We start from the raw sequence: 111,967 nt of genomic DNA, 5'->3' as shown, positions 1-111,967 counted from the left end.
CCCCGTCAGGGAGGCCGGGCCCCGGTGCGTAACGCGTCGGGCCGGTCGGGCAGGTCGGGGTCAGCGGACGAAGACGCCCGCCTGGCCGGCCAGGTCGAGGAAGTACTGGGGGGCCACCCCCAGGACCACGGTGACCGCCACACCCACGCCGATCGCGCCGACCGTCAGACCCGAGGGGACCGCGACCGTGGGGCCGTCCGGCTTGGGCTCGCTGAAGAACATCAGCACGATCACCCGGATGTAGAAGAACGCCGCGATCGCGGAGGAGATCACACCGACCACCACCAGCGCCCCGGCCCCGCTCTCGGCCGCCGCCTTGAAGACGGCGAACTTGCCGGAGAATCCCGAGGTGAGGGGGATTCCGGCGAAGGCGAGCAGGAAGAGCGCGAAGACCGCGGCCACCAGGGGGGAGCGGCGGCCCAGACCGGCCCACTGGGAGAGGTGTGTGGCCTCGCCGCCCGCGTCGCGGACCAGGGTGACGACGGCGAACGCGCCCAGCGTCACGAACGAGTAGGCGCCCAGATAGAAGAGGACGGACGAGACGCCGTCCGGGGACACCGCGACCACACCGGCCATGATGAATCCGGCGTGGGCGATCGAGGAGTACGCCAGCAGCCGCTTGATATCGGTCTGGGTGATGGCGATGATCGCGCCCGCCAGCATGGTCAGGATCGCCACACCCCACAGCAGCGGCCGCCAGTCCCACTTGAGGCCCGGCAGCACCACGTACATCAGGCGCAGCAGGGCGCCGAACGCGGCCACCTTCGTCGCCGCCGCCATGAAGCCGGTGATGGGGGTCGGGGCGCCCTGGTAGACGTCCGGGGTCCACATATGGAACGGGACGGCGCCGACCTTGAACAGCAGGCCCATGAGGATCAGCGCCGAGCCGATGAGCAGCAGCGCGTCATTGCCCATGGTGTCGGCGAGCGCCGGGTCGATGGTGGCGATCGACCCGTCCACGACATCCGCGATCCGGGCGTACGAGACGGAGCCCGCGTACCCGTAGAGCAGGGCGATCCCGAAGAGCAGGAACGCCGACGAGAACGCCCCGAGCAGGAAGTACTTGACGGCCGCTTCCTGCGACATGAGCCGCTTGCGGCGGGCCAGCGCGCAGAGCAGATAGAGCGGGAGGGAGAAGACCTCCAGCGCGATGAAGAGCGTCAGCAGATCGTTGGCGGCCGGGAAGACCAGCAGGCCCGCGACCGCGAACAGGGCCAGCGGATAGACCTCGGTGGTGGTGAACCCGGCCCGGACCGCGGCCTTCTCGGCGTCGCTGCCGGGCACCGCCGCCGCCTGCGCGACGAAGGGGTCCACGGCGCCGCCATGGGTCTCGGGGTCGAGTCTGCGCTCGGCGAAGGTGAAGACCGCGACCAGGGAGACCAGCAGGATGGTGCCCTGGAGGAAGAGCGTCGGGCCGTCGATGGCGATCGCGCCCATCGCGGCGATGTTCACCTTCGAGGTGCCGTAGCCGCCCTCGGCGAGGCCGACGACGGCGGCGAAGGCGGCGACGAGCGCCACCGTCGCCAGGGCCACCTGGGCGTAGTACCGCGACTTGCGCGGCAGGAACGCCTCCAGCAGGAGGCCCACGACCGCCGCGCCGACGACGATGAGGACCGGGGCCAGCTGGCCGTATTCGATATCCGGTGCGTTGATCTTGTCGACCGGCTCGGCCGCCGTCGTCCACAGGGTGTGGACAGCTGTCGGGCTCATTTGGCCTCCACCTCCGGCCGGGGGTCCTTCTTCTGTACATCGGACAAGGTGTGCTCCACCGCCGGATCGACGATCTCCGTCAGCGGCTTGGGGTAGACCCCGAGGAGGAGCAGCAGGGCGATCAGCGGGGTGATCACCGCCAGTTCACGCGGCCGGAGGTCCGGCATGTTCTTGACCTCCTCCTTGACCGGTCCTGTCATCGTCCGCTGATAGAGGACGAGGACGTAGAGCGCGGCCAGCACGATGCCGGAGGTCGCGATGATCCCGGCGACCGGGTAGCGGGCGAAGGTGCCCACCAGGACGAGGAACTCGGAGACGAACGGCGCGAGCCCCGGCAGTGACAGGGTCGCGAGACCGCCGATCAGGAAGGTGCCGGCGAGTACCGGCGCCACCTTCTGCACTCCTCCGTAGTCCGCGATGAGCCGGGAGCCGCGCCTGGAGATCAGGAATCCGGCGACCAGCATCAGCGCGGCCGTCGAGATCCCGTGGTTGACCATGTAGAGCGTGGCGCCCGACTGGCCCTGGGAGGTCATCGCGAAGATGCCCAGGACGATAAAGCCGAAGTGCGAGATGGAGGCATAGGCCACCAGCCGTTTGATGTCGCGCTGGCCGACCGCGAGCAGCGCCCCGTAGACGATGCTGACCAGCGCCAGCACGATGATCACCGGGGTGGCCCACTGCGATGCCTCGGGGAAGAGCTGGAGGCAGAAGCGGAGCATCGCGAAGGTGCCGACCTTGTCGACCACCGCGGTGATCAGTACGGCGACCGGCGCGGTGGCCTCGCCCATCGCGTTGGGCAGCCAGGTGTGCAGCGGCCACAGCGGCGCCTTGATCGCGAAGGCGAAGAAGAAGCCGAGGAAGAGCAGCCGCTCGGTGTTGGTGGCCATGTCCAGCTCACCGCTGGCCCGTGCCGCGGCGATCTCGGTGAGCGAGAAGCTTCCGGCGACGACATAGAGGCCGATCACGGCGGCCAGCATGATCAGCCCGCCGACCAGGTTGTACAGCAGGAACTTGACCGCCGCGTACGACCGCTGGGCCGCCGCGTTCTCGTCGGTGCCCTGGTGCGCCCGGTCCCCGAAACCCCCGATGAGGAAGTACATCGGGATGAGCATGGCCTCGAAGAGGATGTAGAAGAGGAAGACGTCGGTGGCCATGAAGGAGAGGACCACCATCGCCTCGACCATCAGGATCAGCGCGAAGAACCCCTGGGTGGGCCGCCAGCGGGAGTTCCCCTTGCCCTGGGGGTCGGCGTCGTTCCAGCCGGCCAGGACGACGAACGGCACCAGCAGGGCGGTGAGCCCGACCATGGCGGCGCCGATGCCGTCGACGCCCAGTTCGTACCGGACGCCGAAGTCGGCGATCCACGCGTGGGACTCGGTGAGCTGGTAGCGCGCGCCGTCCGGTTCGAACCGGACGAGCACGACGGCCGCCAGGACCAGCGTGGCGAGGGAGAACAGCAGCGCCAGTGCTTTGGCTGCCTCCTTGCGCGCGGCGGGCACCGCCGCGGTGACGATCGCCCCGACTGCCGGGACCAGCGCCGTCGCCGTAAGGAGCGGGAAGGACATCGCAGTTACACCGCCCTCATCAGCAGGGTCGCGGCGATCAGCACCGCCGTACCTCCGAACATCGAGACGGCGTACGAGCGGACGTAGCCGTTCTGGAGCTTGCGCATCCGGCCGGAGAGTCCGCCGACCGTCGCCGCCGTGCCGTTGACCACGCCGTCCACCAGCGTGTGGTCGACGTAGACGAGGGAGCGGGTGAGGTGCTCGCCGCCGCGGACCAGGACCACATGGTTGAAGTCGTCCTGGAGGAGGTCGCGGCGGGCGGCCCGGGTGAGCAGGGAGCCGCGCGGCGCGGTGACCGGCACGGGCCGCCGTCCGTACATCCACCAGGCGATGGCGACACCGACCACCATCACGACGACGGTGGACGTGGTGACGGTGAGCGCGCTGACCGGCGGATTGCCGTGGCTCTCGCCGGTGACCGGGGCGAGCCAGTGCAGGAAGCGGTCGCCGATGCCGAAGAACCCGCCCGCGAAGACCGAGCCGAAGGCGAGCACGATCATGGGGATCGTCATGGTCTTCGGGGACTCGTGCGGATGCGGCAGCTCGCCCTTCTCGTCGGGCTGCCAGCGCTTCTCGCCGAAGAAGGTCAGCAGCATCACCCGGGTCATGTAGAACGCGGTGATCGCGGCGCCCAGCAGGGTGACCCCGCCGAGGATCCAGCCCTCGGTGCCGCCCTTGGCGAAGGCGGCCTCGATGATCATGTCCTTGGAGAAGAAGCCGGACAGGCCGGGGAAGCCGATGATGGCGAGATAGCCGAGGCCGAAGGTGACGAAGGTGACGGGCATGTACTTGCGCAGCCCGCCGTACTTGCGCATGTCGACCTCGTCGTTCATGCCGTGCATGACGGAGCCGGCGCCGAGGAACAGCCCGGCCTTGAAGAAGCCGTGCGTCACCAGGTGCATGATGGCGAAGACATAGCCGATCGGGCCCAGTCCGGCGGCGAGGATCATATAGCCGATCTGCGACATCGTGGACCCGGCGAGGGCCTTCTTGATGTCGTCCTTGGCGCAACCGACGATCGCACCGAACAGCAGCGTGACGGCGCCGACGATCACGACGACCAACTGGGCGTCCGGCGAGGCGTTGAAGATCGTGCCGGAGCGGACGATCAGATAGACCCCGGCGGTCACCATCGTGGCCGCGTGGATCAGGGCCGAGACGGGCGTCGGGCCCTCCATCGCGTCCCCGAGCCACGACTGCAGCGGCACCTGCGCCGACTTGCCGCAGGCGGCCAGCAGCAGCATCAGACCGATACCCGTCAGGGTCGCCGAACTCGCCTCGTCCGCCGACGCCAGCACCGGGGTGAAGGCGAAGGTGCCGAAGGTGGTGAACATCAGCATGATCGCGATGGAGAGGCCGATGTCACCGACCCGGTTGACCAGGAACGCCTTCTTGGCGGCGGTGGCGGCGCTGGGCTTGTGCTGCCAGAAGCCGATCAGGAGGTACGAGGCGAGGCCGACGCCCTCCCAGCCGAAGTACAGCAGCAGGTAGTTGTCGGCGAGCACCAGCAGCAGCATCGCCGCGAGGAACAGGTTCAGATAGCCGAAGAAGCGGCGGCGGCGCTCGTCGTGCTCCATATAACCGATGGAGTAGACATGGATCAGGGTGCCCACACCGGTGATCAGCAGGACGAACGTCATCGACAGCTGGTCGAGCTGGAAGGCGACGTCCGCCTGGAAGCCCTCCACGGGGATCCAGCTGAAGAGCTTCTGGTGGAGCAGCCGCTCGTCCGCGGGCTTGCCCACCATGTCGGCGAAGAGGACCGCGCCGACGGCGAAGGACGCGGCCGACAGGCCCGTACCGATCCAGTGTCCGGTCCGGTCCAGCCGCCGGCCGCCGCAGAGCAGGACCGCCGCTCCCAGCAGGGGCGCCGCGATGAGCAGCGCAATCAGGTTCTCCACGATTCAGCCCCTCACAGCTTCATCAGGCTGGCGTCGTCGACCGAGGCCGAGTGGCGGGAACGGAACAGCGACACGATGATCGCGAGCCCGACCACGACCTCGGCGGCGGCGACGACCATCGTGAAGAACGCGATGATCTGGCCGTCGAGATTGCCGTGCATCCGGGAGAACGCGACCAGCGCGAGATTGCAGGCGTTGAGCATCAGCTCGATGCACATGAACACCACGATGGCGTTCCGCCTGATGAGGACCCCGGCCGCGCCGATGGTGAACAGCAGGGCGGCGAGATAGAGGTAGTTGACCGGATTCACCGACTGGCCTCCTCTTCGTCCCGGTCCTGATCGCGTCCGGTCCCGCCCTCGGCGTCGGCCGTGTCCGCGCGTCCGGCGGTCGCGACATTCCCGGGCTCACGGCCGAGCCGCTCCTCGGAGCGCTGCTCCAGCGCCTTGAGGTCCTCCAGCGCCTGTGTGGAGACGTCGCGGATCTGGCCGCGCTCGCGCAGGGTGCCGCTGACGGACAGCTCGGACGGGGTGCCGTCGGGCAGCAGCGCGGCGATGTCCACCGCGTTGTGCCGGGCGTAGACACCGGGGGCGGGCAGCGGCGGCAGATGCTTGTTCTCGCGCACCCGCTCCTCCGACAGCTCGCGCTGCGTCTTGGCGCGCTCGATGCGCTCGCGGTGCGTGAGCACCATCGCGCCCACGGCCGCGGTGATCAGCAGGGCGCCGGTGATCTCGAAGGCGAAGACGTACTTGGTGAAGATGAGGGCCGCCAGGCCCTCCACATTGCCGCCGCGGGCGCTGTTGGCTGCGCCCAGGCCGTTGAACGTCTCCAGGGAGGCGTTGCCGATCCCGGCGATCAGCAGGGTGCCGAAGCCGAGTCCGCAGGCGGCGGCGAGCCAGCGCTGCCCCTTCAGGGTCTCCTTGAGGGAGTCGGCGGCGGTGACACCGACGAGCATCACCACGAAGAGGAACAGCATCATGATCGCACCGGTGTAGACCACGATCTGGACGACGCCCAGGAAGTACGCGCCGTTGGCCAGGTAGAACACCGCGAGGATGATCATGGTCCCGGCGAGGCAGAGCGCGCTGTGCACGGCCCGCCGCATCAGGATCGTGCAGAGCGCTCCGATCACCGCGACGGTGCCGAGGATCCAGAACTGGACCGCCTCACCCGTCGATGTGGTGCTCGCGGCCAGGGCGGCGAGACCGGCGGGGTCGAGCCCGGTCGGCTGCGGGCCGGTCATGCGTCCACCTCCTCGCCCTTCTCCCCCTTGGAGACGGCGATCTGACGGACCGTGCCGGGCGCGGCCTCGGTGACCTGCCCCCGGTAGTAGTCGCCCTCGTCCGTGCCGGGGAAGAGATCGTGCGGCGCTTCGACCATGCCCTCGGTGAGCCCGGCGAGGAGCTGCTCCTTGGTGTAGATGAGGTTCTCGCGGGAGCTGTCGGCCAGCTCGAACTCGTTGGTCATCGTCAGCGCCCGGGTGGGGCAGGCCTCGATGCAGAGTCCGCAGAGGATGCAGCGGGCGTAGTTGATCTGATACACCCGGCCGTACCGCTCACCGGGCGAGTACCGCTCCTCCTCCGTGTTGTCCGCGCCCTCCACATAGATGGCGTCGGCGGGACAGGCCCAGGCGCACAGCTCGCAGCCGACGCACTTCTCCAGGCCGTCCGGATGGCGGTTCAGCTGGTGCCGGCCGTGGAAGCGCGGCGCCGTGACCTTCTGCTGCTCCGGATACTGCTCGGTCAGCCGCTTCTTGAACATGGCCTTGAAGGTCACACCGAACCCGGCCACCGGGTTGAGGAGCTTGTCCTCCGACCCCGACACCGAGCCCGTCCCCGGACCCGTTCCCGGACCCGGTTGCGACTCCGGCCCCGCCCCCGAGCCCGTTCCCGGAGACTCCGCAGCGCCGCGAGCGCGCTGCACGTCCCGCGAACTCTCCGCTCGCTCAGACACCGTCGGCCTCCTTTCCGTCACGCGAGGGTCCGCCTTCCGAACCGTCACTCACAGTATTGACGCCACCACTGACAATCAGCTCCCGCTCCCGCCTCGGCCGCCTGCGCGGCACCGGGGGCAGCGTCTGGCCGGGCAGCGGCGGTACCGGATATCCGCCCGCCATCGGGTCGAACTCCACGGGTGGCCGCTCGGCCTCCTCGGCCTCGGCCCGCCGTTCCCGCCCGCCGCGGAACATGTCGGCGACAAAGGTGAGCAGCAGGATCGCGAGGATCGGACCGCCCAGATAGAGCAGGATCTGCTGGAAGTCGTACTCCTCGTTCCGCAGCGCCCGCACGGTGGCGACCAGCATCAGCCAGACCACCGATACCGGGATGAGGACCTTCCAGCCCAGCTTCATCAGCTGGTCGTAACGGACCCGCGGCAGGGTGCCGCGCAGCCAGATGAAGAAGAACAGCAGCAGCTGCACCTTGAGGACGAACCAGAGCAGCGGCCACCAGCCGTGGTTCGCGCCCTCCCAGAACGTGGAGATCGGGTACGGGGCGCGCCAGCCGCCGAGGAAGAGGGTGACGGACACGGCGGAGACGGTGACCATGTTGACGTACTCCGCCAGCATGAACATCGCGAACTTGATCGAGCTGTACTCGGTGTTGAAGCCGCCGACGAGGTCGCCCTCGGACTCCGGCATGTCGAACGGCGCCCGGTTGGTCTCGCCGACCATCGTGACGACGTAGATGATGAAGGAGACCGGCAGCAGGACGATGAACCAGCGGTCGGCCTGCGCGTCGACGATCGCCGAGGTCGACATCGACCCCGAGTAGAGGAAGACGGAGGCGAAGGCCGCGCCCATCGCGATCTCGTACGAGATCATCTGCGCACAGGAGCGGAGCCCGCCGAGCAGCGGATACGTGGACCCGGACGACCAGCCGGCGAGCACGATGCCGTAGACCCCGACCGACGCGATGGCCAGCACGTACAGCATGGCGATCGGCAGGTCGGTCAGCTGCATCGTGGTCCGCTGCCCGAAGATCGAGACCTCGTTGCCCGAGGGCCCGAAGGGGATGACCGCGATCGCCATGAACGCCGGAATGGCGGCGATGACCGGGGCGAGGACGTAGACGACCTTGTCCGCCCGTTTGACGATGACGTCTTCCTTCAGCATCAGCTTGATGCCGTCGGCGAGCGACTGGAGCATGCCCCAGGGTCCGTGCCGGTTGGGCCCGATGCGCAGCTGCATCCAGGCGACGACCTTGCGCTCCCAGACGATGGAGAACAGCACCGTCACCATCAGGAAGGCGAAGCAGAACACGGCCTTGATGAGGATGAGCCACCAGGGGTCGCGGCCGAACATCGACAGGTCCTCGGCGGCGAGGACGTTCAGCGTCTGGCCGGTCATGAGCGCACCTCCGGGGTGTCCGACGCCGCCGCGGCGGGACCGATCCGGACCGGCCGGCCCGGCAGCGCCCCGGTGTCGGACGCGACGCCGCCGCCGGTGGAGTTCAGCGGCAGCCACACCACCCCGTCGGGCATCTCGGTCACCAGGAGCGGCAGGGTGACCGTCCCGGCGGGTCCGGTGACGGCCAGTTCGTCGCCGTCCTCGACCCCGGTGCCGGCGGCGGTGGCCGCCGAGAGCCGGGCGACGGCGGCGTGCCGGGTGCCCGCCAGCGCGTCGTCGCCCTGCTGGAGCAGGCCCTGGTCGAGCAGGAGCCGGTGTCCGGCGAGTACGGCCTCGCCGTCGCCGATCCTCGGTACCGGCCGGGAGGTCTCCATGGGGTCCCCGGCGCGCGGGCCGGTCCACGACCCGAGCCGGTCCATCTCCCGCCGTACCGCGATGAGATCCGGCAGGGCGAAGTGGACGTCCATCGCGTCGGCGAGCATGTGCAGCACCCGGGCGTCACCGGGGGCGAGCGTCCGGGTCATCTGCTCCGGCTTCAGCGCCGCCTCGAACATCCGGGCCCGGCCCTCCCAGTTGAGGAAGGTGCCCGACTTCTCGGCGACGGCGGCGACCGGGAGGACGACATCGGCGCGCGCGGTGACCTCGGTGGGCCGCAGCTCCAGGGAGACCAGGAACCCGACGGCGTCCAGCGCCGCGCGGGCCCGCGCCGGGTCGGGCAGGTCCGCGACCTCGACCCCGCCGACGACGAGGGCGGCGAGTTCGCCGGTGGCTGCGGCCTCGACGATCTGACCGGTGTCGCGGCCGTAGCCGTGCGGGAGTTCCCGTACGCGCCAGGCCTCGGCGGTCTCCTCACGGGCCCGCGGGTCGGTCGCCGGGCGGCCGCCGGGCAGCAGCGACGGGATCGCGCCCGCCTCGACGGCGCCCCGCTCACCGGCCCTGCGGGGGATCCACACCAGCGTCGCGCCGGTGGCGGTCGCGGTCCTGACGGCGGCGGTCAGGCCGCCGGGCACGCCCGCGAGCCGCTCGCCGACGACGATCAGCGCGCCTTCGCGGCGGAGGTCGTCGGCGGCCCTGGTGCCGTCGCCGTCGAGTCCCGTGGTGCCGCCGAGCGCGTCCAGCCACGCGGTCTCGGTGCCCGGCGCGGCGGGCAGCAGTGTGCCGCCCGCCTTCGTCAGTCCGCGGGTGGCGTGGGTGGCCAGGGAGTAGGTCCGCTGTCCGCGGGTGCGGTGGGCCTTGCGCAGCCGCAGGAAGACCCCGGGGGCCTCCTCCTCGGACTCGAAGCCGACGAGGAGGACGGCGGGCGCCTTCTCCAGGGCCGCGTAGGTGGTTCCGCCGCCGTCGACGTCCCGGCCGCGGCCCGCGACCCGGGCGGCCAGGAAGTCGGCCTCCTCGGACGAGTGGACCCGGGCCCGGAAGTCGACGTCGTTGGTGTCGAGGGCGACCCGGGCGAACTTGGCGTAGGCGTACGCGTCCTCGACGGTCGTCCGGCCGCCGGCCAGGACCCCGGCCCGGCCGCGGGCGGCGGTGAGCCCCTCGGCGGCGGCGGCCAGCGCCTCCGGCCAGCTCGCGGGCCGCAGTTCACCGTCGTCGCCGCGGACCAGGGGGCTGGTCAGCCGGTCGGGCCGCTGGGCGTAACGGAAGCCGAACCGCCCCTTGTCGCAGATCCACTCCTCGTTGACCTCGGGCTCGTCGGCGGCGAGCCGCCGCATGACCTTGCCGCGCCGGTGGTCGGTCCGGGTGGCGCAGCCGCCCGCGCAGTGCTCGCAGACGCTCGGCGACGACACCAGGTCGAAGGGGCGGGAGCGGAAGCGGTACGCGGCCGATGTCAGCGCGCCGACCGGGCAGATCTGGATGGTGTTGCCGGAGAAGTACGACTCGAAGGGGTCGCCCTCGCCGGTGCCGACCTGCTGGAGGGCGCCCCGTTCGATCAGCTCGATCATGGGGTCGCCGGCGATCTGGTTGGAGAAGCGGGTACAGCGGGCGCACAGGACGCACCGCTCGCGGTCGAGCAGGACCTGGGTGGAGATCGCGACCGGCTTCTCGTACGTCCGCTTCCGGCCCTCGAACCGGGATTCGGCGTCGCCGTGGGACATGGCCTGGTTCTGGAGCGGGCATTCGCCGCCCTTGTCGCAGACCGGGCAGTCCAGCGGATGGTTGATCAGCAGCAGCTCCATCACGCCCTTCTGCGCCTTCTCGGCGACGGGCGAGCTGAGCTGCGATTTGACGACCATGCCGTCGGTGCAGGTGATGGTGCAGGACGCCATCGGCTTGCGCTGGCCCTCGACCTCGACGATGCACTGGCGGCAGGCGCCGGCCGGGTCGAGGAGGGGGTGGTCGCAGAACCGGGGGATCTCGATCCCGAGGAGTTCGGCGGCCCGGATGACCAGGGTGCCCTTGGGCACGCTGATCTCGGAGCCGTCGATGGTCAGCGTGACGAGGTCCTCGGGCGGTACCGGTGCCTGGTCGCCCCCGGAGGGAGCGCTGGTGGTCACCGTCATGCGTTCACCTCCGTGGTGGTGGGGTTCCGGTCGGCCCAGGCGGTCGACCGGGCGGGGTCGAAGGGGCAGCCTCGGCCGTCGAGGTGGCGCTCGTACTCCTCGCGGAAGTACTGGAGCGACGAGAAGATCGGGGCCGCGGCGCCGTCGCCGAGGGCGCAGAAGGACTTGCCGTTGATGTTGTCGGCGATGTCGTTCAGCTTGTCGAGGTCGGAGGCGGTGCCGTCGCCGTTCTCGATGTCGCGCATCAGCTGGACCAGCCAGTACGTGCCCTCGCGGCAGGGGGTGCACTTGCCGCAGGACTCATGGGCGTAGAACTCGGTCCAGCGGGTGACGGCGCGGACGACGCAGGTGGTCTCGTCGAAGCACTGGAGCGCCTTGGTGCCCAGCATGGAACCGGCGGCTCCGACGCCCTCGTAGTCGAGGGGTACGTCGAGATGGGCGTCGGTCAGCATCGGGGTGGAGGAGCCGCCGGGGGTCCAGAACTTCAGCCGGTGGCCGGGGCGCATCCCGCCGCTCATGTCGAGGAGCTGGCGCAGGGTGATACCGAGCGGCGCCTCGTACTGGCCGGGGTTGGCGACATGGCCGCTGAGGGAGTAGAGCGTGAAGCCCGCGGACTTCTCGGTGCCCATCGAACGGAACCAGTCCTTGCCCCGGTTGACGATCGCGGGAACCGAGGCGATGGACTCGACGTTATTGACGACAGTGGGGCACGCGTACAGACCGGCGACCGCGGGGAAGGGGGGTCGCAGCCGGGGCTGGCCGCGCCGTCCTTCCAGCGAGTCCAGCAGGGCGGTCTCCTCGCCGCAGATGTACGCGCCGGCGCCCGCGTGCACGGTGATGTCGAGGTCGAGACCGCTGCCCAGGACGTCCTTGCCGAGGTAGCCCGCTTCGTACGCCTCCCGTACCGCCTCGTGGAGCCGGCGCAGGACCGGGACGACCTCGCCGCGGAGGTAGATGAAGGCGTGGTTCGAGCGGATCGCGTACGAGGCGATGATCATGCCCTCGATGAGGGAGTGCGGGTTGGCGAAGAGGAGCGGGATGTCCTTGCAGGTCCCGGGCTCCGACTCGTCGGCGTTGACCACGAGGTAGTGGGGCTTGCCGTCGCCCTGCGGAATGAACTGCCACTTCATCCCGGTGGGGAAGCCGGCGCCGCCGCGGCCGCGCAGTCCCGAGTCCTTGACGTAGGCGATGAGGTCGTCGGGAGCCATCGCGAGGGCCTTGCGCAACCCCTCGTAGCCCTCGTGCCGCCGGTAGGTCTCCAGCGTCCAGGAGCGGGGGTCGTCCCAGAAGGCGGAGAGTACGGGCGCGAGCAGCTTCTCCGGCGCGTCGCCGCCGGATCCGGTTCCGGTGTCTCCGTAGTCGGTGGACACGGTCATCACTCCCCCTCCTCGGTGGCCGGTCCGGCGGTGGGGTGCGCCGGGCCGGGGGCGGACGGGTCCTGGCCGGGACGCGGGGAGACCACCTTGGGCGGCAGTCCCTCGCCCTTGGCGAGCCGCAGTCCGATCACGGACGCGGGCCCGGCGCCGCCGCTCGCGTCGACGGCTCCGGGACGCTCGTCGGGGAATCCGGCGAGGATCCGGGCGGTCTCCTTGAAGGTGCACAGCGGGGCGCCGCGGGTGGGTTCGACGGTCCGCCCGGCGCGCAGGTCGTCGACGAGACGCTTGGCGGACTCGGGGGTCTGGTTGTCGAAGAACTCCCAGTTGACCATCACCACCGGGGCGAAGTCGCAGGCCGCGTTGCACTCGATGTGCTCCAGCGTGACCGCGCCGTCCTCGGTGGTCTCGTTGTTGCCGACCCCGAGGTGCTCCTGGAGGGTCTCGAAGATGGCGTCGCCGCCCATCACCGCGCAGAGCGTGTTGGTGCAGACCCCGACCTGGTAGTCGCCGGACGGCTTGCGCCGGTACATGGAGTAGAAGGTGGCGACCGCGGTGACCTCGGCGGTGGTGAGGCCGAGGACGTCGGCGCAGAACCGCATCCCCGTCCTGGTGACATGGCCCTCCTCGGACTGCACCAGGTGGAGCATGGGCAGCAGGGCCGAGCGGGAGTCCGGATAGCGGGCGACGATCTCCTCGGCGTCCGTCTCCAGCCGGGTGCGGACCTCGGCCGGGTAGTCGGGTGCGGGGAGTTGGGGCATCCCGAGCTGCACCCCCGGGTTCGACGACTGGGCCGTCATCGGTCGACGCCTCCCATCACGGGGTCGATGGACGCGACGGCGACGATGACGTCGGCGATCTGGCCGCCCTCGCACATCGCCGCCATGGACTGAAGGTTGGTGAAGGACGGGTCGCGGAAGTGGACCCGGTAGGGGCGGGTGCCGCCGTCGGAGACGACATGCGCTCCGAGTTCGCCCTTGGGGGACTCGACGGCCGCGTACACCTGTCCCGGCGGGACCCGGAAACCCTCGGTGACCAGCTTGAAGTGGTGGATCAGGGCCTCCATGGAGGTGCCCATGATCTTCCTGATGTGGTCGAGGGAGTTGCCGAGACCGTCGGGGCCGAGGGCGAGCTGGGCGGGCCAGGCGATCTTCTTGTCGGCGACCATCACCGGCCCCGGCGCGAGCCGGTCGATGCACTGCTCGATGATCCGCAGGGACTGGCGCATCTCCTCCAGACGGATCAGGAACCGGCCGTACGAGTCGCAGGTGTCGGCGGTCGGCACGTCGAACTCGTAGGTCTCGTAGCCGCAGTACGGGTCGGTCTTGCGCAGGTCGTGGGCGAGGCCCGCGGCGCGCAGGATCGGTCCGGTGGCGCCCAGCGCCATACAGCCGGTGAGGTCGAGATAGCCGATGTCCCGCATCCGGGCCTTGAAGATGGGGTTGCCGGTGGCGAGCGCGTCGTACTCCGGCAGGTTCTTCTTCATGGTCCGGACGAACTCGCGGAGCTGGTCGACCGCGCCGGGCGGCAGGTCCTGGGCGAGTCCGCCGGGGCGGATGAAGGCGTGGTTCATCCGCAGCCCGGTGATCAGCTCGTACAGATCCAGGATGAGTTCGCGGTCCCGGAAGCCGTAGATCATGATCGTGGTGGCGCCCAGCTCCATCCCGCCGGTGGCGATGCACACCAGATGGGAGGAGAGCCGGTTCAACTCCATCAGCAAGACGCGGATGACGTCGGCCCGCTCCGGGATCTGGTCCTCGATGCCGAGCAGCTTCTCGACCGCCAGACAGTACGCCGCCTCGTTGAAGAACGGCGTCAGATAGTCCATGCGGGTCACGAAGGTGGTGCCCTGCGTCCAGTTCCGGTATTCGAGGTTCTTCTCGATCCCGGTATGGAGGTAGCCGATTCCGCACCGGGCCTCGGTGACGGTCTCGCCGTCGATCTCCAGGATCAGCCGGAGCACCCCGTGGGTGGAGGGGTGCTGCGGGCCCATGTTGACGACGATCCGCTCGTCGTCGGCCTTGGCCGCCGTCTCGACGATCTCGTCCCAGTCGCCGCCGGTGACCGTGTAGACGGGTCCCTCGGTGGTCTCGCGCGCGGCGGCGGAGCCGGGCGCGGACGGTGAGGATGTGCTCACGAGTACGACCTCCGCTGGTCAGGAGCCGGGATCTGGGCGCCCTTGTACTCGACGGGGATACCGCCGAGCGGATAGTCCTTGCGCTGCGGATAGCCCTGCCAGTCGTCCGGCATCATGATCCGGGCGAGGGCGGGGTGACCGTCGAAGACCAGGCCGAAGAAGTCGTAGGTCTCGCGCTCGTGCCAGTCGTTCGTCGGATAGACGGCGACCAGGGACGGGACATGCGGATCGGCGTCCGGGGCCGATACCTCGACCCGGATCAGCCGGCCGTGGGTGAGCGACCGCAGATGGTAGACGGCGTGCAGCTCACGCCCCTTGTCGTCGGGGTAGTGGACGCCGCTCACCCCCGTACACAGCTCGAACCGCAGGGCGGGGTCGTCGCGCAGGGTGCGGGCGACGGCGAGGAGATGCTCCCGGGCGATGTGGAAGGTCAGCTCGTCCCGGTCGACGATCGTCTTCTCGATCGCGTGCTCGGGGACGATGCCCTGCTCCTCCAGGGCGCCTTCGAGTTCGTCGGCGACCTCGTCGAACCAGCCGCCGTACGGGCGGGTCGCCGGACCCGGCAGCCGTACGGAGCGGACCAGTCCGCCGTAACCGGAGGTGTCACCGCCGTTGTTGGCGCCGAACATGCCGCGCTGGACGCGGATCTCCTCGCCGTGCTCGCCGCGCTGTCCGGGAAGGTTCTGCTCGCTCAGTTCCTTCTCGGGATTGGGTACGTCACTCACCGCGTCACCTCTTGAGCTTCTCCGCCCGCACGGCTCAGAGGTGCGGGCATCGCTGTCGTCTGCGGCCCGGCGGCCGTACGTGCGTCGCTCACCTCAGAAGACCCTTCATCTCAATCGTCGGCAGCGCCTTCAGCGCCGCCTCCTCCGCCTCGCGGGCCGCTTCCTCAGCGTTGACCCCGAGCTTGGAGGTCTGGATCTTCTGGTGGAGCTTGAGGATCGCGTCCAGCAGCATCTCGGGGCGCGGCGGGCAGCCGGGCAGGTAGATGTCCACGGGGACGATGTGGTCGACGCCCTGCACGATGGCGTAGTTGTTGAACATTCCGCCCGACGAGGCGCAGACGCCCATGGAGATGACCCACTTGGGGTTGGGCATCTGGTCGTAGACCTGCCGCAGTACGGGGGCCATCTTCTGGCTGACCCGGCCCGCCACGATCATCAGATCGGCCTGGCGGGGCGAGCCCCGGAAGACCTCCATACCGAACCGCGCGAGGTCGTAGCGCCCCGCGCCGGTCGTCATCATCTCGATGGCGCAGCAGGCCAGTCCGAAGGTGGCCGGGAAGACGGACGACTTGCGCACCCACCCCGCGGCCTGCTCGACGGTGGTCAGCAGAAAGCCGCTCGGCAACTTTTCTTCGAGTCCCATAGGTGCCCCTCAGCCCCTAGTCCCATTCCAGGCCGCCGCGACGCCACACATAGGCGTAGGCGACGAAGACGGTGAGCACGAAGAGCAGCATCTCGACGAGACCGAAGAGTCCGAGGGCGTCGAAGCTGACGGCCCAGGGATAGAGGAAGACGATCTCGATGTCGAAGATGATGAAGAGCATCGCCGTCAGGTAGTACTTGATCGGAAAGCGCCCGCCGCCGGCCGGCGTGGGAGTGGGCTCGATGCCGCACTCGTACGCTTCGAGCTTCGCCCGGTTGTACCGCTTGGGGCCGATCAACGTGGCCATGACCACGGAGAAGATCGCAAACCCTGCCCCAAGGGCGCCGAGTACAAGGATGGGCACATACGCGTTCACCCTCCTCGCTCCTTCCAGTCGTCGCTGACCGTGGACCGCGCCGGGCCGTTCCGCTGCTGGCCGCCTCGAAGATCGCGCACATGTGAGGCAGTTCACAAGCCCGGCTGCCCCGCATCTTATGCCCGCCGGTCTGTGATCTGCGACACGGGGTCGAGCATCGCCTTTGTGATCTCCACCACCCGCAGGACGATCATGCGCCGCACAAAGGAACGATCTTCATACGGGGTGCGTCCATCGGATCACCCGGCGTGATGCCGGTTGGTGTTTACGCTGGTCGGAGCGGGACTCCTCTATCAAGGCGATGGCCATTCGGGCAAATTGGCGATGGGCCGCTTCGGGTGATAAAAGGCGCCACAACGCGACATCGCCTCACCCGTGCGGGGAGCGCCCCAAACGCAGCCGGACGACCCGGATCCACCGAAGAGCGCCACCCCGCACCACCGCTTCACGACCACCCCCCGCTCACGCCGGACGGGATCCGCTCCGATACGGTGGGTGACGCGCGACACCCTTGAGGCGTCAGGTGACGCGCACGCGTGCGCGAGTTCACGAACTTCTGTCGGTAAATCCGGATCAGGAGGCTCCGTGTCCGGAAACGCACCCCCACACCCCGCACTCATGTGACGTGCGTCACAGCCTGCGAGGTGGCGAAAAGCGGGGCTTGGCCATCGGGATACCCGGGTGGTAGGCGTTCGGCAATTCGGACTTTTTATAGAAACCACATGCTCACGACCGTGATCATGAATGTCCGGATTGCCCGCTACGGCGTCAATAAAGGCCCGTCAGAAGCGGATTGACGGATTCCAGTCGTAACTGTGGCGCAACCCACGTTTCTTGATGGCGACTATGTACGACTGATAACGGTGTACCCATGCCCCACACCGCTCACATACCCAGCCACCGGAAGCCCCGCCAGCGCAGCTCCTCCAACCTCGCGCTCCGGGCGGGGGTTGCCGGTGGCGTCCTCAGCACCATCGCAGTGGCCGGTGCGGCCGGGCCGGCCAGCGCCGACCCCGTAACCGAGACCATTGAGATGCCCGCGTTCGACGCGGCCTCGTCCATCTCCCATGTCGTCGCGAAGTCCGCGGCCAACTCCCAGCAGGTCACGCTGGACCAGCAGTTGCAGGAGACCGAGAACGCGTCGGCCGACAAGGCCTCCAAGGCCGCGAAGAAGGCGAAGGCGGAGGCCCTGCGCACCGCCGAGGTCAAGCGCGCCGAGGCGAAGAAGCGCGCCGCCGACCGCGAGCGGGCCTCCCGCGACGCCGCCCGGACGACCCTCGCGTCGGCCAAGGCCACCAAGAAGGCCCCGTCGTCCTCGTCCTCCTCCTCGGGGTCCGTGGCTACCGTCATCAACTTCCTCAAGGCCCAGGTCGGCGACGCCTACGTCCTCGGCGCCACCGGACCCAACTCCTGGGACTGCTCCAGCCTGGTGCGGGCCGCCTTCCGCCAGGTCAACATCGAGCTGCCGCGGGTCTCCCAGGACCAGTCGCGCGCCGGGACCGAGGTGGGCACCAGTAACCTCAAGGTCGGCGACATCCTCTACTGGGGTGCCAAGGGCAACGCGTACCACACCGGTGTCTACATCGGTGACGGCAAGTACCTGGACGCGGCGAACTCCCGCAAGGGCGTCGTCATCCAGGACCTGTCCGGCTACCCGGCGACCGGCGCGGTCCGGGTGCTCTGACCCGGCCGTCCCCACGGACACGCCGAGGGCCGCGGCTCCCCCGCTCGGGGGTGGAGCCGCGGCCCTCGCACGTCCGCGCGCCGGTACCGCGGTCGTACGGTGCTTCAGCGCCGGGGGCTTCAGTGCCGGATGTTTCAGTGCGCGGAGAGGCCGCCGTCCACGAAGACCGACTGTCCGGTGATGTACGCCGAAGCGTCACTCGCCAGGAACACCGCCGCGCCCGCGAAGTCGTCCGCGAGACCGTTGCGGCCGACCATGGTCCGGCCCGCGAGTCCGGCGACCTTCGCGGGATCGTCGGCGAGACGGGCGTTGAGCGGTGTCAGCACCACACCGGGGACGAGGGTGTTGACGGTGACGCCGTACGGGGACCACGCCTCGGCCTGCGACCGGGCCAGCGACTCAAGGCCGCCCTTGGAGACCCCGTAGGCGCCGCTCTGCACGAACGCCCGGTGCGCCTGCTGCGAGGTGATGTGGATGATCCGGCCGTGGCCCCGCCGCGCCATCCCGGGGCCGAAGCTCTGCCCCAGGAGGAACGGCGCCACCAGATTGACCGCCATCGTGGTGTCCCAGACCTCTTCGGTGATGTCGCCCATCGGCGGACGGAGGTTGATCCCGGCCGCGTTGACGAGGATGTCCGGCTCGCCGAAGAAGGCGGCGGCCTCGTCCGCCGCGCGCCGTACCGCCGCCCGGCCGCCGAGGTCGGCGCTCACCCGGGCCGCCCGGTGTCCTTCGGCGGTCAGCCCCGCGACGGTGGCGTCCAGTTCGGCCTCCCGGCGCGCCACGATCACGACCCGCGCCCCGGCCCGGGCGAGCGCCTCCGCGATGGCCCGCCCGATCCCGGAACTGCCGCCGGTGACGACGGCGGTACGCCCGTCGAGGGAGAACAGCCCGGCGAGATAGCGCGCCACGCCCACCGGAACGGCGCCCGGGCCGGAGTCGCGCCCGGCGCCGGAGCCCGGCCCGGAGCCCGGCCCGGAGGAAGCGGAGGCGGTGGTTTCGGGGCTCATCCCGCCACCCTACGCACCGCCGCGCGACCGCCCGCCGCAGCCCGCGCCGGTCGTCATGCCCTCGGTGTGCGCAGTATCTCGGTCAGGGCCGAGACGCTCTGCTCGGACCTGCCGTCGGCGACCGCGCGGCGGATCAGCTCCTGAAGGGGTTCCAGCCAGCCGGTGTCGAGCCCGGACTCCTCGGCCTGGCGCGTCTCGTCGCCCATACCGTCGGCGAAGACCCCGATCGAGGAGAACGGCCGGTCGTAGTCGCCCCGGTCGATCTCGTCGGCGAGCGCCGGGAGGATGGAGGCGATCATCTCCAGCCACTTCACACTGAACGGCACCATCGAGGCCGCCGTCCGGCCGCGGCCGGTCATCAGCGCCGCGCCGTGGAAGAAGCCCACGAGCGCGGGGAGCAGGGTGGCGCCGACGGCCATCTCGTAGAAGGCGGCGAGGTCGGGCTCCTCGCCCAGGTGGACGGTGTCGCCGCCGAGGGCGCGCAGCACGGGCGCGCAGGTATCGAAGACCGTACGGTCCCCGGCGTAGACGAGCTGGGTGTCCTCGGCGCCCACGGCCTGCGGCACGTTCTTCACGGCGCCGTCGAGGAAGGCGGCGCCGAGCCCTTCGGCCCAGGCCGCGGTCTCCCGCGCGCCCTGCGGGGAGCCGCTGTTGAGGGTGACGAGGGTACGGCCCCGGAGCGCCGCCCCGGCCGGTCCGAGTGCGGAGCGGGTGGTGTCGTACGTGGAGAGGCAGGCGATCACCAGGGGGCTCGCGGCCACCGCGGCCCCGACCGACGGGGCGTGGACGGCGCCCAGTTCGACCAGGGGCGCGGCCTTGGCGGCGCCGCGGTTCCAGACGGTGGTGGGGTGTCCGGCGGCGACGAGGGCCGCGGCGAGTGCGCTGCCCATGGAGCCGAGGCCGATGACGGTGACCGGAAGGGGGGTGGAGATGTGCGCGGGCATACGGAAGGGACTCCTACCAGGAAAAGGGGAGTAATCGGGAGAGAGGAAGAGGCGAGTAAGGGGCCCGGCCGGCCTTTCCCTCATCCTGGAGGCTCGTCCCGGTCGAGACAAGTACCGACAATTCTGTCGGGTACGCACACTTCTGTCAGTGGCCGTACGGGGAACGGAGCAGTCGGGAAGCATGAAGAAGCGCAGCTACACCTGTGGTCTGGACGCGGCCATCGACATCATGGGCGGCAAATGGAAGGGGCTGATCCTGTTCTCCCTGGGCTCCGGGCCGCTGCGGTTCGGGCAGTTGCGGCGGGAGACCGAGGGGATCAGTGAGCGGATTCTGACGCTTCAGCTCCGTGAGATGGAGAGCTGTGGACTCGTACACCGGGAGGAGTTCCCGGAGATCCCGCCGAAGGTGGAGTACTCCCTCACGGAATTCGGCCACTCCCTCAACCGCGCCATGGCGCCGCTCGGCGAGTGGGGCGAGGAGAACATGGCGCGGATCGAGGCCGTCCGGCGGGGCGCGCCGAGCTGAGCGCACCCCGCCGTATGCCCCTGCTTGTCCCGTGCGCTCCCCGGTTCGGGTGGTTCGCCCGGTCCGTTCGGTCCGTCCCGGCCCGTGATGGGTAGACCAGCGGTCCGACCGTCGTCAGTCACACCCGTCGAGAGGTGACCGCCGTGCGTGCCCTGCCCAGCTTTCCGGAGATCAACGACGATCTCGCCGCCGCCTGGTGCCACACCCCGTGGACCGCCACCGATATGAGTTACGACGGGGACTCGTACCACGGGGTGTTCGACGTCGATCTCGCGTCGGACCTCAGCGACCGGGCGCCGTTCCGGCCGGTCCTGCACGGTTCGATCCTGGCCCAGATCGTCTCGTACCACACCCTCGCGTCCATGCTGTACGCCTACACCAACGACCATGTCCCGGCCCTGGCGACGCTGCCCAAGGTGGGGCTGCCCGAGGCCAGGAAGCGGATCCTCGTCACCTCGATGAAGCTGTCACTGCGGCGCGAGGTGGCCCAGACCCGGATCCCGGTCCGGCTCAGCATCGAGCGGATCACCGACAAGTGGGACAGCCACCGGATGGCGTTCGCGGCGGTCTCCGTGGACGTCGCCGGCGGGCGGCAGACGGCGGAGCTGGAGGGCTGCTTCAACTTCCGGGACCAGATCGAGGGCTGAGCCCCGGCCCGGCCGCCCCGGCACATCGGGGTCGAGAGGCAAGGGCGAGGGTCAGGGCGCCGACCGCTCCAACTCCGCGCGCAGCCGCCCGTAGACCGGCGCCAGCCGCTCCAGGCCGGCCGTCAGCGCGTCGTCGTCCTCGGCGACGACCGGCCGCTGGAGCGCGCCGATCAGCCGGGCCTGCTCCCGGGCGACGGCGGCGGCTTCCGGCAGGCCGATCCGGCTGAGGCAGTCGGCCGCGTCGGAGGCCCGGCGCGCTCCGACGCGTACCGCGAAGTGCCCCAGCAGCCCCCGGACCTCCGGGTCGAGGCCCGCCTTCACCAGGGCGGCGAACCCCTCGATCCCGGCCGCCCCGCCGAGGGTGCCCGGCGGGACCGGCAGATCGTCCCGGCCGCCGAGCCAGCCCTTCGCGAGCGGCAGCCCGTCCCGCAGCGCCCGCTCGTCGGTCACCGCGCGTTCCCGGACGAAGGAGGCACGCATCACGAACGGCGCCTCCGTGTAGGTGATCTCCTCGGCCCGCCACGCCTCCAGGAACGCGGGGGCCTCCAGCGTCGCGTAGGGATGCCCCTGCGGATCGTGCAGCAGTACGGTGCCGTCGGCCGCGACGTCCAGCACCACGACGTAGTGGTCGCCCGCCCCGCGCGCCGGGACGCCGGGCCGGTACAGCAGCAGCCCGATGTCGACGGGCCCCACCAGGACCGGCCCGCGCGCCGCCGCCGACCGCAGCCGCTCCAGCGCCTCCTCGTCCGTACCGCCGGACGTCCGGTCGCAGGACAGCCCGAGCAGTCCGACGGCCTGGTCGACGCCGATCTCGGGATCCCAGGCGTACGGGTCGAACAGCGGGAGCTTCCCGGCGATCAGCTGGAACCCGAAGGCCGCACCGGTGAGGGTCTCCACGACGGCCGGCGACGGCAGCGGAACGGGCCCGGCCGCCGTCGCGCTCATGATCAGCGAATGGGTGTAGCAGTACGGGCCGGAGCCCGCGTACGAGGGGAACTGCGGTGACAAGACCGGACCTCTTTCTCGGACGAGTCGGGGTGTGGACGGCTTCAGTCCACGCCCTGACACGGTGAGAAGGTCAACGCCGGGCCGGTGTCACGCCTTCGGCGCGACCTTCGACAGGCCGTTGATGACCCGGTCCATGGCGTCGCCGCCGGTCGGGTCGGTCAGGTTGGCCAGCAGCTTCAGGGTGAAGCGCATCAGCATCGGGTGCGAGAGTCCGCGCTGGGCCGCCAGCTTCATGATCTTGGGGTTGCCGATCAGCTTCACAAAGCCGCGGCCGAGTGTGTAGTAGCCGCCGTACGTGTCCTTGAGGACCTTCGGGTAGCGGTGGAGGGCCAGCTCACGCTGGGACGCGGTCGACCGCGCGCTCGCCTGCACGATGACGTCGGCGGCGATCTGCCCGGACTCCATGGCGTAGGCGATGCCCTCGCCGTTGAACGGGTTGACCAGGCCGCCCGCGTCACCGACGAGCAGCAGTCCGCGGGTGTAGTGCGGCTGGCGGTTGAAGGCCATCGGGAGCGCGGCGCCGCGGATCGGGCCCGTCATGTTCTCCTCGGTGTAGCCCCACTCCTCGGGCATCGAGGCGCACCACGCCTTCAGCACCTCGCGCCAGTCCAGCTCCTTGAAGGAGTCGGAGGTGTTCAGCACGCCGAGGCCGACATTGGACGTGCCGTCGCCCATGCCGAAGATCCAGCCGTAGCCGGGCAGCAGCCGGTCCGGTCCCGGGCCGCGTCGGTCCCACAGTTCGAGCCACGACTCCAGATAGTCGTCGTCGTGGCGCGGGGAGGTGAAGTAGGTCCGGACGGCGACGCCCATCGGGCGGTCCTCGCGGCGGTGCAGCCCCATCGCCAGCGACAGCCGGGTGGAGTTGCCGTCGGCGGCGACGACGAGAGGGGCGTGGAAGGTGACGGGCCGCTTGTCCTCGCCGAGTTTGGCCTCGACTCCGGTGATCCGGCGGGTGCGGTCGTCGACGATCGGCCCGCTGACGTTGCACCGCTCGTAGAGCCGGGCGCCCGCCTTCTGGGCCTGCCGGGCGAGCTGCTCGTCGAAGTCGTCGCGCTTGCGGACGAGTCCGTAGTCCGGGTACGAGGCCAGCTCGGGCCAGTCGAGCTGGAGCCGCGCGCCGCCGCCGATGATGCGCAGGCCCTTGTTCCGGAGCCAGCCCGCCTCTTCGGATACGTCGATCCCCATGGCGACGAGCTGCTTGGTGGCGCGGGGGGTGAGCCCGTCGCCGCAGACCTTCTCGCGCGGGAACGACGTCTTCTCCAGCAGGAGGACGTCCAGACCCGCCTTGGCCAGGTAGTACGCGGTGGTGGCGCCGGCCGGGCCTGCCCCGACGACGATCACATCCGCGGAATGTTCCGTGAGGGGCTCGGTCACGACTGGTCTCTCCCGAGTCTCGGAATTGGGCGTGCCGGCGGCACGGGACACGGGCAGTCTATGTGGACGTACCGATCAGCCGACCGAAGGGCTCCCCCTCATGAGCACCCTCCTCCCCGTTGTCCAGCTGCGCGTGCCGACCGACGAGGACGCGGTGGTGTGGCACCGCATCTTCGCCGATCCCGAGGTGATGGAGTTCCACGGCGGGCGGGCGGCGGAACTGTCCGAGTACGAGGAACTGACGGCACGCCAGCGACGACATGACGCCGAACGTGGCTTCTGCCTGTGGACTCTTCTCGACGAGAACGGTGACGCGATCGGCTTCACGGGCGCGCAGCCGTGGCCGCACGAACGCTTCGGCCCCTTCGGGGAGATCGAGATCGGCTGGCGGCTGGCGCGCCGCGCCTGGGGCCGGGGGTACGCGACGGCCGCCGCGCGCACGACGCTGGACCGGGTCCGCGGGGCGGGGGTATCGAACGTGGTGGCGATGGTCGACGCGCGCAACGAGCGGTCCATAGCCGTCACCCGCAGGCTCGGCATGCGCCGCGCCGAGTCCTTCCCGGTCCCGGACACGGACCGGCACGCGCACTGCTTCCGCCTGGAGCTGGGGTAGCCCGCGCGGCTCCCTGACGGGGCCGGAGCGGGGGGGTCCGGGGGCGCGGGGCCCCCGTCGCCTCCGGCCCGTCAGGGCTTGGTGCCCCGGTGGAGGGCCACCACCCCGGCCGACAGGTCGCGCCAGGCGACCTTCGTCCAGCCCGCCTTCTGGAGCAGCGCGGCCAGCTCGGGCTGGTCCGGCCAGGACTGGATGGATTCGGCCAGGTACTCGTACGCCTCCGGGTTGGAGCAGACCTGGCGCGCCAGCGGCGGCAGGGCGCGCATCAGGTACTCCTCGTAGACCGTGCGGAACGGCGCCCAGGTCGGGTGGGAGAACTCGCAGATCACGACCCGCCCGCCGGGCTTCGTGACCCGGTACAGCTCCCGCAGCGCGCGCTCCGTGTCCTGGACGTTGCGCAGCCCGAAGGAGATCGTCACCGCGTCGAAGACGTCGTCGCGGAACGGCAGCCGCGTCGCGTCACCCGCCGTCAGCGGAAGCCAGGGGTTCCGCTTCTTGCCCTCGGCGAGCATCCCGAGGGAGAAGTCGCAGGGGACGACGAACGCACCGGTACGGGTGAACGGCAGGGACGACGTCCCCGTACCGGCCGCGAGGTCGAGGACCTTCTCCCCGGGCCGGGCGTCGATCGCGCGGGCGACCTGCTTGCGCCAGCGGCGGTCCTGGCCGAGGGAGATGACGTCATTGGTGAGGTCGTAGTTCTTCGCCACCTTGTCGAACATGGAGGCGACTTCGTGCGGCTGCTTGTCCAAGGAGGCTCGGTTCACGCCTCCCATTCTGCCGGGCGCGGGCCCGAACCCGGCGGCGCCCCCGCCCGGGGCGAGGGCGCGGCTCAGCGGCGCCGGTGGAGCAGTCGCCCGCCGAGGACCGTCGCCACGCACTCCCCCGCGTCGAAGACGGCGAAGTCGGCCCGCGTCCCGACGGCACGGGCGTCCAGTACGGCGGCGTACGCGTCCGCAGGCGCCGCGAACCCCGGCGCACCGGCGGGCGCGGCCGCCGCCCCCGGCAGCACCGTGAGACCGGTCCTGGCGATCGCGTCCGCGACGGCCGGGCGGCCGGGCGTACCGGCGATCGCCGTCACCCCGTGGGCCAGCAGCCGCTGCGCCCCGCGCCGGGCGCTCGCGCCCCACCGGGTGTCGTCCATCCCCAGCGCCGTGAGCGCGTCCCCGGTCAGCGGGGCGGTCCCGAGGTCGTCGGCCTCGCGCGGGTCGGGGTGGTAGGCGTGTTCCAGCAGCCATACGCCGTACGGATGGACCAGCCCGGGTACGACGGTGCCGGGCCAGCGGCGCACCCGGGCCCCCGGATGGGCGGCGAGCACCGTCTCGTACGGCCCGACGGCGGCGATCTCCCGGCCCCGGACGGCGACGGCTCCCCCGGGCACGGCGGGGTGCCCGGCGCCGGGCAGCAGCGATCCGGCGGTGTGGACGGTCAGCACACGGCGTCCCGGGTCAGGTGGTGGGGAGGAGCTTCAGCTCGGGGTGCGCGGTGCCGCCCTCGATCGCGGTGGACGAGATATGGGAGACCACCCGCTCGTCGGCCGGGTCGTTCGCCGGGTCGTCGTGGACCACGAGGTGCTCGTAGGTGGTGGCCCGCTGTGCCGGGACCCGGCCCGCCTTGCGGATCAGGTCGATGATCTCCTGGCGGTTGGAGCGGTGCTTGGCGCCGGCCGAGGAGACCACGTTCTCCTCCAGCATGATCGAGCCGAGGTCGTCCGCGCCGTAGTGGAGGGAGAGCTGGCCGACCTCCTTGCCGGTGGTCAGCCACGAGCCCTGGATATGGGCGATGTTGTCCATGAAGAGCCGGGCGATGGCGATCATCCGCAGGTACTCGAAGAGCGTCGCCTGGGTACGGCCCTTGAGGTGGTTGTTCTCGGGCTGGTACGTGTACGGGATGAAGGCCCGGAAGCCACCGGTGCGGTCCTGCGTCTCCCGGATCATCCGGAGGTGCTCGATCCGTTCGGCGTTGGTCTCGCCGGTGCCCATCAGCATCGTGGAGGTGGATTCGACGCCCAGCCGGTGGGCGGTCTCCATGATCTCCAGCCAGCGCTCGCCGGACTCCTTCAGCGGGGCGATCGCCTTGCGCGGGCGGGCGGGCAGCAGTTCGGCCCCGGCGCCTGCGAAGGAGTCGAGTCCGGCCGTGTGGATCCGGCTGATCGCCTCCTCGACCGTGACCCCGGAGATCCGTGCCATGTGCTCGACCTCGGACGCGCCGAGGGAGTGGATCACCAGCTGGGGAAAGGCCGCCTTGATGGCCGCGAAGTGCTCTTCGTAGTACTCGACGCCGTAGTCGGGGTGGTGGCCGCCCTGGAACATGATCTGGGTGCCGCCGAGTTCGACGGTCTCGGCGCAGCGGCGGAGGATGTCGTCGAGGTCGCGGGTCCAGCCCTTGGCCGTGTCCTTGGGCGCCGCGTAGAAGGCGCAGAACCGGCAGGCCGTGACGCAGACGTTGGTGTAGTTGATGTTCCGCTCGATGATGTACGTCGCGATGTGCTCCGTACCGGCGTAGCGGCGGCGGCGCACGGCGTCGGCGGCCCGGCCGAGCGCGTGCAGGGGGGCGGAGCGGTAGAGGTCGAGCGCCTCTTCGGGGGTGATGCGCCCGCCGTCGGCTGCACGGTCCAGGACGGACTGGAGGTCGGCCTTCTCGGTCACCGGGTGTCACCTTTCGGCGGTTCTGCTGGGCTCGTACGGGTCGCGTACGGGCTCTTCGGCGGGCCGGTCCAGCCTACGCCAGGGGCCGGGGCCACCCCGGCCGGGCCCGGACATCGGGCCCGTCGCACCTTCGGGGTCCGTCGCACCCCCGGGGTCCGTCGCGCCCTCGGGACCGTCGCACCCCCGGGGCCGGCCGCCGGCCCGGGGTCAGCCGCCGGCCCGGGTGAGGACGGCCTCGTCGGTGGACCAGCCGCGCGCGCTCCGGGCCGCGTAGTGGAGCCGGTCCTCGTCGGCCCGGCCCTCGTACCGGAAGGTGAACCGCCGGACGCCCGCCGCGCACCCGTGGCCCACCTCGCCCCGCCCGTCCGTGACCAGATGGGTGCTGGTGACGCTGTGGAGGGTCAGCGCGTACTGGCAGAGGAGCTTGCCGTCGGACGCGCTCTCGTCGACGAAGCCGGCCGGCCGGCCGGGACCGGCCTCCAGGATCTCGGCCGTCAACGATCCCGGCTCCTCCGCCGGATCGGCGCTCCCCGGCTGGATCTCGCCCGCCCAGACGTCGGCGAACCGGGCGGGCACACGCGCCAGCGGCGGCGCGGTGGACCCGGGCGCACTCGCACTCGCGCCGGAGGACGGCACCGGCTTCCCGCCCTCCTTCGCCGTGTCGTTGCTCGTCCCGCGGTCGGGCAGCACGTCCTCCAGGACGCCGGTGCCGAGGAGCACGGCGAACAGGGCGAGCGCGAGGGTGAGCGTCACGGAGCAGGTGACGCGGCGACGGCGGCCCGGGGCCCGGTCCCGGCCCGGCGGCCCTTCGGCGGGGCCGGCCGTGACGGTGGCCACGGAGGCGTCGACGGCGAGGGACGGCCGGGGGGACGGCGGTGACGGCGCCGTATGGACGTACGACATCCGGGGGTCGGGCGCGGGCACGGGCACGGACTCCGCGCCCTCCGCCGTCGGCGTCGGCGTCGGCGGGCCGAACCCGACCGCGACCGCCTCGTCGAACGGCACGGGCCCGGAGACGTCGGGACCTCCGGAGACACCGCCCCCGGCGTCGTCGCCCGCCTCCAGGTCCAGCAGCCCCACCGCCATCCGGGTCACCTGCTCCACAAGCGGTCCCGGCAGCCAGCCGGAGCCCATCAGCGCGGCGGGCCCGTCCGGCGCGAGCAGGGCGAGGATCTCCCCGGGCTCCGGGCGGACGCCCGGCTCCTTCTCCAGGCAGCGGAAGACCAGTTCGCGCAGTTCGTCGTCCATCGGCCCGAGTTGGGGCTCCTCGTGGACGACCTTGTACAGCAGTGTCGCGGTGGTGCCGCCCCGGAAGGGGGTCTGTCCGGAGGCCGCGAAGGCGAGCACCGAACCGAGGGAGAAGACGTCGGCCGCGCCCGTGACGTCCTTGCCCAGGATTGCCTCGGGCGACATGAAGCCGGGCGAGCCGACCGTGACCCCGGTGGTGGTGAGGGCGGAGGTGCCGTCCACGGCGCGGGCGATCCCGAAGTCGATCAGCCGGGGCCCGTCGAGGGTGAGCAGGACGTTGGAGGGCTTCACATCGCGGTGGACGAGCCCCAGGGCGTGGACGGCGGCGAGGGCCTGCGCGAGCCCGGCGCCGAGTCCGCGTACCGCCCGGCCGGACAGCGGGCCGTGCTCGTCGACGGCGGCCGAGAGCGCGGGGCCGGCGAAGAAGCCGGTGGCCACCCAGGGGACGGCCGCTTCCGGGTCGGCGTCGAGCACGGGTGCGGTCCATCGGCCGCCGACCCGCCGGGCCGCCTCGACCTCGCGCCGGAACCTGGCCCGGAACGACTCGTCGTGCGCCACATGCGGATGGACGACCTTGACCGCGACCGTCCGGCCGCCCGTACTGCGTCCCAGGTAGACCCGGCCCATGCCGCCCGCGCCGAGCCGGCCGACGAGACGGTACGGGCCGATGGCGCGCGGCTCGTCGGGGCCCAGCGGCTGCATCGGTACTCCACTCCCCCACGTCCGTGGACTCGCCCGTGAACCCGTCCGTGAACCCGTCCGTGGACTTGTCCGTGAACTCGCCCGTGGACGAACTCCCGCCCCCTGCGGGCGTGTCGTACGGCCGTGGACGTACGGGCCCCACCCTAAGGCGCCCCCTCGGCCCCCTCCTAGGGAGTCAGCAGGTCGACGGGGACGTCCGCCGGGAAGCCGGTCGTCGGGCCGACCCGCCGGGCGAACTCGCGGACGCCCGCGAGCTGGTCGGGACCGAACCGGAAGTCGAGGGTACGGAAGTACCGTTCGAGCAGCTCCGCGTCGAAGACCTCCCAGCGGGCGGCCTGTTCGGCGACCTTGGTGACCTCCTCCAGCGACAGATCGCGGGAGGCGAGAAAGGCCCGGTGGACCTCGTGGACGACCTCGGGCTCCCGGGCCAGATACTCCTTGCGCGCCGCCCACACCGCGAAGACAAACGGCAACCCGGTCCACTCCTTCCACATCAGCCCCAGGTCATGGACCTGGAGGCCGAGCCGGGGGGCGTCGTGGAGCGCGGCGCGCAGGGCCGCGTCCCCGATCAGGACGGCCGCTTCGGCCTCCTGCATCATCAGGCCGAGGTCGGGCGGGCAGGTGAAGTAGTCGGGGGTGACACCGAACCGCTCGGCCAGCAGGAGCTGGGCCAGCCGGACGGAGGTACGGGAGGTGGAGCCGAGGGCGACCCGGGCGCCGTCCAGCCGGTCGAGACCGACCTGGGAGACGATGACGCACGACATCACGGGGCCGTCGCAGCCCACCGCGATATCGGGGAAGGCGACCAGTTCGCCGGAGTTGCGGAGGAACTCCACCAGGGTGATCGGCGCGATGTCGAGTTCGCCGCGCACCAGCCGCTCGCTCAGCTTCTCCGGGGTGTCCTTGGTCAGCTCGAAGTCGATGAGCGTCCCGGTCCGGGCCAGCCCCCAGTAGAGGGGCAGGCAGTTGAGGAACTGGATATGGCCCACGCGCGGCCGGTCCCGGCGGCGGTCGCCCGCCCCGGCGCCCGGGGCGGCACCCGGGGCGGGGGTGCCCGGGACGTCCGCCCGGCGGTCGTGGCGCTCGTGGCGCCCCTGGTGTTCCTCGGAGATGTCCACGGCCCGAGGCTAACCGCCCGGGCCACCGGGGCCGCGCGACGGGGCGGTGGGGACGGCCGGGACGCCGGGGGCGTACGCCGTGCGGGCGACGCTCCGACAGCCGCGCCGCAGAGGTACGGCGGTGTCCCTTCCCGGCCCCCGGCTCGTCAGCGAATGGGCGGTCGTTTCAAGCGTCCGGGTGACGTGATCTTCACCTCTACCGCCGCCGGGACCCTGCGTGCTAGGCTCGACGCAAGTTGCAGTTTGGTTTCCCTTGCAGTACAGAGCCTGCGGAGCATGTGACCCGCAGGCTTTTGTAGTTTTCAGACTTGTTTGCAGGTTCTGGAGCAGGGCAACCCTTTGGCCCAAGGAGGGCTTATGGCTACCGGAACCGTCAAGTGGTTCAACGCTGAAAAGGGCTTCGGCTTCATCGCCCAGGACGGCGGCGGCCCGGATGTCTTCGTCCACTACTCCGCGATCAATGCGACCGGCTTCCGGTCCCTCGAGGAGAACCAGGTCGTGAACTTCGACGTCACGCAGGGCCCGAAGGGCCCGCAGGCGGAGAACGTCACCCCGGCCTAATGCCGAGGTGTCGGCGATCGCGTCCGACTTAGAGCAGTACCCAAGAAGCCCCGTCCGCGAGGAACGGGGCTTCTGCCTTTCCCGCGCACGGACACATCGCGGCGACATCGCGGAGACGTCGCGGCCCTGTCGCAGGACCGTCGCGGGCCGGTCGAACCGCCGGGAGAACGATCCGGAAGAACGATCCGGGCGAACCGGGCAACGGGTCGGACCGGCCCGAATGCGCGGCGTTACCGGGCCCCGGGCGGCAGGAATGCCCGGGGAATTCCCTCCACCGCATGGATATTACGGAATCAAACATTCCGGACCCCGGAGATATCCCGGAATTGATCCTCGGGGACGACGCCCGCGCCGGGCGGGCCCGGCAGCGCCTTCTCGTACAGCCAGGCCCGGAACAGCCCCTCAAGCGGCACCGCCGTGTGGCGCTGCGCCAGCGCCGTGAAACCCTCCGTGGTCACCGATCCGTGCCGGTGCGCCGTCGTCCACTCCCGCAGCAGCGCCCGGAACGCCGACTCCCCGATCGCCGTCCGCAGCGCGTGCAGGGTGAGCGCGCCCCGCTCGTACACCCGGTCGTCGAAGAGCCGCCGGAGCCCCGGGTCCGCGATCCGCACGTCCTGGGGCAGCAGGGCGAGCCGGGCCCGCGACCCGGCGGCGCGCTCCGCCGCCGACGGCCCGCCGGACGCCTCGGACCAGAGCCACTCCGCGTACTTCGCGAACCCCTCGTTCAGCCAGATGTGCCGCCAGTCGGCGACGGTCAGGCTGTTGCCGAACCACTGGTGGGCCAGCTCGTGCGCGATCAGCCGTTCGGAGCCGCGCGCGCCGTCCACATGGTTGGCGCCGAAGACGGCGAGGCCCTGGGCCTCCACCGGGACGTCGAGGTCCTCGCCGACGACGACCACACCGTAGGAATCGAAGGGGTAGGGGCCGAAAAGATCCGTGAAGAGGGCCATCATCCGGGGCTGACGGGCGAAGTCGTACGCGAACCTGGTCAGCAGCCTCCGCGGTACGGCGGCGGACTGCGGCACCCCGTCCCCGTCCCCGCCCGTCGGCTCGGTGCCGGGCACGACGACCCGCTCGTACGGCCCGATCTGGACGGTCGCCAGATAGCTGGCCGTCGGCACGGGCTGCTCGTACACCCACCGGGTGGTCGACGAGCCCGCGGTACGGGCCACGAGCCGCCCGTTGGCGACGACGGTGTACGGCGTCGGGGCGGTCACCGCGATCCGGTACGCGGCCTTGTCGTCGGGCCGGTCGTTGCACGGGAACCAGGACGGAGCGCCGTGCGGCTGGGACGCGACGAGAGCGCCCTCGTCGAGCTGCTCCCAGCCCAGTTCGCCCCACTCCCGGGTCCGTACCGGCTGGGGAACGCCCTGGTAGCGGACCTCCACGGTGAACCGCGCCCCGGGTTCGACCGGCCGCGCCGGGGTGATCCGCAGCTTGTCGGCGCGATGCGCCCAGCGGGCCGGGCGCGCCCCGTCGACGAAGACCCCGGTCAGCCGGAACCGCCCGAGGTCGAGCACGACGACGGGCAGACCGCGCAGCGCCACCCCGTGGACGACGGCCCGGCCCGCGAGCCGCCCGGTGTGGGGCACGTACGCCAGATCGAGGTCGTACGCGGTGACGCGGTAGCCGTCGTCGCCGTGCTGCGGAAGGTACGAGTCGGACACTGCCGCGCCGCCTTCGGTCGGGGGTGGGGGGAGGAAGCAGCCGGGGCCGGGGTCCGGGGGGCCGGGGCCACCCGGCCCCCCGTCATCGGTCAGGCCAGGACGCGATCGGGTTGCCCAGCCAGCGGGTACCCGGGGGGACCCGTTCGTCACGGAGCACGAGGGACGCCGGGCCCGCCACCGCGCCCGCGCCGACGACCGCGCCCGGGAGCGCGATGCCGTGCGGGCCGAGGGTCGCCCCCGGGCCCAGTTCGACCGGACCCAGGCGCATGATCCGGTCGTGGAAGAGGTGCGTCTGGAGGACGCACCCGCGGTTCACGGTCGCGCCCGCGCCGACGGTCACCAGATCGGCCTCCGGCAGCCAGTACGTCTCGCACCAGGCGCCCCGCCCGACCCGGGCGCCGATGCCCCGCAGCCACAGGTTCGTCAGCGGGGTGCCGGGGACCGCGCCGATCAGCCAGGGCACGGCGAGCACCTCCACAAAGGTGTCGGCGAGTTCGGCGCGCCAGACGAACCCGGACCACAGGGGGTGCTCCCCCGCCCGGAACCGCCCGTTCAGCACCCATTTCGCACCGGCTGCGACGGCACACGCCACCAGCCCGCCCACCGCCATCAGCGCCCCGGTGGCGGCGACGGCGGCCCCGGCGCCGTACGACCGCGCCAGTGCCGCGAAGCCGTACAGACCGGCGACGGCGAGCCCGGCCGAGCAGAGGACGGGCACGATCCGGCAGGCCTCGACGGCCGCGCGGGCCCATCGCAGCCGTACGGGCGGGGCGTAGGTACGGCTCCGGTCGCCCTCCTCGCGCTCGCGCCGCAGCCGGATCGGCGGCATACCGAGCCATGAACTGCCCGCCTCGGCCCGTTTCGGCGCGGCGGAGAGCACCCCGACGAGGCCGCGTTTGGGCACCCGGCGGCCCGCCGCGGTCATCCCCGAGTTCCCGAGGAAGGCCCGTTTGCCGACCCGGGCGGCGGCGATCCTCATCCGTCCGCCGCCCAGTTCGTAACTGGCCACCATGGTGTCGTCGGCCAGGAACGCGCCGTCCCCGACCGTCGTCATCGACGGCAGCGCCAGAACGGTCGACGCCTCCACGCCCCGGCCCACCCGCATCCCGAGCGCCCGCAGCCAGCCGGGCGTGGCGAGGCTGGCGTAGAGGGGGAAGAGATGGACGCGGGCGGTGTCCATCAGCCGTTCGACGGCCCAGGCGCGCCAGGCGACGGGCCCGTGGACGGGGTGGCTGCCCGCGCGCAGCCCGGCGCCCATGGCGCGTACCCCGGCGAGAATCAGCAGGGCGTACGCCCCCAGGCCGGTGACCGCGGCGAGCGGGACCCCGGCCCAGAGACTCGGCGCGGCGCGCAGCACGAGCAGGGCGGGGAGGGCCGCGACGGCGGGCAGCAGACCGAGGACGAGGGACGTCAGGGCGTAGGCGGCGGTCCAGCGGGCCCGGCGCGGCGGACGGTTCCGCCGGGCGGTGCGGGCCGTGCCGCGGGCGCGGCCGTCGCGTACGGCGGGCACTCCGGACCACCGCTCCCCCGCCGGTACCGTCCCGGTCACCCCCGAGCCGGGCGCGATCTCGGCGCGCTTGCCGATCCGGGCGCCGGGGAAGAGGGTGCTGCGGGCCCCGACGACGGCGTCGGCGCCGATCCGTAGCGCCCCGATCCTGAGCACGTCGCCGTCGAGCCAGTGCCCGGCGAGATCGGCCTCGGGTTCGACCGCGGCGCCCCGGCCGATCCTGAGCATGCCGGTGACCGGCGGCAGGGCGTGCAGATCGACGCCGTCGGCGACCCGGACGCCGAGGGCGCGGGCGTAGTAGGTGAGCCAGCAGCCCGCGAGCTGGGTCGCGCCGCCGAGTTCGGCGAGCCGCTCGGCCGTCCACAGCCGCAGATGGACCCGGCCGCCGCGCGGATACGATCCCGGGCGCACCCCCCACAGCAGGAGGCGGGCGCCGCCCGCGGCGACGGCGATCCGCCCCGGCGGGCTCGCGACCAGCAGCCAGCCCGCGGCGATCCACCACCAGGAGATCCCGGGCCCGACGCCGACGATCTTCGCGGCAGCGGCGGCGACGACGCCCCAGCGGAGCCCGCCGACGGTGAGCAGCGGCACCAGCAGGGCGAACTGGAGGACCCGCGTCCGGCGGGGTACGGGGCGGACCGGGGGTCGGTCACCGGCGGTACGGGTCTCCGGGCGGCCGGGCCGGTCGACAACGGCGGCGAGCGCGCCGAGGGTGGGATGCCGGTAGACGTCGCCGACGGACCCGGTCCCGTACCGCTCCCGGATCCGCGACACCAGCCGTGCCGCGGCGATGCTTCCGCCGCCGTGCGCGAAGAAGTCGTCAGCGGCGGCGGGCGCGGCGGCGCCGAGGAGATCGGTCCACTGGGCGGCGAGCCATGCCTCGGTGCCGGTGAGGGGCCCCGCTGCCGGGGGAGTCCCGTCCCCGGGCGGGGCCTCCCCTGGCAGGGGCCACGGCAGGGCGTCCCGGTCGACCTTCCCGGAGGTCCGGGTCGGCAGCGCGGCCACGACGGCGAGCACGGGCACGAGGGCGTCGGGCAGCAGGGTCCGCAGCCGGGTGAGGGCGGCGGCGCGGTCGAAGCCGTGCGCCTCCGGAACGACATAGCCCACCAGGATCCGGGTGCCCGACGGGGTCGTCCGGATCGCAGCGGCGGCGGCGCGGACCCCGGGCAGGGTCAGCAGCGCCGTATCGATCTCGCCCAGCTCGACGCGTCGGCCGCCGAGCTTGATCTGGTCGTCGGCGCGGCCCACGAAGACCAGCCCGGCGGGTTCGGCCCTGACCAGGTCGCCGGAGCGGTAGGCGCGGGACCAGCCGGTCGCCGCGAGAGGGGCGTAGGCGGCGGCGTCCCGTACCGGGTCGAGATAGCGGGCGAGCCCCGCGCCGCCGATGACGAGTTCGCCCGTGCCGCCCATGGGCACCGGGTCGCCGCGGCCGTCCACGACGGCCAGGTCCCAGCCGTCGAGCGGCAGCCCGATCCGTACCGGACCGCCGTCCGCCGTGAGCCGGGCCGCGCAGGACACGACCGTCGCCTCGGTGGGGCCGTACGTGTTCCACACCTCCCGGCCCGGAACGGCCAGCCGGGCGGCCAGCTCGGGCGGGCACGCCTCACCGCCCAGGATCAGCAGCCGTACGCCGTCGAGCGCGGCGGGCGGCCACAGGGCGGCGAGCGTGGGGACGGTGGATACGACGGTGATCCCGCGTTCGGTGAGCCACGGCGCGAGTTCGGCACCGCCGCGGACGAGGGCGCGGGGCGCGGGCACCAGGCACGCGCCGTGCCGCCAGGCCAGCCACATCTCCTCGCACGACGCGTCGAACGCCACGGACAGCCCGGCGAGCACCCGGTCCCCGGGCCCGAGCGGACCGTCCTGCCCGTCCTGGAGGAAGAGCCGTGCCTCGGCGTCGACGAACGCGGCGGCGGCGCGGTGGGTGACGGCGACGCCCTTGGGGCGTCCGGTGGACCCCGAGGTGAAGATCACCCAGGCGTCGTCGCCGGGGCGGGGCGCGATGCCGGGCGCGCCGTTGGTGGCTTTGCTGGTGGCATTGCTGGTGGCGTTGGTGTCCCGCAGGGTCCGGCCCGGGCCCAGGACGCCCGCGACGCCCGCCTCATCGAAGACGATCCGGGCCCGCTCGGGCGGGTCGTCCGCGTCGACGGGGACGTACGCCGCGCCAGCGGCGAGCACCCCGAGCACGCACACATACAGATCGGCGCCGCCGGACGGCACCCGCACCCCGACCCGCGTCCCCCGCCCGACGCCCCGGTCCACGAGCGCCCGGCGCAGGACGTTCACCTCGGCCAGGAGCGCGCGATACGTCAACGGGGTGACGCCGTCGTCCACTGCGAGGGCGTCGGGGTGGTCGCGGGCGGTGGCGGCGAGGACGTCGACAAGGGTCCGCCCGGGTGCGGCGGGCCCTCCGGCGAAGACGGCGGGCCGCGTGGCCGCGGGCGCGGCGACGGTCATCCGGGGAGCCCTGCGGGGGGCCTGGGCCGGCTCGGGAACATCCGGCACTCTCCGTCCGTCGGCGCGGTGGGCTGACAGACGAGGAGCCTATTTCGGTTTCACCACATATGCCTGTTATGCACATTGCGTATGACGGGTGGGTGGGGCGCGGGGGCTTGGTGTTTCTTGTCGGGTGAGCGTTGCTCCGGGACTCTGCGGGTTGCCTGTGCGGCGCGGGTTGGTCGGTCGACTCCGGGGTTACCTCCTCGCCATCGGCGGAACCCGGGCCCTCGGAAACGCTGACCGCTGCACCCCGCCGACGGCTGCGGGGGCAACCCCGCATCCGCCCTCCCCACGCACACGGACATGCACCCCTCAGCCCGAGATCATCGAGAGGCGCCCCGCCCGGAGATGCCTTTAGGTGCGAGCCTTCGCAGGGGCGTCGGACCGGGTATCCAGGGGCGCGAGGAACTGCGCGACAAGCCCACCACCGGGCCGCACCCGAAACACAACCCCGCCCGGAGGGCGATGCCTCCGCAAGGGCGGTCGGACGGGTATCCAGGGGCGCGAGGAACTGCGCGACAAGCCCACCACCGGGCCGCGGGCCGAAAAATACCCGTGGGCGCCGGACGCGTCCGGTACCGGCCCCGGGTGACCAAGGCGCTCGGGCTCCCCGCGCCGCCGGGCGCACCGGCACCGGAGCCCCCGCTCTCCGTGAGGGGGAGAGCGGGGGCTCCGATGAGCACAGGCGCTTTACGTCACCGCACAGCGCGAGCGTTACGCGGGGGCCGGGATCGACACCTTGCGCTCCGCGTCCACCGGCGGCACGGACTCGTCGTCGATCGAGGTCGACCCCGCCGCGTTGTACTGGTCGTGGTCGAGGATCTTCTCCCTGGCCGCCACGATCACCGGTACGGCCGCCTGTCCCGCCACGTTCGTCGCGGTGCGGATCATGTCGAGGATCGGGTCGATCGCGAGCAGCAGGCCCACGCCCTCCAGCGGGAGGCCCAGGGTGGAGAGGGTCAGCGTCGTCATCACGGTCGCGCCGGTCAGACCGGCGGTCGCGGCCGAGCCGACCACCGAGACGAACACGATCAGCAGGTATTCCTTGATGCCCAGCTGGATGTCGAAGATCTCCGCAACGAAGATCGCGGCCAGGGCCGGGTAGATCGCGGCGCAGCCGTCCATCTTGGTGGTGGCGCCGAACGGTACGGCGAAGGACGCGTACTCCTTCGGCACACCGAGCCGCTCGGTGACCCGCTGCGTCACGGGCATCGTGCCGACGGAGGAGCGGGAGACGAAGGCGAGCTGGATCGCGGGCCAGGCACCCTTGAAGAACTGGATCGGATTGACCTTGGCGACGGCCCAGAGCAGCAGCGGGTAGACGCCGAAGAGGACGAGCAGGCTGCCGATGTAGACGTCGGCGGTGAAGGTCGCGTACTTGCTGATCAGGTTCCAGCCGTAGTCGGCGATGGCGTAGCCGATGAGACCGACGGTGCCCAGCGGGGCGAGCCGGATGACCCACCACAGCGCCTTCTGGAGCAGTTCCAGTACGGACTCGCTGAAGGTGAGGATCGGCTTGGCCTTCTCACCGAGGGCGAGGGCCGCGATACCCGCGACGGCGGCGAGGAAGACGATCTGGAGGACCTTCAGCTCCGCAAAGGGCGTGATGATGTCCGTCGGGATGATCCCGGTCAGGAAGTCGATCCAGGAGCCGGTCTTCTTGGGCAGCGCACCGTCCTTCGGGGTGAGCCCCGTGCCCTCGCCCGGGTTGGTGAGGAGGCCGATCGTGATGCCGATGGCGACCGCGATCAAGGAGGTGATCAGGAACCACAGCAGGGTCTGGCCGGCCAGCCGCGCGGCGTTGTTGACCTTCCGCAGGTTGGTGATCGAGATCAGGATCGCGAAGAAGACGAGCGGTGCGACGGCCAGCTTCAGCAGACGGACGAATATGTCGCCGATCTGCTCCAGCGTGTCCTTGAGCCAGCTGATGTCCTGCTCCCGGGCGAGCCAGCCGAGCAGGACGCCGAGGACCAGACCGGCGACGATCTGGGCCCAGAAGGGGATTCTCGGCAGTCGGGAACCGGAGCCGGACCCGGAAGCCTCGGGCTTCCGGTCGGCGGGGGACGTCGTGTTCGCGGACACGGACACACTCCAGTGATGGCTGAGGAAGGGGTGAGCGGAAGGCGGCGCCCGTGCGCGAGGAGGACTGGTACGTGGCCGGTCGGGGCTGCCGCTGGGGAAAGTGCCGGGGTCAGACCGAGCGGCGACAGACCGCGGACGTGCAGCGGCAGAGGTCGACATGCAGGCGCGCCACGAGCGGGGGGCTCGCGGCATGGCGGAGGCGCACTGATGTCTGCATGGGGAACACGTTAACACCGGAGCTTTGAGGTACTCAAAGGTCATCTTGGAGGTGGAGGAACACGTTTTCCTCGGAATCCACGCCGCAGCATCGGTACTACCCGTATAAACACGGACATCCCGGGTGGGATCTCAAGATCACCACCCGGGATGTGTGACACATCCGATATGCGCGCGATACACGGCTTCATCTGCCGGACATGAGGGAGACGGCGCACTCGGCGGAGCGGCTCCCGTGTGCCCGGGGTGTACGGCCCCGTATCAGGCGATGCCGTCCTCCCGCGTCCGGTTCGCCGCCAGCCGGTCCTTCGCCCGGTCCACGGAGTCGACGATCTGCTCCGACATCGCGTCGCGCTGCTTCCTCAGCAGGACGAAGCTCAGCGGCGCCGACAGCACCAGCGCGAGCAGCAGCACCCAGGCGAGGTTGGCGTCGCCGAGGCCCTTGGGGAGGATCCCGAAGTGGACGAGGGCGAACACGACCGCGAAGCAGCCCGCGAAGACGGCGAGACGGAGGCCGGTGTACTTGATCGCGGCGCTCGACTTGGCAGACACGGAGGCCCTTCTCTCTTCCCGCACGCACGCGCTGTTCACGTACGCGATCTGTGTGAACGTGCTGTTCCAGTGAAGCATGCGCCGAAATCGATCCAAACGGCGGCTACGCGTGCCGCAGTGGCAGCAGCATCGTGATGTCGTCGCGGTAGTCGCCGTGGGCCACCCGGATCGCGTCGGGCACCCGCCCGACCTCCTGGTAGCCGCAGGACGCGTAGAACCGCTCCAGTCCGAGTCCGCCCCGGCAGCCGAGCCGGATCGCCTCGATCCCCTCGAATCCCCGGGCCGCCCGCTCGGCCGCCGCCATAAGACCGCGTCCGTCGCCGCGTCCCTGCCGGTCGGGGTGGACCATGACGGTGTAGAGCCAGATCCAGTGCGTCATCAGCCGATGGCTGTTGAAGGTGAGGAACGCGGTGGCCGCGACCCGTCCCTCCGCGTCATGGCCGACGAGCAGCCGGGACCGCCCATCGGCCAGGGCGGCGAGCTGGCGCACCAGCTCGGGACGGATGTCGTCCACCGTGACGGGCGGTACGAAACCGACCGCGCCGCCCGCGTTGCTGACATCGGCCCAGAGCCGCAGCACACCGTCCCGGAGCGCCGGGTCGACGACGGGGTCGAGGGTGTACGTCAGAGTCACTGTGCCGTCGCTCCCGCTCAGACCCGCATGGGCTGCGGCGACTCGCGCCGGTCCGCCTCGGGGCCCGGGTACTCGCGGATGATCTCGTAGCGCGTGTTCCGCTCGACCGGCCGGAAACCGGCGTCCCGGATCAGCTCCAGCAGATCGTCGCGGGTCAGCTTGTTCGGCGTGCCGTAGTTGTCGGCGTCGTGGGTGATCTTGTACTCGACCACCGAGCCGTCCATGTCGTCGGCGCCGTGCTGGAGCGCGAGCTGGGCGGTCTGCACTCCGTGCATCACCCAGAACACCTTGACGTGCGGCACATTGTCGAAGAGCAGCCGGGAGACGGCGAAGGTCTTCAGCGCCTCGGCGCCGGTCGCCATCGTCGTCCGCGCCTGAAGCTTGTTGCGGACCTTGCCGTCCTTCATGTCGACGAAGTCGTGCTGGTAGCGCAGCGGGATGAAGACCTGGAAGCCGCCGGTCTCGTCCTGCAGCTCACGCAGCCGCAGGACGTGGTCGACGCGGTGCCTGGGCTCCTCGATGTGTCCGTACAGCATCGTGCTCGGGGTCTTGAGCCCCTTGCTGTGCGCGAGCCGGTGGATGCGCGACCAGTCCTCCCAGTGGGTCTTGTGGTCGACGATGTGCTGCCGGATCTCCCAGTCGAAGATCTCCGCGCCGCCGCCGGTGAGCGATTCCAGTCCGGCCTCGATCAGCTCGTCGAGGATCTCGGACGCCGACATGCCCGAGATCGTCTCGAAATGGTGGATCTCGGTGGCGGTGAACGCCTTGAGGGAGACGTTCGGCAGCGCCTCCTTGAGGGCGGAGAGCGACCGGGGGTAGTAGCGCCACGGCAGATTGGGGTGGAGCCCGTTGACGATGTGCAGCTCGGTGAGGTTCTCGTTCTCCATCGCCTTGGCGAGGCGGACGGCTTCCTCGATCCGCATCGTGTACGCGTCCTTCTCGCCCGGCTTCCGCTGGAAGGAGCAGTACGCGCAGGACGCGGTGCACACATTCGTCATATTGAGGTGGCGGTTGACGTTGAAGTGGACGACGTCACCGTTCTTGCGGGTGCGGACCTCGTGCGCGAGGCCGCCGAGCCAGGCGAGGTCGTCCGAGTCGTAGAGCGCGATCCCGTCCTCACGGGTCAGCCGCTCACCGGCCAGGACCTTCTCCTCCAGCTCGCGCTTGAGCCCAGCGTCCATGCGCCCGCCTCCCACTTTCCTCGTCCGTCGAGCCTCGTCCATCGGGCCCCGTCCACGGTACTTGGCCCGCCACCGGCGGGCGGGAGTGCCCCCGCCGCCCGGGTGGCGTCCCCGTCAGTCCTGGGCGGGCAGATCGCCGACCCGGTTCTCCCACTTGGTGGAGAGGACGATCGTCGTACGGGTCCTGGAGACGCCCCGGGTGCCGCTCAGCCGGCGGATGGTCTTCTCCAGGCCGTCGACGTCGTTGGCCCGGACCTTGAGCATGTACGAGTCGTCGCCCGCGATGAACCAGCAGTCCTCGATCTCGTCCAGATCGCGGAGCCTGCGGGCCACGTCCTCGTGGTCGGCGGCGTCGGAGAGGGAGATGCCGATCAGGGCGGTGACACCGAGCCCGAGGGAAGCGGCGTCGACGGTGGCGCGGTAGCCGGTGATGACACCCGCCGCCTCCAGCCGGTTGATCCGGTCGGTGACGCTGGGCCCGGAGAGCCCGACGAGCCGTCCCAGCTCGGCGTAGGAGGCCCTGCCGTTCTCGCGTAGGGCCTGGATGAGCTGCCTGTCCACCGCGTCCATAAACCTGGAGCCTTCCATTATTCAGCAGTCCAGTGAGTATCAGAATGAAACTAAGGCATCCAGGGATTTGTCCCTGCGATCCCCGAAAAAGTCTGTCGGTACGGGTCCGGTGTGGATACCGGTACTGATGCCTGTACGAATCCCCCGCCGCCGACCGCCGGGCCCGGAAGGGCCCCGCTCAGCGCGCCCCCTCGCCCCCGTCGCCCGTGTCCTCCGCCTTCTTGGCGCCCGCGCCGATCTCGCCCTCCCACCGCCGGTAGAGGGTGTGCGGCACCCCCACGGCGTCGAGCACCCGCCCGGCGACGAAGTCCACCAGGTCCTGGATGTGCGTCGCCCCGGCGTAGAACGCGGGCGAAGCGGGCAGGACGACGGCCCCGGCCTGGTCGAGGGTGACGAGATGACGGAGCGTCTGCCCGTTGAGCGGTGTCTCGCGTACGGCGACGACCAGGGGCCGCCGCTCCTTGAGCGTCACGCTCGCCACCCGCTGGAGGAGGTCCTTGGAGAGCCCGAGCGCCACCCCGGCGACGGCGGCGGTCGACGCGGGCACGATCAGCATGCCTTTCGCGGGGTACGACCCCGAGGACGGCCCGGCCGCGAGATCCCCGGCGTTCCAGTACCGCAGGTCACCGAGTTCGACCCGGTACGTCCCCGGCCGCCCGTCGGCCCCCCGGCCCAGCCACTCCGTCAGATCGTCCCGCCAGCGCGCGTCGCGGAAGGAGATCCCGGTCTCGTCGAGCAGGGTGAGCCGCGAGGCCCGCGACACCACGAGGTCGACGCTCTCGCCCGCGTCGATCAGCCCCCGCAGCACGGCGGCGGCGAACGGCGTCCCGGACGCGCCCGACACCCCCACGACCCAGGGCCGCCGTACGCCTTCCCGCGCGGACGCGCTCGCCTCGTCGCCGTCGTCGCGGGGTTCGTCTCGTACTGGCTCCACACGGGGAGCCTATCCGGCGCCCGCCCGACGGGTTCCACCGTCCTCAGGGCGCGGTCAGGGGGGTGCCGGCAGAGACCGTCCCCCGTGGGGGAGCCCGGTCACTTCCCGGGGTCGACCGGGAGCACCGAGGTGTCGAACGCCAGCTTGCCGAGCGACGTCCCGACGGTGATCTGTTCCCCGTACGGAAGGGTGTCGCTGCCCCGGTAGCCGTCGGGGCCCGGGTTCCAGCGGATGGTCAGCTCGCCCTTGAGCGGATTGAAGATCAGGTAGTGGCCGATGCCCCTGGCCGCGTACTGGCGGTCCTTGACCTCGTAATCGTTGCGGGCGCTGCTCGGTGAGACGACCTCCATCACCAGCTCGACCAGATCCGCGGAGTACACGGCGAGGTTGCGGTTCTTCTCCTCCGTGGGAATCACGGCGAGATCGGGGCAGAACTCGTTCTCCTCGGTGAACGGCATCGCGACATCGCTGACCAGGGCCCATTCCGCCGCTAGCTGTGGCTCCAGCAGCATCCACAGACGCACGATCGTCTCGTTGTGGAACGCCCGTACGGGACTCATCACGATGTTGCCCTCGACAATCTCTGTCCGATAGCCGGGGAACATGTCCTCGAACCGGCTGAGCTGCGAGTGCAGGCGATCGGTCTCCGACGTCACCATGACAACACCTCCCGTGTCCTGCCCTCGATGGTAGGCCGGAGGCTAGCTACACGGTCAGACCGCGCACCACCAGATCGAGCAGAGCACACACGAAGAGGGTAATTCCGATAAACCCATTGACCGTGAAGAACGCCCGGTTCAGCCGGGAGAGGTCGTGCGGCCGGACGATGGTGTGCTCGTAGCCGAACGCGCCCACCACGATCGCCAGACCCACCCAGAAGAACGCGCCCGCGTCCGTCGCCAGCCCGTACCAGACCAGCAGCGCCGTGGTGATCGCGTGGCAGACCCGGGCGCCGTGGAGGGCGGCCGGGACGCCGAAGCGGGCCGGGACGGACTTCACACCGTCCGCCCGGTCGGCGGTGACGTCCTGGGTGGCGAAGATCAGGTCGAAGCCGCCGATCCAGACGCCGACCGCGAGGCCGAGGATCACGGCGTCCCACGACCAGGCGCCGGTCACCGCGAGCCAGGCGCCGATCGGTCCCATGGCCTGGGCCAGACCGAGGATGGCGTGCGGGAAGTTCGTGAACCTCTTCCCGTACGGATAGACCACCATCGGGACGACGGCGACCGGGGCCAGCGCGAGACAGAGCGGGTTCAGCGCCGCGGCGGCGCCCAGGAAGACGGCCAGCGCGATCAGCGCGCCGGTCCACGCGGACCGTACGCTCACCGCCCCCGTGACCAGTTCGCGGCCCGCGGTGCGCGGGTTGCGGGCGTCGATCTCGCGGTCGATGATCCGGTTGCAGGCCATGGCGAAGGTCCGCAGGCCGACCATGGCGACCGTGACGATCAGCAGCTCGGTCCAGTGGACGCTCTTGTCCACCTGGTACATCGCGGTCAGGGCGGCGATATAGGCGAACGGCAGGGCGAAGACCGAGTGCTCGATCATCACCAGCCGCAGAAACGCCTTGACCTTGTTCCCGGCGGGCGCGACGGGACCGGCGGCCCCGGGAACCCCGGCTCCGGCGGCCCCCGCGGCCGCCCCGGCCCCGGCGGCGGAGTCCGCCGCCGTCACAGGCCGTACTCCTTCCAGCGCCGGTCCACCAGCGCCGCGGTGTCGGGGTCGGACTCGACCATGTTGGGCCAGCCGCGGGTGTACCCCTCCTCGGGCCACTTCGTGGTGGCGTCGATCCCCGCCTTGCCGCCCCAGAACTGCTGGTAGGAGGCGTGGTCCAGATGGTCCACCGGACCCTCGACCACGGTCAGGTCCCGGGCGTAGTCGGTGTTCCCGAACGCCCGCCAGGCGACCTCGTGCAGATCGTGGACGTCGCAGTCCTTGTCCACCACGATGATCAGCTTCGTCAGGGACATCATGTGGGCGCCCCAGATCGCGGACATCACCTTCTGCGCGTGCTTGGGGTACCGCTTGTCGATGGAGACGATCGCGCAGTTGTGGAAGCCGCCCGCCTCCGGCAGGTGGTAGTCCACGATGTCCGGCACGATGATCTTCAGCAGCGGCAGGAAGAACCGCTCGGTGGCCCGGCCCAGCGGCCCGTCCTCCGTCGGCGGCCGGCCGACCACGATCGACTGGAGCAGCGGACGCTTCCGCATGGTGACGCAGTCGATGGTCAGCGCCGGGAAGTCCTCCTGCGGCGTATAGAAACCGGTGTGGTCGCCGAAGGGGCCCTCGGGGAGCATCTTCCCCGGCTCCAGCCACCCCTCGATGACGACCTCCGCCTGGGCGGGCACCTGCAACGGCACGGTCTTGCAGTCGACCATCTCGATCCGCTTGCCCTGGACGAACCCGGCGAACAGGTACTCGTCGATGTCGCCGGGCAGCGGCGCGGTGGAGGCGTACGTCACCGCCGGCGGGCAGCCGAAGGCGATGGCGACGGGCAGCCGCTCGCCCCGCCGGGCCGCGACCTGGTAGTGGTTCGCGGAGTCCTTGTGGATCTGCCAGTGCATACCGATGGTCCGGCGGTCGTGCCGCTGGAGCCGGTAGAGCCCGAGGTTCCGTACCCCCGTCTCCGGATGCTTCGTATGCGTCAGGCCCAGATTGAAGAACGAGCCGCCGTCCTCGGGCCAGGTGAAGAGCGCCGGCAGCTGATCGAGATCGACGTCGTCACCCTGGAGGACGACCTCCTGCACGGGGGCGTCCTTCACCTTCTTCGGCGGTACGTGGACCATCGAGCCGAGCTTGCCGAACGCCTCGCGCACCCCGACGAAGCCGTGCGGGAGCTCCGGCTTCAGCAGCCCGCCGATCTTGTCGCTGATCTCGGTGTACGACTTCAGCCCGAGCGCCTTCAGCAGCCGCCGGTCGGTACCGAAGACATTCATCGCCAGCGGCATCGACGAGCCGCGGACGTTCTCGAAGAGGAGCGCGGGACCGCCGGCCTTGTTGACCCGGTCGACGATCTCACCGACCTCCAGATGCGGGTCGACCTCGACCTTGATACGCGTGAGGTCTCCCTCGCGCTCCAGGGCCCTGAGCAGGGTACGAAGATCCTCGTATGCCATGGGCCCCAGTATCCGGTACCGGCTACCCTGGCCACGTCACCGGGTGCCCGCCCGCGCCCCGCAGCCTCTCCTTGGGGGACCGTAACCACCATGCTCCGGTATCTGCCGTTCCTTCTGGTCCTGGCGCTGTGGATCTATGCCTTCATCGATGTGCTGAACACCCCGGAGAAGGAAGTACGGCACCTCCCCAAGCTGGCATGGGTCTTCATCGTGCTGCTCTTCGGCGAGGTACTGCTCGGCCCGATCGCCTGGTTCGTCGCGGGCCGCCCGCGCCGGACCCCGGCGTACGGCGGCGGAGGCGGAGGCGGCGCCTTCTCCGGCGGGGGCCGTCGCGGTGGTGGCTGGGTCGCGCCGGACGACAATCCGGACTTCCTGAAGTCGCTGGGCGACGAGTCGAAGCGGGAGCGGGAGAACCCGGCCGAGCCCACGGAAGACGACAAGAAGGACGACAAGAAGAACGACGGCAAGGACGACAAGGAGAAGTAGGAGCGGCCCGTGGAGCTACGTCTCCTGGTGACCTTCGCGAAGGTCGCGGAACTCCTCGGCTTCACCGCCGCGGCGACCGAGCTGCGGTACGCCCAGTCCAGTGTGACCGCACAGATCCGGGCCCTCGAAGCCGATCTCGGCGTCCAGCTCTTCGACCGGCTCGGCGGGCGGATCCGGCTCACCGGGGCCGGTGAGCGGCTGCTGCCGTACGCCCGCCGGATCATCGACCTCCACGACGAGGCGCGGGCGGCCGTCGCGGAGACCGGGGAGCCCGAGGGCGTGCTGACGGTCGGCACGATGGAGTCGCTGACGTCCTATCGGCTGCCGCCGCTGCTCGAACTCTTCCACCACCGCTATCCGGCGGTACGCCTCTCCCTGCGCCCCGCCCTCGGCGACGAGACCCGCCGGGCGGTGCTCAACGGCGGATACGACATCGGCTTCCTCATGGACCCCGCGACCACGCATCCGGGGCTCCGTACGGAGATCCTCACCGAGGAGGCGCTGGTCCTGGTGGCCGCGCCCCGCCACCATCTGGCCGGGGCCGCGACGCTGACCACGGCCGGCCTGGTGGGCGAACAGCTCCTGGGCACCGAGCCCGGCTGCCCGTACCGCGACCTCTTCGAGGCGGAGCTGCGCCGCGAGTCCGGGACGACCCCGCCGTTCCGCGAGTACGGCACCCTGGAGGCGACCAAGCAGGGGGTGGCCGCCGGTCTCGCGGTGGCCCTGCTCCCCCGGGTGGCGGTCCGCGCCGAACTGGCCGCCGGGTCGCTGGTGGCCCTGCCCTGGGAGCCGCCGTTCCGGCTGTACACGCAGGTCGCGTGGCGGGAGGGGATGCGGCTGCCGCGCCATGTCCGGCTCTTCATCGACGAGACGCTGCGGCTGGTACGGGAGCAGGAGTCGGAGTCGCGGCCGGGGCCGGGGCCGCTGGAGGGCGTCGGGTGACGCGGAGGCTCGCGGCGACGATCAGCGGCAGCCCGAGGGCCTGGAGCAGCCCGATGTGGTGCCCGTACACAGCCCAGTCGACGACCAGGGCCACGGCCGGGTAGACGAAGGCGAGTACGGCGATCTTCGCGGTGGACAGCCGCTGATAGGCCGCGTACATCAGGACGTACATCACCCCGGTGTGCAGCAACCCGAGCCCCACCAGCCACGCCCAGCCCGCCCCGAGCCCGTTCACCTCGGCGAGTTCGGCGATCGGCAGCAGCAACGGCAGCCCGACCAGCACCTGGACGAGTGCGACGAGATGCGGTCTGACCCCGCTGACCTGCTTGGTGATCAGGGTCGACGCGGCGTAGAGGAGAGCGGCGAGCAGGGCGAACCCGATCCCGGCGAGCGACGCGGTGTCGCCGGGACCGACCCCGGACACCAGCACGAGCCCGGCGAAGGCGGCACCCAACCACCCGAGCTGCCCCCGGGTCAGCCGCTCCCGCAGCACCACGGCCCCCAGCAGTACCAGGAAGAACGGCTGGGTGTGGTAGACGACGGTGGCCAGGGATATCGAGCTGTTCTCATAGGCGGAGAACAGGAACACCCAGTTCAGCACGATCAGCACCCCACCGAGCGCGGCGAGCCCGAGGGTGCGCCGGGTGAACCCGTGATCGCGGAAGTACCCGCGGACGAGGGCGTATCCGCCGAGGGCGAGCGCCCCGAAGAGGCACCGGAAGAGGACGACGGTGGAGGGTGACGCCGTCGACTCGACGACGAAGACCCCGATGGTCCCGGAGATCACCATGGCCGCGGTCAGCTGGACCGCGCCGGTCTGTTCACTGGTCATACGGCGACGTTAGAACCGTCCGGCCCGGGGATCGAGCGCCTGCCGCGGCGTCCTGCCGATGGGCCCATCGGCCCCGCCGATGACAACAGTTCAGGCCCGTGGCGGCAGCTCAGGCCCACCCGATGAAGTCGGCCCAGGCGCCCGGGCCGAGGTCGAGCAGGGGCCCGTCCGCGACCTTGGAATCGCGGATGTGCACGGTGGCCGGGCAGGCGGCGACCTCGACGCAGTTCTCACCGGAGCCGCTGCTGCTGTAGCTGGACTTCTGCCAGGTCAGGGCGACTTCGACACAGTCACCGTGACCGCCGCTTTTGCTGTAGCTGCTCTTGAACCAGGTCAGATCTGTGGCGCGCATCGGTGCTCCTCACATCCGCCGGAAGGTCACGCGGTGGTCCAGAGTAGGGCCGGACCCCGCGCCCCGACACCACGCCGGTTCAGAACGGCCGGATCAAGCCACGGAGTCCGGAGGTCTCCGCCGTATGGGGGAGACGGCTGCGCGCCGGGGTGGATGTGCCCCTCGGCCGGGACGGAATCGCGATCGCCGACGACCTGTCACGCGCGACGGGCCTCCTGGAGCACGGCCTCAGCGGGACGATGCGGTTCGTGGACGGCTTCTTCGTCCTGGGAGGAGTGCTGTACGCCATGGCGCTCCGTCCCAGCCGCCCGGGGTGAAGAGCTAGATGCGCGAGTTGCGCAGCGATTGCCACGCGGCGCCGGCCAGTGCCCGCGTCGCCCCCGGGAGCGACAGATGTTCGTGCTCGCGGTATAGGGCCCAGTTGTATTGAACGAGCGAGAGCTTGTTGGAGGACAGTGATCCCGTCTGGTGGGCCCGGTACACCGCAAGCGGCTCGGCCAGTCCCCGGGCTTCGGCGCCGTCCCGCATGATCGACAGCCAGAGGGCGTAATCCTGGCGCTTGAGCATCTCCGGCATCAGCCTCGTGCCCAGAACAGTGCGGTCGTACATGGCGGTGAGAGCACCGATGTGGTCCCGGACCAGCATCGCGCGATAGTCCACATGCTCCCGCGCACGGACCACTCGCCCGTTCGGGACCCAGCCGGTGCTCTCGCCGTCGTAGTCGGCGTCCATCTTGAAATACGAGGTGAACGTCAGGGGCGCATCACCTTCCGCGGCGAAGGCGAGCTGTTTCGCGGTCTTCTCCGGAAGCCACATGTCGTCGGAGTCGAGAAAGGCGATGTAGTCCCCGCGGGCCCGCTCGATCGCCAGGTTGCGGGCCCGGCCCGCACCGCCCCGTTCAGGCGCCGACTCCGGCAGGACGCGCTCGTCCTGCCCGGCGAACTCCCGGAGCAGGTCCATGGAGCCGTCGGAGGACTGGTCGTCGGTGACCAGCAGCTCCAGATCACTGTGGGTCTGGGTAAGCACCGACCGGACGGCGGCCCCAAGGGTGGTCGCCGAGTTGTACACGGGCATCACGACAGACACCAGGGGCACAGCGCATCTCCTCGCCAGAACAGGACAACGGTCCATCCAAGCACCACAATCGGGTACGAGCTGCCATGCGGATCGTTGTAGACGGCCACGGCTCTGTGGCCCGCAGCGATGGGTCACCGACCGCGTCTCGGCCACGCCTTGGACTGGCACCGCACCCGGCGGCTTGCCGCCGACCAGTTCGATGGTGAATGACGGGGACGGGATACTCGATCGTGGAAGCCCGTGCCCGGCTCGGCACGTGACTTGGCGCCGGCACGGGTGCCAGACTGATCCGGCGCCGAAGCAACCGAGGGGGTCGTAGAGGTGTCATCGGTCAAGGAACGCCTGCTCGTCGTCATGCTCTTCGCGCCCGAGAGCGGCTTCCTCGCAGCCCTTATCGGCGGCGGGATTCTCGAGTGGGCGCAGGGGCATGCGCCCTCGACGTCCGCGTTGTGGAGTATCGGGCTCACGGGGTTCGCCGTGGTAGCCGGGTTGATCTGGTACGGGACCGGCCGACAGAGCGATGGCAAACCGAGTGGCCTCCCGGACGACAGGACAGGCGACTACTCGAGCTGCGGCGGTGACTGACCGCAGCCCCTCCGCCGACCGTGAATTGCCCCCGCCTTCGGGTCGACTACGAGAAGGGAGACCTTGCCATTGGGTGAGCCTGGCATCGACTCGACTCTGCTGACCGACCCGTCGCACGAACTATCGGCGGGGCGTACGAAAGCGCCATGCGAAAGTGGGCACTTCTGTACGGTGATGCGCATGGCGGAGACGACCTACTCGATCGTGGAAGCCCGTGCCCGGCTCGGCGCCGTCGCACGCAAAGTGCGCGCTTGGCCTCTCGTGCCAACTAAATGAAACACACGCTGATCGCTGAAAGACCCGCAGGTCAACAAGCGTCGTCCCCGCGCCCGCGGGGGTGGTCCGCCGACGCCCTGGGCGTCGCCGTCGTCGTCGTTGTCGTCCCCGCGCCCGCGGGGGTGGTCCGAACAGGTCCGGGTCAGCCACCGCTACGCATGCGTCGTCCCCGCGCCCGCGGGGGTGGTCCACCACTGGGAGCCGCCGTGGCCCACCCTGTCCCGTCGTCCCCGCGCCCGCGGGGGTGGTCCGTTCGTCGAGGCGCCCCCCGCACCCGGGCCGCAGTCGTCCCCGCGCCCGCGGGGGTGGTCCTCTTCCGCCACTGCTGGACGCTGTAGCTACCCAGTCGTCCCCGCGCCCGCGGGGGTGGTCCTCGTGACTGACACCTCCCTGTCCGACGCCACCGGTCGTCCCCGCGCCCGCGGGGGTGGTCCTAGGCCGGGCTCTCCAACGCGGCCCAGCCCCGGGTCGTCCCCGCGCCCGCGGGGGTGGTCCGATGCTCAGCAGCCGTACCCACAGGGCACCGCCGTCGTCCCCGCGCCCGCGGGGGTGGTCCCCCCTGGGAGTCCGCCGGCGCCGCGCTCCGCGAGTCGTCCCCGCACCCGCGGGGGTGGTCCCAGCAGATCGCCGACCTGGAGGTCGGCGCGGGAGTCGTCCCCGCGCCCGCGGGGGTGGTCCCGACCCCGACCTCCACGCTTACGCCCTCGCCAAGTCGTCCCCGCGACCGCGGGGGTGGTCCCGACCAGTTCGAGGCGTTCGTCACCGAGGCGGCGGCGTCCCCGCGCCCGCGGGCGAGGTCCCAGCGATGCTCCCGGTAGAAGTCCCGCCGGGGCCATCGTGCGTGGTGGGACCTGTTCAAGAAAGGGTGAACTCGGGCAGAAGCTGCCGATAGCACTCGTTGCTCCACCCGGACCCCTGTTCTCCGGCAACGGCGGTCCAGTGTCGGCAGACGGTGTTCACGAAGGCCCGGACGGCGGCGGGGTCGGCGGCCTGCCAGGCCGGGACGGTCGCGAGCCAGCCGAGGGCGGTGTGGGGCGGCTGGTCGCATTCCATGAGCCGTACGGCGGTGTACGCGGCGTCGATCCAGTCGGGTCCGGTCGCGGGCATGGCCCAGTCCACGACGTACGCGCGCCGTGTCGTCTCAGACTGGCCCGGGTCCGTGACGAGGATGTTGTGCGGATTGGTATCGGTGTGCAGCAGGGCTTCTCCGGCGAGGAGTTCCGCGTCTCCCGGTCCGAGGAAACCGGCGAATCTCTCGGTGAGCGGCGGGACGGCGACTCCGGTCGGTGGCCGAAGTCCCCGCATCTGGTCCAGTACGTTCCGGACGGCGTCCAGATCCCCGCTGTTGGGCCCGAGTTCGGCGTGGCGCCCGTCGATCCATTCGAAGACGAGGACGCGCCATCCGTCCGTGCGAATGTCATGTCGCAGCCTGGGCCCGATGCCTGTGACGGCGGGGTTCAGCAGGGCCTCACGGTGAAGCGCGGCAGCCTCGTCCGTTGCTTCGTCGGGCACGCCTTTGAGAAAGAGCTCGCCATGTCGTTCGGTGGTCACTGTCGCCGCGAGTCGGCAGTTGAGCCCGTCGGCCACGGTCACCGCGTCGTATACGGCCCCTACATACTCCTCGATCCGCGCCCGCAGGCCCGGCGATAATCCATCCCATCCGATTCGGTCGATCATCGCGCTCCTTGACGTGGGCGGGGACGACCCGCAAACGGGTCGCCCCCAGTTGTGGTCTGTTCTACTGCTGTTGTGTGGCTCCGCACAGGCGGCAGCGCATCTTGCCACTCCAGCCCACCCACTGGTGCTTGCAGTCGGCCATCCCCGGCTGGACGGCTCGGCGGGCGGTATGCGTATGCGACGTAGACGAGCTAGCCGTCGTGGCAGTAGGGGCGAGGGTCTGTGTCCTCGGAGGCGGGATGTCGATCATGGCGGATTCCTTCTTGATAGGTGGCTTTGCACTGCACTGGAGATAGCGCCGGACCGGCGCGAATACGCCATGCGGTATGTGGCGGTCGAGGTCGTCGTACGACGCCCAGACGGCGGCGTCGATTTCCCGGGGCGCCGTGACTCTGGCGGTCGTGTCTGTGCCGCGTACTACGGCGCAGGCGAGGTAGATGAGGTGGCGTCCGGTCTCGGGGTGGTGCCGCTCGCCCAGGACCGCACTTGGTACGACCGTCAGGCCCGTCTCCTCCCGGGTCTCTCGGGCGGCTGTCGTGTCCGGGGTTTCGCCCGGCTCTGCTTTGCCGCCGGGGAACTGCCACAGGAGACGGCCCTCGGGCTCTCTGCGGCGGACGAGGAGTACCCGGTCCTGGTGGGTGATCACGGCGAGCGCTACGGAGTTCACGGCGCACCTCGCACGTTCAAAGCGGCGAGCGTACAGCCGGTCAGTCGGGTGACGGCGTGGTCGACCAGGAGCCACGGCAGGCGGGGGTCTCCGTACGGGAGCCGGATCGGGTCGTCCCCAGAGCGTAGGCCGTGCGGCTGGGAGAGGTCCGGGCGGTGGAGGATGCCCGCATACCCCCAGGGGCGGGGGTAGCGGACCCGTACGGCGATGTGCCCCCGGGCGAGGGTCGGGCACTGCTCGACGGCGAGCGCCGCGCACGGCGGGCAGACCGGCGGGGTGACGGTCGACTCGCCCTCCGGGAGGCGTCCCGCGTCGTCGGCCAGCACCCACAGCAGCCCTTCGCGGTGCGGTGGCGGCCGGTGCCCGCAGACCTGGCACAGCAGGCGGTCGGTCGCCCGTCGCTGACGGCGCGGGTCCATCTGCTCGAACAGCGGGTGTCCGGCCGCGTCGGTGGCGCGCCGGCCCCGTCCCCGGGCGAGCAGTACGCCGTCGTCGGTTCGGTCGTACACCGACTCGTCCGCGTAGGCGATACCTCGCCCGTGCGGGGCGAGCCGCAGGGGCTCGGCCAGATTCGGCGCGCCGGACCAGGGGGTGACCCAGGGGACGACGCGCCCGTGGAAGCGGGGGAGTTCGGTCATCGGAGCTCCCCCGGTACGGGGCCGGGTACCCGGCTCACCACGTCCTGCGGGCACACGTACTGCACCCGGCCGGGCCCGCTGGCCCGTTCCACGTATCCGACCTCCACGGGTGTCGTCGTCAGCCGTCCGCAGACGCAGCACACCTCGGTACGCGGCGGCGGGGGCGGGGCGAGCAGGCTCTCCAGCATCACCGCAACCACCCCCACCCCGGTGACGGCCGGGTGGTCAGCACGGGGACGGGCTCGGGGAGAGGTACGCCGCGGTATGCAATGTAGATCCGCCGTCGAGGCAAGGTGGGGCGGGCGATGACACGGGGCAGTTGGAGCGTCTGCTCAGCCTCGTCGCGGGCCCAGAGAATGGCCTGCGCCTGGTCCTTCGTCGGGCTGGTCCACGGCCGGGCCCACGGGCTGACCGGCGGCGGGCAGGGAGCCGGCTGCTGGTGGGCTTCAGGGGTACGTAAGACGGACACGAGGCGGGCGAACAGGCGGGCGATAGCATCGCGCATAGGGCCGATCAGCTCCTTAGCAAGCTGGTTGGTCTCAGCCCCGGCGGGTCGTCGTGACACGGCCTGGCGGGGCGTTTGTGTCGGGTGACTCCCGGTCCCCGAGCGGAATGCGCGGGCCTTGGCCCAGCCGGTGAATGAAGCCGCACTGGGAACGGGGGAACGACAATCAGTGAACGTGCCCACAGGCCGCACAGGCATCGAGTGCGGCAGGGCGATGTGTTGAATGTGTTGATTGGCGAACCCATACGGCGCCAACGGGTTTAACGTACGGTCATGAGTCGGTCACGCAACCTGCGCTTGGCGCAGGCGATTGAGGAGTCAGGACTCACCTACGACGCGGTCGCCCGCGCCGTCGTACGCGTAGCCGTCGCGGCGGGCGACAACACCCTGCGTACCAGCAGGTCGACGGTGTCCTACTGGGTAGGCGGAACGCCCCCCGCCCCCGCGACCGCCCGGTATCTGTGCGAGGCCCTCAGCCGGAAACTCGGACGGGCCCTCACCCCGTACGATCTCGGCCTGTCCGGCGCCCCCTCTTCCGACCCGGCCGATATCGGGCTTACCGTCGACAGTGACCCGGTGGAGACGCTGGGGGACCTCGGGAGGGCCGACATCGAGCGACGCAGCTTCCTCACCACATCCGCATACTCCGTGGCAGGCGCGGCCCTTCCCCTCGGCGTGGCCGGGGAGATGAAGGCACGGACAGAGCGGGCCCTCGGCGGGGGTATCGCCGGGGCCGCGGAAATCGCGACTGTACGGGACATGGTGGCGCTGTTCACCAGGATCGACGAGCGCCATGGTGGTCAGTCCGGGCGCAACACCGTCGTGCAGTACCTCATGGATGACGTCGCCCGTCTGTGTCGGGCACGGTGGCAGTCCGAGGCATTGCACCGACAGATGTACTCCGCAGCCGGGGCCCTGGCCTATCTCGCGGGGTGGAAAGCCTTCGACGCGGGTGAACACGGGCTCGCCCAGCGCTACTACCTACAGGCATTCGGCCTGGCCCGCCGGTCGACCCCGCTCGATCAGGCATACGTCCTGCGGATCCTCGCGCACCACGGCATGGACAACCGTCGCCCCGAACACGTTCTCGGCCTGGCAGACGCCGCACTCCGGCTGAGCCGTGGAACGGACCCTTCCACCCAAGCCCTCTTCGTCAGCTGCCGCGCCCGCGCGCTCGCCGCTTCCCAGCAAGGGGCCGAGGCGTTACGAGAAGCGGACCGCGCCCGTGAACTCGCCGCCACCGGCGAGGTGGCGGACATCACCGGATGGGCGAGAAACTGGGGTTTCCCGGCCTCCACTGTGGATTACCACCGGGCCGCGATCAACGTCCGCATCGGCGATCACTCGGCTGCCGAGGCTCACTATGCCGCCGCCCGGCGCCGGTGGAGCACGGCACACCATCAGCGGGTCGCGGCGCTGTCAGCCACTTTCGAAGGCCACGCCCAACTGAGCCAGGGCAGGATCGAGCAGGCGTGTTCCACCTGGCAAGGAGCGCTCGACGCCATGACCGGGGTCCGGTCGTCCCAAATCGTCAAGGCTGTACGGAGCATGCGCACGGACCTTGCACAGTTCCACGCCCGCGGTGCCCGGCCCGCCGTCGAGCTGGATGAACGGGCGCGGATGTGGCTGCATCACGAAGGCGCTCCCACGTAGTCGAAGCTCGCGAAAAGCCCGCGTCGCGGATGTCGCGGCGCGGGCTTTCGGGAAGCCGAAGGTCTCCTACGCGTACGAGTGCAGGCCCTGGACGAACATGTTGACGCCGTAGTAGTTCCACAGCCAGCACGCGAACGCGATCAGGCCCAGGATCGCGGCCTTGCGGCCCTTCCAGCCGGCCGTCGCTCGGGCGTGGAGGTAGCAGGCGTACGCGACCCAGGTGATGAAGGACCAGACCTCCTTGGGGTCCCAGCCCCAGTAGCGGCCCCAGGCGTCGCCGGCCCAGATGGCGCCGGCGATGATCGTGAAGGTCCAGAGGGGGAAGACCGCCGCGTTGACGCGGTAGGCGAACTTGTCGAGCGTCGCGGCCGACGGCATGCGTTCGAGGACCGAGGAGGCGAAGGCGCTCGGCTTGTCGCCGCGGGCCAGCTTGGACTCGTAGGAGTCGCGGAAGAGGTAGACGATCGAGCCCGCGGCGCCGATGTAGAAGACCGCGCCGCAGAAGATGGCCGTGGAGACGTGGATGATCAGCCAGTACGAGTCCAGCGCCGGGACCAGCTGGTCGCTCTCGGTGTAGAAGACCTTCACGGCCAGGCCGAGGTCCGTCAGGATCGTGCCGGTCAGGAGGAGGCCGAGCCAGCGGACGTTCTTCTTCGCGGCCAGGAGGGCCAGGTAGGCGCCCACGACGACCGCGCCGAGCGTGATCGAGAACTCGTACATATTGCCCCACGGCACCCGCTCCACCGAGAACGCGCGGGTGACGACGCCCGCCGCCTGGAGGGCCCAGGCGACGACCGTGAGGGCGACCGCGATACGGCCGTACAGGTCGCCCTTCTCGGTGCCGCCGGCCGCGCCGGGGCCGTCCGGGACGTCGCGGGTGCCCGTGGCGGAGCGCGTGACGACCTTGGGCTTGTCGAGGACGGCGGTGCCGCCCTCCTTGCCGCGGACGGTGACGGCGGGGGCCTTCGCCGACGCCGATCCGGAGGTCGCGGTCAGTGCCGCCGCGGTACGGCCGACTTTGCTGCGGCTGCCGAAGGTCCACTCGGCGATATGCGCCAGGAAGGCCAGGGTGTAGACGGCCATCGCGGAGTAGATGAGGTTGTTGCTGTACTCGGCGAGGGTCTCGTTCGTCGCGGCGGCGAGATTCACTTCTCAGCCCCTTCGGCAGTTACTGCGGGTTCTTGGGGGTCGTCGGGATCGTCGGACTTCGACGTGGATCGCGGCTTCGACTGCGGCTTCGGTGCCGAGTCTTCGGCGGGCGGTTCCGGGTCATTCTCCTCGCCGCCGGGCGCGGTTTCGTCCCCGGGGGTGTTCCCCGGCGTGGTCTCCGCGTCGTCGGCGCGTTCGTCCGCCGTTCCCGCCTCGTCGTGCAGCAGCGCCGCCAGTTCGCCCAGCTCCTCCGGGAGCTTCGCCGACTCGCTGCGGCCCAGGCCCGCCATCTCGATCACGGTGACCTCGTCCGGTCCAGTGACCGCGCGGACCCACACCCGGCGGCGCTGGATGAAGAGCGACGCGGCCAGGCCGACGATCGCGGCGATACCGCCCGCCAGCGCCCAGCCGTTGCCGGGCTGCTCGGAGATCTGGAAGCTGGCCCACTCCTTGATCTCCTCCTCGAAGGTGATCGAGCCCGCGCCGTCGGGCAGCGTCATCGTCTCGCCCGGCATCAGCAGGGCCTTGAAGATCTCGCCCTTGTCGTCCTTGAACTGGGTCAGCTTGCGGGTGTCGAGCTGGTACACGTTCTGCGGCAGACCGGAGTCGACGCCGAGGCTGCCGCGGTAGGCGTTGAGCGCGAGGACGGGGAAGTCGAGGCCGGGGTACGTGGAGAACATCGGGCCGCCCAGCGGGGTGTCGCCGCCGCCGTGCTTGCCGTCGCTGCCGAAGGTCGGCACGAACCACGCCTTGAAGGCGAGCTGCTCCTTCTTGCCGTTCTTGTCGCGGTAGCCGTCCATGACCTTGACCGCGCCGGAGGAGGTGATGTTGCCGTCGACCGGCAGCATCGGTACGGCGACCTTGTCGTAGACGATCTTGCCGCGGCCGTCGCGGACCGTGACGACGGGCGCGTAACCGTGCGACAGCAGATGGACCTTCGTACCGTCGACGTTCAGCGGCTTGTTGACCTCGATGACATGCTCGCGGCCCTCCTCGCCGGACTTGCCGTAGACGACCTTCGCCTCGAAGGTACGGGCGGTGCCCTTCTGCGGGCCGCTGCGCTCGTAGGTGGCGTCGAAGCTCTTGAGGTCGAACCAGAACGGGTCGAGGTTCTCGTTGTCGTACAGGCCGCCCGAGCGGAAGTCGTCGTACTGCGTGAGCGTGTTCGCGAAGCCGTCGCCCTCGACGATCAGCTTGCCGCCCTCGGACTTGAAGAGCTGGCCCGCGGCGAAGGCGACCAGCATCACGATCAAGGAGACATGGAAGATCAGGTTCCCGGCCTCGCGGAGGTAGCCCTTCTCCGCGGCCACGGCGTTCTTGACCACATGGACCCGGAAGCGGCGCTTCTTGAGGAGGGCGACGGCGGCCTCACGGACCCGCTCGGGATCGGCGTCCGTACGCCAGGTCGTGTACGCGGGCATCCGGTTCAGCCGGCCGGGGGCACCCGGCGGCCGGGAGCGGAGCTGGCCGACGAACTGCCAGGAGCGCGGCAGGATGCAGCCGATCAGGGACACGAACAGCAGGATGTAGATCGCGGAGAACCAGACCGAGCTGTAGACGTCGAAGAGCTGGAGCTTCTCGAAGGCCGGCGCCCAGAACTCGTTCTCCTCCTTCCACGTCTTCACCTTCAGGTCGTCGACCATCCGCTGCGGGATCAGGGACCCGGGGATCGACGCGAGGGAGAGCAGGAAGAGCAGGATCAGGGCGACCCGCATGGAGGTGAGCTGGCGCCAGAACCAGCGGGCCCAGCCGATGACACCGAGGGTGGGGCCGCCGACGGCGGTCGGGCTCTCCTCCCGGGGGGCGGTGGAGAGCTGTGCCCCGGCCTCCGCCTCCCGGCGGGCCTCCGCCTGCTCCCGGTCCCGGTCCCGGTCATGGACGCCGGTGTCGGAGTCGGTGTGGGTGTTGCTCATGGGGTCAGATCCCTACCGTGAAATCGCTCGTCCAGACCTGTACCTGCTGCATCATCGTGTCCCAGACGCCGGTGAGCATGAGCACCCCGGTCGCGATCATCATGATGCCGCCGATCCGCAGGACCCAGACGTAGTGCTTCTTCACCCAGGCGAACGCGCCGAGCGCCTTGCGGAAGGCGAGGGCGGTGAGGATGAAGGGCAGTCCGAGGCCGACGCAGTAGGCGAAGGTCAGTGCGGCACCGCGCCCCGCGCTCCCCTGGTCCGCGGCGAGTGACATCGCCGCCGAGAGCGTGGGGCCGATGCAGGGCGTCCAGCCGACGCCGAACAGCGCGCCCAGTATCGGCGCGCCCACCAGGCCGGTGGCCGGGCGGGTGTGGAACCGGAACTCGCGGCGGCTGAGCCAGGGCATACCGCCCATGTAGAAGGCGCCCATCACCACCATGACCACACCGAGGATCCGGGTCAGCGTCTCCTGGTTCTCCATGAGCGTCGCGCCGAAGTAGCCGAAGAGCGCGCCGCCGGAGACGAAGACGGCGGAGAAACCGAGGACGAAGAGGCTCGCGCCGGCCAGCATCCGGCCGCGCCGGGCGTCCGCCAGGTCGGTGCCGCCGGTACCGGTGACGTACGAGAGATAACCGGGGACCAGCGGCAGGACGCACGGGGAGAAGAAGGAGACCAGACCACCGAGGATCGCCAGCGGTACGGCGAGCAGCAGCGCGCCGCTCCGCACGGTGGTGTCGAGGTCGGCCGAGGCGAGCACGGCCGCCTGCTCCGCGTACATCACGCGATCACTTCTCCGCGATCACGGGGTCGATCATCGAGCGGAGCTGCTTCTCGGAGAGTCCACCGAGGTATCGGGCCGCGATCTTTCCGTCCCGGTCGAGGACGACCGTGGAGGGAATGGCCTGCGGATTGAGCGTCCCCTTGGGGAAACCACTGATGATCAGTTTGCCCGCGGGGTCGTAGATGCTGGGGTAGCTGACCTTGTAGTCCTTCTCGAACTCGATCGCGGGGCCCTTCTCGCGATCGCGGACGTTGAGTCCGACGAATTCGACACCACTGGCCTTGGTGTCGGCGGCTACCTCGACCAGGGCCGGGGCTTCGGCCCGGCAGGGCGGGCACCACGAACCCCAGACATTGATGACGACGACCTTCCCCTTGAGGTCGGCGACGTCGAGGGCTTCGCCTTCGAGGGTCTCGCCCGCGATCTCGCCCACGGCCTTGCGGTCCGCCTTGGCGACGGTGGAAATACCGCTGTTGCTGCTGACGAAGTTCGTCTGGCCGCCGCCGCCGGACGTGCCCCCGTCCGTGCATGCGGACAGGGTGAGCGCCCCGGCCGCCGCCAGGGCGGCCGTGAGGGCGGCGCGATGCGCACGACTGTGGCTCATGTGAAAAGTTTCGCATGGCGCATTCGGCGATCTTCCGGGCACCCCCTCGGTGCCCGGAAGCGACCCATTGGACGGCGGGCGCCCTTTGTCAGACCGCCTTAAGGAAAGTGTTCCAGCCCCCGGTGGGGGCCTGTCCGACATCGAGGGTGCGGAGCTTCGCGAGGATCTTCGGGTCCTGGGCGTCGAGCCAGTCGCAGAACTGCCGGAAGGAGACCAGGCGGACGTCCTTCTTCCCGGCCATGCCCTTGATCGCGTCCTCGACGGCGTCCATATAGATGCCGCCGTTCCACTGTTCGAAGTGGTTGCCGATGAAGAGGGGCGCGCGGTTGCCGGTGTAGGCGCGTTCGAAGCCCTTGAGATAGGCGCCGGTGGCCTGCTTGCGCCAGCCGGGGCGCTTGGAGGTGACGCCCTTGGACGAGAAGCCGGACTGGTTGACCATGAAGTTGTAGTCCATGGAGAGCACCTCGAAGCCGCGGCCCGGGAAGGGCAGGGACTGGAGGGGCAGGTCCCAGACGCCCTTGCGCTTGTCGGGCCAGGTCTGGCGGCCGCCGGGCGAGCTGGCGTCGTACCGCCAGCCGAGCTTCTTCGCGGTGGGCAGCAGCCGGTCCTGGCCCAGGAGGCAGGGGGTGCGTCCGCCGACGAGTTCCTTGGTGTAGTCGAAGGGGAGCGGGTCGACGTCGGTCCAGCCGGTGTGGGTGCGCCACTTGGTGACGAAGCCCACGGCCTGCTCTATCTCGTTCTCCCAGTCGGCGGGGGTCCAGCGGGCCACGGAGCGGGATCCCTCGCCGCAGAAATGGCCGTTGAAGTGGGTGCCTATCTCATGGCCGTCGAGCCATGCCTGCCGCAGCCACTTCAGGGTGTCCTTGATGTGGGCGTCGGTGAGATAGCCGATGTCGGAGGCGCCGACGCGATTGTTCGGCGGCCGGTAGAGATTCTTCTTCGATTCCGGCAGCAGATATATGCCGGAGAGGAAGAAGGTCATCGCGGCGTCGTGTTCTTTCGCGATCTTGAGAAAGCGGGGGAAGAGTCCGTCGCCGACGTCCCCGGCGCCGTCCCAGGAGAAGACCACGAATTGGGGCGGGGCCTCGCCGGACCGCAGCCGGGTGGGGGCGGCGGGCTGGTTCGGCTGGGGTCCGGTATCGGCGGTCGAACCGTCGCCGATCGGCCGTTCGGGCCGGGTCGAGGGCGAAGGAGTGCCTTTCGTACGGCCGGCTTCCCCGGTGACGGCGCCGTTCCTGCTCTCGGCGCCGCCGTCCCGGCCGCCGCAGCCGCTCAGCGCGCCCGCGAGTCCCGCCGTCGCGGCCACGGAAAGGCCCGTGCCCAGAAGTCCCCGCCGGCTGATGTCACGCATATCAATCTTTCCCATCCGCTTTCGTCCCCGTGTGCATGGAGAGGGGGGATCGGACGGGCGGGTTCCCGGAAATCCGACGTATATGCGATGGGTGTACGAAGCCGGGCCGGGTGCACATGGGCGCGCACCCGGCCCGGCGGGTAAACGGCGGGCGGGACAACGGTCTTGAAAAGATCGCGTAATTATCGGGAAACAGCAGGGGAACGGGGAACCGTTACGGCTCCGATTCCGTCGCCCGGCACGCCGGGGCCTGTTACCGGTCCCGGTCCGGGGCCCGCGGTCCGCCCCGGGCTCACGGCTCAGGCGCCGAACGCCTTCGACTTCCCCTTCACCGGCTTCGCCCCGGCCCGCAGATGTTCCGGTACGAGGTCGAGCGCCGGTTCCGTGTACGCGACGGAGACGATCCGGTCGCCCTCGTAGGTGAACGAGGTCAGCGACGCGAGGGTGCACTGCCGGCGGCGTGGGTCGTGCCAGAGCCGCCGGTGTTCCACATAGCTGCGGACCATCCAGATCGGCAGCTGGTGGCTGACGCAGACGGCCTCATGGCCCCGGGCCGCGTCGCGGGCGGTGTCCAGCGCGCCCATCATCCGGACGACCTGGTCGACATAGGGCTCGCCCCAGGAGGGACGGAACGGGTTGGTGAGATGGCGCCAGTTGCCGGGCTTGCGCAGGGCTCCGTCGCCGACGCCGAAGGTCTTGCCCTCGAAGACGTTCCCGGCCTCGATGAGCCGGTCGTCGGTGGCGACGGCCAGGCCGTGGCTTCTGGCGACGGGCGCGGCGGTCTCCTGGGCGCGCTCCAGCGGGGAGGAGACGACATAGGTGATGTCGCGCCCGGCGAGGGCGTCCGCGACCATGTCGGCCATCCGGCGGCCCAGCTCGGAGAGGTGGTAGCCGGGGCGACGGCCGTACAGGATGCCTTCGGGGTTCTCGACCTCGCCGTGCCGCAGCACATGGACGACAGTCCGGTCGGCGCTCCGGTCGGCGCTCGGGCCGGTACCTGCGTTCGTGCCCGCGCCCGGCTCCGTGCCCGCGCCCGGCTCGGCGCTCCGGTCCTGCCCGCTCATGCCGCGGCTCCGGCGGCGGCTGCGGCGCGGGCGGCGGCGGGCAGGGCGGCGGCGATCCGCTCGACGGCCCGGTCGTCGTGGGCGGTGGAGACGAACCAGGACTCGAAGGCGGACGGCGGGAGGTAGACGCCGTCCGCGAGCATCGCGTGGAAGAAGGCATTGAAGCGGAAGGCTTCCTGCCGCTTCGCGTCGTCGTAGTTCCGCACCTCGTCGGAGGTGAAGAAGACGGAGAACATATTGCTCGCGGTCTGGAGCCGGTGGGCCACGCCCTCCTTGGTGAGGGCCTCGGTGACCAGGCCCTGGATCGCGGCGGAGACCGCGTCCACCTTCTCGTACGCGGCGTCGTCGAGGAGCCGGAGCTGCGCGAGCCCGGCGGCGGTCGCGACCGGGTTACCGGAGAGGGTTCCGGCCTGGTAGACGGGCCCCGCGGGGGCGAGGTGGCCCATCACATCGGCGCGCCCGCCGAACGCGGCGGCCGGGAAGCCGCCGCCCATGACCTTGCCGAAGGTCATCAGGTCGGGGGTGACGCCGTCGACGCCGAACCAGCCCGCGCGGCTGGTCCGGAAACCGGTCATGACCTCGTCGGAGACGAAGAGCGCGCCGTGCTCGCCGCAGAGGTCCTTCAGGCCCTGGTTGAAGCCGGGCAGCGGCGGGACGACGCCCATATTGCCCGGGGACGCCTCGGTGATCACACAGGCGATCTCGCCGGGGTGGGCGGCGAAGGCGTTCCGTACCGCTTCGAGGTCGTTGTAGGGCAGGACGACGGTCTCCCCGGCCTGCGCGCCGGTGACGCCCGGGGTGTCGGGGAGCCCGAAGGTGGCGACCCCGGACCCGGCGGCGGCCAGCAGCGCGTCGACGTGCCCGTGGTAGCAGCCGGCGAACTTGATCACCTTGGCGCGGCCGGTGAAGCCGCGGGCCAGCCGGATCGCGGACATGGTGGCCTCGGTCCCGGAGGAGACCAGCCGCACCTGCTCGACGGGGGCGATCCGGGCGACGATCTCCTCGGCGAGCGCGACCTCGCCCTCCCCCGGCGTACCGAAGGACGTTCCCCGGGCCGCGGCCGCCTGGACGGCCGCCAGGACCTCGGGGTGGGAGTGGCCGAGAATCATCGGTCCCCAGGAGCAGACGAGGTCGACGTACTCCCGTCCGTCCGCGTCGGTCAGATACGGCCCGGAGCCGGACACCATGAACCGGGGCGTACCGCCCACGGCCCGGAAGGCGCGCACGGGGGAGTTGACACCGCCGGGCGTGACGGCGGAGGCGCGGTCGAACAGCGCCTGGGAGACTGGGGCTTCGTATGGATACGACACTTTGGCCACTCTGTCCTGATCTGCGATTCGAGGGTGGGGGCGGCCGGGGGCCCGTCGGGCGGTTGATCTCGGCCACGGATGAGCGAGGAGGGTGTTCTCCTCGTATTACGAAACGGCGTCAGCCTCCTCGCATCTGCGAAACTGGGGCCACACAGGGAAGACTCATGGAATCCATGGTGTCAGAGGCCCCTGCCGTTCCTCGCGGACAGGTGTTTCACCGTTCGCCCAAGGGGGAGGCAACTGTCACGATGATCGGGTTGCACGGCGGGGCCGGCGAGTGGTCGGGTGGAGATATGTATCGCGGTGGCGGACTGGGCGAGGGGACCGGCGACCCGGGTCCCGAGCCCGCCGGACGGGGCAGACACCGGCGCGGTGGCGCGGGCGACGCGCGGCGCCCCGACCCCGCCTCGCACGCCGATACGAACGCACGTGCGAACGCCTTCGACGCGGACGCCATGTCAGGCAGGAGCGCCCGCGTGGGGGTGACGTACAAATACTTCGGCGCACCCGACGGCGCGACCGCGGCCCGCGTGCCGATCTCGATGCGCCCCGAGCAGCTGGGCGGCGACGAGCTGGGCATGGGCGGCCTCTTCAGCAAGATCAAGCCCGAGACGATAGCCGCGATGGTTCTGACGGGCATAGAAGGCATGCCGCTGCACAAGGTCCCCCCGCTGGAGCTGGTCGTGCTCCACCCCGACTACGCCGTCGTCAAGCTCCCGATGACCGTCGTCGACCCGCTGCGCGGCGTCGGCGAGGAGTCGGTCGGCGCGGCGGCCTTCATCTGGTCCACGGTCCCGGACCGGGGCGGCCCGCGCGACGCGTTCAACGTCTACCAACTGCTCCACGAGTGGCAGGACTTCAGCCACCGCCTGCACGAGGCGGGCCACCAGCCGTACTGCCTGGTCTGGCCCTGACACCCGGCCGCCGGGCCGCGTTCCCGGCTGCGCGGGCCGGGGTCAGTCCTCGATCGCCTGGTAGAGGGTCGTCCAGAAGTCGTGGATGGCCCGCGGGGAGTCCGGGGTGGACATTCCGGTCTGGGTGAGCAGCATGCCGACGAGCTGGTTCTCCGGGTCGGCGTACACGGTGGTACCGCTTCCGCCGTCCCAGCCGAACTGTCCGACGGGCGCGTAGTCGCCGCGGTGGGTGCGTACCGCCATCCCGAAGCCCCAGCCGCCGTGCTGTCCCAGGCCGTGCGCGAGATGAACGGCGTCGCGGCCGAATGCCTCCCGTGCCGCGAGCTGTTCGGGGGTGAGGCGATTGGTGGTCATCAGCTCGACGGCGGGACGGGACAGGATCCGCCGGCCCCGGTGCAGCCCGTGGTCGAGCAGCATCCGGAAGTAGGCGTGGTAGTCGTCGACGGTGGAGTCGAGTCCGCCGCCCCCGGACGGGAACGCCGGAGGTGTGCTGTGGTGTCCCCCTTCGACCTTGTCCGCCACGGTGAACTCCCCGGTCACCGGATCGGGGGCGTAGAGGGGCGGCAGCCGGTCGATCTTGTCGGCGGGCACATGGAATCCGGTGTCGGTCATGCCCAGCGGCTCGAAGACGCGTTCACGCAGAAACGTCTCGAACGACAGGCCGGTGACCCTGGCGACCAGGACGCCGAGCACGTCGTCGCTGACGTTGTACAGCCAGCGCTCACCGGGCTGGCGCAGGAGCGGCAGCCCGCCGAGGCGGCGCAGCCACTCGTCCGGCGCGTGGCCGGGCAGGAGCCAGCCGTCCTCCTGGCCGTAGACCCCGTGTTCGAAGAGCGCGCCCATGATGGGGGTGCCGGGCGCCGTCATATCCATACCGAGCCCGCTCGTGGAGGTGAGCAGGTCCCGTACGGTGATCGGGCGACGCGCCGGCACGGTGTCGTCGAGCGGGCCGTCGGGCCGCTTCAGCACCTGCCGGTCGGCGAGTTCGGGCAGCCAGCGGTCCACCGGCTCGTCGAGTCGCAGCCGGCACTCGTCGAGCAGCACCATCACGGCCGCCACCGCGACCGGCTTGGTCGTGGACGCCATCCGGAAGATCGTGTCGCGGCGCATCGGGGCGCCGCCGTCGTGGCGCGTCGTCCCGATGGCTTCGACATGGGTCTCGTCACCCAGGGCGACCAGGGCGACGAGTCCGGGTATCCGCCCGGACTCCACATGCCGTTCCAGTACCTCGCGCAGCCTGCGCAGTCCCGCCGCGGAGAAGCCGTTGCCGCTGTTTCCCATTACGAGTCTCCCTGTGCGCGGTCGTCGGTCCCGGTGGCGGCGTCGGCGGCCTCGGCGGCCCGGACGGCGTCGATGAGCTGCTTCCTGGCACGGGCGGGGACGTAGCCGCCGTCCGTGTAGTTCGGGGCGAACGTCTCGGCGAACTCCACCGGGTCGTCCCCGACGACGCCGCGGACCGGCGTCCCGTCCGCCGCGGCCTGCTCGAACAGCTCGGCGAGGTCTTCGAGCATCGATGCACTGGCGGCCTCGTCGACCGGTACGAAGTGCATCAGATAGCGCTCGACCGCCTCGGCCGCCGCCCGGTGGCTCCCGGGGAGCGCCCTGACCCGGACCCGGTACGCCCTCCAGCGCTTCTTGGGCCCGAACACCTTCGATAACAGCCCGGACTTCTCGGTATCGGACATGGCTAATCGCCCTCCCCTTCACGTAGTTGTTCCAGTCGTTCCGTGAGGAAGTTCCAGGTCGCCCAGAACTCTTCGAGGTACTCCCGCCCCGCCGCGTTGAGTGAGTGCACCTTGCGCGGCGGCCCCTTCTCCGACGGCACCTTCTCCACGTCGACGAGACCGCGTTTCTCCATCCGGATGAGCAGTGCGTAGATGGTTCCTTCGGCGATCTCCGAGAAGCCCTGCTCCCGCAGCCGTGCCGTGATCTCGTAGCCGTACGCGGGCCGGCCGGCCAGGGACGCGAGGATGACGCCCTCCAGCGTGCCCTTGAGCATCTCCGTCAGCAGCTTGGACATGGAATACCTCCCCTCCGCGCTAGTAAGCGCTGTTGAGTACCGGTACAACGTAACGCTGACTACCGGTACTTAGCAAGATGGAATAGCGGAGACTCCGGCGGAGATACGGCCCGGAGGTACGGCCCGGAGGGTCAGTTCAGCGGCGCGGGGGCGAAGGCCGGGCGCGTCGTACGGGGGAAGGCGCGGCGGTAGTCGCCGGGGGTGACGCCGACATGGCGCAGGAAGTGGTGGCGGAGGTTGTTCGCCGTGCCCAGACCGCTCAGCTCGCCGACCTTCTCGATCGGCAGATCGGTGGATTCCAGCAGGACCCGCGCCCGGCCCAGCCGCTGGGCCAGCAGCCACTGGAGCGGGGTGGTGCCGGTGGCGGCCTGGAGACGGCGGTAGAAGGTGCGCTGGCTCATCGCGGCCCGGCGCGCCATGGCGACGACCGTCAGAGGGCGGTCGAGGTTCTCCCGTACCCAGTCGAGTACCGGGGCGAGCCCCTCGTCGTCCTCCGGGGGCAGCGGCAGATCGATGAACTGGGCCTGCCCGCCGGGACGGTGGGCCGGGACCACCATGCGGCGGGCCAGCTGGTTCGCGATCCGGGCGCCGAGGTCGCGGCGGACCAGATGGAGACAGAGGTCGAGTCCGGCGCTGAGCCCGGCGCTGGTCAGGACGTCGCCGTCGTCCACGTACAGCACCGAGTCGTCGACCTCGACCCGGGGATGGCGCGCCGCGAGCCGCGCGGTGTGCATCCAGTGGCAGGTGGCGCGGCGGCCGTCCAGCAGTCCGGCGGCGGCGAGCGCGAAGGCGCCGTTGCAGAGGGAGACCATCCGCGCCCCGGCCTCGTGGGCCGCGCGCAACGCCTCGACCAGGGCCGGGGAGACCGGTTCGTCGCCGTCGACACAGGCGTCGGGGACGGACGGGATGACGACGGTGTCGGCGCCGATCAGCCCGTCGAGCCCGTAGGCGGTACGGATCCGGAAGCCGGCCGACGCGTCCGCGTCCGGCCCGGTCTCCCCGGTTCCGCAGAGCCTCAGCTCGTACCAGGGGTCGGCGAGATCGGCCTGCGGCTTGCCGAAGACGGTGCACGGGATGCTCAGTTCGTAGAGGTCCCAGGACGGGACGCCGAACTGTTCGGGGACGACGACGGCGACGGAACCAGCGCTCATATCCCGAAGGCTAGTGCTGTGACCGGACGGGTGGCAGGAATTTGGCGCCGGCCGTCACCACTGTCACTGTCGGCGCGCGCGGCGGGGCGCGACAGTGGGACACAGCTGCTCAACAGCTTGCGAAACCGCAGGTCATAGCCGTATGCAGCGTTGAAGATGGGAACAGCCATGTCAGCCGAGTTCGAAGCGGCCTCCGCCGCGCGGCCCGCCGTCACCGTCCTGGGCCTCGGCCAGATGGGGTCGGCGATCGCCGCGGCGCTGCTGGCCGCGGGCCATCCGACCACCGTGTGGAACCGCACCCCGGAGAAGGCCGCACCGCTCGTCGCGAAGGGCGCGGTGCTCGCCGGATCGGTGGCGGAGGCCGTCGCCGCCAGTCCGCTGGTGGTCTCGGTCGTCCTCGACTACCCGGCGCTGTACGGGGCCCTCGGCCCGGCGCTCGGCGCGCTGGAGGGGAGGGCGCTGGTCAATCTGACGACCGGGGCTCCGGAGCAGGCGGACGAGGCCGTGGAGTGGGCCCGGACGCACGGCGTCGACTATCTCGACGGCGCGATCATGACGACGCCGCCCGGGGTGGGCACCTCGGACGTGATGTTCCTGTACAGCGGCGACCGGGCCGTGTTCGACGCCCACCGGCCCGTGCTGGAGGTGCTCGGCGATCCGCTGTACCTGGGCGCCGAGCCCGGACTCGCCGCCCTGTACGACGTGAGTCTGCTCGGCCTGATGTGGGCCACCATGACCGGCTGGCTGCACGGCACGGCGGTCGTCGGCGCCGAGGGCACCCGGGCGGTGGACTTCACCGAGGTCGCGATCCGCTGGCTGGGGACGGTCAACAACTTCGTCCGGCGGTACGCGGGCCAGGTGGACGCGGGCGCCTACCCGGGCGACGACGCCACCGTCGACGTACAGCTCGCGGTCGTCGACCACTGGCTGCACGCGGGCGCGGAGCGGGGGGTGGACAACCGGCTGCCGGAGCTGCTGAAGACGGTGATGGCGGAGGCCGTGGCCGGGGGCCACGGCCAGGACAGCTACGGCAGCGTGATCGAGGTGCTGCGGAAGGGGAACGGGTCGGGGAAGGGGACGGGGAAGGAGGGGCGCGGGTGACGGCTCCGGGCGACGGGGCGGCGTCCGGGAAGCGCGGCGGACGGGCGATGTCAGACCCTCGTTCTAGCCTGCCTCTCATGGAGACGCAGAAGGGGATCGAGGGAGTCGGGGTACGGATCGAACTGTGGTCGGAGTCCGATCTCGGCCTGCTCCGGGCGGCCAACGCGCCGGAGCTGATGACGGAGTTGGGCGGGCCCGAGTCGGAGGAGAAGCTGCTGTCGCGGCACCGCCGCTATGTGGAGCTGAGCGCCGATCCGGAGGGGACGGGGCGGATGTACGCGATCGTGCTCGCGGAGACCGGCGAGCGGGTGGGGACCGTCGGCTTGTGGGAGCAGGAGTCGGTGTCGGAGGGCCTGGCGGCGTACGAGGCGGGCTGGGGGGTCCTCACACCGTTCCAGGGCCGGGGCATCGCGGCGGCGGCGACCCGCGCGGTGATAGCGGTGGCGCGGGCGGCGGGCCGGCACCGCTATCTGTACGCGTACCCCAAGGTGACGAACGGGGCGTCGAACGCGGTGTGCCGGAAGACGGGGTTCGAGCTGCGGGGAGAGGTCGGGCTGGAGTACCCGCCGGGGAATCCGATCAGATCGAACGAGTGGCGGCTGGATCTGCGTCCCGGAGAGGCCGCGGAGCCGGGAGAAGGGGGCGGGACGGGCAGGACCGGTGACGCGGGTGACGCGGGCGGGACGGGCGGGACGGGCGGCGCGGGTGGATAACCCGGGTGCTCCCGCCCGGGACCGGGTGGCATCCTGACGGCGTGAACGGACCCCGTATCCAGATCGACATCGCCCCCGAGCTGCGGCTCTTCGTCCCTCCTGTGCACCGCGAAGGGCCCGCGGAGCTGGTGACCGACGGCTCCTCCACCCTCGGGCACGTCGTCGAGTCGCTGGGCGTGCCACTGACGGAGGCCGGACGGCTGGTCGTCGACGGCCGGCCGGTCGCCGTCTCGCATATCCCGAAGGCGGGCGAGAGCGTCGAAGTGCTGGGCCATGAGCGCCCGCAGCCGGTGCCCGGCGCGCCGCTGCGGTTTCTGCTCGACGTCCATCTGGGGACCCTGGCGCGGCGGCTGCGGCTGCTGGGCGTGGACGTGGCGTACGAGAGCGAGGACATCGGGGACCCGGCGCTCGCGGCGCTCTCCGCGCGGGAGCGGCGGGTGCTGCTCTCCCGCGACCGGGGGCTGCTGCGCAGACGGGAGATCTGGGCGGGGGCGTTCGTCTACAGCGACCAACCGGACGACCAGGTGCGGGACGTCCTGGGGCGGTTCGCCCCCGAGCTGGCGCCGTGGACCCGCTGCACCGCGTGCAACGGGCCGCTGGTGAAGGCGGACAAGGACACGGTGGGCGAGCGGCTGGAGCAGGGCACGCGGCGGACGTACGACGTCTTCGCGCAGTGCTCCGTCTGCTCCCGTGTCTACTGGCGCGGCGCGCACCACGCCCGGCTGGTGGGCATCGTTGACGCGGCCGTGGCGGAGTTCGGGTCCGGTACGAGGTCCTGACGGAGGCCCGACGGAAGCCCGACGGAGGTTGGGCCGAGGTTCGACGGAGGCCCTGACGTCAGAAGACGTACGGGTCGCCCGTCGCCGGGGCGAGGATCTCGTGGTGGTGGTTGCGGAGGTTGCGGTCCTGCGCGCCACCGTTCCAGTACGTGCCGATCTCGACGAGGACCTCGTCGGGGGTGCCGGATGCCACCAGGTCGAGGGTGACGCGGTGGGCCGCGCCGCCGACCCGCAGGGGGCCGGTGGAGCAGAGGACCACCCGGTCGGAGCCCCAGACACAGGTGGCGGGAAGCTGCTGGTCACGGGCGAAGCGGGTGGAGAAACCCAGCTTGAAGGTGGAGTTCGCCAGGCTCTCCGGCCCATGGCTGCGGGACTCGACGGTGACGCTGAGCCGCCCGTCGGGGGTGAGCGTGACATGCCCGTGGTGGGCCACGTCGGCGAGGGGTGAGACGGCGGCCTCCGGGCCCTCCGCCCCCGGCTCACCGGTGTCGCCCCCGCGGGGGACGAGGTGCGCCGGACCGGGAACGGGAACGGGCAGGGGTCCGGCCGGAACGGGCAGGGGCACGGTCTCCACCGGAATCGGCAGGGGTCCCGCCGCCTCGGCCGTGGCCAGGCCCGTCAACGGCGACAGCAGCAGCGGCAGCACCGCCGCGGCGACGAGCGGCGACCGGCGCCGCCACACGTTCGACTTCGCATCCATGGCGATAAAAATACCTTTTGCACCGTAATTTCCGCGGCTATCCCTCGCCCCGGCGCGTCCCGCCCCACCCCCCGTGGCACGCTGTGCCCATGCTCGTCGCCCGTTCCCTCCTGCTCTTCGCCGTCGCCGCCCTCTTCGAGATCGGCGGCGCGTGGCTCGTCTGGCAGGGGGTGCGCGAGCACCGCGGCTGGATCTGGATCGGCGCGGGGGTCGTCGCCCTGGGGCTCTACGGCTTCTTCGCCACCCTCCAGCCGGACGCGGAGTTCGGCCGGATCCTCGCCGCGTACGGCGGGATCTTCGTCGCGGGCTCCATCGCCTGGGGCATGGTCGCGGACGGCTACCGCCCCGACCGCTGGGACGTGACCGGCGCGCTGATCTGCCTCACGGGCATGGCCGTGATCATGTACGCCCCGCGCGGCGAGGCCTGACGCGCCGGAAAGCCGACGGCGCCCGTACCCCTTCGCGTACCCGAATCGCCCCCGCACCCCGCACCCGCACTCGCCCCCGTATCCGATCGCCCGAGGAGAACGCCGTGCCGACCACCGCCGCCACCGAGACCCCCGGTCCGCCCGGCACGAACCTCCCCGTCGCCGTCGTCACCGGCGCCAGCGGCGGGATCGGTGCCGCGACCGTGCGCCGGCTCGCCGCCGAGGGCTTCCACACGGTGCTGACCGCGCGCCGCGCGGACCGGATCGCGGAGCTGGCCGCCGAACTGACCGCCGCGGGCCACCGGGCGACGGCCCACCCCCTCGACATCACCGACCGCGCCGCCGTGAACGCCTTCGCGGCCGGACTCGACCGCTGCGACCTGCTGGTGAACAACGCGGGCGGTGCGCTCGGCGCGGAGCCGGTCGCGGCCGGCGACCCGGCGGACTGGCGGTGGATGTACGAGGTCAATGTGCTCGGCACCCTCCATGTCACCCAGGCGCTGCTGCCCGCCCTCACCGCGAGCGGCGACGGCACGGTCGTCGTCGTGACCTCCACCGCGGGGCACGGCACCTACGAGGGCGGCGCGGGTTACGTGGCCGCCAAGCACGCGGAGCACGTACTCGCCGAGACGCTCCGCCTCGAAATCGTCGGCACCCCGGTCCGGGTGATCGAGATCGCCCCCGGCATGGTGAAGACGGACGAGTTCGCCACGACCCGCTTCCGCGGCGACACGGAGAAGGCGGCCCGGGTCTACGCGGGCGTCGCGGCCCCGCTGACCGCCGAGGACGTCGCCGACACCGTGGCCTGGGCGGTCACCCGCCCCTCCCACGTCAATATCGACCTCCTGGTGGTCCGCCCCCGCGCCCAGGCATCCAACACGAAGGTCCACCGCGACGGCTGACCACGCCCGAGGACGGGCGCGGTCAGCGGTCAGCGGTTGAGGTCGAGCACGGGGACCCTCAAACCCTCGTACTCCTTGGGCGCGACCGTGGCCACGAGCCCGTCGGCGCCCCACTCGGGCAGATGACGGACCGCGTGAACGGCTGCCGCCACCCCGATCGGTACGCCTTCCCGGTGCATACGGGCGACCGCGAGCAGAGCCGGGTAGTCCAGATCGACCGTGTGGACGACATCCAGGCCACCGATGTGTTCGGCGATGCCCCGGGTCTCCAAGTCGGCCTGGAGAATGGACAGAACCGGCGCGGACAAGCGCACCTCCGGCTCGAGATACGCCCTGTGGATCAACGCCGAGACCTGACGGTTCCCGGCCAGGGCAAGCAGTGTCGGAGTATCCAGAAGGAGATGGTGCTGGATCACGCGGCCAGATCCCGCGGCGCCCGTGCGAAGGTCTCACGGAGCCGACGCCCCATGGCCGCGCTCTCCTCGTCCGTCACTTCGACCCCGAAGTGCTCGGCCAGGTACACGCGCGCCCGTTCGGCTCGCTCCCGGCGCTCCTCATCGGTGAGCGTGGCCTCTGCGAACTCCTGGACCAGGGAACGAATGGACATGCCGCGGGACTCGGCGATGACCGCCAACCGGTCACGCACCTCGGCGGGGACACGAATCATGGCATCGGACACGCACGCAGTATACATCAACGTATACGCCGTGTGCCCGCGTCCGACGGCACCGCGGACCCCACCTCGCCGCGCCCCGGAACCCGCCCCGACCCGCCCCGTCAGCCCTTCACGCAGACGACCTGCTTCAGCTTCGCCACGACCTCGACCAGATCCGTCTGGGCCTCGATGACCTGCTCGATCGGCTTGTAGGCGCCGGGGATCTCGTCGACCACTCCGCTGTCCTTACGGCACTCCACGCCCCGGGTCTGGTCCTCCAGGTCCTTCGTGGAGAACCGCTTCCGCGCCTGGGTGCGGCTCATCCGGCGACCCGCGCCGTGGGAGGCCGAGTTGAAGGACTTCTCGTTGCCGAGACCGCGGACGATGTACGAACCGGTGCCCATGGAGCCGGGGATGATGCCGTAGTCGCCGGAGCCCGCACGGATCGCGCCCTTGCGGGTGACCAGCAGGTCCATCCCGTCGTACCGCTCCTCCGACACATAGTTGTGGTGGCAGGAGATGACGTCGCCGAAGGTGACCCGCGCCTTGCGGAACTGGGCGCGCAGGACCTCCTGGAGCAGCCCCATCATGACCGCGCGGTTGTACTTGGCGTACTCCTGCGCCCAGAAGAGGTCGTTCCGGTACGCCGCCATCTCCGGGGTCTTCGCGAGGAAGACGGCCAGGTCGCGGTCTACCAGGCCCTGGTTGTGCGCCAGGTCGCGGGCGACGCCTATGTGGTGGTCGGCGAGTTCCTTGCCGATGTTGCGGGAGCCGGAGTGCAGCATCAGCCAGACCGCGCCGTCCTCGTCGAGGCAGACCTCGACGAAGTGGTTGCCCGAACCGAGCGTGCCCATCTGCTGGAGCGCGCGCTCACGGCGGAACTTCACCTCGTCCGCGACCAGGTCGAAGCGGTCCCAGAAGTCGGCCAAGCCCGCCGGGGAGACCGTGTTCCCGAAGCCGTACACCCGGTCGGTGTCGACCGGCTCGCCGTGCATCCCGCGGCCGACCGGGATCGCCCGCTCGATCCGCGACCGCAGTCCGGAGAGGTCGCCGGGCAGGTCGTTCGCGGTGAGCGACGACTTCACCGCGGTCATCCCGCAGCCGATGTCGACCCCGACCGCCGCCGGGCAGACCGCGTCCTTCATCGCGATCACCGACCCCACCGTGGCACCCTTGCCGTAATGGACGTCGGGCATCACCGCGAGCCCCTTGATCCACGGCAATGTGGCGACATTGCGCAGCTGGGCCATGGCGACGTCCTCGACACCCGCCGGATCCGCCCACATCCGGATGGGAACCTTCGCCCCCGGAATCTCGGTGTAAGACATATATATCCCCGTTCTCCCCGTCCCCCGGAATATCCTCAAGATCAGTCAAGCGCGAAACCGGCGCCCCCGCCCGCGGGGAAACCCGGCAGAGGACGGCAGTGGACGGCGGAAGTCGGTGAAGTCCGGCGGACCGGCACCGCGGCCGTGCCCGGCGGACTTCGTGTGCGATAGACATTGTGTCCACCGGCCGCCGCGGAGCGGCAACAGCTTTTCCCGCGGGAAGCGGCCCGGACGGAAGTCCGGACAGCTCCCCGACCACCAGCCCGACCAGTTCGAAAGGAGCCCGGGACCGTGCGACGCAGGACGTATGCCTCCGGCATCTCCGGCATCTCCGGCACCTTCGGCCGCACGGTCGCGGCCGTCGCGGCCGTCGCGGGGCTCGCCGCCCTCGCCACCGGCTGCACCGGCGGTGAGGGAACCACCACCGGCGCCGTGAACTCCAAGGCGGGCGGCGGAGCCGTCGTGCCCGCCGCGCCCGGCAAGTACCGCACCCTCCTCGAACCGTGCGGCTCCATCGGCGATTCCACCCTCAAGGACCTGCTGCCGGGGCTCGCCGAGCTGCCCGACGAAGCGCGGCAGAAGGCGCTCCGGGGCAAGCCCCTGAGCACGTACGACACCGACCGCCGGGTCGGCTGCGCCTGGAACGCCAAGACGCCGGACTCCTCGCGCTCCCTGAGCCTCGACTTCGAGCGGGTCGTCTCCTACGACGCGGCGGTCAGCGACGACGCCCAGGCACAGAAGGTGTTCGAGGGGAAGCAGACCGCGGCCGGGGTACCGCTGAAGGTACCGGGCGAGTCCGGTTCGGCCGATGGAACAGATGGGGCGAACGGCACAAATGCCACGACGGGCGCACCCACCGGTACGAGTGCGCAGACCGCGAACCCGCCCAGCACGTCGACCACGTCCACCACGTCGTCCTCCGGCCCGTCGGCCGGCGCCGAAGGCGAAGGACAGGGCGAGGGGCAGGGCGAGGGGCAGGAGGAAGTGCCCGGCCCCCGGGTGCTCGACGACCTCGGCGACGCCGCGTTCCTGAACGACGTCACCAGCGCACGCGGCACCGATACCACCGCCCAGCGCCGCACCGTGAGCGTGGTGTTCCGCACATCGAACGTCATCGTCACGGTCGTGTACGTGGAGCAGTCCGGCGTCGCCGCCGAGCCGCCCGACGGCAAGGAACTGCAGGACAAGGCCCAGAGCGTGGCCCGCGACCTGGTACGGAAGTTCAGCGAGTGACGCGTGGCGCGCCCCGGTCCGGCCGGGTCACCGGTCTTCCACAGGGCGCCCACGCCACGGCCCGATCCGCGTACGGTGGCGTGGCAGGAACCCGGGCCCGGCCGGAGCCGGGGCGCGACCGTACGACCAACGACTGAAGGAACCATGCACCGATCAGCCCCGCGACTGTCCCGCATACTCGCCTGCGCGGCCCTCCCGCTGATGCTCGCCGTCGCCGGCTGCTCGTCGGACTCCGGCGGTGGCGACGGCGACAAGAAGAAGGACGAGGCGAAGAGCTCCTCGTCGGCCGCCGCCGGGGGCGGCGGCTCGGAGGGCAGCGGCGCGGCTCCGGAGAAGTCCGAGCAGGACAAGGAGACCGTCGCCCCCGCGACCTACGCCAAGCTGCCGGGCGCCTGCTCCGCGATCGGGTCGGCCACGGTGAACGACCTGGTGCCCGGCGCCTCGCCCAAGGCCGGCAAGGCGGGCGAGTCCTCGGACGCCCAGGCCCGCGCCAACTGCCACTGGAAGGGCAGCGACGACAACGGCCTGAAGGGTACGCAGTACCGCTGGCTGGACGTCTCCTTGCTGCGGTACGACTCCGAGGAGGCGCTCAAGGCCAGCGGCGAGCAGCGGGCCGTGGAGAGCTACGGCAAGGAAGTCGCCAAGGCCAAGGCCGTGGCGGACGCCAAGGGCCTGAAGACCGCAGCGACCACGGGTCTCGGCGACGAGGCGACCTCCGTGACCTACACCCTGCGCAAGGTCGAAGCCGACTTCGCGTACACGACGATCGTCGCCCGTGTCGACAATGTCGTGGTGACGCTGACGTACAACGGCGCGGGCATGGCGGGTGCCAAGTCCCCGTCGGCCGCGGACATCACGAAGGACGCGTTCAAGGCGGCGAAGGAGGCCGTGGCCTCGGTCGGGTCCGCCAACAAGAAGGCCGATCCGCCCGCTTCCTCGTCGAAGCCGTCGGACGGCGGGACCAAGAAGCCCGCCACCTCCGGGAGCTGACTCCCCGGAAGCTACCGCGCGGTCACCCGCGCCTATGGAGCCCGCGCCTCCCCCGAGGGGCGCGGGCTCCGCTGTCATGTGCCACGCTGTGCCCCTGGCCGGACGGGAACACTTGTCCAGCACCTGATCCGGCCAAAGGTTCCGGCCGGGGTTTCGGCCCGGGGCTCGGGTTCAGGGGAAGGAGATCGCGGGTGGCCGCGATGCAGCTGACACGCACGCACCGGATACTCGTAGGAACGGTGGTGGCGGGGGCGGTGCTGATCGCCGCCATCGGCTTCGCCGGTTCCTACGCGGCCGTACGCGACCTGGCCGAACGCAAGGGCTTCGGCGACTTCGCCGTCGTCTTCCCGATCGGTATCGACGCCGGTATCTGCGTGCTGCTCGCCCTCGATCTGCTGCTGACCTGGATGCGCATCCCCTTCCCGATGCTGCGGCAGACGGCCTGGCTGCTGACGATCGCCACCATCGCCTTCAACGGCGCCGCGTCCTGGCCGGATCCGCTCGGTGTCGGGATGCACGCCGTGATCCCCGTCCTGTTCGTGGTCACGGTCGAGGCCGCCCGGCACGCGATCGGCCGGATCGCCGACATCACGGCCGACAAGCACATGGAGGGCGTCCGGCTGACCCGCTGGCTGCTCTCGCCGGTGCCGACGTTCAAGCTGTGGCGGCGGATGAAGCTGTGGGAGCTGAGATCGTACGAGCAGGTCATCAAGTTGGAGCAGGAGCGGCTGATCTACCAGGCCCGGCTCCAGGCGCGGTACGGGCGCGGCTGGCGGCGCAAGGCCCCGGTGGAGTCGCTGATGCCGCTGCGGCTGGCCAAGTACGGCGTACCGCTGGCGGAGACGGCGCCCGCCGGTCTCGCCGCGGCGGGGGTGGACCCGGTCCTGCTGCCGCCCGCGCCCGTGACGCCCGGCGCGCCGCAGCCCGAGCTGCCGGCCCCCCGGCAGGTGGTCACGCTGGAGAAGCCGGAGCCCGCGGCCGACGAACCGCACCGGCACCCGCGGGACGGCGCGGAGGAGACGGCGGGACGCGCGGCCGGGCACGCGGACACGGGAGGAGCCGGGGAGCGCGCGGAACGCACAGAACGCGGTGGACCCAGCGGCCCCGGCGGCCGGCGGGGCGCCGCGGCGCCGACCGCCGACGAGTACGCCGACGAGTACGCCGATGACTCCCCCGAGTTCGCCGGGCACCCCGCCGACCCCTACGGCGCCGACGAGGCCGATGAGGCGGCCTACCGGGAGTACCAGGAGGACGAGCGCCGGCGGTACGAGGAGTACCAGCGCTTCCAGGAGTACCAGGAGTACGCCCAGGAGGGCCCGGAGAACAGCCCGTGGTTCCGGCAGAGCCCCCGGAACGAGCGGTACGAGGGCGGCTACGACCCGGCCTACCAGGAGCCCGGCCCCGCGAACGGCCCCGCGAACGGCCCGGTGAACGAGGCCGTCAACGGATCCGCCGACGCGGCGCCGCAGCCGGAGACCGGGCAGCAGATCCTGATCCCGGCGGGCCCCGGCGGCCGGACCCGGATCCTCGGCGCCCCCGACGAGCGCGAGACACACGAGGCGCGGGACGGCCGGGAACAGCCGTACCCGAACGGCGACGCCCCGGCGGACGAGGCGACCCCCGCCGACGTCGAGGCGTTCTACGAGGCGGCGTACCCGGTCTTCGTGGACTACGCCCACGAGCACGGCGACTACCCGAAGGCCGACGTCCTGGCGATACACCTGGCGGACACGCGGGGCATCACGCACCCCCGCGGCGCTGCCCTGCTGCGCCAGGCGATGCCCGCGTTCCGTCAGCGCATGGAGGCCGAGCTGGAGGCCGAACACATCGCGTGACGGAACCCCACGACACGGTGGAGCGGCCCCGGGGCGGGCCTCAGCTCCGCTTGCGCGCGATCTCCCAGGCGCCCGCCGTGACCACTCCCACGACCAGCAGGGCGACATAGACCCCGACCGACAGATCCCACAACAGGTCGAGGAAGCCCCACGGTTCATGGCCGCGGACGAGACCGAACGTCCCGAGTGCGCCTTCTATCGCGAGGATCCACCCGGCGATCGGCACTACGTCGCTCTTCATGGCTCCACGGTCTCACGCACCGGGCGCCGGGACACCGAATCACCGGGCTCGGGGCAGAACAGCCCCCGGGGGGCCGGCCGCCCTCAGGCGGCCCGGCGGTAGACCGACCCGTCCCGGGTACGGGTCAGTTGCCCACCGGTGACCAGATACCGCCGCAGCGCCGCGTGGTCCTCGTGGACCCGCCCCAGCCGCTCGTCGACCTCCTTCTCGGAGTACTCCTCCCCCACCGTGAAGAGGGTCGTCGCGAGATGGTCCAGCAGTTGGGCCCGCCGCGCCGTCTTGCGGGGGACGGCGATCAGCCGTCCGCCCGAGAACAGCGCTTCGACACCCCGGCGTCCCTGTCCTTCGTCCATGCGGGGACTCTCCCCCGCCCCGCGCGCCGCGGCAACGGATTTACGGCCCCGGACGCACCGATGCCGGGGACCTCCCGGCCCCCGGCATCGCGCACTGACAGGACCCGCTACCCGGCGAGCAGCGCGCGCACCCTGTCGGCGCCGACCGCGAGCAGCAGCGTCGGCAGCCGCGGCCCGGTCTCCCGGGTCACCAGCAGGCGGTACAGCAGCGCGAAGAACGTCCGCTGCGCCACCTTCAGCTCCGGGGTGGGCTTCGCCTCCGGATCCAGGCCCGCCATCACCTTCGGCACGCCGTAGACGAGCGTCGTCAGACCCTCCAGGGACCAGTGCGAGTCGAGCCCCTCCAGCAGCAGCTCCAGCGACCGGCGGGCCTCGTCGTCCAGCGACGCCAGCAGCTCGGTGTCCGGCGCGTCGCGGACCACGGTCCGCGCGTCCGCCGGGACCTGGGTCGTGATCCAGTTCTCGGCCCGGTCGAGACGCGGCCTGACCTCGTCCAGCGACCCCACCGGGTTCGCCGGGTCCAGCTCGCTCAGGATGCGGATCGTCTGCTCGTCATGGCCGCCGGTGATGTCCACGACGGACGCCAGGGTCCGGTACGGCATCGGGCGCGGCGTGACCGGGAGGTCGCCCTCCGCGGTCCGTACCGCCCGGCCGTACGCCGCCGCGTCCGCGGGCAGCACCGAGCCGTCGGCGACCTTCGCGGCCAGCTTGTCCCACTCGTCGTACAGCCGCTGGATCTCCTGATCAAAGGCGATCTTGAACGACTGGTTGGGGCGGCGGCGCGCGTACAGCCAGCGCAGCAGCGGCGCCTCCATGATCTTCAGCGCGTCGGCGGGCGTCGGGACACCGCCCTTCGACGACGACATCTTCGCCATGCCGCTGATGCCGACGAAGGCGTACATCGGGCCGATCGGGCGCTCCCAGCCGAACAGCGGGCAGATGAACTCGCCGACCTGGAAGGACGAGCCGGGCGAGCTGTGGTCCACGCCGGAGGGCTCGAAGACCACGCCCTCGTACGCCCAGCGCATCGGCCAGTCGACCTTCCACACCAGCTTGCCGCGGTCGAACTCGGAGAGCCGGACCGTCTCGGTGAAGCCGCAGGCGGAGCAGTTGTACGTCAGCTCGGTGGTGTCGTCGTCGTAGGCGGTGACGACCGTCAGGTCACGGTCGCAGCCACCGCAGTACGGCTTGTACGGGAAGTAGCCCGCCGACCCCGCGCCGTCGTCCTCGTCGGCCGCGCCGGAGCCCTCGGCGGCCTCCAGCTCGGCCTCGTCGACCGGCTTCTGCGACTTCTGCGGGGGCTTCTTGCCCGCGCCCTTCCTGGTCCGGTAGCGGCCGAGGATCTCGTCGATGTCCGCCCGGTGCCGCATCGCCAGCAGGACCTGCTCGCGGTACGCGCCCGAGGTGTACATCTCCGTCTGGCTGATGCCCTCGTAGACCACGCCCAGCTCGTCCAGGGACGCGATCAGCGCCGCCTTGAAGTGCTCGGCCCAGTTCGGGTACGCGGAGCCCTTCGGCGCGGGTACCGAGGTCAGGGGGCGGCCGATGTGCTCGGCCCAGGTCTCGTCGACGCCCTCGACGCCGAACGGCACCTTGCGGAAGCGGTCGTAGTCGTCCCAGGAGATCAGATGCCGGACCTCGTACCCCCGGCGGCGGATCTCGTCCGCGACCAGGTGCGGGGTCATGACCTCGCGAAGATTGCCCAGGTGGATCGGGCCCGAGGGGGAGATGCCGGACGCGACGACGACTCGTTTGCCCGGGGCACGCCGCTCCGAATCCGCGATGACCTCGTCGGCGAAACGGGAGACCCAGTCGGTCTCGGTGGTGCTCTGAGCCACGGTCGGCACGTCCTTACGTCCTTCTTCCAGGTGCTTCCAGATTCGGCTTCCACGCCGGAGCCGCGCCGGAGTCGCTTCGGCTTCCCGCCCGGCGGACGCGACGGCGCCCGCGCGACACCCACGCCGGATCCCCCCATTCTCCCAGACGGAACCCGCCGCCCCGACGTTCCGTCGGTATCACATCGGGATCCCGGCGCGCCCGCCACCGCTTTCCCGCCCGCGGGCCGGGGACCGCCCCCGGCCGGCCCCCGGCCCGCGCCCGGCCTCGCCCGTCCCCGGCCCGGTCGCCGGCCCCGTCCCCCGCCCGGCGATATCGGCGCGAAGTCGATCACGGCGGCGTGGGACACTGGGCAGCCGGGAGGCTCCGCCCGGGACGCCCGGTTCCCCCCTTCGAAGCGCCCCGCGGCACTCGGCACTCCCCCGCGGCACCTCCGGATCTCTTCCGGAGGTCCTCCGAAATGTCCTCCGAATGTCCTCCGAATCAGAAACGGAAGCCCATGACCTCGGTCCCTTCCCTCGCGTCGAATGTGCAGCAGCGCCTGGCGACGGCCCTCTCGGCAGCCCTGCCGGAGGCCGGTTCCGCCGACCCGCTGCTCCGACGCAGCGACCGGGCCGATTTCCAGGCGAACGGCATCCTGGCCCTCGCCAAGCGGCTCAAGGGCAATCCGCGGGAGCTGGCGGAGCGGGTCGTCGCCGCCCTCGATACGGAGAGTGACGAGGTGCTGCGGGAGGTCGAGGTCTCCGGGCCCGGCTTCCTGAACATCACGCTCACGGACGCGGCGATCATCGACACGCTGGCCGCCCGCGCCGCCGACGAGCGCCTCGGCGTGCCGTACGCGGCCGACCCCGGCACCACCGTCGTCGACTGGGCGCAGCCGAATGTCGCCAAGGAGATGCACGTCGGCCATCTGCGGTCGGCCGTGATCGGCGCCGCGATGGTCGAGATCCTCGGCTTCACCGGCGAGAAGGTGATCAGCCGCCACCACATCGGCGACTGGGGCACCCAGTTCGGCATGCTCATCCAGTATCTGGAGGAGCACCCGCACGAGCTGGACCACGCGGGTGGCGACCAGGTCTCCGGCGACGAGGCCATGTCGAACCTGGACCGGCTCTACAAGGCCGCCCGGGGTCTCTTCGACACCGACGAGGAGTTCAAGACCCGGGCCAGGGACCGGGTGGTCGCCCTCCAGGCCGGTGACCCGGTGACGCTCGCCCTGTGGCAGCGGTTCGTCGACGAGTCGAAGATCTACTTCCACTCGGTCTTCGACAAGCTGGACATGGACATCGCGGACGAGGACATCGTCGGCGAGTCCGGTTACAACGACATGCTCGCGGAGACCTGCCGGCTGCTGGAGGAGTCCGGGGTCGCGGTCCGCTCCGAGGGCGCGCTCTGTGTCTTCTTCGACGACATCAAGGGCCCGGACGGCGAGCCGACCCCGCTGATCGTCCAGAAGTCCAACGGCGGCTTCGGCTACGCGGCCACCGATCTGTCGGCGATCCGGAACCGGGTCGGCGAGCTGGACGCCCGGGCCCTGCTGTACGTGGTGGACGTCCGTCAGTCGATGCACTTCAAGATGGTGTTCGAGACCGCGCGGCGGGCCGGCTGGCTCAATGACGAGGTCAAGGCCGTCCAGCTGGCGTTCGGTACGGTCCTCGGCGCCGACGGCAAGCCGTTCAAGACCCGTGAGGGCAAGACGGTGAAGCTGGTCGACCTGCTGGACGAGGCCGTCGACCGGGCCACCGCCGTGGTCCGTGAGAAGGCCGGGAAGGTGGGCCTCTCGGAGGAGGAGATCGCCGAGAACGGCCGGTACGTCGGCATCGGCGCGATCAAGTACGCCGACCTGTCGACCTCCGCCGTCCGGGACTACAAGTTCGACCTCGACCAGATGGTGTCCCTCAACGGCGACACGTCGGTCTACCTCCAGTACGCGTACGCCCGGATCCGCTCCATCCTCCGCAAGGCGGGCGACGCCCGGCCCGTCGCCCACCCGGAGCTGGAGCTGCACCCGGCCGAGCGGGCCCTCGCGCTCCACGTCGACCTGTTCGGCGAGATCGTCGCGGAGGTCGCCGAGTCGTACGAGCCGCACAAGCTGGCCGCGTACCTCTACCAGCTCGCGTCCCACCTGACCACGTTCTACGACAAGTGCCAGGTCCTCAGCGCCGACAACCCGCCGGAGCTGGTCGAGAACCGCCTCTTCCTGGTGGACCTCACCGGCCGCACGCTCCAGCTCGGCATGGGCCTGCTGGGCATCCGGACGCCCGAGCGGCTCTGACACCTTCGGCCGGGAGGGGCGTCACCGCACACCGCGGTGACGCCCCTTTTTCACGGGTCCGGTTTTCTCACGGGTCCGATGGCAAGGGGGCCTAACCCACCGGCCCCAGCCTGGTCCACGGATTACGGGCGTCCGCCGCGTTCGGCGCGTTCCCCTTCGTCCAGAACTTGGCCTTCCACCAGTGGCCGCCGTACGAGACGACCGTCCGGGTCACACCCGTCGGATCGCCCGCGACCATCTTCGTACGGACGGTGTTGCCGCTGTTGCGCGGTTCGGCGGCATGGCCCCGCGCGGCGAGCAGCCCATGCGGCTTTCCGTCGGCCGGGATGCCCGCGACCGGGGCGCCCTTGTCGTCGGTGAAGCTCCACGACTGTGCCGCGCCGCCGTCGCAGTTCTTCACCGACAGCTCGGCGAGCCGGTTCTCAGCGCCCAGGCACTGGTCCCGGCCGCCGCTGTCGGATGTGATCCGGAATCGGCCGGTGGAGCCGTCCGGGGCGATCTTCCAGATCTGGTTCCGGTTGCCGTCCTGGGAGTCGACGAGGTGGGTGGTGGTCCAGCTGCCCGGGTGGTCGAGGACCAGTGAGCTGCCGACGTCCTGGATCTTGTAGCCGTCGCCGGTGCGCCAGAGCGCGAACGGCGCCCAGGCCGGGTTGTAGGTACGGTCGGCGCTCCAGGCCTCCGCCTGGCAGGCGGGTCCGGTGCCGTTGCCGGCCGGGGGCTCGGTGGTCGTCGCGCCCCGGCGGCGGTCCTGGGTGGAGCCGTACACCCCGTCCCCGAACCTCAGGGTGATGTTCGCGGGCCCGGTCACCGGCAGGAAGTACTTGAGGCCGATATCGCGGGAGGCGCCCGCCGGGACGCCCTCGCAGTAGCCGAGTTTCAGCGTCACCCGGTGGAAGGTGCCCTTCAGGCCGCCCGCGTTCGGCCCGGTGTGACCGGGTCGTACGGTGTCCTTCAGCTCCTGCCAGTTGTCGTCCTTCAGCAGCGGCGGAGCGCTGGTGGGGATGTCGAAGGCGATTTCGGTACCGGACGGCAGCGGCCTCGTGCTGCGGTTGGTGATCCGCAGTTTCGGCTGCTGGGGCCAGAGGTCGGCCTCGGCGGTCGGGAAGTCCGCGAACTCGACGCCGACGTCGACGACCTGATCGGGCGGGACGGTACCGTCGGTCCGCTCCTTGACATAGCCGCCCGCACCCCGCAGGGAGTCGTCGATACGGTTGGTCAGCTCATGGCCCATGCCGTAGCTGCCGTCCGGGCCCCGGCCCAGGTCACCGGCGAGTTCCCAGATCATCACGCCGCCGATGCCCTTGTCCTTCACATAGCGGACCTTGGCGTCGATGCTCTGTTCGTCCTCGGCGGTGAGGAAGACCTTCTTCTCCGCGTTCCACAGCCACATCGACTCCAGCGCGTTGCTGTATTTGCGCTGGTAGCTGCCGGTGAGACGGTTCGGCGGGGCGTCCGGGTCGAGTCCATAGGCCCGCAGATAGTCCCCGGCGCGGCCGTTCTGGAGGTTGCGGACGTGCCAGAGGGGGTTGGAGCCCGCGGCGACCTCCCGGCCGCGGCTGGTGTCGTGCCAGAGGTTGTCGATGCCGACGGCCCCGTTCCCGCAGAGACCGCGGGTGCCGGTGCCGGGCTGGCAGGCGCTCTGGTCGGGCAGCGGGGCGGTGCCCCACAGTCCGTCGGTGCCGCCCTGGACGTCGCGCCAGCCGCGTGTGTAGTACGGGATCCCGAGGTTGATCCGGCCGGGCTGGAGGGCGCCCCGGTAGTAGTGGTACGCCCAGTCGACGTTGAAGTAGCCGGTCTTGCCGTACTCGGGCTTGGCGACGTCGTCGTAGACCCCGGCCGCGGCGAGTTCGCCGTCGCGTCCGTCGTCGTGGAGCGGCGCCTGCGGGCCGACGTACTGGTTCCAGGAGCCGTGCAGGTCGTACGTCATGACATTGACGTAGTCCTGGTAGCCGAGGGCCTGTCCGGCGTCGTAGCCGCGCACCAGATGCCCGGAAGCGGAGGCGGCGGAGGTCAGCAGGTAGTAGCGGCCCCGGGACTCACCGGACCCGTCGAGCTTCTCCCGCAGGGTCTTCATCAGCGCGTTGTAGCCGGCCTGGAGGCCCTTGCGGCGGGGGTTGGCGACGGACCAGTCGTCGGGGTTGCCGCTGTCGGGCATGGCGGTCGGGTACTCGTAGTCGATGTCGACACCGTCGAACGCGGCGCCGTAGCGGCCGAGGAAGTCCACGACGGAGTCGGCGAAGGTGTTGATCCCCGCCTGGTTGACCGTGCCGTCGGCGTTGGTGGCCATCGCGTAGAAGCCCTTGGTGTCGGCCCAGCCGCCGACCGCGATCAGCGACTTCACCTGCGGATGCCGCTTCTTGTACTTGGCCAGCTGGTTGAAGTGCCCCTGGTACGGGAGCCCCGGGTCCATCTCGGCGCCGCCGACGCCCGGCCAGGTCATCCGGGTCGCCGGATTGCCCGCCGCGCCCTCGTCGCCGACGGAGATCCGGTTCCCCTCGATCCGGGCGAACGCGTAGTTGATGTGGGTGACCCGGCTCCAGGGAATGTTCTTCACCAGATAGCGGGGCCGGCCGTCGGTGCCGTTGCGGGTGGCGTTGAAGTAGCCGACGATCCGCCGGTCGTGCCCGGCGCCACCGAGCCACTCCCGCCCTTCCCGGTCGTATACGTCGCAGTAGCGGGCGGACGCCCCCGCGGTCGGGATCATCCCCTCGGGGCGGCAGGACGGCTGGGGAACACCCTCGGCGGGCTTGGGACCACGTTGGTCGACACCGTTGTCAAAGGGGTCACCGGCGGGCGCCCCCGGGTCGGGCTGCTGTCCGCCGCCGGAGCCGGGGGCGGACTGCGCCTGATACCAGTACGTGTTCATGTGCGCGATCTGCGGGAACAGATCGCCGCTTTGGTACTGGTCGACGGCGACGAAGTTCGGTTTGCGGCGGGCGGCCGTGGTGCAGACGTTCTCGGCCCGCTGCCGCATCTTCTGGTTGTCCGTCGTGTACGTCGGCGCCATCGGCACATCACGGAAATGGTTCATGAAGAACAGCGGCCGGAACTTCCCCGACGGCCGGGCTCCGAGCGGCTTCTTTCCCCAGCGCGAGAAGCAGGCCCAGTCGGAATTGCCCAGACCGAGGCCCATGGACCAGTGGTTCTCGACCCGCCAGCGCTGGTCCGCCATGAAGCCGATGGACTGCCGCTCCGTCCGCCCGGAGAAAATCAGCAGCCGCTTGTTCTTGGCGATCATGTCGTCGAGCAGCGGCCAGCCGTTGCGGTGGACGTCCCAGCCCTGCTTCAGGCCGTCCGGGACGACCGAATCGTCCGGCACGAAGAGCAGATCCTTCACCCCGGGAACGAGATTCAGCCCGTAGTTCTCGTAGTCCGCGTTGCTCAGCGTCCCCTGGTCCTCGATGAAGACGGAGACGATCTCGGAGGGGTTGGCGTCGAGGAACGTCTTCAGCGTCCGCAGCATCGCCTCCAGGCTGTTGTTCGGGTTCGGGATGCCGCCGCAGCTCCCGCCGTGACAGAGCCAGATGGCCCCGTCGACCACCTCCGCGTTGACATCGGGCATCAGCGCCCTGACGCCGTCGGCGAGCTGACGTGCCATCGAATGCGGCTGGTTGGGCGCGACGGTGTTGTAGCCGTCCTCCCGGTTGATCATCGCGTTGTGGGCGGTCAGATACGTCATGTGTTCCAGCGTCCGCCGGTTCTGCGGCGGCATGGGCTGCCGGGGCCAGTCGACGGGGGTCGCGAACCACGTCCCCCGGTCGTCCCCGTCCGGCCCGATCCCGAGATCGGCGACCTTGTCGCTCTTGCTGATCTCCTCCGAGCTGGTCAGATACCGGTCGGCCCCCGGCACCTTGATCCAGTACTCGCCGTCGCCGATCCGCTGGACGTCCCACTCGGCGGCGGCACCCGAACAGGCGCCCGCCACCGGCTCCGGGCCCCGGACCAGGCAGAGGGGCCGCAACGAGCTGTTGCGCAGCAGATACATCCCACCCGTCGCCTGCTCCAGCACCCACTCCTGGTAGTGGTTGTCCCCCTGGGGAGCCCGCGCCTCGGCGAAGTCGCCGCCCCCGGTGGTCGTGATCCCCAGTTGGGCGCCGTTCCTGACGTTCTGCAGATGGACGGCCTGCCCGGTCGGCACGGTGTCCGCCCGGACCGTTCCGCCGTCCGGCGGCACGGCCGCCTGCGCGGGCGCCACCAGCGCCCCGGTGAACAGCAGTGCCACGGAAAGCAGCACGCTACGTATGCGCTTATGTCTGTGTTTGTAACGGTGTTGTCGCATGCACCGAGCGTGACAGGGTCACAACAGCGTCCGATAAACGAATGATCAACACCGCCCGGACCCGCCCGACCCCAACCCGACCCCAACCCGACCCGCCCGGACCCGGCGGTCGCGTCAGATCGCGTCAGATCCCATCAGGTCAGGTCAGGTCAGCGAGTGCGAACTCCGCCCCGATGCCTCGTCGATCTCGTGGTGCGCCTTCTGCAGCAGCTGGGACGCGATATCCATCAGGGCCCGCGCGCCGGCGATCTCCTCCCCGACCCGGAGCTGCTCCGCGTCCGACGGATGCCGCTGGGCGTTCCCGTGCCCCCGGATCTCGGTCCCGTCCGACAGCCGGACCAGCGCGGCGGCCCTGGTCCGGTCGCCGTCCTCGCGGAACTCCATCTCGACATGCCAGCCGACGAGTGTCTGCGTGTGCATAGCTGACCACCTCCACCCTCTCCCCTCCCAGGGTGCGCCCCCTCCTCCCGTCACACACCTTTTGGTGAGTACCCCACAAAAAAGTCGGTACTTGTGAAGGCTTTTCCGGGCTTCGAGAATGGATATCGCCAGCAAGGCGCCAATCCCACCTCGATTCCCCAGGAGCACTCCCATGTCTGCCGCCAAGCCCGCCGTCTCCGTCCTCGGCCTCGGGATGATGGGCTCGGCTCTCGCCGCCGCCTTCATCGCGGCGGGGCACCCCGTCACGGTCTGGAACCGCACCGCGTCGAAAACCGGCCCCCTGGTCGCCCAGGGCGCGACGCCCGCGCCCGGACCGGCCGATGCGGTGGCCGCGAGCGATCTGCTGGTCTTCTGCCTGACGGTGAACAGCAATGTCGGCGACCTGCTGGAGTCGGTGAAGGACGACATCGCGGGCCGGACGATCGTCAATCTGACCAACGGCACCCCGGCCCAGGGGCGTGAGCTGGCGGCCTGGGCGGCGGAGCACGGCGCCCACTACCTCGACGGCGGGATCATGGCGGTCCCCCAGATGATCGCCGGGCCGCACGCCTACGTCTACTACAGCGGCGACCGGGCCGCCTTCGAGCGGTACGAGGAGACCTTCCGGGCCCTCGGCGGCGCCCGCTACGTCGGTGAGGACGCCGGATTCGCCGCCCTCAACGACTTCGCGCTCCTGATCGGGATGTACGGCCAGGACATGGGCATCTGGCACGCGTTCGCCCTGGTCCGCTCGGCGGGCATCCCGGCCAAGGCGATCGCGGAGCCGCTCAGGAACTGGCTCGTCGCCATGGCCGACTCCGTCGACGACTACGCCGAGGCACTGGACTCGGGCGACCATCTCACCGACGTCTCCAGCCTCGTCGTCAACGAGGCGGCGCTGCCCAATCTGCTGGACACCCTGGCCGAGCAGGGCATCACCACGGAATTCTTCCGGCCCACGGAGGCGCTGATCCGCCGGGCGGTGGCCGAGGGCCACGGCGCGGACGGCCTCTCCCGCCTCGCGGACCTGCTCACGCCCCGCGCGTGACGGCGGCCCTACCCCACGCGTGACGGCGGCCCTACCCCACGCGTGACGGCGGTCCCACCCCACGCGTGACGTCAGCCCTACCCCCCGTACGACAGCGGTCCTTCCCCGCGTACGACGACCGGCCGCCCTGCGCTTCAACCAGAGGCGCAGGGTGGCTGGTTCGTATTGGTCTATACCTTGACGCGGATGCGCCGCGCCGTTCAGTGTGGGGCACGAACCCCCCACACCACGGCCCGCCCGGAACCCCCCACGAGCCCCCACGCTCCGTTCCGGACCCGGCCGTTGAAGCACGGAGGAGGAACTCGTGCTCGTACAGCGCACCCGCGATCGTTTCAAGGCGCTCGTCGTCGCCGTCGCCGCGACCGCCGGACTGGCGGCCATCGGCCTCGTTCCCACCAGCGCGTCCGCCGCGCCCGCCCAGCCCGCGCGGGCGACCGCGACCACCACCGCGACCGCCGCGGACGAGTGCACCAACGCGCCCGACTGGCGCCAGGGCACCCAATACGCGGTGGGAGCCATCGTCAAGTACCGCGACGGCAAGTACTACATCGCGGAGCACGCCAACCCGGGCTACGACCCCACGGTCAGTACCTGGTTCTGGAACCCGCACACCTGTAGCGGCGGCGAGGGCCCCGGCCCCGGCAACCCCGGCGACTTCGTGGTCTCCGAGGCCCAGTTCAACCAGATGTTCCCGAACCGGAACCCCTTCTACACCTACAGCGGCCTGAAGGCGGCGCTCGCCGCCTACCCCGGCTTCGCCAACACCGGCGGCGAGACGATCAAGAAGCAGGAGGCCGCCGCCTTCCTCGCCAACATCAGCCACGAGACCGGCGGTCTGGTCCACATCGTGGAGTCGAACCAGGCGAACTACCCGCACTACTGCGACCGCAGCCGGCCCTACGGCTGCCCGGCCGGCCAGGCCGCCTACTACGGCCGGGGCCCGATCCAGCTGAGCTGGAACTTCAACTACAAGGCCGCCGGTGACGCCCTCGGCATCGATCTGCTGAACAACCCGTCGCTGGTGCAGAACAACGCGGCCGTCGCCTGGAAGACGGCGCTCTGGTACTGGAACACCCAGTCCGGCCCCGGCACGATGACCGGCCACGCCGCGATGGTCAACCAGGCCGGTTTCGGCCAGACGATCTGGTCGATCAACGGCTCGCTGGAGTGCAACGGCGGCCACCCGGCCCAGGTCCAGAGCCGGGTGAACAACTACACCCGCTTCACCCAGATGCTGGGCGTTCCCACCGGGGGCAACCTCTACTGCTGACGCGGTGACGAGCTGAAGGACGCGGGGGCCGTGCCGAGCGCGGCCCCCGCGTCCTTCCTCACGCACCGCGGCCCGGCGGCCCGGACGGTGTCAGGCCCCGCCCACCCGGCGGAACGCCTCGGCGTTGTCCCGTACCCACTCCTCGAAGGTACGGGCCGTCCTCCCCGTGACGACCGTCGCCGTGTCGTCCCAGAAGAGGTCGCCCCAGTCGGTGGTGTCCTGCTCCGCCTCCGGGTCCGTATCGTCCCCGTCGTAGTCCGCGTAGCCGAGCAGGAAGTCGGCGCTGGCCGCCGCGAACCCGCCCTGGGCGAGATAGCGTTCCCGCAGCTCGGCCGGGGTGACGACGAGGACCTTCAGCTCCTCGCCCAGCACCCGGGCGATGATCCCGACCTGCTCGCGTACGGTGAGGCGTTCGGGGCCGTCGAAGGTGTAGGCGCGGCCGGTGTGCCCGTCCTCCGCCACGGCGGCGACGATCGCGTCGGCGACGTCCGCCGGGTGGACCGGTGACATCACGGTGTCCGGGGCGATGTCGCGGACGACCCCCTCCGCGCGGATCGAAGGCCCCCACAGCTCCAGCTTGTTCCCCGCGAACTCCCCGGGCCTGACGAAGGTCCACTCCAGGCCCGACGCCTCCACCGCCCGCTCCACCGGCAGATGGAACGTCGTGTCGTAGCCCGAGGTGACGGCCGCCGACGACAGCACCACGATCCGCCGTACGCCCGCCTCCTTCGCCCGGGCGACCACGCCCTCCACCCCGTCGGGGCTCGGGAAGAGCACCATCCGCTCGACCCCCGCGAGGGCCCCGGCCAGGCTCTCCGGCTCGTCCAGATCGCCCTTCACCACCTCGACGCCCTCGGGGAGTCCGGCCGCCCGCGCCGGGTCGCGGGTCAGGGCCCGCACCCGGGCGCCCCGGGCGGCCAGCTCCCGCACCACCCGCCGGCCGATGGTCCCGGTCGCCCCGGTCACCAGGAACGTCATCGCGCACCCCTCCATCGCTCCAGCCGCGTACGGACACACACTCGTACACCGTACGCAGTCTCAGAAGCCCGAGGGTACACCGTACGCACTGATGACGCGGGGGAGGACGCGGGGGCGGTCGCGGCAGGCTCCCGCCATCGCCGTCAGGGGGTGCCCTCCGCGTACATCATGTGTTCCCAGTCGGTGACGGCCGCGCAGAACCGGGCCCACTCGTCGCCCTTCAGGGCGAGATAGAGCGCGACGGTCTCCTCGGTCAGCCCGCCCCTGACCACGGTGTCCCCGGCGAAGGCCGTCAGGGCCTCGCCCAGCGTCGACGGCAGGGCGGGGAATCGGTCCCCGTCCTCACCGCCGGCGCCCTGAGGAGGGCCGGGATCGATCCGGTTCTCCAGACCGTCCCCGATCACGGCGAGCAGGACGGCATGGGAGAGATACGGGTTGACCATGGCGTCCGGGAGCTTGAGTTCGAGCCGGCCGTTGGCGGACAGCCGTACGGTGCAGGTCTTGTCGTCCATCCCCCAGTCGATCCGCCCGGGGGCGAACAGACCCGCGTCCCAGTACCGCTTGTACGAATTCACGGTGGACCCCATGACGGCCATGGCGCCCGCGGCATGGGCCAGAATGCCCCCGAGGGCGTGCCGTCCGGTGTCGGAGAGATGCAGCTCCCGGCGGCCCGGCTCGGCCAGGACATTGCGCTCGCCCCGCCAGAGGCTGAGGTTGTGATGGCAGCCGTTGCCCATCACCCCGGTGGCCCGCTTGGGCATAAAGCTGACCGTGAGGCCGAGTTCACGGGCGACCTGGCGGCAGATCTGGCGGAAGGTCATCAGCCGGTCGGCGGTCAGCTCGGCCCGGTCGTACATCCAGTTCAGTTCGAGCTGTCCGGGGTCCTCGTAGTCCCCTTCGATCATGTCGAGCCCCATCGCCCTGCCGTAGGTCATCACCTTCTGGTAGACGGGCCTGCTCCGTTCCAGCAGGTCGACCTGGTACGCGGGGCAGGCGTCGGGACGGGGGGACACCTCCAGGCCGGGCCCGGTCCAGGTCACCTCGGGCTCGCAGCCGGAGCGGAGGACGAGCCCCGTCCGTTCGGTGAACTCCCGGTGCCGCCGGATGAGATGGCCGCGCACATCGGCGGCGAACGGCTCCCCGCCGCGCTCCGGCTGGTGCTCCGGCTCGTATGTGCGGCAGAAGAACCGGGCGACACTGGTGTCCCAGGGCAGTACGGCGAAGGTGTCGAGATCGGGCAGCATCGTGAACTCGGCCGCCCGGGTACCGCCGCCGAGGAGGGTGCCGTGCCGGTCGGTCTGGATATCGGCGACCACGGAGCGGTGCAGCTGGACCCCCTTCTCCAGATTGCGGAGCAGATGGACGGCGGGAACGACCTTGCCCACCACCCGGCCGCCGAGGGTCACCGACTGGTAGTAGATGTACTCCACTCCGGCCTCGGCGATCCGTGCCCGTAAGGCGCCCACGGCCTCCTGGTCGGTATTGGCCTCGCGGTGGCGGTCGAGTGCGGTGGTGCCGAGGGAACGGTCGGTCAACGGGACCTCACAGGAAGAGGGTGGTGGTCGGAGGGCGCACCCGGTCAGGGCGCGGGGGTGAAGAGCAGAGGGAGACGTACGGGGCCGGTGTTGCCGGAGTCGGGGAGCTGGACGGCGCCCTCGCCGATCCGGAGGTCCCGCAGTCGCCGGGCGAGCACCGGCAGGGCCTCGGCCATGTCGCCGCGCGCCACGAAGTGGCCGAGGCAGTGGTGGACCCCGCCGCCGAAACCGAAGTGCGGTGCCCGCTCGGCGGTGATGTCGAAGGAGTACGGGCCGTGGGCGCGGGGATCGGTACCGGCGGACTCGCTCCATAGCTGGACCGTGGTCCCGGCGGGGATGTCCAGCCCCCGGAAGGTGAAGTCCTCCAGCGCCTCCCGGGTGATCCAGCGCACGGCGGGATCGACCCGCATCACCTCGTCGGCCGCGGCGGCCCCCAGCTCCGGCCGCTCGGCGAGCAGCCGCCACTGGCCGGGATGGCGGGCGAAGGTCCGCAGGGCCAGGCCGAGTTGGCTGCGGGTGGTGTCGAAACCCCCGAAGATCAACAGCACCAGGCCGTCGCGGAGTTCGGCGCCGCTGAGGCGGTCGGTGTCCCGGCTCGCCCGGACCAGCCGGGAGACGAAGTCGTCGCGCTCCCGGCGCCGCCGGTCGGCGATCAGTTCATCGGCGTACGCGTACAGCGCGGCGAGCGCGCCCTCGATCCGGTCCAGGTCCCGGCGGACGTTCACCCCCATGGCGAGACCGAGCACGGTCGACTCACCGGCGAATACCGGCCACTCGGACTCCGGGAGACCGAGCAGTACGGCGAGCACCCGGGCCGCGTAGGGTTCGGCGAACTCCGCGACGAACTCACAGCGCCCTTTGTCCGCGAAGGCGTCCGTCAGCTCGGTGGCGAGGGCCCGGAAACGGGGCAGCAGGGCGGTGGCCGACCGGGCGGAGAAGGCCGGGTTCATCAGCCGCCGCAGCCTGCGGTGGTCCTCGCCCTCCTGGTGGAGGACCCAGGTCGACCACCAGTCGGCCAGTGGTCCCCCGGTCACCCCGTTGCGGGCGAGCCAGGACACGCTCCCCTGCCGGAGCAGGGGGTGTTCGAGCAGCTCCGCCGTCTCCGCGTGGCGCAGGACCGCGAGACCGTAGTCGGTCCGGGCGTACCAGGAGTTCTCACGCGCCGCGTGCACCGCGGCCGAGGTGATGGAGAAGTCCGGAGCGGTGACGTCGAACCACGGCACGCCGTCCCCCGGGGCGGCATGCGTCATCAGGACCTCCGGCTCTGGAAGCGGTCGGGCAGCCAAAGGGTCCGGGTGGCGGACGGACACGTCAAGAGCCGGGGCGGAAAACCCGCCGTAAGGGCGTACGCACCCGGTCCGGCGGCGGGCCGACCCGCCACCCGGCGGCGGCGCGGACCGTCACAGGGCGCGCGCGACCTCCGTCGCCCAGTAGGTGAGGATCATCTTCGCCCCGGCCCTGCGGATCCCGGTCAGCGACTCCAGGATCGCCTTGTCCCGGTCGATCCAGCCCTTCTCGGCCGCCGCCTCGACCATCGCGTACTCACCGCTGATCTGGTACGCGGCCACCGGCACGTCCACCGCGTCGGCGATCCGCGCCAGCACGTCGAGGTAGGGCCCCGCGGGCTTCACCATCACCATGTCCGCGCCCTCCTCCAGATCGAGGGCGAGTTCGCGCAGCGACTCGCGGACGTTGGCCGGGTCCTGCTGATACGTCTTGCGGTCACCGCGCAGCGACGAGCCGACGGCCTCCCGGAACGGGCCGTAGAACGCCGACGAGTACTTGACGGTGTACGCCAGGATCGCCACGTCCTCCTTGCCGATGGTGTCCAGCGCGTCCCTGACCACCCCGACCTGGCCGTCCATCATCCCGCTCGGGCCCACCACATGGACGCCCGCGTCGGCCTGGACCTGGGCCATCTCCGCGTACCGCTCCAGGGTGGCGTCGTTGTCCACCCGTCCTTCGGCGTCCAGCACCCCGCAGTGCCCGTGGTCCGTGTACTCGTCGAGACAGAGGTCCGACATGATCACCAGATCGTCGCCGACCTCGGCCCGCACATCGCGGATCGCGACCTGGAGGATCCCGTCCGGGTCGGTACCGGCCGTCCCGGCCGCGTCCTTCTTCGCGTCCTCGGGCACCCCGAACAGCATGATCCCGGAGACCCCGGCGGCACAGGCCTCCACCGCCGCCTTCCGCAAGGTGTCCCGGGTGTGCTGGACGACCCCGGGCATCGCCTTGATCGGCACCGGCTCGGAGACACCCTCCCGTACGAAGGCCGGAAGGATCAGGTCCGAGGGGTGCAGCCGGGTCTCCGCGACCATCCGGCGCAGGACGGGGTTGGTCCGCAGCCGCCTCGGCCGGGACCCGGGGAAGGAACCGTACGTACTCATGGAGTCCACGCTACGCCCCGCCCCGGACGGTCGTTACGCCAGTGCCTTCCGCAGATGCGCGGTGATCCCGATCTCGGAGACGTTCTTCGCCAGTTCGAAGTTCACCCACGCGCAGACCTCGGCGAGGGTGAGCACCGCGCCCCCGGTCAGCGGCAGCCCCGCGGTCCGCTCCGTACCGTCGAGGTCCGCGTCGGAGAGCGCCGCCAGCTCCGTACGCCACTCGTCCCGCAGACCGCGCAGCCACCCGGCCGCCGCCTCCGCGCTCCCCGGCCAGACGATCTCCTCGCGCGCGGGCGCGCCGTCCCCGAAGCAGTGCCGGAGCGTGATCGTCCACCAGTAGCCGATATGCCAGGAGAGCCAGCCGATCGACAGCGTCGGTACGGGATCGGGCTCGGTCTCCGCGAAGTCGGCGACCCACCGCCCGGCCGCGTCGGGCCGTACGCTCCACGCCCCCGGCGCGGGCTCCCACAGGAAGTCCGTGTCGTCGAGACGCTCCAGGTGGTACTCGAAGAGGGCCCAGATCTGATCGAGCTGACCGGTGAGGAGGGCGGCGCGGGCGGCGGCCGGGGACACGGCGGGGGAAGGTGTCGTCATGGCCGGAGGCTGCCATCGGGCCATTGCCTCCGGCAACGGATTTGATGGCGTGGGGACGGGGGCCGTGCTTCCATGACGGGGTGCCCCGGCCCCACCGGCCCAGAGCCGGTTCCGCGTCCGGGTACGGCTGGCGTCCCCCACTCTGTTCACGGAGGCGAGCATGGCCGTTTTCCACGAAGGAACGAACTTCCAGGGATCCGCCGACTACCCGATCGGCATCGACCCGGGCTATGTGACCGTCAACTTCTCGGTACGGAACGAGATGATGCTCCCGAGCACCCCGCAGATCACCCCGCTGGAGATCGCGGCGGCGCTCAACACCCTGGTGCAGTCCAAGGGGTATCCGAAGATCGTCTTCACGGCTCCGCCCGTTCCGGAGCCGCTGAACCCGTGACGGACCACGTCCTGGTGGGGGCTCACCGCCCCCACCAGGCACGTACACCGTCGTTCGGTTCAGGCGTCCGCCGTACGCCACCGCTCAGGTCGCCGTAGGCCACCGCTCAGGTGGTCGTACCCCACCGCTCAGGTGGTCGTACCCCACCGCTCAGGTGGTCGTACCCCACCGCTCAGGTGGTCGTACGCCGCCGCCGGCCGCCCGGCCGCCGCTCGCTCGGCCGGGTGACGTGCTCGCCCGCATCGACCGCCGCCGCCCGGCGCCCCGCGCCGAACTCGGCCAGCGCCTCCGCGAGCCGTAGCACCGAAGGCTCGGGCGACAGCACGTCGACCCGGAGCCCGTGCTCCTCCGCGGTCTTCGCGGTGGCCGGGCCGATACACGCGATCACGGTCACGTTGTGCGGCTTCCCGGCGATCCCGACCAGGTTCCGCACGGTCGACGACGAGGTGAACAGCACCGCGTCGAAACCGCCGCCCTTGATCGCCTCCCGGGTCTCCGCCGGGGGCGGCGACGCGCGCACGGTCCGGTAGGCCGTGACGTCGTCGACCTCCCAGCCCAGTTCGATCAGACCCGCGACCAGCGTCTCGGTCGCGATGTCCGCCCGCGGCAGGAACACCCGGTCGATCGGGTCGAAGACCGGGTCGTACGGCGGCCAGTCCTCCAGCAGACCCGCGGCCGACTGCTCGCCGCTGGGCACCAGATCGGGCTTGACCCCGAAGTCGACCAGCGCCTTCGCGGTCTGCTCGCCGACCGCCGCGACCTTGATCCCGGCGAAGGCGCGGGCGTCGAGCCCGTACTCCTCGAACTTCTCGCGGACCGCCTTGACCGCGTTCACCGAGGTGAAGGCGATCCACTCGTACCGCCCGGTGACCAGGCCCTTGACCGCCCGCTCCATCTGCTGCGGGGTGCGCGGCGGCTCGACGGCGATCGTCGGCACCTCGTGCGGCACCGCGCCGTAGGAACGGAGCTGGTCGGACAGGGACGCCGCCTGCTCCTTCGTCCGCGGTACGAGCACCTTCCAGCCGAACAGCGGCTTGGACTCGAACCACGAGAGCTGGGCGCGCTGCGCGGGCGCGCTGCGCTCACCGACGACGGCTATCACCGGCCGGTGCCCCTCGGGCGACGGCAGGATCTTGCCCTGCTTGAAGACCTGGGCGATGGTGCCGAGCGTCGCCGTCCAGGTCCGCTGCCGGGTGGTGGTCCCGGCGACGGTCACGGTCAGCGGGGTGTCCGGCTTGCGGCCCGCCGCGACCAGCTCGCCCGCCGCGGCGGCGACCGAGTCCAGCGTCGTGGAGACCACGACCGTGCCGTCGCTGGCGCCGACCTCGGTCCAGCAGCGGTCGCTCGCGGTCCGGGCGTCGACGAAACGGACGTCCGCGCCCTGGGCGTCCCGCAGCGGTACCCCGGCGTACGCGGGCACCCCCACGGCCGCCGCGATACCGGGCACGACCTCGAAGGGGACGCCCTCCGCCGCGCAGGCCAGCATCTCGTGACCGGCGTCGGCGTCGAGGCCCGGATCGCCGCTGACCGCTCGCACGACCCGCTTGCCGGACCGCGCGGCCTCCATGACAAGATTGACGGCATCCCTGAGTACGGGGATTCCGGCGGCTGTTGACGCATCGTCAACGACCGTCAGCTCAGGCGTGCTGACGCTCGCCCGCGCATGGCCGCGTACCACGTCGAGCACTTCGGGCTCGGCGATCACGACATCGGCTCCCGCGAGGGCTTCGACAGCCCGCAAGGTCAGCAGCCCGGGATCACCGGGTCCGGCGCCGAGGAAAGTGACGTGCCCGTGTGCCGAGTCGTACGCCGTGGACGGGTTGGTGGTGGGGCTCAAAACGCTCGCTCCCCCATAAGACCGGCCGCACCCTTGGCGAGCATCTCGGACGCGAGTTCGCGACCGAGCGCGATGGCGTCGCCGTGCGACGTGGGTACGGGACCGGTGGTGGACAGCTGCACCAGCGTCGTGCCGTCGACCGTGCCGACGACGCCCCGCAGGCGCATTTCAGTGACAGCCTGTCCGTCGCCCAACAGGTCGGCGAGCGCACCAACGGGTGCGCTGCAGCCGGCCTCCAGGGCGGCGAGCAGGGAACGCTCGGCGGTCACGGCGGCCCGGGTGACCGGGTCGTCGAGCTCGGCGAGCCGCGCGATCAGCTCCGCGTCGTCCGCGGCGCACTCGATCGCCAGCGCCCCCTGGCCGGGGGCGGGCAGCACGAAGTCGACCGAGAGGAAATCGGTCACCTCCGCACTTCTGCCCATACGGTTGAGCCCGGCCGCGGCGAGTACCACCGCGTCCAGTTCACCGTCGCGCACATATCCGATCCGGGTATCGACGTTCCCCCGGATCGGGACGGTCTCCACGCGGGTGTGGTGCGCCCGCGCGTACGCGTTCAGCTGCGAGGCCCGCCGCGGCGAGCCGGTGCCGATCCTGGCGCCGTCGGGCAGCCGGTCGAAGGTGAGCCCGTCCCGGGCCACCAGTACGTCCCGCGGGTCCTCCCGCTTCGGGATCGCCGCCAGCGCCAGCTCGTCGGGCTGCGTCGTCGGAAGGTCCTTGAGCGAGTGAACCGCGAAGTCCACCTCGCCCGCGGCCAGCGCCTCGCGCAGCGCGGCGACGAACACACCGGTGCCGCCGATCTGCGCCAGGTGCTCGCGGGACGTATCGCCGTACGTCGTGATCTCGACCAGCTCGACGGACCGGCCGGTGACTGCCTCCACCGCCCGCGCCACCTGCCCGGACTGGGCCATGGCGAGCTTGCTCCGCCTGGTCCCGAGCCGCAGTGCCCTCTCGGTCATGATCGCCCTCGGTTCTCGGCGTCGGTTTCGCGGTCGTTCACATCGGCCCGGCTGACGGACGCCACGGTCTCCGGGTCGAGGTCGAAAAGGGTGCGCAGCGCGTCGGCGTACCCGGCGCCGCCGGGCTCGCTCGCCAGCTGCTTCACCCGGACCGTCGGCGCGTGCAACAGCTTGTCGACGACGCGGTGGACGGTCTGCCGGATCTCTCCGCGCTGCTTGTCGTCGAGCCCGTTGAGCCGGCCGTCGAGCCGGGCCATCTCATGGGCAACGACATCGGCGGCCATGGTGCGCAGGGCGACGACGGTGGGGGTGATCCGGGCAGCGCGCTGGGCCGCGCCGAAGGCGGCCACCTCGGCGGCGACTATGTCGCGGACCTGGTCGACGTCGGCGGCCATGGGCGCGTCGGCGGACGCCTCGGCGAGGGACTCGATGTCGACCAGCCGGGCACCGGGGACCCGGTGGACGGCGTGGTCGATGTCGCGGGGCATGGCCAGATCGAGCAGGGCCATGCGTACGGTGCCCCGGGCGCCGGTCCCGTTGCGTACGGGCTGCCGCGGCTGATGGACGGTGGGTACGGAGCTGGTGGCGTTCTCCACCCAGACCCCGTGCTGAGCCGGGTCACCGGCCGTACCGGCGACGCCGTGCGTGTCGTCGAGACCGACCGGGCAGCCGCCGTCGGGGGCCTCGGCGAGCTGGCGGCCGCCCAGTTCACGGACGCGTCCGTCACGGCCCGCGGTCTCGGCGAGCCGGGCGACCAGACTGCCGTCCGGGGCGCGCAGGGCGCCTTCGGCGACGGCGGCGCCCGCCAGGACGGCCGAGGCGGCCTCGGGCACGGCGAGCGCGTCGGCGACGGCGTCGGCTGTGAGGACGAGCCCGGTCGCGCCGGTACAGGAGATCACCGCGGATGCACGTGTCAGTTCGTCGGTGACGGCCGACATCGGGACCGCCCGTACCGTCGTCGTGCCCGGCCGCGCCTCGGCCAGCGACGCGGCGAGCCGTTCGGCCCGGTCGAGCGTGCGATTGGCGATGACGAGTTCGCGTACGCCGAGCCGGGCGAGGGTCGTCGCGGCCAGCGACGACATCGAACCGGCGCCGATCACCAGGGCCCGCTTGTCGGCCGCCCAGACGGCCACGTCCGCACCCTCGGCGAGCTGTTCCAGCCCAAAACTGACCAGGGACTGCCCGGCCAGGTCGATCCCGGTCTCGCTGTGGGCGCGCTTGCCGACCCGCAGCGCCTGCTGGAACAGGTCGTTGATCAGCCGGCCCGCGGTGTGCTGCTCCTGGCCGCGGGCCAGGGCGTCCTTGATCTGTCCGAGGATCTGCCCCTCGCCGACCACCATGGAGTCCAGCCCGCAGGCCACCGAGAAGAGGTGGTGGACGGCGCGGTCCTCGTAGTGGACGTAGAGATAGGGAGTCAGCTCTTCCAGACCGACGCCGCTGTGCCGGGCGAGCAGGGTGGACAGCTCGGCGACGCCCGCGTGGAACTTGTCCACATCCGCGTACAGCTCGATCCGGTTGCAGGTGGCGAGCACGGCCGCCTCGGTGGCGGGCTCGGCGGCCAGCGTGTCCTGCGCCAGCTTGATCTGCGCGTCCGCGGAGAGCGACGCCCGCTCCAGCACGCTCACCGGCGCGCTGCGATGGCTCAGTCCGACGACCAGAAGGCTCATGCCGGCATCACGGCGGGCATGTCCCCGTCAGGTCCCTTCCGTCCGGCGCCCGCGGCGCCGTCGGGGGCGGTCGCGGGAGCACGGCCGGGCGCGGCGGCACCCTCCGTCGGGGCGGCGGGCGCGTCGGCGAGGTCGCCGGCCTTCCGCTGCTCGTGGAAGGCGAGGATCTGGAGTTCGATCGACAGATCGACCTTGCGCACGTCGACACCGTCCGGGACGGTCAGAACGGTCGGCGCGAAGTTCAGGATGGAGGTGACCCCGGCGGCCACCAGCCGGTCGCACACCTGCTGCGCGGCACCGGCGGGCGTGGCGATCACACCGATCGACACCCCGTTCTCCGTGATGATCTTCTCCAGCTCGTCGGTGTGCTGGACGGCGATCCCGGCGACCGGCTTCCCGGCCATCGCGGGATCCGCGTCGATCAGCGCCGCGACCCGGAACCCGCGGGAGGCGAACCCCCCGTAGTTGGCCAGCGCCGCGCCGAGGTTACCGATACCGACGATCACCACGGGCCAGTCCTGCGTGAGCCCCAGCTCGCGGGAGATCTGGTAGACGAGGTACTCCACGTCGTACCCGACGCCACGGGTGCCGTAGGAACCGAGGTACGAGAAGTCCTTCCGCAGCTTCGCGGAGTTGACCCCGGCCGCGGCCGCCAGCTCTTCGGAGGAGACCGTGGGTACGGACCGCTCGGAGAGCGCGGTCAGCGCCCGCAGGTACAGCGGAAGCCGGGCGACGGTGGCCTCGGGGATTCCTCGGCTACGGGTCGCCGGTCGGTGATTTCGGCCAGTTGCCACGGTGCTCCTGCGGGATGAGCGAAGCTCTAGGCGGCCGTGTGTCCCAAGACCGCCCCGTCGACAGCAGGCTATGTCTTTGTGAACGCGTGCACAAAGATTGTGTCCGTTTTGTCCAGTCAAAGTGATCGGGGTCACGCGCCTGGATCCCGTAAACATGGAACCGCGCACGACCTCGGCCCGTTCCCCATCCGATGGGCCCAATGCGCCCCATCCTTCCTCCGCACCCTCCACTCTGCCCCGCCACCCCGCTCCCCGATACCCCCGGAACCCCCGAAAATCGCGGTGAATCCCGGTGAATCCCGCGCAAGGAACGGACTCCAGGGACGCGAGGAACCGCGCGCTCAACCACAGATGCCCCGCAGGCGACCCGCTCGGGCAACGATCCAGGGGCGCGAGGAACTGCGCGACCAGCCACCCCCGGGCCCGCGGGGACCCACGCACGGAACCACCCCCGGGCCGCGGGAACCCCGCATCAGGGCCGCGGGGCACCCCGCAGGCGACGGGCAGCCCGGGGCCCTACCCCTCCAGCGCCCGCCGCAGGCGCCCGGCGTCGACGCGCCAGAACGTGTGCTGCTCCCCGTCCACCAGCACCACCGGGATCTGCTCCCAGTACTCCCGGTACAGCGCCTCGTCGACCGTGATGTCCTTCTCCTCCCACGACGCCCCCGTCGTCGCGCACACCTCGTCGACGACCGCCCGCGCCTCGTCGCACAGATGACACCCGGGCTTGCCGATCAGCGTGACCACCCGGTCACGCGCCGCCTTCTTCTTGCGCCGCAGCAGAGGACTCATGGCCCCATTCTCCGCCGGGCCCGCCCCCGCCCCGCGCCCGGCCCGCCCCCGGTAACGGCACCGCCGCGAAGAGTTCACCCCGCCGCATCCCGGCGGGTCGGGAGTTCGGGAACGGACTGGCTATGCTCGCGGTATGGCCGCACGTGGATGGCTCATCCCCCGACGGCGCTCCGCCACCGCGCGCAGCGTGCTCGCAGGCGAGGCCGCGGCGGAGGCCGCGCGCAAGGCGACCCGGGACCTCGAAGAACTCCCCGTGGATCCCTCCGTGGAAACCGGCACCCCCGAGCCCGGGGAGCCCGGGGAGACCGGGGAGACCGGGCCCGATGACGACTTCCCCGTCGCCGGCGACGCCCGCGCCGCCGCGTTCTTCGATCTCGACAACACCGTGATGCAGGGCGCCGCGATCTTCCACTTCGGCCGCGGCCTCTACAAGCGGAAGTTCTTCCAGCGCCGGGAACTCGCCCGGTTCGCCTGGCAGCAGACCTGGTTCCGGCTGGCCGGGGTCGAGGACCCCGACCATATGCAGGACGTACGGGAGTCCGCGCTCTCCATCGTCAAGGGCCACCGCGTCTCCGAGCTGATGAGCATCGGCGAGGAGATCTACGACGAGTACATGGCCGACCGCATCTGGCCGGGTACGCGCGCCCTCGCCCAGGCCCATCTCGACGCGGGCCAGAAGGTCTGGCTGGTCACGGCCGCCCCCGTGGAGACCGCCACGATCATCGCCCGCCGCCTCGGCCTGACCGGCGCGCTCGGCACGGTCGCCGAGTCCGTGGACGGCGTCTACACCGGCAAGCTCGTCGGCGAGCCGCTGCACGGCCCGGCGAAGGCGGAGGCCGTCCGCGCCTTGGCCGCCGCCGAGGGCCTCGACCTCGCGCGCTGCGCCGCGTACAGCGATTCGCACAACGACATCCCGATGCTGTCGCTCGTAGGACATCCATACGCGATCAATCCGGATACCAAGCTGCGCAAACACGCGCGCGAACGCGACTGGCGGCTGCGCGACTACCGGACCGGCCGCAAGGCGGCCAAGGTCGGCATCCCGGCGGCCGCCGGGGTGGGCGCGCTCGCGGGCGGTACGGCCGCCGCGGTCGCCCTGCACCGCCGCCGCCGCTGACCCGCCCGGCCCGGCGGCCGCCCGCCCCACCACGCCACGACACCCGGCCCCGCCGCACCACCCCGTACCCCCGCGGCTGCAGCGCGCCCGAACACGACTGCGAAAACACCCCGCTGTACGACACCCCACCCGACCGAAAACGAACGATTCCGATCACCAAGTGCTCAGAATGAGGACCACAATGCGTCGTCCAGGGGTAACAGAAGCGACGGAAACGATGATTTGAGCAACTGGGTGTAGCACTGCCTGTACGAAGCGTTATTCTCCTCAGACGCATACGAGACCCGCCCGTCGCCACGACGGGTGAACGGTCCCGCACTGCACGTGATGGAAGCTCTGCCTCTGGGAGTCCCGTGTACCCACACGTCGGGGTTGACGCCTCGGGCCTGGCTACGCTCCGCGCAACGGTCATCGAGCACCTGCGCGGTCTTGTCCCCACCGCGTACGCCGTCCCCGCCCTCGCCGCCCTGCCCCGCCTCACCACCACCACCGGCGGCCCCACCGCCCCCTGCTATGCCCTCGCCGACGGCTACAACGAGGGCCCGGCGCGCAGCGCCGTCGTCGAGGGGAGGCGGTCCGGTGGGGGCCGAGCGGTCGCCAGACGCAGCAGCCGGACCGGCAACGGCGCCTCGACCACGTCGACGACCCCGTCCTCCGGAATCCGCCGCCCAACCGCCGACAGCGACAGCGCCCGCATGATGGAGTTGGTCGAACGCGCCCAGGCGGGCGAGGCGGACGCCTTCGGCCGGCTGTACGACCAGTACAGCGACACCGTGTACCGCTATATCTACTACCGCGTCGGCGGGAAGGCGACCGCGGAGGACCTCACCAGCGAGACGTTCCTGCGCGCCCTGCGCCGGATCTCCACCTTCACCTGGCAGGGCCGCGACTTCGGCGCCTGGCTGGTGACGATCGCCCGCAACCTGGTCGCCGACCACTTCAAGTCCTCCCGCTTCCGGCTGGAGGTCACCACCGGCGAGATGCTCGACGCGAACGAGGTCGAGCGCAGCCCGGAGGACTCGGTCCTCGAATCGCTCTCCAACGCCGCGCTGCTCGAAGCCGTCCGCAAGCTCAATCCCCAGCAGCAGGAGTGCGTGACCCTGCGGTTCCTGCAAGGATTGTCGGTCGCCGAGACCGCGCGCGTGATGGGCAAGAACGAAGGGGCGATCAAGACCCTCCAGTACCGTGCCGTGCGCACCCTCGCCCGGCTGCTGCCGGAGGACGCCCGCTGAACCCCGGGGCCCCACCCCCGCCGTACGACCCCGTACGACCCCGTACGACCCGGCAATCCCGCACGCCCCCGCACCGCCCCGTCCCACCCCGCCGTAGTCCCCAGGCTCCACCCTCCCCCCGCCCGTCCCCCGACCCCGACCCACCCTCGGTGACGCCTCGATGACGCACTGGTCCGATCATCCTTCGCGCGTAACCCAAGTGCCGCGCCGCTCGTTGTGCGGGATGCAGGCTCCCTGTGGTCACGCCCTGCCCGCAGCCACTCACTCGATGGTGGTAATGCGCGTAGATCGTGCAACCTTCCAGACCCCCAGGGGAGTCGATCGTCATGACGAGAGGAGGTGCCGCCAGTGATCGCGAACGTTTCGGCGCACCGGCGGGCGAACGCCTTCGCCCAGGCCCTGGAAGATCAGGCGGCCTCGGAGCGGCCCGAGGAAGGCGCGGATCAGACCGCGGCCGACCCGGGCCGACCGGGCGGGCCGGGTCTCGCCGCGGCCCCCGCGGCGCAACGGCCCGAGCAGGCACGGATGCTGGCCCTGGCGACCGGCCTCGGCGAGCTGCCGAGACCCGAGCTGGACCCCGAGGTCAAGGTGGTGCAGCGGGCCCAACTGGTGGCCGCCATGGAGGCCATGTTCCTGGAAGGCACGGCCGGCGCGGCCGGCCCCGAGTCCACGGGACCTACGGTGCCCGAGCAGCGGAAGCCCGGTCGCCATCGGGCCTCCCCGCTCCGCCGGCTGCGTCCCCGTTCCCGCTGGTCCAAGGGCCTGGCGGCCGGCGGCCTGACGGTCGGCGTGGCCGCGGGCGCCTTCGGCGGGGTGGCGGCGGCGAGTTCCGACGCCCTCCCCGGTGATTCCCTGTACGGGCTGAAGCGCGGCATGGAGGACATCCGGCTCGGGATGGCCGACGGTGACACCGACCGCGGCGAGCTCTATCTCGACCAGGCGTCCACCCGGCTGAACGAGGCCCGGCGGCTGATGGAGCGCGCCCGCGCCGGCTCGATGGACCACGAGTCCATCGGGGAGGTCCGCCGCGCGCTCAACGGCATGCGCCACGACGTCCGCGAAGGCCACCGCCTGCTCCACGCGGCCTACGAGAAGAACGGGTCACTCGGCCCGATCCAGAAGTTGAACTCCTTCTCGCGCTCCCATCGCGACACCTGGAACGGTCTGCGCGAGCGGCTCCCGGTCCAGCTCAACGATGTGGGCGCCGAGGTGGACGACGTCTTCGCCGCCATGGAGGAGGAAGTCCTCCCGCTCCAGTCGCTGCTGCCCTCTCCCCCGGAGCAGGGCCGTGGTTACGAGCGCCCCGGCGCCTCCCCCCGGGAGTCCGGGGCCGACCGGCCGTCCGAAGGCGGTCGTACGACCCCGTCGGCGTCCGCCGCCCCATCGGGCCCCCGCTCCGGCGGCGAACCCCGCCCTTCGGACACCGGCTCGGGTACGAGCACCCCGAAGAAGGACCAGGGGCTGCTCGGCGGCGCGGGTGATCTGCTCGATCCCCCGGCGCAGGACTCGACGTCACCGGCCGAGGGCTCCGCTCCCGCGCCGAAGCCCGACATCACCATCCCGCCGCTGCTGCCCGGCCTCCTCCCCGGCCTCGGTCTGAGCGCGGAAGAAGACCGCTGACGGCGGTCGAACGGCACAGGGGGGTGGATCCGCGGCTCGCGGGTCCACCCCCCTGTCGTGTCCTGCCGATATGACCGACCCGACCACGGGCCCGACAAGGAAAGCCCCTAGAAGAAGACCGACCGCCGCTGCACCAGCAGCTTGTAGAGCGTGTGCTGGATCTGCTCCCGTACCTGATCCGTCAGATTGAACATCAGCATCGGGTCCTCCGCCGCCTCCGCCGGATAGCCGTCGGTCGGGATCGGCTCCCCGAACTGGATCGTCCACTTCGTCGGCAGCGGTACCGCGCCCACCGGACCGAGCAGGGGGAACGTCGGAGTGATCGGGAAGTAGGGCAGCCCGAGCAGCCGTGCCAGCGTCTTCGCGTTGCCGACCATGGGGTAGATCTCCTCGGCACCCACGATCGAGCAGGGCACGATCGGTACGCCCGCCCGCAGCGCCGTCGACACAAAGCCGCCGCGGCCGAACCGCTGGAGCTTGTACCGCTCGCCGAACGGCTTCCCGAGCCCCTTGAAGCCCTCCGGCATCACCCCGACGACCTCGCCCCGCGACAGCAGGCGCTCCGCGTCCTCCGCGCAGGCCAGGGTGTGCCCGGCCTTGCGGGCGAGCTGGTTGACGACCGGCAGCACAAAGACGAGATCGGCGGCGAGCAGCCGCAGATGGCGCCCCGCCGGATGGTTGTCGTGCACGGCGACCTGCATCATCAGCCCGTCGAGCGGGAGGGTCCCGGAGTGGTTGGCGACGACCAGCGCGCCCCCTTCGGCGGGGATGTTCTCGATCCCCTTCACCTCGACCCGGAAGTACCCGTCGTACAGCGGTCGCAGCAGCGACATCAGTACCTGGTCGGTCAGCTCCCGGTCGTAGCCGAACTCGTCGACCTCGTAGTCCCCGGTCACTCGGCGCCGCAGAAACGCCAGACCGCCCGCCAGCCGGCGCTCCCAGCCGGCACCGACGCCGGCACCGGCACCCTCGACGGGTGCCCCGGCCCGGGGCCCGCCGTCCTCCGGGGTTTCACCGGCGCCGGACGGCGTCTGCTCCGGTACGTTCACGGCCCGGACCTTCGCGCCGTCCCTGGCCACCGGTACGTCCCCGGGGGCCTCGGTGTCCCGGGCGGCCAAGGGCTCGCCGCGGCGACGGCCGCCGGTACCGCCCGGCGCGCCGCTCCCGGCGCCGGACGCACGTCGGCGCCCGGCCCGCGGCGCACTGCCGCGCGCCCGGTCGTCGTCGAAGGGAATGACCTTCGCGTCCGCCATCGTCGGTACGCTCCTTATCCGGATCCGGTGCCCGTCATCCGGCGTCGCTACGAGTCGGAACGGCCCGCCCGCCGTCCGAGGGGGCCGTTGGGGCCGCGGATTCCGCGCCCAGTGCCCGTGCCACCCGGTCCACCGCCCGCGCCGCCCGTTCCGGCGGCAGCAGCCCGGCCCCGCGGCTGCGCGCGAAGTCGGCGAAGGTCTCGGCGGTGGTGTACCGGGGGGTGAATCCCAGTGTCTCCCGCATCTGCCGGGTACTGACCACCCGTCCGTGCGTCAGCAGCCGGATCTGCTCGGGCGAGAAGTCCGTGACCCCCACCGTACGCAACGCGGAGCCGACCCAGGTGACGGCGGGCAGCGGTACCGGCAGTGTCGGCCGCCCCAGCCGCCGCGAGCACTGCGACATCAGCAGCACCCCGTCCCCGGCGATATTGAACGTCCCGCTGTTGAGCGTGGCCCGGGCCGGCTCGTCGAGCGCCAGCCGCAGTACGTCGATCACATCGTCCTCGTGGACGAACTGGAGCCGGGGGTCGTAGCCGAAGACCGTCGGCAGGACCGGCAGGGCGAAGAACTCGGCGAGCGGGGAGTCCGCGTGCGGGCCGAGGATATTGGCGAACCGCAGAACGCAGACCGCCACATCGGGGCGGCGCCGGGCGAAGCCGCGGACATACCCCTCGACCTCCACGGCGTCCTTCGCGAAGCCGCCGCTCGGCAGCGACTTGGGCGGGGTGGTCTCGGTGAAGACCGCGGGGTCGCGGGGCGCGGAGCCGTAGACGCTCGTACTGGACTTCACGACGAGGCGCCGGACCGTCGGCGACTTCTGGCAGGCGCCGAGGAGCTGCATCGTGCCGATGACGTTGGTCTCCTTGACCGCCGCCCGGCCGCCCGCGCCCAGCGGGGTGCCCGTGACATCGAGATGGACGACCGTGTCGACCCCGTACTCGGCCAGGACCCGGCCTATCACCGGCTGCCGGATATCGGCCCGGACGAACTCGGCGCCGCCCAGGTCGTGCTCGGACTCCACGGCGTCGACCCCGATCACCCGGTCGACCCCGGAGCCCCGCCGCACCCGCCGGACGAGACGGGCGCCCAGCTGCCGGGCGACCCCGGTGACGAGCACGACCTTCCCCAAGACCAGCGCCTTCCCTCGACCCTCGACCGTCGGCACCCGACTGTCTCGAACACGGTGTGAACGGATTCAAACGCCACGGTAGCGGCTCGCCGTTGCCGGGTGATGTCCCCGCGGGACACTTTTGCCGCACCTTGTCGGCGGCCGGGACCGCCGGCTTCGGAGAAAACGCCCCGAGAACCCGAGAATGCGCCCCGAATATGCCGCGGCCCCTCCACCACAGGGGTGGAAGGGCCGCGGTCGTACGTACGACACGTACAGCTGTCGTTGACGCCTTACTTCTTGTTACGACGCTGAACGCGGGTGCGCTTGAGCAGCTTGCGGTGCTTCTTCTTGGCCATCCGCTTGCGCCGCTTCTTGATAACAGAGCCCACGACTACCCTCGCTCACTTCTTCTCACTCGGTGCGGGGCGTCTGGGCCCACACGACCTACGTCGGCCTAGCCTACCCGCCCGAGCTCCGAGCTTGTAATCCGAGGGTCGCCGCGCGCTCGGCCCGACTCACCCGCGCGCGGTCGTCAAGCGGATTCCACCCCCACGAAGGACTCGCGGAGGTACTCGTGCACCGCTTGCTCCGGAACCCGGAAGGACCTCCCCACCCGGATCGCCGGCAGATGTCCGCTGTGCACCAAACGGTACACAGTCATCTTCGACACCCGCATCACCGAGGCGACTTCCGCCACGGTAAGGAACTTGACCTCGTTGAGAGGCCTCTCGCTGCCAGCAGCCATGACCCACCTGTACCTTCCGCACACGACGCTCACCGGCTTCCCCTCCGGTGACTCTTCGTCGCTGTGCGCTCACTCCCCAGACTAGGGGCGCGTGGTACGAGTGGGGAAGAGGAGCAGCCATCGGCCGCCTACTGTGACAGACAGGCGCGTTTGAGTACATAGCGCATGAGGGGCCGGTACCGATCGGGTCGAACCGAGTCGTCCAGCGGTACGGCCGCCGCGATCCGGCCCTCCGCCTCGCCCACGAACACCGCGGGATCGTCGGCGTCCGCCAGGCCGACGGCCCGAAACCCCAGCTGACCAGCCCCGCAGACCCATCCGTGGTCCCCCACCACCAGCTCGGGCAGCGGCCCGCCGGCCGTCGCAAGACCCTCCAGCGCGAGCCGCAGGGGCAGCGGTGAATGGGTGTGTGCGCCGGTGCCGTCCGACGCGCCCCGTGCGCCGCCTTCCCGCACCAGCGCGACCCCCTGTACGTACGCCAGCGTGCCCGTACGTACGCCGAACCGGGTCGTTATGTCGACACTTCGGCCCTGCGCGGGTGTGAGGACGAGACAGCCCACCGCCGACAAAGCGTCTGCGAGCCCGCCGTAAAACCCCAGGAGCCGGTGGGGGTGACCGGTACCGAACAGGACGGGTCCCCGCCGCCCCGCCACCTCCGCCAGCCGGTCGGCGAAGGCGTCCAGCGCGTCCAGCGTCCGGCCGGGATCGATGACATCCGGCCCCGACACACAGCCGGGGTCCGCCGAGACCCCGCACCGGTCCGCCATCAGGGCGAGCACGTCCCGCTCGTCCCACCGCCGTTCGGGATCGAGCCCGAGGGTCGCGCGGGGGTCGCGCGCGGCGAACATCCGGTAGCGCCGAAGACTCCGCTCCCGGGTCGTGGTCACCTCCCCGGCGACCCCGGCCGCCAGCAGATGCGCCCGTAGCGCCTCACGACTCGTACGACTGACCGCCACAGGGCCGATGCTCCCGCAGTACGGGCGGCGGCGGGCGGTTTCCCCCGCCCGTCCCGCGTTCGGCCCAACAGGGCCCCGTGGAGGCCTCCGACGTGCCTTTACGGCACCGGGTCAGGCGAGGAGCCCCCGCAGCGGGTACACCGACCGCCGGGTGGCCAGGACCGCCTGGTCGAGCCGGTCCGCCGGGTCGTATCCGGCGGACCAGTCCCGCCATCCCGGTGTCCGCCCGTCCGTCATCCGCCGCGGCCCCGGCTGCCGCGTCAGCGCGTACACCCGGTCGCGCCACTCCTGCGGCACCTCCGCCGCCGGGTCGACCGGCGTGTGCGCGGCGATCCCCACGAGATGGGTCCACGAGCGGGGTACGACGTCGACGACCGCGTATCCGCCGCCGCCGAGCGCCAGCCACCGGCCGTCCTCGGTGTACTCGTGCGCCAGCCGGTGGCAGGACTCCTGTACCAGCCGCTGGGCGTCCAGCGACACCGCCAGATGCGCCAGCGGGTCCTCGATATGGGTGTCGGCGCCGTGCTGGGTCACCAGGACCTGCGGGCGGAAGTCGGCCAGCAGCTCGGGCACCACCGCGTGGAACGCCCGCAGCCAGCCCTCGTCGCCGGTCCCCGGCGGCAGCGCCACATTGACCGCCCCGCCGTCGGCGACCCCGGCGGCACCGGTCTCCTCCGGCCACCCGGTGCCCGGGAAGAGGGTCCGCGGATGTTCGTGCAAGGAGATCGTCAGCACCCGGGGGTCGCCCCAGAACGCGGTCTGTACGCCGTCGCCGTGGTGGACGTCCACATCGACGTAGGCGACCCGCTCGGCCCCCAGTTCCAGCAGCCGGGCGATCGCGAGCGACGCGTCGTTGTAGATGCAGAACCCGGCCGCCGATCCCGGCATCGCGTGGTGCAGCCCGCCCGCGAAGTTCACCGCGTGCGCCGTGTCCCCGCGCCACAGGGCCTCCGCCGCCGCCACCGACTGCCCGGCGATCAGCGCCGACGCCTCGTGCATCCCGGCGAAGGCGGGATCGTCCAGCGTGCCGAGACCGTACGCCTGATCGGCGGCCCGGGGGTCCGCCGACGCGGCCCGTACGGCGGCCACGTACTCCTCCCGGTGCACGAGCCGCAGCGTCGAGTCCCCGGCGGGCTTCGCGGCGACGACGTCCACGGCCCGGTCGAGACCGAAGGCCCTGACCAGTCCGATCGTCAGCGCGAGCCGCACCGGGTCCATGGGGTGCTCGTCCCCGAAGTCGTACGCCGTCAGCGCCTCGTCCCACATCAGCATTCCCCGGCCGCTCATGCCCGCCACCGTATCCGGCCCGGTGGGGGGCGCCGGGCGGCCGGGGAGGTTTCCAGCCGGTCAGGCCGGGCCGATGAGCCCCGGCAGCTCCTTCATCGAGCCGAAGTACCCCCGGGCGCCGACGAGTGCGGCCGCCGGGGTCATCGCGGTGAACCCGTACACGTCCATCCCGGCCGCCACCGCGGCCCGTACACCGAGCGCGCTGTCCTCCACCACCACGCACCGCTCGGGTGCGACGCCCATGCGTTCGGCGGCGTACAGGAAGAGGTCAGGGGCCGGCTTGCCCCGCCCCACGTCCTGCGCGCTGAAGATGATCTCGTCCTCGAACCACTCGTCCAGCCCGGTCTTGCGGTGTCCGACCCGGATCCGCTCATGGCTCCCGGACGAGGCGAGGCAGTACGGCACCCCGGCCGCGGCCAGCCCGCGCAGTACGTCGGTCACGCCCTCGACGGGCTCAAGATCCCGTTCGAAGGCGGCGAACGTACGTGCGTGCAGGGTCGCGTCGAAGCCCTCGGGCAGCCGCTGCCCGGACCGCTCCATGACCAGGTCGTGAATCCGGTGGACCGCGGCGCCCATGTAGTCCCGCAGCGAGTCCTCGTAGGTGGTGGGGTGCCCCAGCTCGGTCAGATACCCGGCGAGGATGGCGTTGGCGACCGGCTCGCTGTCGACGAGGACGCCGTCGTTGTCGAAGATCACTAGGTCGTAGTTCATGACGTCACTCTAGGAAGGCCGTCGTCCGGCACTGACATCACGGGTGAAACGCGAAAAGGGCCCTGGCCCCGAGACTGTGTCTCAAGGGGCCAGAGCCCTCTCCTTGTAATGATTGTTCGGCGGCGTCCTACTCTCCCACAGGGTCCCCCCTGCAGTACCATCGGCGCTGAAAGGCTTAGCTTCCGGGTTCGGAATGTAACCGGGCGTTTCCCTAACGCAATAACCACCGAAACACTATGAAACAAACAAACCTGCCGGACAGGTCGTTGCCTCAGAACTAACACAGTGGACGCGAGCAAATATGGACAAGCCCTCGGCCTATTAGTACCGGTCACCTCCAGCGGTTACCCGCCTTC

Annotated in this window: 105 protein-coding genes, 1 rRNA gene and 1 CRISPR repeat array; of the genes, 26 read left to right on the top strand and 80 right to left on the bottom strand. The window is 71.0% G+C overall.

Annotated elements, in window-relative coordinates; all coding sequences use genetic code 11:
* Window positions 1-60: 60 nt before the first annotated feature.
* From nuoN to ACFXG1_RS09645, 14 genes are all read right to left on the bottom strand, one after another.
* Window positions 61-1,710 (bottom strand): NADH-quinone oxidoreductase subunit NuoN, encoded by a 1,650-nt coding sequence (gene nuoN, locus ACFXG1_RS09710; protein ID WP_384741914.1) that lies wholly within the window; start codon window positions 1,708-1,710, stop codon window positions 61-63.
* Window positions 1,707-3,275: an NADH-quinone oxidoreductase subunit M gene (locus ACFXG1_RS09705; RefSeq protein WP_384712384.1), complete on the bottom strand. Its 1,569-nt coding sequence runs from the start codon at window positions 3,273-3,275 to the stop codon at window positions 1,707-1,709. Before ACFXG1_RS09705 ends, nuoN begins: the two co-directional genes overlap by 4 nt.
* Window positions 3,276-3,280: 5 nt before the next feature.
* Window positions 3,281-5,176 (bottom strand): NADH-quinone oxidoreductase subunit L, encoded by a 1,896-nt coding sequence (gene nuoL / locus ACFXG1_RS09700; RefSeq protein ID WP_384712381.1) that lies wholly within the window; start codon window positions 5,174-5,176, stop codon window positions 3,281-3,283.
* An 11-nt stretch (window positions 5,177-5,187) separates the two neighbouring features.
* Entirely contained in the window at window positions 5,188-5,487 is a 300-nt protein-coding gene (gene nuoK / locus ACFXG1_RS09695) for an NADH-quinone oxidoreductase subunit NuoK (protein WP_093661653.1), read from the bottom strand.
* On the bottom strand, window positions 5,484-6,419 hold the full coding sequence (locus ACFXG1_RS09690; protein WP_384712378.1) for an NADH-quinone oxidoreductase subunit J: 936 nt from the start codon (window positions 6,417-6,419) through the stop codon (window positions 5,484-5,486). The genes nuoK and ACFXG1_RS09690 overlap by 4 nt, the downstream gene beginning before the upstream one ends.
* A complete protein-coding gene (gene nuoI / locus ACFXG1_RS09685) occupies window positions 6,416-7,000 on the bottom strand; it encodes an NADH-quinone oxidoreductase subunit NuoI (RefSeq protein WP_384712375.1) in 585 nt (194 codons plus the stop codon). Before nuoI ends, ACFXG1_RS09690 begins: the two co-directional genes overlap by 4 nt.
* Window positions 7,001-7,121: 121 nt before the next feature.
* Window positions 7,122-8,522: an NADH-quinone oxidoreductase subunit NuoH gene (gene nuoH / locus ACFXG1_RS09680; RefSeq protein WP_384712372.1), complete on the bottom strand. Its 1,401-nt coding sequence runs from the start codon at window positions 8,520-8,522 to the stop codon at window positions 7,122-7,124.
* On the bottom strand, window positions 8,519-11,020 hold the full coding sequence (locus tag ACFXG1_RS09675; protein WP_384741911.1) for an NADH-quinone oxidoreductase subunit G: 2,502 nt from the start codon (window positions 11,018-11,020) through the stop codon (window positions 8,519-8,521). Before ACFXG1_RS09675 ends, nuoH begins: the two co-directional genes overlap by 4 nt.
* Window positions 11,017-12,396 (bottom strand): NADH-quinone oxidoreductase subunit NuoF, encoded by a 1,380-nt coding sequence (nuoF, locus tag ACFXG1_RS09670; protein WP_384709904.1) that lies wholly within the window; start codon window positions 12,394-12,396, stop codon window positions 11,017-11,019. The genes ACFXG1_RS09675 and nuoF overlap by 4 nt, the downstream gene beginning before the upstream one ends.
* Window positions 12,396-13,193, bottom strand: coding sequence for an NADH-quinone oxidoreductase subunit NuoE (gene nuoE / locus ACFXG1_RS09665; RefSeq protein WP_384709907.1), 798 nt, complete (start codon window positions 13,191-13,193; stop codon window positions 12,396-12,398). The genes nuoF and nuoE overlap by 1 nt, the downstream gene beginning before the upstream one ends.
* Window positions 13,190-14,530, bottom strand: coding sequence for an NADH-quinone oxidoreductase subunit D (locus tag ACFXG1_RS09660; protein WP_384709910.1), 1,341 nt, complete (start codon window positions 14,528-14,530; stop codon window positions 13,190-13,192). The genes nuoE and ACFXG1_RS09660 overlap by 4 nt, the downstream gene beginning before the upstream one ends.
* Complete coding sequence (locus ACFXG1_RS09655) at window positions 14,527-15,255, bottom strand: NADH-quinone oxidoreductase subunit C (RefSeq protein ID WP_384709913.1); 729 nt, start codon at window positions 15,253-15,255, stop codon at window positions 14,527-14,529. Before ACFXG1_RS09655 ends, ACFXG1_RS09660 begins: the two co-directional genes overlap by 4 nt.
* An 88-nt stretch (window positions 15,256-15,343) precedes the next feature.
* Window positions 15,344-15,898, bottom strand: coding sequence for an NADH-quinone oxidoreductase subunit B family protein (locus tag ACFXG1_RS09650; RefSeq protein WP_264246297.1), 555 nt, complete (start codon window positions 15,896-15,898; stop codon window positions 15,344-15,346).
* Between the two features lie 16 nt (window positions 15,899-15,914).
* Window positions 15,915-16,274 (bottom strand): NADH-quinone oxidoreductase subunit A, encoded by a 360-nt coding sequence (locus ACFXG1_RS09645; protein WP_006347346.1) that lies wholly within the window; start codon window positions 16,272-16,274, stop codon window positions 15,915-15,917.
* An 871-nt stretch (window positions 16,275-17,145) separates the two neighbouring features.
* Between ACFXG1_RS09645 and ACFXG1_RS09640 the strand changes: the two genes are divergently transcribed.
* Complete coding sequence (locus ACFXG1_RS09640; protein WP_384709918.1) at window positions 17,146-17,958, top strand: C40 family peptidase; 813 nt, start codon at window positions 17,146-17,148, stop codon at window positions 17,956-17,958.
* Window positions 17,959-18,092: 134 nt separating this feature from the next.
* Here the strand turns inward: ACFXG1_RS09640 and ACFXG1_RS09635 are convergent, their stop codons facing one another.
* On the bottom strand, window positions 18,093-18,965 hold the full coding sequence (locus ACFXG1_RS09635) for an SDR family NAD(P)-dependent oxidoreductase (RefSeq protein WP_384709921.1): 873 nt from the start codon (window positions 18,963-18,965) through the stop codon (window positions 18,093-18,095).
* 53 nt (window positions 18,966-19,018) lie between these two features.
* Window positions 19,019-19,909, bottom strand: coding sequence for an NAD(P)-dependent oxidoreductase (locus tag ACFXG1_RS09630; protein WP_384709924.1), 891 nt, complete (start codon window positions 19,907-19,909; stop codon window positions 19,019-19,021).
* Window positions 19,910-20,090: 181 nt separating this feature from the next.
* Here ACFXG1_RS09630 and ACFXG1_RS09625 point away from each other — a divergent pair, with 181 nt between their 5' ends.
* Together ACFXG1_RS09625 and ACFXG1_RS09620 are read left to right on the top strand one after the other, a co-directional pair.
* A complete protein-coding gene (locus tag ACFXG1_RS09625) occupies window positions 20,091-20,435 on the top strand; it encodes a winged helix-turn-helix transcriptional regulator (protein ID WP_384709952.1) in 345 nt (114 codons plus the stop codon).
* 143 nt (window positions 20,436-20,578) lie between these two features.
* Window positions 20,579-21,082, top strand: coding sequence for a hypothetical protein (locus tag ACFXG1_RS09620; protein ID WP_384709927.1), 504 nt, complete (start codon window positions 20,579-20,581; stop codon window positions 21,080-21,082).
* Window positions 21,083-21,133: 51 nt separating this feature from the next.
* Here the strand turns inward: ACFXG1_RS09620 and ACFXG1_RS09615 are convergent, their stop codons facing one another.
* Together ACFXG1_RS09615 and ACFXG1_RS09610 are read right to left on the bottom strand one after the other, a co-directional pair.
* Window positions 21,134-22,090, bottom strand: a complete 957-nt coding sequence (locus ACFXG1_RS09615; RefSeq protein ID WP_384709930.1) for a hypothetical protein — start codon at window positions 22,088-22,090, stop codon at window positions 21,134-21,136.
* An 87-nt stretch (window positions 22,091-22,177) separates the two neighbouring features.
* Complete coding sequence (locus ACFXG1_RS09610) at window positions 22,178-23,464, bottom strand: geranylgeranyl reductase family protein (protein ID WP_384709933.1); 1,287 nt, start codon at window positions 23,462-23,464, stop codon at window positions 22,178-22,180.
* Between the two features lie 100 nt (window positions 23,465-23,564).
* Here ACFXG1_RS09610 and ACFXG1_RS09605 point away from each other — a divergent pair, with 100 nt between their 5' ends.
* Entirely contained in the window at window positions 23,565-24,077 is a 513-nt protein-coding gene (locus tag ACFXG1_RS09605) for a GNAT family N-acetyltransferase (RefSeq protein ID WP_384709936.1), read from the top strand.
* A gap of 71 nt (window positions 24,078-24,148) precedes the next feature.
* On the opposite strand, the gene ACFXG1_RS09600 is transcribed toward ACFXG1_RS09605, so the two are convergent.
* The 5 genes from ACFXG1_RS09600 to ACFXG1_RS09580 form a co-directional block, all read right to left on the bottom strand.
* Complete coding sequence (locus tag ACFXG1_RS09600; protein ID WP_384709940.1) at window positions 24,149-24,841, bottom strand: demethylmenaquinone methyltransferase; 693 nt, start codon at window positions 24,839-24,841, stop codon at window positions 24,149-24,151.
* A 65-nt stretch (window positions 24,842-24,906) separates the two neighbouring features.
* Window positions 24,907-25,509, bottom strand: a complete 603-nt coding sequence (locus ACFXG1_RS09595; RefSeq protein WP_384709943.1) for a hypothetical protein — start codon at window positions 25,507-25,509, stop codon at window positions 24,907-24,909.
* 13 nt (window positions 25,510-25,522) lie between these two features.
* Window positions 25,523-26,722 (bottom strand): cyclic dehypoxanthinyl futalosine synthase, encoded by a 1,200-nt coding sequence (mqnC, locus tag ACFXG1_RS09590; RefSeq protein WP_384709946.1) that lies wholly within the window; start codon window positions 26,720-26,722, stop codon window positions 25,523-25,525.
* Window positions 26,723-26,929: 207 nt separating this feature from the next.
* Window positions 26,930-28,672 (bottom strand): serine/threonine-protein kinase, encoded by a 1,743-nt coding sequence (locus ACFXG1_RS09585; RefSeq protein WP_384741906.1) that lies wholly within the window; start codon window positions 28,670-28,672, stop codon window positions 26,930-26,932.
* Between the two features lie 167 nt (window positions 28,673-28,839).
* Window positions 28,840-29,661 carry a menaquinone biosynthetic enzyme MqnA/MqnD family protein gene (locus ACFXG1_RS09580; RefSeq protein ID WP_384714655.1) on the bottom strand — a complete coding sequence of 274 codons (822 nt, stop codon included), beginning with the start codon at window positions 29,659-29,661 and terminating at the stop codon, window positions 28,840-28,842.
* Between the two features lie 486 nt (window positions 29,662-30,147).
* On the opposite strand from ACFXG1_RS09580, the gene ACFXG1_RS09575 reads away from it, so the two are divergent.
* On the top strand, window positions 30,148-30,351 hold the full coding sequence (locus tag ACFXG1_RS09575; protein WP_017948713.1) for a cold-shock protein: 204 nt from the start codon (window positions 30,148-30,150) through the stop codon (window positions 30,349-30,351).
* A gap of 293 nt (window positions 30,352-30,644) precedes the next feature.
* Here the strand turns inward: ACFXG1_RS09575 and ACFXG1_RS09570 are convergent, their stop codons facing one another.
* The 12 genes from ACFXG1_RS09570 to ACFXG1_RS09515 form a co-directional block, all read right to left on the bottom strand.
* Window positions 30,645-32,018, bottom strand: coding sequence for a M1 family metallopeptidase (locus ACFXG1_RS09570; protein ID WP_384714649.1), 1,374 nt, complete (start codon window positions 32,016-32,018; stop codon window positions 30,645-30,647).
* An 82-nt stretch (window positions 32,019-32,100) separates the two neighbouring features.
* Entirely contained in the window at window positions 32,101-35,982 is a 3,882-nt protein-coding gene (locus tag ACFXG1_RS09565; protein ID WP_384714652.1) for a Pls/PosA family non-ribosomal peptide synthetase, read from the bottom strand.
* Between the two features lie 756 nt (window positions 35,983-36,738).
* Window positions 36,739-38,106, bottom strand: coding sequence for a dicarboxylate/amino acid:cation symporter (locus tag ACFXG1_RS09560; RefSeq protein WP_384741903.1), 1,368 nt, complete (start codon window positions 38,104-38,106; stop codon window positions 36,739-36,741).
* Between the two features lie 109 nt (window positions 38,107-38,215).
* Window positions 38,216-38,323 carry a putative leader peptide gene (locus ACFXG1_RS09555; protein ID WP_384707438.1) on the bottom strand — a complete coding sequence of 36 codons (108 nt, stop codon included), beginning with the start codon at window positions 38,321-38,323 and terminating at the stop codon, window positions 38,216-38,218.
* A gap of 260 nt (window positions 38,324-38,583) precedes the next feature.
* The gene (locus ACFXG1_RS09550; protein ID WP_384707435.1) at window positions 38,584-38,874 is read right to left on the bottom strand and encodes a DUF4229 domain-containing protein; all 291 of its coding nucleotides are present in this window, start codon (window positions 38,872-38,874) and stop codon (window positions 38,584-38,586) included.
* Between the two features lie 103 nt (window positions 38,875-38,977).
* On the bottom strand, window positions 38,978-39,508 hold the full coding sequence (locus ACFXG1_RS09545) for a GNAT family N-acetyltransferase (protein WP_384707432.1): 531 nt from the start codon (window positions 39,506-39,508) through the stop codon (window positions 38,978-38,980).
* A gap of 17 nt (window positions 39,509-39,525) precedes the next feature.
* Window positions 39,526-40,689: an aminofutalosine synthase MqnE gene (mqnE, locus tag ACFXG1_RS09540; RefSeq protein WP_384707429.1), complete on the bottom strand. Its 1,164-nt coding sequence runs from the start codon at window positions 40,687-40,689 to the stop codon at window positions 39,526-39,528.
* A 114-nt stretch (window positions 40,690-40,803) separates the two neighbouring features.
* Window positions 40,804-41,259, bottom strand: coding sequence for an Lrp/AsnC family transcriptional regulator (locus ACFXG1_RS09535; protein ID WP_384707426.1), 456 nt, complete (start codon window positions 41,257-41,259; stop codon window positions 40,804-40,806).
* Between the two features lie 178 nt (window positions 41,260-41,437).
* Entirely contained in the window at window positions 41,438-42,109 is a 672-nt protein-coding gene (locus ACFXG1_RS09530) for a UbiX family flavin prenyltransferase (RefSeq protein ID WP_384707452.1), read from the bottom strand.
* Window positions 42,110-42,291: 182 nt separating this feature from the next.
* A complete protein-coding gene (locus tag ACFXG1_RS09525) occupies window positions 42,292-42,852 on the bottom strand; it encodes a Uma2 family endonuclease (RefSeq protein WP_384707424.1) in 561 nt (186 codons plus the stop codon).
* 46 nt (window positions 42,853-42,898) lie between these two features.
* Window positions 42,899-43,864 (bottom strand): menaquinone biosynthesis prenyltransferase MqnP, encoded by a 966-nt coding sequence (gene mqnP, locus ACFXG1_RS09520; RefSeq protein WP_384707421.1) that lies wholly within the window; start codon window positions 43,862-43,864, stop codon window positions 42,899-42,901.
* Window positions 43,861-45,306 (bottom strand): menaquinone biosynthesis decarboxylase, encoded by a 1,446-nt coding sequence (locus ACFXG1_RS09515; RefSeq protein WP_384707418.1) that lies wholly within the window; start codon window positions 45,304-45,306, stop codon window positions 43,861-43,863. Before ACFXG1_RS09515 ends, mqnP begins: the two co-directional genes overlap by 4 nt.
* A gap of 90 nt (window positions 45,307-45,396) precedes the next feature.
* On the opposite strand from ACFXG1_RS09515, the gene ACFXG1_RS09510 reads away from it, so the two are divergent.
* Window positions 45,397-45,792 carry a PLD nuclease N-terminal domain-containing protein gene (locus ACFXG1_RS09510; RefSeq protein ID WP_384707415.1) on the top strand — a complete coding sequence of 132 codons (396 nt, stop codon included), beginning with the start codon at window positions 45,397-45,399 and terminating at the stop codon, window positions 45,790-45,792.
* 9 nt (window positions 45,793-45,801) lie between these two features.
* The gene (locus tag ACFXG1_RS09505) at window positions 45,802-46,734 is read left to right on the top strand and encodes a LysR family transcriptional regulator (protein WP_384707412.1); all 933 of its coding nucleotides are present in this window, start codon (window positions 45,802-45,804) and stop codon (window positions 46,732-46,734) included.
* Here ACFXG1_RS09505 and ACFXG1_RS09500 read toward each other — a convergent pair.
* On the bottom strand, window positions 46,652-47,566 hold the full coding sequence (locus ACFXG1_RS09500) for a DMT family transporter (RefSeq protein WP_384707409.1): 915 nt from the start codon (window positions 47,564-47,566) through the stop codon (window positions 46,652-46,654). The two genes, ACFXG1_RS09505 and ACFXG1_RS09500, sit on opposite strands and share 83 nt — an antisense overlap.
* 109 nt (window positions 47,567-47,675) lie before the next feature.
* Window positions 47,676-47,918 carry a DUF397 domain-containing protein gene (locus ACFXG1_RS09495; RefSeq protein ID WP_384707406.1) on the bottom strand — a complete coding sequence of 81 codons (243 nt, stop codon included), beginning with the start codon at window positions 47,916-47,918 and terminating at the stop codon, window positions 47,676-47,678.
* 149 nt (window positions 47,919-48,067) lie between these two features.
* Between ACFXG1_RS09495 and ACFXG1_RS09490 the strand changes: the two genes are divergently transcribed.
* Window positions 48,068-48,235: a hypothetical protein gene (locus ACFXG1_RS09490; protein ID WP_384741898.1), complete on the top strand. Its 168-nt coding sequence runs from the start codon at window positions 48,068-48,070 to the stop codon at window positions 48,233-48,235.
* A gap of 4 nt (window positions 48,236-48,239) precedes the next feature.
* Here ACFXG1_RS09490 and ACFXG1_RS09485 read toward each other — a convergent pair whose 3' ends face one another.
* Window positions 48,240-49,013 carry a glycosyltransferase family 2 protein gene (locus ACFXG1_RS09485; protein ID WP_384707400.1) on the bottom strand — a complete coding sequence of 258 codons (774 nt, stop codon included), beginning with the start codon at window positions 49,011-49,013 and terminating at the stop codon, window positions 48,240-48,242.
* Window positions 49,014-49,316: 303 nt separating this feature from the next.
* Between ACFXG1_RS09485 and ACFXG1_RS09480 the strand changes: the two genes are divergently transcribed.
* Entirely contained in the window at window positions 49,317-49,580 is a 264-nt protein-coding gene (locus ACFXG1_RS09480; protein WP_384707397.1) for a hypothetical protein, read from the top strand.
* 316 nt (window positions 49,581-49,896) lie between these two features.
* Window positions 49,897-50,656: a CRISPR direct-repeat array (repeat unit 28 nt; unit sequence GTCGTCCCCGCGCCCGCGGGGGTGGTCC).
* 55 nt (window positions 50,657-50,711) lie between these two features.
* Here the strand turns inward: ACFXG1_RS09480 and ACFXG1_RS09475 are convergent.
* From ACFXG1_RS09475 to ACFXG1_RS09460, 4 genes are all read right to left on the bottom strand, one after another.
* On the bottom strand, window positions 50,712-51,533 hold the full coding sequence (locus ACFXG1_RS09475) for an aminoglycoside phosphotransferase (RefSeq protein ID WP_384707395.1): 822 nt from the start codon (window positions 51,531-51,533) through the stop codon (window positions 50,712-50,714).
* 61 nt (window positions 51,534-51,594) lie between these two features.
* Window positions 51,595-52,200, bottom strand: coding sequence for an NUDIX hydrolase (locus ACFXG1_RS09470; protein WP_384707392.1), 606 nt, complete (start codon window positions 52,198-52,200; stop codon window positions 51,595-51,597).
* Window positions 52,197-52,838, bottom strand: a complete 642-nt coding sequence (locus ACFXG1_RS09465; RefSeq protein ID WP_384707389.1) for a hypothetical protein — start codon at window positions 52,836-52,838, stop codon at window positions 52,197-52,199. Before ACFXG1_RS09465 ends, ACFXG1_RS09470 begins: the two co-directional genes overlap by 4 nt.
* Window positions 52,835-53,029 carry a hypothetical protein gene (locus ACFXG1_RS09460; RefSeq protein WP_384707386.1) on the bottom strand — a complete coding sequence of 65 codons (195 nt, stop codon included), beginning with the start codon at window positions 53,027-53,029 and terminating at the stop codon, window positions 52,835-52,837. The genes ACFXG1_RS09465 and ACFXG1_RS09460 overlap by 4 nt, the downstream gene beginning before the upstream one ends.
* Before the next feature lie 587 nt (window positions 53,030-53,616).
* On the opposite strand from ACFXG1_RS09460, the gene ACFXG1_RS09455 reads away from it, so the two are divergent.
* A complete protein-coding gene (locus tag ACFXG1_RS09455; RefSeq protein ID WP_384707383.1) occupies window positions 53,617-54,996 on the top strand; it encodes a hypothetical protein in 1,380 nt (459 codons plus the stop codon).
* A gap of 66 nt (window positions 54,997-55,062) precedes the next feature.
* Here the strand turns inward: ACFXG1_RS09455 and ccsB are convergent, their stop codons facing one another.
* The 7 genes from ccsB to hemL all read right to left on the bottom strand — a co-directional run bounded on the left by ccsB (window position 55,063) and on the right by hemL (window position 63,180).
* Window positions 55,063-56,145 (bottom strand): c-type cytochrome biogenesis protein CcsB, encoded by a 1,083-nt coding sequence (gene ccsB / locus ACFXG1_RS09450; protein ID WP_384707380.1) that lies wholly within the window; start codon window positions 56,143-56,145, stop codon window positions 55,063-55,065.
* Window positions 56,142-58,058 carry a cytochrome c biogenesis protein ResB gene (locus tag ACFXG1_RS09445; protein ID WP_384707377.1) on the bottom strand — a complete coding sequence of 639 codons (1,917 nt, stop codon included), beginning with the start codon at window positions 58,056-58,058 and terminating at the stop codon, window positions 56,142-56,144. Before ACFXG1_RS09445 ends, ccsB begins: the two co-directional genes overlap by 4 nt.
* Before the next feature lie 4 nt (window positions 58,059-58,062).
* A complete protein-coding gene (locus ACFXG1_RS09440; RefSeq protein WP_384707374.1) occupies window positions 58,063-58,839 on the bottom strand; it encodes a cytochrome c biogenesis CcdA family protein in 777 nt (258 codons plus the stop codon).
* Between the two features lie 7 nt (window positions 58,840-58,846).
* Window positions 58,847-59,446, bottom strand: coding sequence for a TlpA family protein disulfide reductase (locus tag ACFXG1_RS09435; protein ID WP_384707371.1), 600 nt, complete (start codon window positions 59,444-59,446; stop codon window positions 58,847-58,849).
* An 88-nt stretch (window positions 59,447-59,534) separates the two neighbouring features.
* The gene (locus ACFXG1_RS09430) at window positions 59,535-60,797 is read right to left on the bottom strand and encodes a hypothetical protein (protein WP_384707368.1); all 1,263 of its coding nucleotides are present in this window, start codon (window positions 60,795-60,797) and stop codon (window positions 59,535-59,537) included.
* 299 nt (window positions 60,798-61,096) lie between these two features.
* Window positions 61,097-61,861, bottom strand: a complete 765-nt coding sequence (locus tag ACFXG1_RS09425; protein WP_384707365.1) for a histidine phosphatase family protein — start codon at window positions 61,859-61,861, stop codon at window positions 61,097-61,099.
* A complete protein-coding gene (gene hemL / locus ACFXG1_RS09420; RefSeq protein ID WP_384707362.1) occupies window positions 61,858-63,180 on the bottom strand; it encodes a glutamate-1-semialdehyde 2,1-aminomutase in 1,323 nt (440 codons plus the stop codon). Before hemL ends, ACFXG1_RS09425 begins: the two co-directional genes overlap by 4 nt.
* Window positions 63,181-63,464: 284 nt before the next feature.
* Between hemL and ACFXG1_RS09415 the strand changes: the two genes are divergently transcribed.
* Entirely contained in the window at window positions 63,465-64,085 is a 621-nt protein-coding gene (locus ACFXG1_RS09415; RefSeq protein WP_384707449.1) for a hypothetical protein, read from the top strand.
* A gap of 42 nt (window positions 64,086-64,127) precedes the next feature.
* On the opposite strand, the gene ACFXG1_RS09410 is transcribed toward ACFXG1_RS09415, so the two are convergent.
* The 4 genes from ACFXG1_RS09410 to ACFXG1_RS09395 all read right to left on the bottom strand — a co-directional run bounded on the left by ACFXG1_RS09410 (window position 64,128) and on the right by ACFXG1_RS09395 (window position 67,256).
* On the bottom strand, window positions 64,128-65,366 hold the full coding sequence (locus tag ACFXG1_RS09410) for a serine hydrolase domain-containing protein (protein ID WP_384707359.1): 1,239 nt from the start codon (window positions 65,364-65,366) through the stop codon (window positions 64,128-64,130).
* The gene (locus ACFXG1_RS09405; RefSeq protein ID WP_384707356.1) at window positions 65,366-65,770 is read right to left on the bottom strand and encodes a DUF1048 domain-containing protein; all 405 of its coding nucleotides are present in this window, start codon (window positions 65,768-65,770) and stop codon (window positions 65,366-65,368) included. Before ACFXG1_RS09405 ends, ACFXG1_RS09410 begins: the two co-directional genes overlap by 1 nt.
* A 2-nt stretch (window positions 65,771-65,772) precedes the next feature.
* Complete coding sequence (locus ACFXG1_RS09400; RefSeq protein WP_384707353.1) at window positions 65,773-66,105, bottom strand: PadR family transcriptional regulator; 333 nt, start codon at window positions 66,103-66,105, stop codon at window positions 65,773-65,775.
* A gap of 131 nt (window positions 66,106-66,236) precedes the next feature.
* Entirely contained in the window at window positions 66,237-67,256 is a 1,020-nt protein-coding gene (locus tag ACFXG1_RS09395) for a helix-turn-helix domain-containing protein (RefSeq protein ID WP_384707350.1), read from the bottom strand.
* A gap of 168 nt (window positions 67,257-67,424) precedes the next feature.
* On the opposite strand from ACFXG1_RS09395, the gene ACFXG1_RS09390 reads away from it, so the two are divergent.
* The 3 genes from ACFXG1_RS09390 to ACFXG1_RS09380 all read left to right on the top strand — a co-directional run bounded on the left by ACFXG1_RS09390 (window position 67,425) and on the right by ACFXG1_RS09380 (window position 69,849).
* Complete coding sequence (locus tag ACFXG1_RS09390; RefSeq protein WP_384707347.1) at window positions 67,425-68,357, top strand: NAD(P)-dependent oxidoreductase; 933 nt, start codon at window positions 67,425-67,427, stop codon at window positions 68,355-68,357.
* Window positions 68,358-68,434: 77 nt separating this feature from the next.
* Window positions 68,435-69,070, top strand: coding sequence for a GNAT family N-acetyltransferase (locus ACFXG1_RS09385; RefSeq protein ID WP_384707344.1), 636 nt, complete (start codon window positions 68,435-68,437; stop codon window positions 69,068-69,070).
* 41 nt (window positions 69,071-69,111) lie between these two features.
* Entirely contained in the window at window positions 69,112-69,849 is a 738-nt protein-coding gene (locus ACFXG1_RS09380; protein ID WP_384707341.1) for a Mut7-C RNAse domain-containing protein, read from the top strand.
* A 58-nt stretch (window positions 69,850-69,907) separates the two neighbouring features.
* Here the strand turns inward: ACFXG1_RS09380 and ACFXG1_RS09375 are convergent, their stop codons facing one another.
* Window positions 69,908-70,549, bottom strand: coding sequence for a hypothetical protein (locus tag ACFXG1_RS09375; protein ID WP_384707338.1), 642 nt, complete (start codon window positions 70,547-70,549; stop codon window positions 69,908-69,910).
* 89 nt (window positions 70,550-70,638) lie between these two features.
* On the opposite strand from ACFXG1_RS09375, the gene ACFXG1_RS09370 reads away from it, so the two are divergent.
* Window positions 70,639-70,977 carry a YnfA family protein gene (locus ACFXG1_RS09370; protein ID WP_384707335.1) on the top strand — a complete coding sequence of 113 codons (339 nt, stop codon included), beginning with the start codon at window positions 70,639-70,641 and terminating at the stop codon, window positions 70,975-70,977.
* Window positions 70,978-71,081: 104 nt separating this feature from the next.
* A complete protein-coding gene (locus ACFXG1_RS09365; protein ID WP_384707332.1) occupies window positions 71,082-71,879 on the top strand; it encodes an SDR family oxidoreductase in 798 nt (265 codons plus the stop codon).
* Window positions 71,880-71,908: 29 nt separating this feature from the next.
* Here the strand turns inward: ACFXG1_RS09365 and ACFXG1_RS09360 are convergent, their stop codons facing one another.
* From ACFXG1_RS09360 to ACFXG1_RS09350, 3 genes are all read right to left on the bottom strand, one after another.
* The gene (locus ACFXG1_RS09360; RefSeq protein ID WP_384707329.1) at window positions 71,909-72,187 is read right to left on the bottom strand and encodes a hypothetical protein; all 279 of its coding nucleotides are present in this window, start codon (window positions 72,185-72,187) and stop codon (window positions 71,909-71,911) included.
* Window positions 72,188-72,291: 104 nt separating this feature from the next.
* On the bottom strand, window positions 72,292-72,558 hold the full coding sequence (locus ACFXG1_RS09355) for a hypothetical protein (protein WP_384707326.1): 267 nt from the start codon (window positions 72,556-72,558) through the stop codon (window positions 72,292-72,294).
* Between the two features lie 98 nt (window positions 72,559-72,656).
* Window positions 72,657-73,862, bottom strand: coding sequence for an RtcB family protein (locus ACFXG1_RS09350; protein ID WP_384707323.1), 1,206 nt, complete (start codon window positions 73,860-73,862; stop codon window positions 72,657-72,659).
* Between the two features lie 291 nt (window positions 73,863-74,153).
* Here ACFXG1_RS09350 and ACFXG1_RS09345 point away from each other — a divergent pair, with 291 nt between their 5' ends.
* From ACFXG1_RS09345 to ACFXG1_RS09335, 3 genes are all read left to right on the top strand, one after another.
* Window positions 74,154-75,095, top strand: coding sequence for a DUF3558 domain-containing protein (locus ACFXG1_RS09345; protein WP_384707320.1), 942 nt, complete (start codon window positions 74,154-74,156; stop codon window positions 75,093-75,095).
* Between the two features lie 144 nt (window positions 75,096-75,239).
* Window positions 75,240-76,085 (top strand): DUF3558 domain-containing protein, encoded by an 846-nt coding sequence (locus ACFXG1_RS09340; protein WP_384724456.1) that lies wholly within the window; start codon window positions 75,240-75,242, stop codon window positions 76,083-76,085.
* 191 nt (window positions 76,086-76,276) lie between these two features.
* Window positions 76,277-77,920 carry a DUF2637 domain-containing protein gene (locus ACFXG1_RS09335; RefSeq protein WP_384741889.1) on the top strand — a complete coding sequence of 548 codons (1,644 nt, stop codon included), beginning with the start codon at window positions 76,277-76,279 and terminating at the stop codon, window positions 77,918-77,920.
* A 40-nt stretch (window positions 77,921-77,960) separates the two neighbouring features.
* Here the strand turns inward: ACFXG1_RS09335 and ACFXG1_RS09330 are convergent, their stop codons facing one another.
* The 3 genes from ACFXG1_RS09330 to lysS all read right to left on the bottom strand — a co-directional run bounded on the left by ACFXG1_RS09330 (window position 77,961) and on the right by lysS (window position 80,361).
* The gene (locus tag ACFXG1_RS09330; RefSeq protein ID WP_384719482.1) at window positions 77,961-78,161 is read right to left on the bottom strand and encodes a hypothetical protein; all 201 of its coding nucleotides are present in this window, start codon (window positions 78,159-78,161) and stop codon (window positions 77,961-77,963) included.
* 83 nt (window positions 78,162-78,244) lie between these two features.
* On the bottom strand, window positions 78,245-78,514 hold the full coding sequence (locus ACFXG1_RS09325) for a DUF2087 domain-containing protein (protein WP_384719484.1): 270 nt from the start codon (window positions 78,512-78,514) through the stop codon (window positions 78,245-78,247).
* A gap of 107 nt (window positions 78,515-78,621) precedes the next feature.
* Window positions 78,622-80,361, bottom strand: coding sequence for a lysine--tRNA ligase (gene lysS, locus ACFXG1_RS09320; protein WP_384719486.1), 1,740 nt, complete (start codon window positions 80,359-80,361; stop codon window positions 78,622-78,624).
* A gap of 488 nt (window positions 80,362-80,849) precedes the next feature.
* Here lysS and argS point away from each other — a divergent pair, with 488 nt between their 5' ends.
* Window positions 80,850-82,625: an arginine--tRNA ligase gene (argS, locus tag ACFXG1_RS09315; RefSeq protein WP_384708118.1), complete on the top strand. Its 1,776-nt coding sequence runs from the start codon at window positions 80,850-80,852 to the stop codon at window positions 82,623-82,625.
* 91 nt (window positions 82,626-82,716) lie between these two features.
* Here the strand turns inward: argS and ACFXG1_RS09310 are convergent, their stop codons facing one another.
* Both ACFXG1_RS09310 and ACFXG1_RS09305 read right to left on the bottom strand, forming a co-directional pair.
* A complete protein-coding gene (locus tag ACFXG1_RS09310; RefSeq protein WP_384741886.1) occupies window positions 82,717-86,847 on the bottom strand; it encodes a glycosyl hydrolase family 18 protein in 4,131 nt (1,376 codons plus the stop codon).
* A gap of 201 nt (window positions 86,848-87,048) precedes the next feature.
* Window positions 87,049-87,324: a DUF1876 domain-containing protein gene (locus ACFXG1_RS09305; protein WP_384708111.1), complete on the bottom strand. Its 276-nt coding sequence runs from the start codon at window positions 87,322-87,324 to the stop codon at window positions 87,049-87,051.
* A gap of 172 nt (window positions 87,325-87,496) precedes the next feature.
* Between ACFXG1_RS09305 and ACFXG1_RS09300 the strand changes: the two genes are divergently transcribed.
* Together ACFXG1_RS09300 and ACFXG1_RS09295 are read left to right on the top strand one after the other, a co-directional pair.
* Window positions 87,497-88,372: an NAD(P)-dependent oxidoreductase gene (locus ACFXG1_RS09300; protein ID WP_384708108.1), complete on the top strand. Its 876-nt coding sequence runs from the start codon at window positions 87,497-87,499 to the stop codon at window positions 88,370-88,372.
* A 304-nt stretch (window positions 88,373-88,676) separates the two neighbouring features.
* Window positions 88,677-89,642 carry a chitinase gene (locus ACFXG1_RS09295; protein ID WP_384741883.1) on the top strand — a complete coding sequence of 322 codons (966 nt, stop codon included), beginning with the start codon at window positions 88,677-88,679 and terminating at the stop codon, window positions 89,640-89,642.
* A gap of 90 nt (window positions 89,643-89,732) precedes the next feature.
* Here the strand turns inward: ACFXG1_RS09295 and ACFXG1_RS09290 are convergent, their stop codons facing one another.
* The 5 genes from ACFXG1_RS09290 to ACFXG1_RS09270 form a co-directional block, all read right to left on the bottom strand.
* Window positions 89,733-90,620: an SDR family oxidoreductase gene (locus ACFXG1_RS09290; RefSeq protein WP_384708105.1), complete on the bottom strand. Its 888-nt coding sequence runs from the start codon at window positions 90,618-90,620 to the stop codon at window positions 89,733-89,735.
* A gap of 143 nt (window positions 90,621-90,763) precedes the next feature.
* A complete protein-coding gene (locus ACFXG1_RS09285) occupies window positions 90,764-92,155 on the bottom strand; it encodes a glutamine synthetase family protein (RefSeq protein ID WP_384708101.1) in 1,392 nt (463 codons plus the stop codon).
* Between the two features lie 44 nt (window positions 92,156-92,199).
* On the bottom strand, window positions 92,200-93,405 hold the full coding sequence (locus ACFXG1_RS09280; protein ID WP_384708098.1) for a cytochrome P450: 1,206 nt from the start codon (window positions 93,403-93,405) through the stop codon (window positions 92,200-92,202).
* Window positions 93,406-93,555: 150 nt separating this feature from the next.
* Window positions 93,556-94,545, bottom strand: coding sequence for a porphobilinogen synthase (gene hemB, locus ACFXG1_RS09275; RefSeq protein WP_384708095.1), 990 nt, complete (start codon window positions 94,543-94,545; stop codon window positions 93,556-93,558).
* A 33-nt stretch (window positions 94,546-94,578) separates the two neighbouring features.
* Window positions 94,579-95,139 carry a DinB family protein gene (locus ACFXG1_RS09270; RefSeq protein WP_384708092.1) on the bottom strand — a complete coding sequence of 187 codons (561 nt, stop codon included), beginning with the start codon at window positions 95,137-95,139 and terminating at the stop codon, window positions 94,579-94,581.
* 160 nt (window positions 95,140-95,299) lie between these two features.
* Between ACFXG1_RS09270 and ACFXG1_RS09265 the strand changes: the two genes are divergently transcribed.
* Window positions 95,300-95,533: a hypothetical protein gene (locus ACFXG1_RS09265; RefSeq protein WP_384708089.1), complete on the top strand. Its 234-nt coding sequence runs from the start codon at window positions 95,300-95,302 to the stop codon at window positions 95,531-95,533.
* 172 nt (window positions 95,534-95,705) lie between these two features.
* Here ACFXG1_RS09265 and ACFXG1_RS09260 read toward each other — a convergent pair whose 3' ends face one another.
* The 5 genes from ACFXG1_RS09260 to ACFXG1_RS09240 form a co-directional block, all read right to left on the bottom strand.
* Window positions 95,706-97,370, bottom strand: a complete 1,665-nt coding sequence (locus tag ACFXG1_RS09260) for a uroporphyrinogen-III synthase (protein WP_384708086.1) — start codon at window positions 97,368-97,370, stop codon at window positions 95,706-95,708.
* Window positions 97,367-98,326 (bottom strand): hydroxymethylbilane synthase, encoded by a 960-nt coding sequence (hemC, locus tag ACFXG1_RS09255; RefSeq protein ID WP_384708082.1) that lies wholly within the window; start codon window positions 98,324-98,326, stop codon window positions 97,367-97,369. The genes ACFXG1_RS09260 and hemC overlap by 4 nt, the downstream gene beginning before the upstream one ends.
* Window positions 98,323-99,993 carry a glutamyl-tRNA reductase gene (locus ACFXG1_RS09250; RefSeq protein ID WP_384741879.1) on the bottom strand — a complete coding sequence of 557 codons (1,671 nt, stop codon included), beginning with the start codon at window positions 99,991-99,993 and terminating at the stop codon, window positions 98,323-98,325. Before ACFXG1_RS09250 ends, hemC begins: the two co-directional genes overlap by 4 nt.
* Window positions 99,990-100,787, bottom strand: a complete 798-nt coding sequence (locus ACFXG1_RS09245; protein ID WP_384708076.1) for a redox-sensing transcriptional repressor Rex — start codon at window positions 100,785-100,787, stop codon at window positions 99,990-99,992. Before ACFXG1_RS09245 ends, ACFXG1_RS09250 begins: the two co-directional genes overlap by 4 nt.
* A gap of 516 nt (window positions 100,788-101,303) precedes the next feature.
* Window positions 101,304-101,579: a glutaredoxin family protein gene (locus tag ACFXG1_RS09240; RefSeq protein WP_384708073.1), complete on the bottom strand. Its 276-nt coding sequence runs from the start codon at window positions 101,577-101,579 to the stop codon at window positions 101,304-101,306.
* 133 nt (window positions 101,580-101,712) lie between these two features.
* Here ACFXG1_RS09240 and ACFXG1_RS09235 point away from each other — a divergent pair, with 133 nt between their 5' ends.
* From ACFXG1_RS09235 to ACFXG1_RS09225, 3 genes are all read left to right on the top strand, one after another.
* Window positions 101,713-102,696 carry an HAD family hydrolase gene (locus tag ACFXG1_RS09235; protein ID WP_384708070.1) on the top strand — a complete coding sequence of 328 codons (984 nt, stop codon included), beginning with the start codon at window positions 101,713-101,715 and terminating at the stop codon, window positions 102,694-102,696.
* A gap of 353 nt (window positions 102,697-103,049) precedes the next feature.
* Complete coding sequence (locus tag ACFXG1_RS09230) at window positions 103,050-103,928, top strand: ECF subfamily RNA polymerase sigma factor, BldN family (RefSeq protein ID WP_384708066.1); 879 nt, start codon at window positions 103,050-103,052, stop codon at window positions 103,926-103,928.
* Between the two features lie 348 nt (window positions 103,929-104,276).
* A complete protein-coding gene (locus ACFXG1_RS09225) occupies window positions 104,277-105,548 on the top strand; it encodes a DUF5667 domain-containing protein (protein WP_384708063.1) in 1,272 nt (423 codons plus the stop codon).
* Window positions 105,549-105,655: 107 nt separating this feature from the next.
* Here ACFXG1_RS09225 and ACFXG1_RS09220 read toward each other — a convergent pair whose 3' ends face one another.
* From ACFXG1_RS09220 to rrf, 8 genes are all read right to left on the bottom strand, one after another.
* Window positions 105,656-106,801: a lysophospholipid acyltransferase family protein gene (locus ACFXG1_RS09220; RefSeq protein WP_384708060.1), complete on the bottom strand. Its 1,146-nt coding sequence runs from the start codon at window positions 106,799-106,801 to the stop codon at window positions 105,656-105,658.
* Between the two features lie 34 nt (window positions 106,802-106,835).
* Complete coding sequence (locus ACFXG1_RS09215) at window positions 106,836-107,930, bottom strand: NAD-dependent epimerase/dehydratase family protein (protein WP_384708057.1); 1,095 nt, start codon at window positions 107,928-107,930, stop codon at window positions 106,836-106,838.
* A 272-nt stretch (window positions 107,931-108,202) separates the two neighbouring features.
* Window positions 108,203-108,301, bottom strand: a complete 99-nt coding sequence (locus tag ACFXG1_RS09210) for a 30S ribosomal protein bS22 (RefSeq protein WP_003948845.1) — start codon at window positions 108,299-108,301, stop codon at window positions 108,203-108,205.
* Between the two features lie 143 nt (window positions 108,302-108,444).
* Window positions 108,445-108,657, bottom strand: coding sequence for a helix-turn-helix domain-containing protein (locus ACFXG1_RS09205; RefSeq protein WP_014046653.1), 213 nt, complete (start codon window positions 108,655-108,657; stop codon window positions 108,445-108,447).
* Between the two features lie 128 nt (window positions 108,658-108,785).
* Window positions 108,786-109,613: a phosphatase gene (locus ACFXG1_RS09200; RefSeq protein WP_384708054.1), complete on the bottom strand. Its 828-nt coding sequence runs from the start codon at window positions 109,611-109,613 to the stop codon at window positions 108,786-108,788.
* 111 nt (window positions 109,614-109,724) lie between these two features.
* Window positions 109,725-110,900: an acetoin utilization protein AcuC gene (locus ACFXG1_RS09195; RefSeq protein ID WP_384708051.1), complete on the bottom strand. Its 1,176-nt coding sequence runs from the start codon at window positions 110,898-110,900 to the stop codon at window positions 109,725-109,727.
* Between the two features lie 60 nt (window positions 110,901-110,960).
* On the bottom strand, window positions 110,961-111,611 hold the full coding sequence (locus ACFXG1_RS09190) for an HAD family hydrolase (protein ID WP_384708048.1): 651 nt from the start codon (window positions 111,609-111,611) through the stop codon (window positions 110,961-110,963).
* A 114-nt stretch (window positions 111,612-111,725) separates the two neighbouring features.
* Window positions 111,726-111,842: ribosomal RNA gene (gene rrf, locus ACFXG1_RS09185) — 5S ribosomal RNA — on the bottom strand.
* Window positions 111,843-111,967: the final 125 nt, after the last annotated feature.

This window comes from Streptomyces sp. NPDC059248 (assembly GCF_042753905.1).
Taxonomy (GTDB): domain Bacteria; phylum Actinomycetota; class Actinomycetes; order Streptomycetales; family Streptomycetaceae; genus Streptomyces.
The sequence above is the reverse complement of the archived record's forward strand: the minus strand, read 5'-3'. Positions and strand labels throughout refer to the sequence as shown.

What these genes read in the sequence shown, in the direction of transcription:
- mqnE (WP_384707429.1), bottom strand. Translation starts at nt 40,689, where the DNA reads ATGGACGCTGGGCTCAAGCGCGAGCTGGAGGAGAAGGTCCTGGCCGGT.
- ACFXG1_RS09515 (WP_384707418.1), bottom strand. Translation starts at nt 45,306, where the DNA reads ATGGCATACGAGGATCTTCGTACCCTGCTCAGGGCCCTGGAGCGCGAG.
- ACFXG1_RS09605 (WP_384709936.1), top strand. Translation starts at nt 23,565, where the DNA reads ATGAGCACCCTCCTCCCCGTTGTCCAGCTGCGCGTGCCGACCGACGAG.
- ACFXG1_RS09385 (WP_384707344.1), top strand. Translation starts at nt 68,435, where the DNA reads ATGGAGACGCAGAAGGGGATCGAGGGAGTCGGGGTACGGATCGAACTG.
- ACFXG1_RS09350 (WP_384707323.1), bottom strand. Translation starts at nt 73,862, where the DNA reads ATGTCTTACACCGAGATTCCGGGGGCGAAGGTTCCCATCCGGATGTGG.
- ACFXG1_RS09455 (WP_384707383.1), top strand. Translation starts at nt 53,617, where the DNA reads ATGAGTCGGTCACGCAACCTGCGCTTGGCGCAGGCGATTGAGGAGTCA.
- ACFXG1_RS09525 (WP_384707424.1), bottom strand. Translation starts at nt 42,852, where the DNA reads ATGGTGACGTCGGAGACCGATCGCCTGCACTCGCAGCTCAGCCGGTTC.
- ACFXG1_RS09300 (WP_384708108.1), top strand. Translation starts at nt 87,497, where the DNA reads ATGTCTGCCGCCAAGCCCGCCGTCTCCGTCCTCGGCCTCGGGATGATG.
- ACFXG1_RS09650 (WP_264246297.1), bottom strand. Translation starts at nt 15,898, where the DNA reads ATGGGACTCGAAGAAAAGTTGCCGAGCGGCTTTCTGCTGACCACCGTC.
- ACFXG1_RS09400 (WP_384707353.1), bottom strand. Translation starts at nt 66,105, where the DNA reads ATGTCCAAGCTGCTGACGGAGATGCTCAAGGGCACGCTGGAGGGCGTC.
- ACFXG1_RS09625 (WP_384709952.1), top strand. Translation starts at nt 20,091, where the DNA reads ATGAAGAAGCGCAGCTACACCTGTGGTCTGGACGCGGCCATCGACATC.
- nuoH (WP_384712372.1), bottom strand. Translation starts at nt 8,522, where the DNA reads ATGACCGGCCAGACGCTGAACGTCCTCGCCGCCGAGGACCTGTCGATG.
- ACFXG1_RS09510 (WP_384707415.1), top strand. Translation starts at nt 45,397, where the DNA reads ATGCTCCGGTATCTGCCGTTCCTTCTGGTCCTGGCGCTGTGGATCTAT.
- ACFXG1_RS09575 (WP_017948713.1), top strand. Translation starts at nt 30,148, where the DNA reads ATGGCTACCGGAACCGTCAAGTGGTTCAACGCTGAAAAGGGCTTCGGC.
- ACFXG1_RS09205 (WP_014046653.1), bottom strand. Translation starts at nt 108,657, where the DNA reads ATGGCTGCTGGCAGCGAGAGGCCTCTCAACGAGGTCAAGTTCCTTACC.
- ACFXG1_RS09435 (WP_384707371.1), bottom strand. Translation starts at nt 59,446, where the DNA reads ATGAGCCACAGTCGTGCGCATCGCGCCGCCCTCACGGCCGCCCTGGCG.
- ACFXG1_RS09630 (WP_384709924.1), bottom strand. Translation starts at nt 19,909, where the DNA reads ATGCCCGCGCACATCTCCACCCCCCTTCCGGTCACCGTCATCGGCCTC.
- ACFXG1_RS09640 (WP_384709918.1), top strand. Translation starts at nt 17,146, where the DNA reads ATGCCCCACACCGCTCACATACCCAGCCACCGGAAGCCCCGCCAGCGC.
- nuoF (WP_384709904.1), bottom strand. Translation starts at nt 12,396, where the DNA reads ATGACCGTGTCCACCGACTACGGAGACACCGGAACCGGATCCGGCGGC.
- ACFXG1_RS09280 (WP_384708098.1), bottom strand. Translation starts at nt 93,405, where the DNA reads ATGACGCATGCCGCCCCGGGGGACGGCGTGCCGTGGTTCGACGTCACC.
- ACFXG1_RS09375 (WP_384707338.1), bottom strand. Translation starts at nt 70,549, where the DNA reads ATGGATGCGAAGTCGAACGTGTGGCGGCGCCGGTCGCCGCTCGTCGCC.
- ACFXG1_RS09410 (WP_384707359.1), bottom strand. Translation starts at nt 65,366, where the DNA reads ATGGGAAACAGCGGCAACGGCTTCTCCGCGGCGGGACTGCGCAGGCTG.
- ACFXG1_RS09635 (WP_384709921.1), bottom strand. Translation starts at nt 18,965, where the DNA reads ATGAGCCCCGAAACCACCGCCTCCGCTTCCTCCGGGCCGGGCTCCGGG.
- ACFXG1_RS09415 (WP_384707449.1), top strand. Translation starts at nt 63,465, where the DNA reads ATGTATCGCGGTGGCGGACTGGGCGAGGGGACCGGCGACCCGGGTCCC.
- ACFXG1_RS09430 (WP_384707368.1), bottom strand. Translation starts at nt 60,797, where the DNA reads ATGCGTGACATCAGCCGGCGGGGACTTCTGGGCACGGGCCTTTCCGTG.
- ACFXG1_RS09240 (WP_384708073.1), bottom strand. Translation starts at nt 101,579, where the DNA reads ATGAGTCCTCTGCTGCGGCGCAAGAAGAAGGCGGCGCGTGACCGGGTG.
- ACFXG1_RS09565 (WP_384714652.1), bottom strand. Translation starts at nt 35,982, where the DNA reads ATGACCGTCGCCGCGCCCGCGGCCACGCGGCCCGCCGTCTTCGCCGGA.
- ACFXG1_RS09500 (WP_384707409.1), bottom strand. Translation starts at nt 47,566, where the DNA reads ATGACCAGTGAACAGACCGGCGCGGTCCAGCTGACCGCGGCCATGGTG.
- ACFXG1_RS09270 (WP_384708092.1), bottom strand. Translation starts at nt 95,139, where the DNA reads ATGACGACACCTTCCCCCGCCGTGTCCCCGGCCGCCGCCCGCGCCGCC.
- nuoN (WP_384741914.1), bottom strand. Translation starts at nt 1,710, where the DNA reads ATGAGCCCGACAGCTGTCCACACCCTGTGGACGACGGCGGCCGAGCCG.
- ACFXG1_RS09475 (WP_384707395.1), bottom strand. Translation starts at nt 51,533, where the DNA reads ATGATCGACCGAATCGGATGGGATGGATTATCGCCGGGCCTGCGGGCG.
- ACFXG1_RS09425 (WP_384707365.1), bottom strand. Translation starts at nt 61,861, where the DNA reads ATGAGCGGGCAGGACCGGAGCGCCGAGCCGGGCGCGGGCACGGAGCCG.
- ACFXG1_RS09535 (WP_384707426.1), bottom strand. Translation starts at nt 41,259, where the DNA reads ATGGACGCGGTGGACAGGCAGCTCATCCAGGCCCTACGCGAGAACGGC.
- ACFXG1_RS09220 (WP_384708060.1), bottom strand. Translation starts at nt 106,801, where the DNA reads ATGGCGGACGCGAAGGTCATTCCCTTCGACGACGACCGGGCGCGCGGC.
- ACFXG1_RS09495 (WP_384707406.1), bottom strand. Translation starts at nt 47,918, where the DNA reads ATGCGCGCCACAGATCTGACCTGGTTCAAGAGCAGCTACAGCAAAAGC.
- hemB (WP_384708095.1), bottom strand. Translation starts at nt 94,545, where the DNA reads ATGAGTACGTACGGTTCCTTCCCCGGGTCCCGGCCGAGGCGGCTGCGG.
- ACFXG1_RS09395 (WP_384707350.1), bottom strand. Translation starts at nt 67,256, where the DNA reads ATGAGCGCTGGTTCCGTCGCCGTCGTCGTCCCCGAACAGTTCGGCGTC.
- ACFXG1_RS09440 (WP_384707374.1), bottom strand. Translation starts at nt 58,839, where the DNA reads ATGTACGCGGAGCAGGCGGCCGTGCTCGCCTCGGCCGACCTCGACACC.
- ACFXG1_RS09250 (WP_384741879.1), bottom strand. Translation starts at nt 99,993, where the DNA reads ATGAGCCTTCTGGTCGTCGGACTGAGCCATCGCAGCGCGCCGGTGAGC.
- ACFXG1_RS09195 (WP_384708051.1), bottom strand. Translation starts at nt 110,900, where the DNA reads ATGAGCGGCCGGGGAATGCTGATGTGGGACGAGGCGCTGACGGCGTAC.
- ACFXG1_RS09405 (WP_384707356.1), bottom strand. Translation starts at nt 65,770, where the DNA reads ATGTCCGATACCGAGAAGTCCGGGCTGTTATCGAAGGTGTTCGGGCCC.
- hemC (WP_384708082.1), bottom strand. Translation starts at nt 98,326, where the DNA reads ATGACCGAGAGGGCACTGCGGCTCGGGACCAGGCGGAGCAAGCTCGCC.
- ACFXG1_RS09305 (WP_384708111.1), bottom strand. Translation starts at nt 87,324, where the DNA reads ATGCACACGCAGACACTCGTCGGCTGGCATGTCGAGATGGAGTTCCGC.
- ACFXG1_RS09390 (WP_384707347.1), top strand. Translation starts at nt 67,425, where the DNA reads ATGTCAGCCGAGTTCGAAGCGGCCTCCGCCGCGCGGCCCGCCGTCACC.
- ACFXG1_RS09330 (WP_384719482.1), bottom strand. Translation starts at nt 78,161, where the DNA reads ATGAAGAGCGACGTAGTGCCGATCGCCGGGTGGATCCTCGCGATAGAA.
- nuoE (WP_384709907.1), bottom strand. Translation starts at nt 13,193, where the DNA reads ATGACGGCCCAGTCGTCGAACCCGGGGGTGCAGCTCGGGATGCCCCAA.
- ACFXG1_RS09445 (WP_384707377.1), bottom strand. Translation starts at nt 58,058, where the DNA reads ATGAGCAACACCCACACCGACTCCGACACCGGCGTCCATGACCGGGAC.
- ACFXG1_RS09340 (WP_384724456.1), top strand. Translation starts at nt 75,240, where the DNA reads ATGCACCGATCAGCCCCGCGACTGTCCCGCATACTCGCCTGCGCGGCC.
- argS (WP_384708118.1), top strand. Translation starts at nt 80,850, where the DNA reads ATGACCTCGGTCCCTTCCCTCGCGTCGAATGTGCAGCAGCGCCTGGCG.
- ACFXG1_RS09675 (WP_384741911.1), bottom strand. Translation starts at nt 11,020, where the DNA reads ATGACGGTGACCACCAGCGCTCCCTCCGGGGGCGACCAGGCACCGGTA.
- ACFXG1_RS09555 (WP_384707438.1), bottom strand. Translation starts at nt 38,323, where the DNA reads ATGCAGACATCAGTGCGCCTCCGCCATGCCGCGAGCCCCCCGCTCGTG.
- ACFXG1_RS09705 (WP_384712384.1), bottom strand. Translation starts at nt 3,275, where the DNA reads ATGTCCTTCCCGCTCCTTACGGCGACGGCGCTGGTCCCGGCAGTCGGG.
- ACFXG1_RS09265 (WP_384708089.1), top strand. Translation starts at nt 95,300, where the DNA reads ATGGCCGTTTTCCACGAAGGAACGAACTTCCAGGGATCCGCCGACTAC.
- ACFXG1_RS09465 (WP_384707389.1), bottom strand. Translation starts at nt 52,838, where the DNA reads ATGACCGAACTCCCCCGCTTCCACGGGCGCGTCGTCCCCTGGGTCACC.
- ACFXG1_RS09690 (WP_384712378.1), bottom strand. Translation starts at nt 6,419, where the DNA reads ATGACCGGCCCGCAGCCGACCGGGCTCGACCCCGCCGGTCTCGCCGCC.
- ACFXG1_RS09325 (WP_384719484.1), bottom strand. Translation starts at nt 78,514, where the DNA reads ATGGACGAAGGACAGGGACGCCGGGGTGTCGAAGCGCTGTTCTCGGGC.
- ACFXG1_RS09190 (WP_384708048.1), bottom strand. Translation starts at nt 111,611, where the DNA reads ATGAACTACGACCTAGTGATCTTCGACAACGACGGCGTCCTCGTCGAC.
- ACFXG1_RS09290 (WP_384708105.1), bottom strand. Translation starts at nt 90,620, where the DNA reads ATGACGTTCCTGGTGACCGGGGCGACCGGGACCATCGGCCGGCGGGTG.
- ACFXG1_RS09585 (WP_384741906.1), bottom strand. Translation starts at nt 28,672, where the DNA reads ATGCAGCCGCTGGGCCCCGACGAGCCGCGCGCCATCGGCCCGTACCGT.
- ACFXG1_RS09370 (WP_384707335.1), top strand. Translation starts at nt 70,639, where the DNA reads ATGCTCGTCGCCCGTTCCCTCCTGCTCTTCGCCGTCGCCGCCCTCTTC.
- ACFXG1_RS09235 (WP_384708070.1), top strand. Translation starts at nt 101,713, where the DNA reads ATGGCCGCACGTGGATGGCTCATCCCCCGACGGCGCTCCGCCACCGCG.